This is a genomic window from Nocardia sp. NPDC055165 (assembly GCF_053606985.1).
The window spans coordinates 1-111,693 of record NZ_JBSGSS010000015.1 but is presented as its reverse complement, the minus strand read 5'-3'; the positions used below and the strand labels follow the sequence as shown (position 1 = coordinate 111,693).

Sequence of the window (111,693 nt, the reverse complement as noted above, 5' to 3'; positions counted from 1 at the left end):
GAACTGATCGGCGAGCTCACCATGCGCAGTACGACTTTCGCGACACTGTGGGCCGGCGCGGAGGTCGCCGATTGCACCGTCGGGCCGATGGATCTGCGTCATCCGACGGTCGGCCGTGTCGACGTCGACTATCAGGTGTGGTTGCAGCCCGACAGTCCTGACCACCGGCTCGAGGTCTACACCGCGCGCGATGCGAGTTCGGCGGACGCGCTGCGCCTGCTGACCGCCGGATCCACCAGGACGCGTCGGGTGCCGGCGATGGTCGACTCCGAGACACCGGACACGACCCCCACCTAGGGCTTGTCGACGAACCGGTGGCGCCGCGGGTATCGCGGCGCCACCGGTGTCGATCAACTGCCCGCGATGATCGACACCGCAGCACCCGGCGGGACCGGGGCGTAGGAGTCGAACGCCATCGAGTAGTTCGCTCGGCCACGGGTTTTCGAGCGTAGGTCCCCGATGTAGCCGAACATCTCCTGGAGCGGGGTCAGCGCGCGGATGATGTGCGCGCCGCTCCGTTCCGTGAGCTCGGTGACCCGGCCCCGACGGGCGTTGAGGTCACCGATCACCTCGCCGACGTACTCCTCCGGTGTCACGACCTCCACGGCCATCACCGGTTCGAGCAGCACCGGCTTCGCTCGCGCGAGCGCCGCGCGCACCGCCGCCGCTCCCGCGAGACGAAACGCCAGTTCCGACGAATCCTGCACGTGGGCGGCGCCGTCGAGCAGCGTCACCTTCACGTTCACCAGCGGAAAGCCGGCGAGCGTGCCGACGCGCAGCGCGTCTTGCGCGCCCACGTCCACCGCGGGGATGTACTCCCGCGGTACGCGCCCGCCGGTGACCCGGCTCTCGAATTCGTAGATCGCGTCGTCCTCGGCCACGTGGGGTTCCAGCGCGATCACCACCTTGGCGAACTGCCCGTGCCCACCCTGTTGCTTGCGGTGGGTGTATTCGAACAGATCGACTGCCGCGGTGATGGTTTCGCGGTAGGCCACGCGTGGGGCGCCGATGTCGGCGTCGACCCGGAACTCCCGTTTCATCCGGTCGACCAGGATCTCCAGATGCAGTTCGCCCATGCCGCCGATGACCGTCTGGCCGGTTTCGGCGTCGATGCGCACGGTGAACGTCGGGTCCTCGTCGGCCAGGCGAGCCAAGGCGGTGCCCAGCTTGTCCTGGTCGGCGCGGGTCCTCGGTTCGATCGAGACGGCGAGTACGGGGTCGGGGAAGGTCATCGACTCCAGGACGACGGGGGCTGCCCGATCGCACAGGGTGTCGCCAGTTCCCGTCGCCTTCAGGCCGATCACGGCACAGATCTGCCCGGCCTGCACCCGCTCGACGGCGATCTCGGTGCTCGAATGCATCTGGAACAGTTTGCCGAGACGCTCCTTTCGCCCTTTGGTCGAATTCAGTACGGTCACACCGGGTTCGGCTGTACCGGAGTACACCCGCAGGTAGACGAGCTTGCCGAAGAACGGGTGCAGCGCGACCTTGAACGCCAGCGCCGCGAACGGCTCGGCGATATCGGGCGCGCGGTGGATGTGCTCGCCCTCCGGCGAGAACCCGTGCACAGCAACGACATCCAGCGGCGACGGCAGGTAGTCGACGACGGCATCCAGCAGTGGCTGCACGCCGATGTTGGCCAGCGCCGAGCCACACAGCACCGGGTAGGCCCGTGCGTCGATCGTCATCCGCCGGATAGCCGCCTTGAGAACATCGACGGTGATCGGCTTGCCAGCGAGGTAGCGCTCCAGTACTTCCTCGTCGGCCTCCGCGACGGCCGCCTCCAGCGCATCACGATGCTGGAAGGCTTTGGTACGCAGATCTTCCGGAATCTCGATCGTCTCGAAACGAGCACCGCGGTCGGTGTCGCCACGCCACACCTTGGCGGTCATCTCGACCAGGTCGATGATTCCGTCGAACTCGCGTTCCGCACCGATCGGCAGCTGAATCACCAACGGGCGCACCCGGAGTCGCTCCGCGATGGTCCGCACGGTGAACGCGAAATCGGCACCGAGCTTGTCCATCTTGTTCACGAAACAGAGCCGCGGGACGCCGTACTTGTCGGCCTGCCGCCACACCTGCTCCGACTGCGGCTCCACGCCCTCCTTGGCGTCGAACACGGCGATCGCACCGTCGAGCACCCGCAGCGAACGCTCCACCTCGACGGTGAAGTCGACGTGGCCGGGGGTGTCGAGGATGGTGATCTGGTGCTCGTCCCACCAGCAGGTGGTCGCCGCCGCCGCGATGGTGATGCCGTGTTCGCGCTCCTGGATCATCCGGTCCATCACCGCGGTGCCGTCGTGCACCTCGCCGAGGGTCCGGGTGACACCGGTGTAGAACAGCACCCGTTCGGTGGTCGTGGTCTTGCCCGCGTCGATGTGGGCGGCGATGCCGATATTGCGAATTCGGGCGAGATCGATTCTGGTCATGGGAATCCCCCAGGCTGGTTCTTGTCGATGAATCGACGCTCGCCAGTGGGGCGTTCCGGGAACGGCACGGGCGTCGGATCACGCGGCGCCGCACCGGCGCCGAAGGACCCGATGCGAGCTAGAACCGCGACTGCGGACGTGCTGTAACCATGCGACAAGTTCTACGCGCCCGATCGCGCGCTGTCGACGGGATTTCCGCCGCCCGGGCATAAACGCGCGACCACGACGGTTCGACACAACGAACAGCCCCGCCACCCTTAGGAGCCGATCGATGCCCGAAACCGCGCTCGACCTGCACGCCCTCATCGCCGACTCCCGCATCGGCATCCTGGCCACCATCAAATCCGACGGCCGCCCCCAACTCTCCCCCGTCACCCCGTACTACGACCGCGCCGCGGGCATCATCTACGTCTCCATGACCGAAGGCCGTGCCAAGACGATCAACCTCCGTCGCGACCCGCGCGCTGCCCTCGAGGTCACCAGCGCCGACGGCTGGTCCTGGGCCACCGCCGAGGGCACCGCCACCTTGACCGGCCCCGGTACGGACCCGAACGGCCCGGAAGTCGAGGCCTTGGTCGACTACTACCGCGCAGCCGCAGGCGAACACCCCGACTGGAACGAGTACCGCGAGGTCATGGTCTCGGATCGCCGCGTACTCATGGCCCTGTCCGTCGAGCACGTTTACGGAGCCAAGATTCGCTGAATCAGCCTGTTGCCGAGAGGAACTCGGTGACGTCCGAAGCGAACCGGGCGTGTTTGATCGCACCGAGATGATCTGTCGCGGGGTAGATGATCAAGCGGGAATCAGGAATACCGTCTGCGGTGTAGCGGAAGGAGGATTGGTCGTAGAACTCGTCGCGGTCGCCTGCGACAACCAGAGTGGGGTTCGTGATGTCGGCGAGACGGTCGGTGAGATCGAAGGCATCTTCGGCATGCACGAAGGCGAGGGTGTCGGCTGGGTTCTTCGGGCGGAACAGCGGGTCCGCAAGCCAGGCCGCGGCACCGATGAGCCGGGCCTTCAGCCGCGATTCGATGCCCTGGGTCGCCATGTGGTGCAGCGAGCGTTTGCCCGCGGCGGCGGCCTCCGCGTATTTCATCTGCGACACGCGCGCGGACTGGTCGAGACGGTAGGAGGACGAAGCGATCACCAGTCGGCGTACTGCTGACGGATGGTCGGCGGCGAGTTGCAGCGCTACGGAGCCACCCGAGGAAATGCCGAGAACGTCTACGGGACCGCCGAATTCGTTGTGCAACGCTTCCGCGTGCTCCCGCGCGATATCGCCCATCGAGGTACCGGCCGCCATCCCCGGCGCGCGATTGACCGCGTACACCCGGAAGTTCCTGGCCAACGGCGCCATCGTCTTGATCTCACTCGACCGCAGCCAGCCACGCGGATTGGCGTGGTCGGGCATGAACCACCGCAAGAACACCAGTGGACGCCCCGATCCGAACGCGAGATAGGGCATCCCGTGTTCGAGCACCCCTTCGCTGACATCCAATTCCCGTTCGAGCGCGGCCTTGCCCACGAGGTCTCCGATCCTCTCGAATGCGATAGTGCCCCAACGCTACCGAGCACGACCGACAACCACGATGACGTCAGAAGTCATCCACCGTCGGTAGGCTGACGGTTCGTCGACTACAGGAGAATCCGATGGGACAAGAATCGCTGTTGCGCCGCGGTGTCGGCGCGTTCAACACCGGCGTGGTCGCCCTGACCAATGCCCCCGTCATCGGCAAGCTACTCGGCAAAGCCTTCGCCCAGATCACCTACACCGGCCGCCGCTCGGGCCGCACGTTCAGCACCCCCGTCAACTACCGCCGCTCCGGCGACGAATACCTCATCGGTGTAGCGATGCCGGACAAGAAGTCCTGGTGGCGCAACTTCCTGGGCGAGGGAGCCTCCGTCACCCTGCGCATCGACGGCATCGACCACCCCGGCCACGCCATAGCCCACCGAGACGACCGCGGCCGAGTAACCGTCCGCGTCCGACCGGCGTAGTGGATCCGTCCGAGTCGCACGATCGCCCCTGAAAACGCCGAACGGCGCCGCTCCCGAAGGAGCGACGCCGTTGCGGTGTCAGCAAGTCAGAGACTCACTTGATGATCTTCGTGACGCGACCGGCACCGACGGTGCGGCCACCCTCGCGGATCGCGAAGCGCAGGCCTTCGTCCATGGCGACCGGCTGGATCAGCTTGACCAGCATCTCGGTGTTGTCGCCGGGCATGACCATCTCGGTGCCCTCGGGGAGGGTAACGACGCCGGTCACGTCCGTGGTACGGAAGTAGAACTGCGGGCGGTAGTTGTTGAAGAACGGGGTGTGGCGGCCGCCCTCGTCCTTCGACAGGATGTACGCCTGGCCCTCGAACTCCGTGTGGGGAGTCGTGGTGCCCGGCTTGACGACAACCTGGCCACGCTCGACATCTTCGCGCTTGATGCCACGAACCAGCAGGCCGACGTTGTCGCCCGCCTGGCCCTGGTCGAGCAGCTTGCGGAACATCTCGATGCCGGTGACGGTGGTCTTGGTCGACTTCTCCTTGATGCCGACGATTTCCACCTCCTCGTTCACGTTGACGATGCCGCGCTCGACACGACCGGTGACGACGGTGCCACGACCGGTGATCGTGAAGACGTCCTCAACGGGCATCAGGAACGGGAGCTCGGTCTCGCGGACCGGGTCCGGGATCGAGTCGTCGACGGCCTGCATGAGCTCGACGATGGCCTCGGCCCACTTCTCGTCGCCCTCGAGGGCCTTCAGACCGGAGACACGCACGACCGGCGCGTCCTCGTCGAATTCCTGCGAGGCCAGCAGTTCGCGGACCTCCATCTCGACGAGCTCGAGGATTTCCTCATCGTCGACCATGTCCGACTTGTTCAGCGCGACCAGGATGTAAGGCACGCCGACCTGACGGGCGAGCAGCACGTGCTCGCGAGTCTGCGGCATCGGGCCATCGGTGGCCGCGACCACCAGGATGGCGCCGTCCATCTGCGCCGCACCGGTGATCATGTTCTTGATGTAGTCCGCGTGACCCGGGGCGTCGACGTGCGCGTAGTGGCGCTTCTCGGTCTGGTACTCGACGTGGGAGATGTTGATCGTGATACCACGAGCCTTCTCCTCCGGCGCCTTGTCGATCTGATCGAACGCAAACGCGTCGTTCAGGGTCGGGAACTTGTCAGCCAGCACCTTGGTGATCGCTGCAGTCAGCGTGGTCTTGCCGTGGTCGACGTGACCGATGGTGCCGATGTTGACGTGCGGCTTCGTCCGCTCGAACTTCGCCTTCGCCACTTTGGGGTCCTCCTGGACTTGTTGGTGCGTGCATTTGCAGCAGTGCGTGTGTCATCCCCACTGGGGGTGGGGATCGGGTTTTTTCTTGACGTCCAGCACTTGCGGTCCAGTGTGCCACTGGACCGCAAGAGGGTTTTATTCGCCGGTCGCCTTGGCGATGATCTCCTTGGACACGTTGGCCGGAACCTCCGCGTACTGGGCGAACACCATGGAGTAGTTCGCGCGACCCTGGGTCTTGGACCGCAGGTCACCGATGTAACCGAACATCTCCGAGAGCGGAACCAGCGCCTTGACGACACGGGCACCACTGCGTTCCTCCATGGCCTGAATCTGGCCACGGCGGGAGTTGAGGTCGCCGATCACGTCGCCCATGTATTCCTCGGGCGTGATGACCTCGACCGCCATGAGCGGCTCGAGGATCACCGGACCGGCCTTACGGGCCGCTTCCTTGAGGGCCTGCGAACCCGCGATCTTGAACGCCATTTCCGAGGAGTCGACGTCGTGGTACGCGCCGTCGAGCAGGCTGACCTTCAGGTTCACCAGCGGGTAGCCGGCGAGCACGCCGTACTGCATGGCATCCTGGGCGCCCGCGTCGACCGACGGGATGTACTCACGGGGCACGCGACCACCGGAGACCTTGTTCTCGAACTCGTAGGTCGCGCCGTCTTCGCCGACGAACGGCTCGAGGGCGATGATGACCTTCGCGAACTGGCCGGAGCCACCCGTCTGCTTCTTGTGGGTGAACTCGTGCTTTTCGACCTTCTTGGTGATGGTCTCGCGGTAGGCCACCTGCGGCTTACCGACGTTGGCCTCGACCTTGAACTCGCGACGCATACGGTCGACGAGGATGTCGAGGTGGAGCTCGCCCATGCCGCCGATGACGGTCTGGCCGGTCTCCTGGTCGAGCTTGACCGAGAACGTCGGGTCTTCGCGCGCCAGCTTCTGGATCGCGGTGCCGAGCTTTTCCTGGTCGGACTTGGTCTTGGGCTCGATCGAGACCTCGATGACCGGATCCGGGAAGGTCATCGACTCGAGGACGACCTGGTTCTGCGCGTCGGACAGGGTGTCACCGGTGGTGGTGTCCTTCAGGCCGATGACCGCGTAGATGTGGCCTGCCGACGCCGTGGCGACCGGCATCTCCTTGTTGGAGTGCATCTGGAACAGCTTGCCCAGACGCTCCTTCTTGCCCTTGGTCGAGTTCACGACCTGGGCGCCGGAGGCGACCTGACCCGAGTACACACGCACGTAGGTGAGTTCACCGAAGAACGGGTGCACCGCGATCTTGAACGCCAGCGCCGCGAACGGCTCGTCGACGTTCGGCTTGCGGGTGATCAGCTCTTCTTCCTTGTTGGGCACGTGGCCGGTGGTGGCCTCGACGTCCAGCGGGGAAGGGAGGTAATCGATGACCGCGTCGAGCATGGGCTGAACGCCCTTGTTCTTGAACGCGGAACCGCACAGCACCGGGTACAGCTCGGAGTTGACGGTCATCTTGCGGATGGCGCCCTTGATCTCCTCGATGGTGAGATCCTCGCCACCGAAGAACTTCTCGAGCAGTGCCTCGTCGGACTCGGCGACGGTCTCGAGCAGTTCCTGACGGTACTGCTCGGCCTTCTCCTTGAGGTCGGCCGGGATCTCGACGACTTCGTACTCTTCGCCGAGCTTGGTCTCGCCCTTCCAGACCTTGGCGTTGTTCTCGACCAGGTCGACGATGCCCTCGAAGTCGTTCTCAGCGCCGATCGGCAGCTGGATCACGAGCGGACGAGCGCCGAGACGGTCCTTGATGGTCTGCACGGTGAAGTAGAAATCCGCACCGAGCTTGTCCATCTTGTTCACGAAGCAGATACGCGGCACGTCGTACTTGTCGGCCTGACGCCACACCTGCTCGGACTGGGGCTCGACACCCTCTTTGCCGTCGAACACCGCGACCGCGCCGTCGAGCACACGGAGCGAACGCTCCACCTCGACGGTGAAGTCGACGTGCCCGGGGGTGTCGATGATGTTGATCTGGTTGTCTTTCCAGAAGCAGGTGGTAGCCGCGGAGGTGATGGTGATACCACGCTCCTGCTCCTGCTCCATCCAGTCCATCGTGGCCGCGCCATCGTGAACTTCACCGATCTTGTACGTGATACCGGTGTAGAACAGGATGCGTTCGGTCGTGGTGGTCTTGCCCGCATCGATGTGGGCCATGATGCCGATGTTGCGGACCTTGTTCAGGTCGGTGAGCACGTCCTGTGCCACGAAATTCTCCCTTTTAAGTGACGGGCCGGGCTATCACCAGCGGTAGTGCGCGAAGGCCCGGTTCGACTCGGCCATCTTGTGGGTGTCCTCGCGACGCTTCACGGCGGCACCGAGGCCGTTGCTGGCATCGAGGAGCTCGTTGGCGAGACGCTCGACCATGGTCTTCTCGCGACGGGCGCGGGAGTAGCTGACCAGCCAGCGCAGCGCCAGGGTGTTGGCGCGGCCCGGACGGACCTCGACCGGCACCTGGTAGGTGGCGCCACCGACACGGCGGGGCTTCACCTCGAGGGCGGGCTTGACGTTGTCCAGCGCGCGCTTGAGGGTGACGACCGGATCGGTGCCGGTCTTCTCACGCGCCTGCTCGAGGGCACCGTAGACGATGCGCTCGGCGGTGGACTTCTTGCCGTCCATCAGGATCTTGTTGACCAGCTGAGTGACCAGCGGGGACCCGTAGACCGGGTCGTTGATCAGCGGACGCTTGGGTGCGGGGCCCTTGCGTGGCATATCAGCTCTTCTCCTTCTTGGCGCCGTAGCGGCTGCGCGCCTGCTTGCGGTTCTTCACGCCCTGGGTGTCGAGCGATCCACGGATGATCTTGTAACGGACACCCGGGAGGTCCTTCACACGACCGCCGCGAACGAGCACCATGGAGTGCTCCTGCAGGTTGTGGCCTTCACCGGGGATGTACGCCGTGACCTCGATCGCGCTGGTCAGGCGAACACGCGCGACCTTACGGAGCGCGGAGTTCGGCTTCTTGGGGGTGGTGGTGTACACGCGAGTGCACACGCCACGACGCTGCGGGCTCCCCTTCAGGGCCGCAGTCTTGGTCTTGGTGACCTTGTCGCGGCGACCCTTGCGGACCAGCTGGTTGATGGTTGGCATAGACCGGCTTTCCTTATTGGTAATTGCGCTTGGTGTGCAGTGTCTTGCAGTTCATCGAGCTTTCACCCGCACGTCAGACCACGTTTCCCTTAACCCGTGGTCGGGCGTGTCGCTGAGGCGCTCAGTGCCCTTTTCAAGGCACGCTGGAACGTATCGGCCGCTTTCGCTGGCCTACGTTCACACACGAACTTGCCCGCAGTAATCCGGGCACAGGGATCCACGATACCCGCGTGGGCACCGGGGGGTCAAAGTGGGGTGCCTGGTCAAGGGTTCTATCGGGCTCGATTCAAGGTGAGCTCGACCAGCTTCGCCGCCACCGGGCACGGGTCGGGATGCCCGGACCCGGCGCGGTAGTTGATCCACCAACCGACCACACCCGCATCGGCGGCCTTCGCGCTCACCCCACAGGAGTCGGGATCGCCCGGACGTCGAATCTCGACAGCCGACGCTCCCTGGATCGTGGTGATCGCCGAGGTGTAGCCGAGCTTCTGGTAGGTCTGCCGCTCGACATTGAGCGATCCGTTCTCATACCAGTTCAGGGTCAGCTTCGCACCGCCGCCGGGCGCACCGAGGACGTCCCATAGACAGACCGCACCGACAAACGAGGCATTGAACATCGTGCCCTCACCTATCGCGTTGCTCATCTGATCTTCGGTGAGTACCTCACACTCGCGCAGCAGCTTGTCGAAGGCGACATTGACTTTGCCACCGTCAGTGCCACCGCCGGAACCGAGCGGAGCTGCCGTGCCGGGTACGGTCCGCCCACAGCCCGCGAGCAGTGCCACCGAGGCGACCGCGAGCAGTGCCGCACCGAAGCGGGTCTTCGCCGGGTGTGTTGTGCGCGTGGTGATCACTGCATCCGCCCCAGTGTCAGTTCGGCGAGCTGCCGGGCCGAGCCGCACGGCTCACGGCCGACCACGGAGTACCCGAATGTGGACCATTCGAAGAAGTCGTCGCCGAGGCCGACCGCGAAGTCACATGTGGTGCCGCCGAAATTGGTGCCGTACGACTGAAAGCCCGTACGCCCCTGCACCGTTACCGTCTCGACCGTGCGGTCCTTCGACTCCACCCACGCCCGTTCGCGCTCGATCGGGCTGCCACGGTACGAGGCGAAGGTGACCACTGCCGAATCGGTTCCAGCGGATTGCCAGTTGCATCCGACCGCATTGCGGAACACCGCCGACAGACCGGGCAGCCCAGCGATGGCGCGGACCTCGTCATCGGCCACATGTCCACACTCGCCGACGAACGGCCCGAGTGCGGACACCTTCTGCGGAGTGCGCGCCGAACCAGCGGACTCGTCATCGTCGCCCGATCCGCACGCAGCCAATACCGCCACACAAGCCAGCCCGACCGCCACCGCAGGTTTGAACCGCATAACCGAACCCTACCCAGACCGACGGCATCGGCTGCGATTCGCACTCTCCACCGCATCCGACAATCGCGCCGATCGGCCATGGCCGCATCGCAGATTCCAACACCACCGAATCGGCACTTCCGGCCGAAAGCCGACCGACTACGCCTTTGGGCGCCCACTGGCGCGCCGCGGCCTCCGTCGGAATAGTGACCCATCTCACAAACCTTGGCAGACGCCGAGCGGAACCAGCGGCCGCAACGTCGCGTCCAACTCCTATGCAGGGCCAAATACTCGGGCATACAACAACATTGGAGTACCACCCACCATGCGAACCCCACTCAAACTGACGCTAGCTGTCGGCATTGCCAGCGCGGCACTATGCGGAACCGCACAAATGGCTTCGGCTGCCGACTCCTACGTCGGCACCTATCCGACCCTCTATGCGTGCAACGACGCGGGCAATGCGATCTTCGGATGGCCGCACTACCATTGTGTGGCGGTCGACGGTCAAGTCGAAGGTGGGCCCAACCGGCAGTTCAGGCTGTACGCCGGTGAAGGCATGCCCTGATGTGACATCTGGGCGGCGGTCCCGGCACACCTCCGGCCCGCCGCCCAGCACTACCGCTACAAGTTTCCGCGAGCCTCCTGTTCGCGTTCGATGGCCTGAAAAAGGGCCTTGAAGTTGCCTTTTCCGAAACCGAGTGAACCGTGTCGCTCGATGAGTTCGAAGAAGACGGTGGGACGGTCGACGAGCGGGCGGGTGAAGATCTGCAGCAGGTAGCCGTCCTCGTCGCGGTCGACCAGGATGCCGCGGCTCTGCAGTTCGTCGACCGGCACGCGCACGGCGCCGATGCGCGCGCGCAATTCGGGGTCCTCGTAATAGGTGTCGGGGGTCGCGAGGAATTCGACGCCTTCGGCGCGCAGGGCGTCGACGGTGGCGAGGATGTCGCCGGTGGCGAGCGCGATGTGCTGGACGCCGGGGCCACGGTAGAACTCGAGGTACTCGTCGATCTGAGAGCGCTTGCGGCCGTGGGCCGGTTCGTTGAGCGGGAACTTCACGCGGTGGTTGCCGTTGGCTACGACCTTGCTCATCAGCGCGGAGTACTCGGTGGCGATGTCGTCGCCGACGAATTCGGCCATGTTCGTGAATCCCATGACGTCGCGGTAGAAGTCGACCCAGCGGTCCATCATGCCGAGTTCGACATTGCCGACCACGTGGTCGATGGCCTGGAACACGCGCTTACCCGGCTCGCGGGTGGAGGTGCGAGCGATATAACCGGGGAGATAGGGACCCGCGTAGCCGGAGCGGTCGATCAGGGTGTGCCTGGTGTCGCCGTAGGTGGCCAGTGCGGCCGCGCGCACGGTGCCGAATTCGTCGGTCTCGTCGTGCGGTTCGGTGAGGACGGCCGCGCCGTGATCGCGAGCCCAGGCGATGCAGCGGTCCACGTCGGGGACCTCGAGCGCGATGTCGACGACACCGTCGCCGTGGCGGTCGTGGTGGGCGACGAGCGGGCTGTCGGGGTCGACCGCGCCGGTGATCACGAATCGCGCTCCCCCACTGCGCAGCACGAACGACTTGTGGTCGCGATTACCGGTCTCGGGGCCCGAGTACGCCTCCAGCCGCATGCCGAACGCGGACTGCAGGAAGTGGGCGCTCTGGGTCGCGTTGCCGACGACCCAGACGAGGGCGTCCCATCCGATCACCGGAAACGGATCGACACTGTCGTCGTGCTCGATCAGCCCGACGAGCTGCTGCTCAATGGTCATGACCTAGGAAATCGCGCCGGGCCGCAGGTGGGCAACTACACCATCTTTGTCTGAGCAGGCTGGCTCGAGAAGCCACCGGATGCCCACAAATGATGGACAATTTGAATAGCAACCGGACATGGAGGTCTTCGCATGCGCACCCCCGCGAAATTGGATGAGCTCGACCTGGCGATCCTCACCGCGATGCACGAGTTCCAGAAGGCCGGAATTCTCGAACTGTCGCGGCGGACGAAGGTCGCGCGGGCGACGGTGCAGGCGCGGATCAACCGGATGGAGGAATCCGGGGTGATCGCGTCCTACGATCCGCAGATCGATGTCACCGCAGCGGGTTTCGATGTGCAGGCGTTCGTGACCCTGGAGATCGCGCAGGGCGCGCTGGATACCGTGAGCGCGAAGCTGGCGGCGATTCCGGGAGTGCTCGAGGCGTACGCGACGACCGGTTCCGGTGACGTGCTGTGCCGGATCGGGGCCGATTCCCATGCCGGTTTGCAGGCGGTGTTGTTGAGCATCGATCGGACCGGGTCGGTGGTGCGGTCGCACAGTGTGATCGTGTTGTCGACGGTGGTCGCGCATCGGACCATGCCGCTGCTGCACACCTTGACCCCGGCGGGGACCGCGAAGGCCCCCGCGTACCGCGATCACCGCTGACCGTTACTGCCGGGAGCCGACTCGGACGGAGCTGCTATTGCCTGGCGAGGCGGGTGAGCAGACCCTGCACGTGCGCCTCGGCGGCCGCGCGGGCGGACTCGGGGTGGCCGGATTCGAGGGCTTCGACGATGCGGCGGTGTTCGCGCAGGGCGACGCGGCGGTTGCGGGCCGAGCACCACAGGTCGCCGCGGTAGAGGTGGGCCTGGGCTTCCAGGCGGGCCAGTTCGTCGACGACGCACGCGTTGCCGCAGGCGTCGCGGATGAACGTGTGGAACTCCAGGTCGAGCTGGGCGTCGCGAGCGGGATCGGCGGGGTCGTCCAGATGCGCTTGCTGGGCGGTGATGATGCCGGTGAGCTTGTCGAGGTCGGCCTCGGTGAGGCGGGTGGCGGCCGCGGCGGCGGCGAGACCGTCGAGGGCGGCGCGGACCGCCAGGACATCGCGGATGCGATCGTCGTCGACGGCGGCGACCTTCGCCCCCGCATGCGGTGCGCTGACCGCGAGACCCTCGTAGATCAGCTGCTGCACCGCTTCACGGACGGGGCTGCGACTGACCCCGAGCTCGGTCGCCAGCGCGGGCACGCTGAGCGGCTGGCCCGAGGTCAGCTCGCCGGAGAGGACCATCTGCCGGATCCGTCGATGGACAGACTGGCCGAGCAGCGAGGCTTCGGTCATCGCAGTGCCCTTTCCGTTGGTTGCGGTGATTATCCCTGGGGGCGGTAGTTCGCCTGTACCCGCTGAGTCAGGAAGTCGGCCGCGGTGACGGGCGGGTACTTGCCCGCGGGCCCCTGGATGACGGCATCGCGGTCGGCCTGGGCGAAGTAGGCGATGCTGTAGCGCTCGCCCTGGTACTCGCCCTCGCCGGGGCTGCGCACGCGGTGGAAGTTCGACGGCAGCAGGTCGTCGCTCCAGCGGGTGAGCATGTCACCGATATTGCAGGTGATCAGGCTCGACGACGCAGTGATGGAGGTCCACTGCTGCTCTTGCATCTCCTTGCCGGGGCACACCTGGAGCCCGCCCTGCCCGTCGCGCTGGAAAAGCAGTGTGAGGCAGTCGAAGTCGGTGTGCGCGCCGGCCCGCCAGCGTCCGGGGACTCCGCGCAGTTCCTCGGGAACAGCGAAGTAGTGCAGCAGCCGCAGGGCGCTCTGGTAGCTCTCGGAGCCGGGATCGTGTGCGGCGGTGAAGTGTTCGCGGTCGAGTCCGAGGCGGTCGGCGAAGCAGGACAGCACCCGCATCGCCACTGCCCAGGCCCGGCTCTCGAAATCGAGGACGCGGGTGCGGAATCCGGCCAGCTCGGTCTCGCTGGGCCACAGCTGGTCCATGTGCGGCCGGGTGATCTGATACGACTCCTTCTGATCGGGAACCCCGATGGACGGGCGCACCTGACTCAGGCTCTCCCAGCCCGCGTTGTTCTGCTTGACCAGGGGGTACTGCCCCTTGATCTGCTCGGGGAGGGCGAAGAAATCGGCGGTGGCGCCGAACATCTCGTCGATCAGGTCCTGCGGGATGCCATGGCCGGAGAGCTGGAAGAAGCCGATCTCGGTGGCGGCGGCCCACAGTTCGTCGGTGATCTCGGCGCGGCGGTTGTCGAAGTCGGTGAGGTCGACGACGCGGATCTCGCGGTCGGTGGTCTCCTTGCCGAGACCACCCATCTGCTTCTCGCGCGAGACTTCGGACAGGTCGTAGCTGGTGGTCATGGGTGTCTCCTTAGCCGGTGACGGAAATGGCGGGGTCGAGGAATTCCTTGGTGACCAGGTCCTTCGCGGTCAGGCCGGTCGGCACGTTCGCGCCGCCCGATCGCAGGATGGGGGCGAATTCGTCGATGATGCGCTGGACGCGGGCCTCGTCGAAACTGCCGAGCACGCCGTCGGTGTCGTTGCCGATCAGGCCGCCGTCGATGAGGGCTTTGGATCCGAATTCGGCCAGTTCGGCGCTGTAGGGATTGAGTTTGGGGTTCTGCTCGACCACATCGACGACGACGTCGTTGACGTGGCTGGGATCGGCCTTGAACGAGGCCGTGGCCTGCTGGATCATCGGCACCAGCTTCTGCAGACACGGACGCAGCTCGGCGAGCTTGTCGGCGCGCACGTTGACGGTGCGGGCATAACCCTCGTAGCCGACATCCTTGAGCAGCTGGTAGCCGACCGGCTTGTTCCAGGCCCGCACCTCGTGCTCGTAGGTGAAGGGTTCGGCATTGGCGAAGCCCTGCTGAGCGAAGGACGGATCGGTGACGAAGCGCGAGGGCGAGTTGTCGTAGGAGGCGTCGACCTGCTCCTTCTTCACCAGTCCGCGCGCGACCAGCCAGTCCGGGTACAGCTGGCCCTTGGAGACCACCACCGGCTTGCCGGACTTGCCGATATCGGTGATGCCCTTCCAGTCCGGGTTGGTCTTCGGGTCCCACATCAGCATCTGAGGGCTGTTGCGCAGCAGCGTGGTGACGGCGACGATCGGCTGCTGACCCGCGGCGGCGATGGCGTGTTCGGAGTGCGCGAGACCGAGGGTGATGCTCTGGTCGACGTACATCTGCGACGGCACGGTCTGGAAGCCGATGGCCGGCCCGCCCGCGCGGATCTCCAGCTTCACGCCGGTGTCCTTACCGTCGGCGACGAGCGGGCCGGTGATCTTGTTGTTGTCGGCGTCGACCGTGTAGCCGGGCCCGAGCAGGCCGAAGATGGGGCCCGAGTCGGTTTCCGGCGCCCACTGGAGCTGGACGACCACGGTGGCCGGGCAAGCGCCCGCGAGTTGCTGTTCGGCCGGGGCCGGTTCGAGCGCGACGGCAGGGGCGTCGGAGGCGTCGCCGGAACAGGCGGACGCGGTGCCGGCCAGCAGCACCGCCAGCGCGGCGATACCTACGCGACGTAGGGGAAGTGTCTTCATGGTGATCCTTAGTTGGCGGAATTGTGCCAGCGGCCGACGCTGACCTTCTGGACGACCGTGAACACGGTGAACACGAGCACGCCGAACAGGGCGGCCAGCAGCAGTGCGCCGATCAGATCCTCGGATTGCAAGCGGGCGCGGTAGGTGTCGAGCAGGGTGCCGATGCCGGGCTTGCCCTGCGCGAAGAACATGTCGCCGATGATGGCGCCGGTGACCGAAAGTCCCGCGGCGGTGCGCAATCCGGTCAGGGTCGAGGGCAGCGCGGCAGGCAGTTGCAGCGACCAGAGGCGGCGCAGACGGCCCGCTCGGCCGAGGGTGAACAGCTCTTGGAGATTGCCGTCGACGGATTTGATACCGAACAGGGTCATCGCGATGATCGGATGGATCGCGATCAGCACACACACGGTGGTGCGGGCGGCGAAGCCGTAGCCCAGCCACAAGCCGATCAGCGGGACCACTGCCAGCACCGGGATCGCCTGGAGAACAACGGCGTACGGGTAGACCACGTTCTCGATCGGTTTGGCCTGACTCATCAGCACCGCGATCGCCACCCCCAGCACCGCCGAGATCAGCAGGCCGGTGATCGCGACCCTGGCGGTGACGGCCAGCGCCTCCAGCATCACCTCGAGTTTCTTCGGGTCGGCCAGCGATTCACTGAACACCACGTGCGGCGGCGGCAGCAGGAAGCGGCGACCCTCGCTGAGGACCAGCATCGACACCGCGTACCAGGCGGCCAGCGCCAAGGTGATCGAAACAATCGGCGCTACCAGCGAACTGCCGAATTTGCGCAGGTGCGCGGTGGGCAGCTGCATCTTCGTGGCGGCGGGAACACGGGCCGCGACACTCACCATCAGGCAGCCTCTTTCAACGAGCGCGAGATGCGCGAGACGAGTTGGGTGAACGCGGGTTCGAAGCGGAGTTCGCGTTCCCGCGGGTAGGGCAGGTCGACGTCGATCACCTCGTGGATGCGGCCCGGCCGGGCCGACATCACCACCACCCGCGAGGCGAGGAATACGGCCTCGGAGACCGAGTGGGTGATGAACAGGGCGGTGAAGGCGTTGTCGCGGTAGAGGCGCAGCAGCTCCTCCTGCATGTTCAGCCTGGTCATCTCGTCGAGCGCGCCGAACGGTTCGTCCAGGAGCATCAGGCGCGGTTCCAGCGACAGCGCCCTGGCCAGCGAGACGCGCATGCGCATGCCGCCGGAGAGCTGGCTGGGCAGCTTGTTCGCGAAGTCGGCCAGGCCGACGGCTTCGATCGCCCGCTCGACCCGGTCGCGGCGCGTCTTGCGGTCGACCCCGGCCAGTTCGGCCGAGAGTTCGACATTGCGGCGAACCTTGCGCCACGGCAGCAGTGTGGCTTCCTGGAAGATGAAGCCGATCGAATTCGTGCGTACCGCAACGGCTCCCGAGCTCACCGGCTCGAGACCGGCCGCCAGGCGCAGCAGCGTCGACTTACCGCAGCCGGACGGGCCGACCACCGCGACGAATTCGCCTTCGCGGATGTCGAGGTCGACGTCGGTCAGGGCGAGTGTGCCGCCTTCGCCGCCGAAGCACTTGCTCACACCGGCGAAGGAAACCTCCATGCCGGACAGCAGCGTCCTCGCGTCGGCGTCGTTCACCGTGTCGTAGAGCGTCACCGTGATCACCTTCTCCTGCGGTATATCGGTTTTGCGTGCAACCTTGGAATGGATTCAGTTTGATCTAGCTGAATTACATGCAATGTGTCGTTCGTTTCCGATGGATTAACAGTCATCGCATGCGGATCAGACGTCGCGCGAGATCCTGATGATCGACGCGGGTGCTGCGGCCGTCGCGGATCACGGCCTCGCCGTCGACCCACACGGTGTCGATCACGCGCGGCGACGCGGCGGTGAGCAGGGTGGCACCGGGGTCGAGAACCGGCAGACAGGCGAAGTCGCGGTCGAAGCGAACCAGGGTGAGATCGGCGCGGTCGCCCACGGCGATGCCGGTGCGCGAAGGGCGGCCGAGCACCCGGCCCGCGGCCCCGGTCGCCATCCGCAGCATCTCGTCGAAACCGAGCAGGTCGGCCTGCTTATGGGCCGCACGCTGCAGGTATGCGCCGATGCGCAGGGCCAGCAGCATGTCCTGAGTGTCGTTGCTCGCGGCGCCGTCGACACCGAGGGTGACGTCGATGCCTGCCGCGAGCATCTCCGGAACCGGGGCGACGCCGCTGCCGAGGCGCATGTTGGAAACCGGGTTGTAGGAGACGGCGACACCGCGTTCGGCGAAGACCTCGCGGCCGTGCTCGTCGAGGTTGACGCAGTGCACGGCCAAGGTGCGGTCCCAGAGGAAACCGCTCGCGTCGAGGTAGTCGACGGCTGAGACACCCGCATGCAATCGGCACATGTCGTCGTCGGTGGTGGTCTCGAGTACATGTATCGACACGGTTTTACCGGCGGCTCGGGCGTACTCGCGGGCGGCCGCCATGCCGTCGGGGGTCAGGCAACGCGGATTGGGGACGGCGAGCGCCGTCGTGATGCGGGTACCGACGAGTTGCTTGTCGAGCTCGTCGACGTGGGCGAGAGCCTCGTCGAGCGGCTGCAGGAGCCGCGGATCGAGGCCCCATTTGCGGGTGATGTCGGCGCGGTCGGCGATGCCGCGACCGAGGACCACACGGATTCCGAGCTCTCGCAGCGCGCGGATCATCGCCTGGTGGATCTCGTCGGACGGGCTCGGCCACATGTGTTCGACGACCGTCGTGACGCCGCTACGCAGCAGCTCGAGGCCACCTGCCAGCGCCGAGAGATAGGTCTGTTCCGGGGTGGCGGCCACGGTGCGTTCGCCGACGCAACGCAGCCATTCCAGCAGCGGCAGGCCCTCGCCGACCCCGCGCAGGACCGCCTGCTGAAGATGGGTGTGGGTATTGACGAAGCCCGGCAGCAGATAACCGCCACCACCGTCGAAACGGGGCAGCTCCGCGTGTTCGGGGGCCGCCCCCACGGCGATGACCACGCCGTCTTCGATCACGACTTCGCCGGGCGCCCAGCCCCGCTCGGTATAGACGGTGACATCGGTAATGACTACGGACGCGACAGAATCCATGCGCGCACCTCTTTCGGGATGCGGCTGGTTCGCTCGCCGGATTCAGCGGAGCACGTCGTCCGTTGCAGCCATGAACGTCGTGGGACCGACCCTAGGAAGCCGTTGTTGCCTCGACGTTAAAGCGACGTCACGGGCGAAGGTCGGCGCCGGGCTCGAGGATCTCGACGACCGGTTCGGATTCGGCCTCGAGGAAGGCGAGCAAGGCACCTGCTTCCGCTTCCACCTGCGCCGCTTCGGTTTTCGTCCACGGGCGGGCCGGACTGATCCGCAGGCGAGCGGTTCCGGACTTGACGAAGATCTTGTACACCCCGGCCGCGAAACCGTCGATCAGGATCGGCGAGACATTGGTGGCGAAGGCGCGCAGGGTCGGCGGGTTGTCGTCGCCGGTGATCCGCGCGCGGTCCTGGTGGGACAACAGCGCGTTGTCGTACCAGCCGAGCAGCCGGACCGGGGCGGGCAGGTCGGGATCGGCGAGTTCGAGGTCGGCCGGGTCGTAGAGGGTGCGGCCGCGGGCGTCGGTGTAGGTGCGCACCCGGTCGCCGAGTTCGGCGACGGCCTTCTTCATGGCGGGCAGGCGCGACCACGCCTGCATGTCCATCGTGCTCGCCGGGCCGAAGGCGCGCAGGTAGCGCAGGATCAACTCCGATACCGGGTAGTCCGGATCGAGTGGGGCGCCCAGCCAGGGTTGAACCCGCGACCAGACCGGGCGGCTGTTGTCGCCCCAGCGGCCGCGCGGGGGTGTTTGCAGGACGGGGAGTTGATACAGCCAGGTCTGCAGGACCGCACCGGCGTCGCGGTCGGGGTAGCGGCGGGCGGCTTCGGCGCGCAGATCAGCCGCCGACTTCGGCTCGTCACCGAGCGCCGCCTCCCCGTGCGCGCGCACTTCGTCGGGGTCGAGGCCGACCATCGCACCGTAGTTGAAACCCTGACGGAACGGGGCTTTCTCGAGCTCGGGCTGAATGTGCGGCGCGATCCGCAACGCATCCGGCGGCGTGACGAGATGAATCGTGCCGCGCATCAAGGTGATCCGCACCAGGGACCGATCATCGAGGCCCTTCGATACCGTCGCCGGATCGAAATCGGCTATCCGACTCCACAAGCCGATGAACGGCGGCGGTACGTCCTGGGCCTGCAAGCCGACCAGGTGCTCGCACATCTGGTCGGTGGTCAGCGTCGAACGCTCCAGCAGATGCTGCCGGGCCAGCAACGTCCGGTTGAGTGTTCTGTTCGACAGCTGCATTCGGTTTCCTTCGTCGACCCGCGATGACCCGCCGACAGTACCGCCGACCTGTGACAGCCGGCGCGGTCAGCGCAGCCGCACGACCACCTTGCCGGTGGCGGTCCGGTTGTCCAGTGCCGCAACGGCTTCGGCGGTGCGCTCCAGCGGGTACAGCACCGGATCGGGAGCGGGGATCGCGCCGGACGCCAGCAGCGGGGCGATCTCGGCCCACTGCTCGGCGAGGTAGGTGGGGTGGCTCATCACCCATTCGCCCCAGGCCGCGCCGACGACCTCGACGTTCTTGAGCAGCAGGCGGTTCACCTTCACCGTCGGGATCTCCCCCGCCGTGAAACCGACGACCAGCAGTCGGCCGCCGCCCGCCAGGGAACGGACGCTGTCGGTGAAGCGGTCGCCGCCGACCGGGTCGAGGACGATATCGACGCCACGACCGTCCGTCAGGTCCTTCACCGCGGCGAGCCAGTCTTCGGTCAGCACCACATCGGTGGCGCCATTGGCCTTGGCCACCTGTGCTTTCGTATCCGTGCTGACCACCGCGATCACCCGGCCCGCGCCGAGCGCCCTGGCCATGCGCAGCGTGGAGGTGCCGATACCGCCCGCCGCGCCGTGCACCAGCACCGTCTCGCCCTCGACCATCCTGGCGCGCTTGGTCAGGCAGAAGTGGACGGTGAGGTCGTTGAACAGCACGCCTGCACCGGCTTCGAGAGAGACGTTGTCCGGCAGGGCGAACACCGCGTGCTCCGGCGAGACCGCCACCTCGGCGACGCCGTTGCCGAGCATGGTCAGCGCGGCCACCCGGTCACCGGGGCGCAGCGACGAACCCTCCGGCGCCTCGCGCACGACACCGGCCACCTCGCCGCCGACGACGAACGGCAGGCCCGGCTTCATCTGGTAGAGACCGCGCGTCATCAGCACATCGGGGAAGGCGATGCCAGCCGCGTGCACGTCGATCAGCACACCGCCCGGATAGGCCACCGGCTCGGGCAGATCGACGATCTCGATCGCCGACGGTCCGTCCAACTTGCCGACCTGGGCTGCGCGCATTTCCGACACCTCTCTTGATGACATTCACCCGCGAACATAACCCGCCGGTGGGATCAGCGATGGGCGAACTCGGTGACCGGCTCGCTGGCGAGCACCGAACCGGCCTTGATGATCGTCAGACCGGAAGAGTCGAGCTGGTACTGCGTGCCGTCGGTCGGGTTGGTGACGGTGTACGCGCCACCGCCGTTCGGTACCGGATCATCGAGTTCGATCCCGGCACCGTCGCTGGCGCGTACACCCTTGTAGTAATACCGCTGGTCGCCGGTGTGACAGATGACGACACGCGATCTGGTGGTGCGGGCGATGGACATCGCGGCGTCGTTGTCGTTGCACCGCGGGCCCGCGTTCAGGAAACCTTGGCCGTCGGCGCCGGAGACACTCGATTGCAGCGGGGGGACAGTGGTCGTGATCGGCGATTGTTCGGTGGTGGGGACCGTCTGGCTGACGGTCTCGATCACCGAGGGATCGACGACGCCGGACGCGGGCGACGGCGGCACGGCCACATCGCGGCGGTCGTCGACGGTCATCATGAACCACACCCCGATACCGACCGCCGCCAACACGATCAGCGAACCCAGCGCACCGGCCAGCACCGGCGTGGCCGAATTACGTTGCGGGGGAATCGGGAGCGGTGCCGACGGATGGGTATAGCCACTCCCCTGGCCGGGACCGGTCACACCCGGTGCCGCGCGCAGGACCGTCGGTTGGTGCTCTGCTGCCCGATACGCGCCTGCGGGTTGGGGTCCGGTCACCCGGCGCGTCGGCTGCGGTCCGGCGGACTGCGGGCCGCTCACGCGATGCGTCGAATACGGTTCGCCGGATTGCGGCCCCGTGACCCGAGTGGTCGGCCCGGCGCCGGTCGCCTGCCCTCCCGGCCGGGACACCGGCCCCCTTGCCGTCACCGGTGAGTGCGAGTCGGGCGCATAGGCCGCCGAGCCGTAGATCGCCGGGGGCGATTGCGAATCACGAAACAGCGCTGCGGAATCCCCGGTAGCGGGTGACCGCGAGTCCGGCGACAGCGCCGCGGAGTCCCGCGTCGGGGGCGAATGCGAATCCGGCGAAAGAGCCGCGGAGTCGCGAGTCGGCGGTGGTTGCGAGTCGGCGGGCACGACCGCCGAGCCGCGGGTTGTCGGCGGGGAAGCGAGATCGCCGACCCGGCTCGGCGGTGTCTGCGGGCCGGTGATCTCGATCCGGGGCCCGGATACCGTGGCGGGAGTGGAGCGTTCGGCTTGGATCAGCGCCGCTCTGGCGGCCCGGGCCAGGTCGACGGGGGTCGCGTAGCGCTGGTCGGGCCGCTTGGCCATGCCCCGTTCGACGACCGGGTCGAAGGTGGTCAGCGTGGCGTCGGCCGCGCTGGGGCGCGGGGCGGGCGCCATCTGATGCGAGCCGATCGCGCCCGCGAGGCTGTTCACCGGGTACGGCACCCGGCCCACCAGGCATTCGTAGAGAACACAGGTGAGCGCGTAGGTGTCCACCGACGGCGACATCGGCACACTCTCGAACCGCTCCGGCGCCATGTACGCCATCGAGCCGACCGCGCTGCCCGCGCTGGTGAGCTGCGGGTCGGTGGCGGTGTGCGCGATGCCGAAGTCGACCAGGTAGGCGAACAGGTTGCCGGTGAGCAGGATGTTGCCCGGTTTCACGTCGCGATGGACCAAGCCCACCTCGTGCGCGGCGTCGAGCGCGAACGCGATCTGCTCGACCACCTGCACCGCCTCGACCGGCGTGAGCCTGCCGTACTGCTGCAAGCGCTCCTTGAGATCGACGCCCTTGACCAGGCGCATGTCGATGTACAGAACACCGTCGACCTCGCCCCAGTCGTGCACCGGGATGACGTGCGGTTCCTGCACACTCGCCATAGCCTGCGATTCGCGACGGAAACGCTGCACGAAGGTGGGATCACCAGCGAGTTCACGGTTGAGCATCTTGAGGGCGACAACACGATTCTTGGACGTGTCGTATGCCTCGTAGACCTCCCCCATACCGCCGACTCCGAGAAGTCTGCGAATTTCATAGCGCCCGAACATCGAGCCCGCCATCGCTCCGCCGGCCATTACAGCAGGCTACCTGGGCGCCGATAGGTCTGTCATGTAGGACAACCCCGCTGCTAGGCCCTTGGTGACCCACACCTGGTACCGCTAGTCCCGGCTCGGCGTGAGGGTGTGATCTGCGACCCGTAAAGTCGTCTACAGAACTACGCAAGAAGTCGCGGCGCACTGGTGTGTCGCGCAAGGAGCACACGTGTCACTCGATCAGCCACTGGCCCCGCTTCCCGAGGAGGGCACGGGTTTCGCCACGGCGTGGCCCGTCCGGGCAGGCGACGTGGATCCTTATCAACGACTCCGACTGGACGCCGTAGCGCGCTACCTGTCCGACATCGCCTGGGACGAGCTCAATCAGACCGCACTGCACCTCACCGACCCCACCTGGATCGTGCGCCGCACTGTTATCGACGTGATCCGCCCGGTCGTGTGGCCCGATCACGTGCATCTCGAGCGCTGGTGTTCGTCGATGTCCACCCGGTGGACGAATATGCGCACGCGGATCACCAGCGAACGCGGTGGGTTGATCGAGACCGAGGGATTCTGGATCAACCTCAGCGAGTCGAGCAATCTGCCCGCTCGGATCAGCGACGACGGCCTCGCCTACCTGGCCCGATCCACCGACGAGCATCGCCTGCGCTGGCGGCCCTATCTCACCGATCCGGCGCCGCGCGAATCCGACGCCGACCTGCCGTTCCCGGTACGGGCGACCGATATCGACCAGTACAACCATGTCAACAACGCCTGCTACTGGCAGGCCGTCGAACAGTTCCTGGTCGACTTCCCGAAGCTGGTCGCCGGACCGCATCGCGCCGTGATCGAGTACGTGGCGCCGGTGCTGGCCCGCGAGCACATCACCGTGCGCGCCCGCCACGAACCGGGCGACCGGACCGGGCAGATGGTGCTGCGCCTGTGGTTCGTGGTCGGCGGCGTCACCACAACCGTCGTCCGAATCATGCCGCTACCGTAATTTTGGCGGCTGGCGCCGCGTGTTCTCGGCCCGGAGGCCTCGATCTTCCCTCCCTCCGGGCACTCCTTCGTCGCACCCTCCACTCAGTCCAGATCGGCGGCCGAGAACCGGCCTGCGGCCGTTCCTGTGGCGCGGCCGGCACGGGTACCCGGCACCGCGGGTACCCGTGCCGGCTCTGCACCTAGCCCTTGGCTGCTTTCAGCAGGTCGGCGCGGGTGGTGAACTTGACCCGCGGCCTGCCTGCCGCCTTGCCCGCGGTCTTCTCGGCCTGGTCGATGGTCTTCCAGCCCTTGCGGTCGACCAGATCGGGCTGGCGCTGCGCGAGCAGTGCCCGCAGGGCGGCGCGGTCGCCGGTCGGCGCGGTGAGTTTGCCCGCGATGAAGTCGGCGATCACCGCTTCGACGGTCTCCTCGGCGTCGATCCGGTTGGAGCCGATCACCCCGCGCGGGCCGCGCTTGATCCAGCCGGAGACGTAGACGCCGGGGACGGGCACGGTCGCGTCGATGACCCGGCCGTGCTCGCTCGGCACGGTGCCACGGCGCTCGTCGAAGGGCAGGCCGGCGACGGGTTCGCCGCGGTAGCCGATCGAGCGCAGCACCAGGCCGGTCTCGATGGTCTCGGTGCGATCGGTGGCGGTGGCCACCAATTGCCCGTTCTCCTCGGTCAATTCGTTGTGCGCGAACTCGATCGCGGTGACCGCGTCGGTGCCGTGCACGACGGTCGGCGCGGCGAGGTAGCGGAACACGATCCGCTTGTTCGACAGGTCGGGCGCGGCCGTCGAATACTCTTTCGCGAGCTCGTACTTCAGGCGCAACGAGGGTTCGATGTTCGGATCGTCGAGCAACGCGCGGCTGTGCGGGTCGAGTTCGATATCGGCGGGGTCGACGATCACATCGACGCCCGTGCGATGGGTGAGCGCGAGGAACTCCGGCGAGCTGTAGGCGGCTTGCAGCGGGCCGCGTCGCCCGAGGATCACCACCTCGCGGATGTTGCTGCGCCGCAGGGCGTCCAGCGCGTGGTCGGCGATGTCGGTCTTGGCGAGCTCGTCCGGGTCGCCGGTGAGCACGCGCGCCACATCGAGGGCCACGTTGCCGTTGCCGACGATCACCGCACGTTCACCGGACAGGTCGAACTCGTGCTCGGCGAAGTCGGGGTGGCCGTTGTACCAGGCCACGAACTCGGTGGCCGAGTGGCTGCCGGGCAGGTCCTCGCCGGGGATGCCGAGCGCGCGGTCGCTCGAGGCGCCGACGGCGTAGATCACCGCGTGGTGGTGGTCGAGGAGCTCCTGGTGATCGATGTGCTCACCGACCTCGACATTGAGGTAGTACTGCAGCGTGTCGCGGCGGAACGCCGACTCGAACATCTCGGCGACGCCTTTGGTGCCCGCGTGATCGGGGGCGACGCCCGCGCGCACCAGACCCCACGGGGTCGGCAGCCGGTCGAACATCTCCACCTCGACATCGCTGCGCCGCAGCAATTCGTCGGCGGCGTAGCAGGCAGCGGGGCCCGCGCCGACGATCGCGACGCGCAGCGTGCCCAGGCTCTTGGGCGGGCGCACCGGTGTGCTCAGCGGGTCGAAGTTCGACTCGAGCGGGTGACGCTGGAAGTAGGCGGCGTTGATCTCGCGGTATCTGGACAGCGAGGCCAGCAGGTCATCTTCGGAGAAGATCGCGTCCACCGGGCACGCGTCAACGCAGGCACCGCAGTCGATGCAGGTGTCGGGGTCGATGTACAGCATCTCCGCCGTGGCGAACTCCGGTTGATCCGGAGTCGGGCGGATGCAGTCGACCGGGCATTCGGTGACGCAGCTGGCGTCGTTGCAACAACGCTGCGTGATGACGTAGGCCATAGGTGCAGATCCTCGAAATGTGTGGTCGGTGGCTCGAGACGCCCCCTATCAGGGCCCGTGGCGGGTGAACCACGAACCCATCGATGGTGACGCAGCTTTCAGTGTGCCTCGAGTGTGACTGCTACCTCACCGCTGCCCACGATTACGGTGGTCTCATGGTGGCGACCCTGATCCTGATGCGGCACGGAAAATCGGCCTATCCCGACAATGTCGACGACCACGCGCGCCCGCTGGCACCGCGTGGCGAGCGCGAAGCGGCGCTGGCCGGGGACTGGTTGCGCGCCGCCGCGCCGCCGATCGACGCGGTGCGCTGCTCGACCGCCGAGCGCACCAGACAGACCCTCGCGGCCACCGGCATCACCGCGCCCGTCGAGTACACCGACGACATCTACGACGCGAACCCGCACACCCTCATGGAACTGATCGGGCTCACCGACGACACGATCTCGACGCTGCTCATCGTCGGCCATGTGCCCGGGATTCCCTGGACCGCGTGGGAGCTGGCGGGCAACCGCGAATCCGATCAGGCGACCGAGCTCAGCCGCAAGTTCCCCACCTCGGCGCTGGCCGTGCTCGAGTTCGATCGGCCGTGGGCACAACTCGGCCCCGGAACGGGCGAACTCACGACGTTCCACGTCCCGCGCTGACCTCATTCGGTGCGGCTCACTTGAGCAGCTTGCCGCCGACGACGATGCCCACCCCCAGCAGCGCGAGGAGCACGAACGCGACGAATCCGTTCGTCAGCGCCCAGACCACGCCGAGCACGAGTACCACCGGGGCCACCGCGATAGCGGTGATCACCGGGCTCTCCTTGACCGTCTCCCAAGCCGAGCGGGCCCTGACGCGGTCGATGTCCTTACCAGCCATGTGATCCACACTACGTTTCCGTCGGACCACCGTGTCATGCTCGACCACATGGATTGGAAAATCGAACTCGTTGCCATCCCGGTCACCGATGTCGACCGGGCCAAGGATTTCTACACCAGCATCGGCTTCAACGCCGATCACGACCACACACCGTCCCCGGAGATCCGATTCGTCCAGCTCACACCGCCGGGTTCGGGGTGTTCGATCTGCATCGGCCGCGGGCTCACCAGCGCCGCGCCGGGCAGCGTCGAGGGGATGCAGATGGTCGTGGCCAGCGCCGACAAGGCCTATGAACAGCTGATCGCCGCGGGTGTGGCGGCCAGCCCCGTCGAGGACATGGGCTGGGGACGGTTCACCTTCTTCGCCGACCCCGACGGCAACAAGTGGGCGATCCAGGAGCTGCCGAACTACAGCTGACTTCGCTCGCCCCGAGGAACAGGCCTTGCTTGGAGTGCACTCCAGGTGGATACCGTCTAAGAAGTTCCACGGGAAGGGACGAGCACGATGGATCAGGACGCGGCGCTGCGCGCCGAGAGCGGCGACGACGAGCACGAACGCCCGAGGTATTCGATCGGCCAGGTGGCCGATCGCTCGGGCCTGAGCCGCGACACCCTGCGCTGGTACGAGCGGATCGGGCTGATGAGCTATGTCGGTCGCGATCACACCGGCAACCGCCGGTTCAGCGACCGCGACCTGGAGTGGCTGGCGCTGATCGCCCGGCTGCGGCTCACCGGCATGCCGGTGGCCGACATGATCCGCTACGCCGAACTGGTGCGGGCAGGCGAGCAGACCTACCCGGAACGGCTGGAGATGTTCCGGCAGACCAGATCCGACGTGCTCGACAAGATCGCGGAGCTGCAGCAGACCGTGGCCGTTCTCGACTACAAGATCGCCGTCTACGAAGGCCGATCGGATGTGGTCCGGCCCGCCACGATCACCGTGCACACGAGCGAAGGAAGCGACACATGAGCACCACCGCGACACTGCCGACCACGACTCTGGGCGCCGACGGACCGCTGATCGGCACTCAGGGGCTCGGCTGTATGGGCATCAGCGAGTTCTACGGTGATACCGACGCGGCCGAATCGCGGGCCGCCCTCGACCACGCGCTCGAACTCGGCGTCACCCTGTTCGACACCGCCGACGTGTACGGATCCGGCCACAACGAGGAATTCCTCGGCGATTTCGTGCGCGCCAACCGCGAAAACCTCCTCATCGCCACGAAATTCGGCATCGTTCGCAAGGCCGACGATCCGTCCTTCCGCGGCTTCGACAACTCCCCCGCCTACATTCGCGCATCGGTCGAGGCCAGCCTGCGCAGGCTCGGCGTCGACACGATCGACCTGTACTACATGCACCGGCGCGACCCGCGAGTCCCGATCGAGGAGACCGTCGCCGCCATGGCCGAACTCGTCGCGGCGGGCAAGGTGCGGGCGCTCGGGTTGTCCGAGGTGACCGGTGACGAGCTGCGGGCCGCGCACGCGGTGCACCCGATCGCGGCGTTGCAGTCGGAGTGGTCGCTGTTCTCCCGCGACGTGGAACGCACCGCGGTGCCCGCCGCGGCCGAACTGGGTGTGGCGTTCGTTCCGTACTCGCCGCTGGGCCGCGGTTTTCTCACCGGCGCGTTCACCTCGGCGACAGAGCTGAGCGACCAGGACTTCCGCAAGTTCCAGCCCCGCTTCACCGGCGACAACGCCCAGCACAACGCCGCATTGCTCGCACCGCTGGCCGCGATCGCCGCCGCGCACGGCATCACCCAGGCCCAGGTCGCACTCGCGTGGGTACACGCGCGGGCGGACGTGCACAACCTGTCCGTGGTGCCGATTCCCGGCACCCGCAAGCGGACCCGACTGGCCGATAACGTCGCCGCGGCATCGGTACGCCTGTCTGCGGACGAACTGGCCGCAGTGGAGCCGATCGCCGAACAGGTGGCAGGCAGCCGGTACGCCGATATGACGTTCACCTCGGCAGGACGCGAATAGAGTCCCGCGACCACCGACGATCGCGCGGAATAGGCTGCGGCCGACGAATGGTTCTGGTTACCGTCACGGTCGACGCAACGACGCGCCGACCCTCAGCGCACCGCCGTCGGTGCGGAAGGAGCGTTTGCCGATGACCGAGACAGCAGAGCCACAGCGCCGCGTCGTGCGCAATGTCGAGAAGAATCGCTACGACGTGTTCTTCGACGACGAGCTCGCCGGCTTCACCGAATACATCGAGCGCGACAACGACACCGATTTCATCCACACCGAGATCGATGACGCGTTCGCGGGCAAGGGACTCGGCGGCGTACTCGCCCGCCAGGCAATCGAGGACGTGATCGCGCGCGGGCGCACCATCACCGCGCACTGCCCGTTCATTCGCGGCTGGCTGGACAAGCACCCCGAGTACGACGCGCACGTGGTGGGCAAGGGCATCGCCGGATGAGCGACCTGGAGATCGACCCGGACGCGGCGCTGTGTGAGCCGTCGCCGCGTCCGGGTCCGATCGCCGAGTTGTATCCGGCCAGGGAGGTCCCACTCGGCGGGGTGCGCGGGGTGTACGTGGAACGCACACTGCCGCAACGGGATCTGCCGACCGTCGGCGCGTGGTGTTTCCTCGACCGGTTCGGTTCGGCCACCGCGACCGAGGCCGGCGCCTCCCCCGACATCCTGCCCCACCCCCACATCGGCTTGCAGACGGTGACCTGGCCGCTCGACGGCCGCATCCGGCATCGCGATTCGGTGGGCTCCGACGTCGAGATCGCGCCGGGGCAGCTGAATCTGATGACCTCCGGTCGCGGCATCGCGCATTCGGAGTTCGGCGTGCCCGGCGCGGAAGCGGGCCACGGCCTCCAGCTGTGGATCGCGCTGCCCGGCACCGCCACCGGCATCGACCCGCATTTCGAGCAGCATCGCGAACTGCCGAGCTACGCGGCGCCAGGACTGCGCGCCACCGTGCTGATCGGCGCCCTGGGCGGTGTCGCCTCACCCGCGAAGGCCTACACGCCGATCGTCGGGGCCGACATCGTGCTCGACCCCGGCGCCGAGGTGTCGCTCCCGCTGGACCGCGCGTTCGAGCACGCCGTGCTGGTGATCGAGGGCGCGGTGACGATTGACGGCACCGAACTCACCCCGGGCCCGCTGCTGTATCTGGGCACCGACCGCACCGAATTGCGCCTGTCCAGCACCGACGGAGCGCATTTCGCGCTGGTCGGCGGCGAACCCTTCGCCGAGGAGCTGGTGATGTGGTGGAACTTCGTCGCCCGCAGTCACGAGGAGATCATCGATGCGCGGCAGGCGTGGGAAGCCCGCGATACCAGCCGTTTTCCGTTGGTCGTCGGCCACACCCCCGAGGAGCGGATACCCGCTCCGCCGCTACCGCCGTTGCGCTTGAAGCCACGCAAACGAGCGACCGGCTGCACTCACCTCTGACGCGGCGCCGAGGCCGCATCGCCCTCGCTGTCCGGAATCAGCCTGCGGCGAAACGGGCCACGCCGCCTCCCGATGCGGGACTCCCCGCCACCGCATCGGGTTCGCGCGCTCAGCGACGTTCGGCCAGCAGGGCGTCGAGGGCCCGGTAGCTGTCGTTGAGGCCGACCTCCATGCCCGAGGCGAGCATGCCCGCGCATTCCTCGGCCGTGTGGAAGATGCTGTCGGTGGCGACCCTGGTGCGGCCGTCGCCGAGATCGAGGAAGGTGGTCGAGTCGATGCAGATGTGGGCGGGCATGCCGTCCCACTCGAAGGACTGCACGATGCGTTCCTTCGGGGTGATCTCGCGAAAGCGGCCCTCGAATCCGTAGGACTCGTCGCCGTCGTGTTCGACGAAACGCCAGTGGCCGCCCTTGCGGAACTCCCAGCGCTCGACGTCGACCACATGGCCGCGACCCCACCAGCGGGAGAGCTGCTCGATGCGGCTGTAGGCGTCCCATACCCGGTCCAGTGGGGCGTCGAAATCGCGTTCGATGTGGACTTCGCGGTCCGAGGTGGAGGTGATGACGGCGTCGTTGGTGGTGGTGCTCATTGCTCTGGCTCCGTTCGTTGCAGGAATTCACCGAGACGGTCCATCCGGGCTTCGAGCATCTGCCGATAACCCTGCATCCAGGCCACCTCACGATCGAAGACGTGCTCACAGATCCGGCAGTACCGCACCCGCCCACGCTTCTCGGTGACCACCATGCCCGCGTCCTCGAGCAGGCCGATGTGCTTCTTGATGCCGGTCAAGGTCATCTCGAATCGCTCGGCCAATTCGCTGATACTCGCGGGTCCACGCCCGAGTTGCTCGAGGATGCCCCGCCGTGTGGGGTCCGCGAGCGCCCCGAACGAGGCGTCTAGGAAGTCATACTGAACCATCTAGTTCAGTATTGCGTGGCCACGTCATCCGGTCAACCCCTTTCGGAAAACCCTGGACGGGCCGATGGATTCACTACTACGCTTTGTCGTAGAACTTGGCGGGAATCATCGAGGGGGAACACTCATGAACAAGACCACCTGTTGCATCGTCGGCGGCGGCCCCGCGGGCACGATGGCCGGTCTCCTACTCGCCAGAGCAGGCGTCGAGGTGACCGTGCTGGAAAAGCATGCCGACTTCCTCCGGGATTTCCGCGGCGATACGGTGCACCCGTCGACGGTGCGACTGATCGACGAACTGGGGCTCGGCGCGAACTTCGCCAGGTTGCCGCGCTCCGAGCTCACCCGGATGTGCATGCATGCGGGCGACCGCATGGTGGTCGCCGCCGATTTCACCCGAATTCCCGGCAAGTACCGGCACATCGCCATGGTGCCGCAATGGGACTTCCTCGACCTGCTCACCAGCGCCGCGGCCGAGGAACCGACCTTCACCCTGCGCATGCGCTCGACCGCGACCGGACTGATCGAAGAGGCGGACCGGGTGGCAGGCGTGCGCTATCTCGATGCCGACGGTGTCGAACACGCCCTGCGCGCAGATCTCGTGATCGCCTGCGACGGACGCGATTCCGTGACGCGCGAGGCCGCGGGTCTGCGCCCGCGCATGGAGGACGTGCCGATGGACATGTGGTTCTTCCGCATCCCGAAATCGGAGGACGACATCGACGGCGGTGCCGTGCAGGCCCGCTTCACCAACGGCAACTCCGCGGTGGCCATCGACCGCGGCGACTACTACCAGACCGGCTACATCATCGAAAAGGGCTGTGACGCAGAGCTTCGCGCCGCACACGACGTGCGGTGGCTACGCGATCGCGTCACCGAACTGTTCGGCTGGTCCACCGAGGCGACAGCGGCGATCCGGGCCTGGGACGACGTCGAACTGCTAGAGGTGACGGTGGGCATGCTCGACCGGTGGTACGTCCCCGGCCTGCTGTGCATCGGCGATGCCGCGCACACGATGTCACCGGTCGGCGGGGTCGGCGTCAATCTCGCGGTGCAGGACGCCGTCGCGGCCGCGCGCATCCTGGCCCAGCCGCTGCTCGACGGCACCGTGCGGACCGCCGACCTGGAAAAGGTGCAGCGCAGGCGGATGCTGCCCGCGAGTTTCACGCAGCGATCCCAGCGCGGCGAACACGACATGCTCATCACGCCCGCGCTGCGGGGAACCCTGCACACCGCACCCTTGCCGCTGCGTGTTGTCGACGCCGTGCCCGCGCTCGCCGGAATCACCGCTTATCTCGGCGGTATCGGGCTGCGCCCCGAGCACGCGCCGGATTTCGCCCGACGTCCACAGACCGGCGCCGGATCGTCGAACGCGCGGCGCTGATCTGTCCCGGCCCCGCCCGCTGTGGACTTTCCGAACGGGGCCGTAACGGCTAGGTTTGCCGCGACGAACGGGACGAACCGGACCCGGGTGGAGCAGCAGGAGGCTTGCGGGATGAGGATCGGCACTGGGGTCGGGGCAGCACTGCTCGCGATGGGGGTCATCGTGGCGGCAGCCGGGAACGGGCACGCCGAGCCCGCGCCGGTGATCGCCGAGCAGCCGGTCGAGGCGCCTTCGCTGCGCGGCATCGACAAGGGCGTGAACTACCAGGTGAGCGCCACCGAGGACCGGCGTGCGGTGGTCACCACCATCGACACGGGGCGGTTCCAGCTCGTCCACGACGCGACAGTCGTCGCGATCACCGACGAATCGGGGGCGGTCCTCGCGGCGCTGCCGATGGTCGTGCGAGTCGGTGCGCACGCGGTGCCGCTCACACCGTCGATCGACGAGCAGGGCACCAGCCTGACCCTCACCCCGATCAGCGAATCCACCACACCGGTGCGCGACATCAGCGCACAGGAACGCTTCTTCGCCGAAACCCAACGCCTGCAACCGAAGATCATCGAAGGCGCCGCCATCGGGGCTGCCATCGGTTTCGTACTCGGCTTCCCACTCGGCCTGTTCATCCTGGACTTCATCACCGTCCCGGTCGCTACCGTGGCAGGGGCGGCGATCGGCGCGCTCGCCGGGTACGCGCTGGCAGGCGGTCAGCCCGCGATCGACACCGCGCTGGCCTATGTCACCGGGACGCCGTGAATCACGTTGTCGGACTGAGGAGTTGGGTGCCGATCACCCGCAGCAGCGCCATCTTCTCCGCCGCGTCGGTGCCGGGACGCGGCAGATAGACCAGCAGTCGCTGGGCGGCGTTCGGGGTGAGCAGGGTTTCGCAGATCGTATCGATCAGGCCGATTTCCGGGTGCAGGAACTGTTTGGTGTCAGAGATCCGCACGGCGACCTCGTGTTCGTTCCACAGCTCTTCGAATTCCGCACTGTTGCCGCGTAACTCGCTGATGAAGCCGGTGACCTCCGCATCGTCGGCGCGACGTGCCGCGGTGGCACGCAGATCGGCCACATGGCTGCGGCTCATACGGGCCCAATCCGATTCGGGGAACAGCGTTCTGGCCGATGGATCGGTGAACCAGCGCCAGGAATAGAAGCGATCGAGGCCCCTGCGGGCACCGTGGTCACCGGCCAGCAGACTGTGCATGCGGTTCTGGACGAGGACCTCGCCGAGATCGGTGATCACGGCGGCGGGGACGTCGTCGAGTTTGTCCAGCATGTGCAGCAGGCCGGGGCCGACGTGCTTGTCGCGCAGCCCGCGGTCCGGGGACGGGTGGCCGCACAGATGGAACAGGTGGTCGCGCTCGTCGGCACTCAGGCGCAGCGCGCGAGCCAGCGCGGCGAGGACCTGGGTGGACGGGCGTGGACCACGCGCCTGTTCGAGGCGGGTGTAGTAGTCGGTCGACATGCCGGTGAGCAGAGCCACCTCGTCGCGTCGCAGACCGGGGGTGCGCCGGCGCACGCCGGGCGGCAGGCCCACGTCGGCGGGGGTGAGCAGTTCCCGGTGACGGCGCAGGAAGTCGGCCAGCTCGGATCGGTCCATATCTCCATGGTGCGCTTCGCGGCGGCGCCCAGCCAGGGACCGGCGATCCCCCGATGAACGATCTCTGCCGCGAGCGGCGCTCGCGGCGCAGGCTCGAAGCATGACGAACTCACAGATTCCCACCGTCGGCCTCGGCGACACCGGTCCCCGCGTCAGCCGCATCGGCCTCGGCGCGATGGGCATGTCCGGGATATACGGCGCCTCCGACGACCGTGAATCGGTCGCGACCCTCCATGCCGCCATCGACGCGGGCATCAACCTCATCGACACCGGTGACTTCTACGGCGCGGGTCACAACGAGATACTGGTCGGCAAGGCCATCGCCGAACGCGCCCGCGAGGACGTGGTACTCAGCGTGAAATTCGGTGCGCTGCGCGGGCCGGGCGGAACATGGGGCGGCTTCGACGGGCGACCGGCCGCCCTCCGCAACTTCCTCACCTACACACTGACTCGACTCGGTGTCGATCACATCGACCTCTACCGGCCCGCGCGCCTGGATCCCGAGGTGCCGATCGAGGACACCGTCGGCGCGATCGGCGAACTCGTCGAGGCGGGGTACGTGCGGCACATCGGACTCTCCGAGATCGGTGCCGACACACTGCGACGGGCCGCCGCAGTGCACCCGATCGCCGACCTCCAGATCGAGTACTCGCTCATCTCCCGCGGCATCGAAAAGGAGATCCTCCCCGTCGCACGGCAACTCGGCACGGGCATCACCGCCTACGGCGTGCTCTCGCGGGGGCTGCTCAGCGATACCTTCCGCAACGGCGGGCCTGCGACGGCCGGCGACTTCCGTGCCCACAGCCCGCGCTTCCAGGGCGAAAACCTCACCAGGAACTTGCGCTTGGTCGAGGCGCTGGCCGATATCGCTGCCACGAAACAGGTTTCGGTCGCCCAGCTGGCGATCGCCTGGGCACTGAGCCGAGGCGAGGACATCGTGCCGGTCATCGGCGCGCGCAGCCGGACGCGTCTCGACGAGACGCTCGGGGCGCTCGCGATCTCGCTCACGCCCGACGAGCTGGCCGTGATCGAGGCGGCGGCACCGGCCGACGCCGTCGCGGGCGAGCGGTACGCGGCCGAGCAGATGGCGATGCTCGACAGCGAACGCTGATTTTCGCTGTCCGCGGACCGCGCGTTGCCGCCGGTCTCCGCTACCGTTGACACCAGTAAGTCCGCACGGGTGGGTGGTGATGAGAGTGGTGTTCGACCCGCTGGCCGATATCGAACGCGCCCTGGCCGAACAGGCCGGGTGGACGTGGTTCGACGACTACCTGCTGTACACCTGCGGGGTGGCCGATCTGCTGGCGCGCGGCGAGGTGGGACTGATCCCGCACACGGCGACGCGGGTGCGGATCGAGCCCGGCGAGGTCGGTCTCGCCGAGGGAGCCGTCAACTGGTACACGTGGCGGCCGACCGGCGACGGAAATCGGACCAGGAACCGGGGGCCCGTCGCCGGTCCGGCCCCGATCGTCGCGGCCGCGCAGTTGGGTAATGCGGTCGTGAACCGTACCCGGCGCACTCAGGCAGCGGCTGCCGCGCAACCGCGCTGGGTGGCGGAACGGCCGGGGTCGGTGATGATCTCGGACCGGCGGTTGCATCTCGCCAACCCCGATCGGTCGTTCTCGCTGTACTGGTCCGCGCTCGAGTCCATCGACCTCACCGCGCCGGATCGCGTCGGCTGCCGGTTCCCCGACCGAGACGGCAAGTTGCAGCAGATCCAGATCCAAAGCCCCTGGGCGGTATTGCTTTTCGTCACCGCTGCCCTGCGGCACTTCCCGCACCACCCACTGCTGAAGACCGGCACCTGGCTGCCCGCGGGATTCGAGGACAAGTGCCATCTGGCGGGCAAGAAGTGCCCGAAGGTCAGGTAGGCGCGCTGCGGGCACGACCGAACCGCCGGGTGGCGAAACCCGGCGGTCCACCCGACGCGCGCTAGCCGATGCGGGTGAACAACCGGCCGGCCAGGTCCACTCCGATCACCCCGCCGTCCTCGTCGCGGCTGAAGTATCCGCGCTGACCGACGAAAGCCCCTGAGGTGACGATGTATTCGTCACCGGCGCCGGGCAGCAGGCCGACATCGAACGGCGCGTGGTCGGGCGGGAGATCCTGGCCGGCCGCCGCACGCAGCTCCGGCTTGATCCTGACCTCGAGGACCAGACTCGACGGGGTCGCGGTGATGTCGAAAGTCATCGCGTCGATCTCGTAGCGGCCGACCAGTTCCGCGGCCGCCGCGGCGTCGAAGGGCAACGGTGTCGGGTCGACATCATCGATGCCGAGGTAGTGCGCGAGGACCCAGCGGACGATGCGCTGGTTGCACGCGATCCCGTCGGGACCGGCGTTGGCCATCACCACCACCGCGAAGTCGCGTTCGGGGACGAGAAGCAGTTCGGCGAATTGCCCGAAGCCCGAACCGCCGTGGCCGATGGTGCGGACGCCATCGATGTCGCGGACGAACCAGCACTGACCGATCGCGTCGCCGAGCGAACTGGCCCGCAGCTGCACGGTCGGCTCCTGCATACGGGCGAGCATGTCGGTCGGCAGCACGTCGCTCTTCCCCAGGTGCACGCGCATCCACCGCAACTGATCGGCGACGGTCGTGGCCAGGCCACCGCCGGGATTGTTGGCGCGGTTGCCCTTCCACGGCCGGACGACGCTCATTTCGTGGTCGGCGCCGAGTTCGTGGCCGATCGCGAAGCGGCGGGTCATGACCTCGGAGAGCTGGAAGACACTGTTGTCCATACCGACCGGTGCGAGCACGAGGTCATGGACCGCGCGCTCGAAACTCTGGCCGGTGACAGTTTCGATGACCCGGCCGAGGAGGTTGAAACCGGCCTGACTGTAGGAGGAGCGTTCGCCTGGCTTGCCGATCGGCGGGAGATCGCTCAACCGGCGGGCGAACTCGGCGAGCGCGTCGTCACCCTCGCCGGTATCGACGAGGAGGTTCCAGTCCAGGCCCGAGGTGTGGTTGAGCAGGGCCCCGACGGTGATGCCGGCCGAGGCCGTGAATTCCGGAACATACTGCTGAACAGTCGCGTTGAGGTCGATTCTGCCTTCGGCGACCAGCCGCATCAGCGCGGTCGCGGTCACCGGTTTGGTGATGGAGCCGGCGGCGAACAGGGTGTCGGGGGTGATGGGAAGCGGGTTGTCGATGCCGGTGACGCCGTGCGTCGCGAAGATCTCGTGACCGTCGGCGAAAACACCGACGGCTAGGCCGGGGATGCCGAATTCGGTGGCGATAGCGGCGATGAACTGGGCGAGATCGGACATGGTTCTTCTCCTTGCTTGCTGTTTCAGGAAAGTACGAGGGCCGCGAGGCCGAGGACGGCGCTGCCGAAGACGGTGATGTTGCGCAGCGTCTGCAACGTCCAAGTCCAGGCCGGGAAGCCGGATTCGGCGGCCGCGAGCAGTGCGGGAACGTCGATACGGATCAGTTCGGGATCGCCCTTGCGGTGGAACGCGGCGCGCACCGAGCGCACGGCGGTGTGATTGCTGTAGACGATGACGCTGTTGCCGAGCAGAACCAGCGTCAACAGCACCCAGTTCAGCGGCCGGGCGACGGCCAGGTCAGCGAGGTTGACGCCGGCGAGCGCGATCATGATCGCGGCGACGCTCAGTGGCGCGGCACTCTCGTGGCCACTGGCGTCGAACCGCATGCCGTTCTCGGTGAGCGCGGTGGTGCGCACCCCCTGTCTGGCCAGCTCGGACTCGGCGGTGACCATGGCGGCCGCGCCGTAGCGATTGCGCACGAACGGCATGCTCACGAACGCGGCGGCGATGGCGAGGTCGATGGTGGCGAGGAAGACATTCATGCTGGTCGATCCCTTCTTGAACTTTGTAAAAGTAGCGTAGCGGTCTACTTGAACTAAGTGCAAGAGATTTCTTGAACTTTGTGAAAGTGCCAGGTGAACCCCTATGGTCTAGGCATGCCGCGTGAGACATTGACCCGCGAACAAATCGTCGCCACCGCGATCGACCTGCTCGACGAAGAGGGACTCGACGGGCTGAACATGCGCAGCCTCGGCAAGCGGCTCGATTCCGCACCGACCGCGATGTACTGGCATGTGAAGAACAAGGACAACCTGATTCGCCTGGCCGCCGACGAGATCTGGGGCGAAATCACCCTGCCCGATCCCGACTCGCTCGACTGGCGCGCGGCCGCCGAACAGCTGGCCCGCGGGTTGTACACAACCATCACCAGGCATCCCTGGCTGGTGCAGGCGCAGTCGAGCTACCTGCTCTACGGGCCGAACAAGGCTCGCCACGACGAGGTCGCACTGACGGTGTACGAGAACGCCGGGTTCGTCGACGACGCGGCCGACCAAGCGATGGGGTCGGTGTTCACACTGATCCTCGGCAGTGCCGCCGGCGCCGCGGCCGATGTGTCACTGCGGCGACGGCTCGGGCGCGGAGATCGCGATCCGGCGGTAGAACTCCAGGCCGCACTCGACGAGGCAGGCGAGATCGCCCTGCCGTATCCGCGGCTGCGAGCCCGGCTCGAGCGCGCCGACACGGAAACCCTCACGGCCGTGGGGAGTTTCGAGTTCGGACTCGCCGCATTGCTCGACGGGCTCACGCAGAGACGGCCGAGCTAGCCCGAGACAGACTCAGCCCGGCATCGGCCTACTCCGAACCACGTTGCAGTGGGCTACTTCCGGCGTGCACGGTAGGCGGCGACGGCGTTGCGGTTGCCGCATGCGGTGCTGCAATAGCGGCGGGAACGGTTGCGGGACAAGTCGAGTACCAGTCCCGCACAGTCTGCGTCGGCGCAGATCGAGAGTCTGCTCAGGTCGTCGGCGCGGATCAGATCGATCATCGCCATCGCGGTTTCGACGGCGATGCGGACCGGAAGTGGGGCTTGCGGCGGGACCGCGTGCACGTGATAGTCGACGTCGCCGTGGCGGACCAACTGCGGTACGGCGCGGTGCCCGGCGAGAGTCTCGTTCACGAGCGTGACGGCGGCATCACGGTCGCTGGTGAGCATCGCGCGCAGCGGCGCGCGCAGGGCCCGGACAGCGGTCAGTTCGGCCGCGTCGCCGGTGTGCGCGCCCGTGTAGACGTGCCGTTCGAAGAACTCGGCGAGCTGAGCCGTCTCGGTCAAGGTGTCGGGGTCTTCGGCGGAATTGACCAGTTCGACCGCCGCCAGCAGGGCCGCCTCGGTGTCATGAGCAAAAACCACATTGACATATTACCGCAGGCTCCTTACCGTCATTAGTCATGGCGACTTTGACTCATGACAGTGCGATCCGGATGCGGTCCGGACTGCTGCTCGCGCTGGCGTCGGCCACCTCGTTCGGGCTGTCCGGTCCACTCGCGCGTGGGCTGATGAACGCGGGCTGGAGCGCCGCCGCCGTTGTCGCCGCGCGCGTGCTGCTGGCCGGGGTGGTTCTCGTGCCGCTCGCCCTCCCCCACCTGCGGGGAAACTGGAAACTGTTGCGCACCAACGCTAATCTCATCGTTGCGTACGGCCTGGTCGCCGTGGCGGGCACCCAGCTCGCCTACTTCAACGCCGTCGCGCACATGGAAGTCGGCGCCGCGCTGCTGATCGAATACACCGCACCGATCGTCGTGGTGGGCTGGTTGTGGGTGCGCCACCGGCAACAGCCCGGCGCGGCCACCATCGCAGGCGCGGTCCTCGGAATCACCGGCCTGCTGCTCGTGCTCGATGTGACCTCCGGCCTGTCGACCGACCCGATCGGCATCGCCTGGGCGCTGGCGGCGATGCTCGGCGCCGCGGCCTATTTCGTCCTCTCCGCCCAGGGCGGGGACCTCCCCGGCACCGTTCTGGCCTGCGGCGGACTCCTGATCGGCGGCCTCACCCTGATCCTGGCGGGCGCCCTCGGCATCGTCCCCCTGCACGCCACCACCCACCGGGTCGCCTTCGCCGACTTCACCACCCCCTGGTGGATCCCCATCCTCGTCATCGGCATCGTCACCGCCGCCATCGCCTACGTCACCGGCATCGCCGCCACCCGCCGCCTCGGCTCCCGCCTGGCCTCCTTCGTAGCCCTCACCGAGGTCCTCGCCGCCCTGATCTTCGCCTGGATCCTCCTCGCCGAGGCACCCAGACCGATCCAGCTACTCGGCGGCGCGTTGATCCTCATCGGAGTCGTCTCCGTCCGCCTCGGCGAGCCCACCGCGCCCGCGCTCGGCGACCCCGAGACACCGGCAGACACCCCGACGGAGCTCCCGAGGACTCGGACCGAGCAAGGATCCTGACCGTCGACAGAACTCGATTCACCAGCGGTAGTCGAGGAATTTGCCGTCCAGGGTGATGACGACGCGGTCGCCGTCGGGGTGGGGGCGGCGGGCTATGTCGATGTTGAAGTTGATGGCGCTCATGATGCCGTCGCCGAATTCCTCGTGGATGAGTTCCTTAAGGGCGGGGCCGTAGACCGAGACGGCTTCCACGAGGCGGTAGATGGTGGGGTCGGACAGTGTCGCCGGGTCGGCGCCGCGGGAGGGTTGCAGACGCAGGCTTTCGGCGACGGTGTCGTCGAGGTCCAGCAGGGTGCAGACGGCGGCGGCCTGTTCCTCGGTCATCGGGTGCTGGCCGAGCAGGGCTGCCGTCGTCCAGACCACGGGTGCGCCGATCGATTCCGCGATGCCCGCCCACGTCATACCCTTGCGGATACGAGCGGCGACGATGAGGTCGGCGGCGGCGGACTTGCTCAGGATCGGTTGCATGCAGGGGCTCCTAGGGTCGGGGTCGCAGCCAGCCTGCCATTCGGAGGCACTCGCCGCCATAGTGGAATACCACTATTTACGTGGGAGCAACGTCCGGTGACCGCGAGGCAACCTCGACAGCGAAAACTCCTGCGCTAGAGCCACTACGAAGGGTTTTCCATGTCCTATCTCACACCGGCGGACTTCGTCGAGAAGATGATCGACGCGGGCGAGGCCAAAGCCTTCATGTCCACCCGCGACACCGTGATCCGCGCCTACATGGCGGGCGCGATCCTCGCCCTCGCCGCCGCGTTCGCCGTGACCATCACCGTGAACACCGGCGAACCACTACTCGGAGCCGTGCTCTTCCCGGTCGGGTTCTGCATGCTCTACCTGCTCGGATTCGACTTGCTCACCGGCGTTTTCACGCTGGTTCCGCTGGCCCTGATCGACAAACGACGCGGCGTCACGGTGCGCACGATGCTGCGCAACTGGGGACTGGTGTTCGTCGGCAACTTCGCGGGCGCGTTCACCGTCGCGGTGATGATGGCCATCATCCTCACCATGGGTTTCTCCGTCGACCCCAGCGCCGTCGGCGAGAAGCTCGGTGAGATCGGCGAATCCAGAACCCTCGGCTACGCCGAACACGGAGCCGCGGGCATGCTCACCCTGTTCATCCGCGCCGTGCTGTGCAACTGGATGGTCTCCACCGGCGTGGTCGCCGCCATGATGTCGACCTCGGTGTCGGGCAAGGTGATCGCGATGTGGATGCCCATCATGCTGTTCTTCTACATGGGCTTCGAACACTCCATCGTCAACATGTTCCTGTTCCCCTCAGGCCTGCTCCTGGGCGGCGACTTCTCCCTCGGCGACTACCTCGTATGGAACGAAATCCCCACCGTCCTCGGCAATCTCGTAGGCGGGCTCACCTTCGTCGGCCTGACCCTCTACGCCACCCACGCCCGCACCGCCCCGTCACGGCGGCCCGCCGAATCGGCCCTGGACTAGAGCTCCTCCGACGCCCGCAGGGTTGGGTCCGGGTACTCGTACGCCGAGCGAATCCACTCGACCCTGGGGCGGCCACCCGCACCGTCGAACTCGAGGAAGACCGCGTGCCGGTATCCGAGCTGCTCGATGAACGCACAGAGTTTGATGTAATCGCCTTCGCGTGCCCGCGCTGAAACGCGCCCCTTCTTGGCTTCCAGCACAAGGATATTGCCGCGTTTCGAACCACTGTACGGTTCGTGCACGATCAAGTCCGGTACCACGAAGCTGACATCGTCGAGCCCCGCGCGCGCCAATCGCAGCTGCTTCCGCACCATCGAGAATTCTAAATTCGTGACACGATCGTATTCGACATCCGCCCGCCACTTCCCGGGCAGAACCGACAATCGCTGATTCAGCGCGGATGCGATGTGCGCCACCACAGTTCGCTCGTGAACGGCATCCACGACCAGATCCGGACAGTCCGCCCACACCTGCTTGATCGCGCCACGGACCATGTCCTCGATCGACAGGGCCTCTGCGGTTTCGGGCATACCGAGATGGTCTCACCCCACACCGACACAGAAACGACGAACGCCCCGCTCCAAGAAGGAACGGGGCGTTCGGGTTACTGCTTAGCGGTAGTCGCTGAAGCCGTAATCGTCCAACGGCACCGCTGCGCCGGTGGAGGAGCCGAAGCTGTCCGGGGAGTAGTAGGTGTCGTCGTAGGACGGCACCGCGTACGCCGCGGCACGGGCTTCTTCGGTCGGCTGCACCTGGATGTTGCGGTAACGGTTGATACCGGTACCGGCCGGGATGAGCTTACCGATGATCACGTTCTCCTTCAGGCCGATCAGCTTGTCGGAGCGGCAGTTGATCGCCGCGTCCGTCAGCACTCGGGTGGTCTCCTGGAAGGAAGCCGCCGACAGCCACGAATCGGTGGCCAGCGACGCCTTGGTGATACCCATCAGCACGGGACGGCCCGAGGCCGGCTCGCGGCCTTCGGCCACCACGCGACGGTTCGAGTTCTCGAACTCGGCGCGCTCGGTGAGCGAGCCGGGCAGGAACTCGGTCGCACCCGAATCGATGATCGTCACACGACGCAGCATCTGGCGAACGATGACCTCGATGTGCTTGTCGTGGATCGACACACCCTGCGAGCGGTAGACCTCCTGGACCTCGTGGACCAGGTGGACCTGCACCTGACGGGGACCCATCACGCGCAGCACCTCGTGCGGATCGGCAGCGCCCTCGAGCAGCTGCTGACCCACCTCCACGTGGTCACCGTCGGCCAGCAGACGCTCGGAGCCGTCGTCGTGCTTGAACACCCGCAGACGCTGACGCTTCGAGAGCTTGTCGTAGACGACTTCCTCCGACCCGTCATCAGGGATGATCGTGATCTTGTAGAAGCGGTCGTCGTCCTCGAGACGCACCCGGCCCGAGACCTCCGCGATCGGCGCCTTGCCCTTGGGGACACGGGCCTCGAAGAGCTCCTGAACACGCGGCAGACCACCGGTGATGTCGTCGCCCGCGACACCGCCCTGGTGGAAGGTACGCATGGTCAGCTGGGTACCGGGCTCACCGATGGACTGGGCCGCGACGATGCCGACGGCCTCGCCGATATCGACCAGCTTGCCGGTGGCCATCGAACGGCCGTAGCAGGTGGCGCAGACGCCGGTGCCGGTGGTGCAGGTCAGCACGGAGCGGACCTTCACCTCGGTGATACCGGCCGCGAGCAGCGCGTCGAGCGCGGGGTCGCCGAGGTCGGCGCCCTTCGACACGATGACATTGCCCTTGGCATCCACCGCGTCGGACGCGAGCGTCCGGGCATAGGTGGAGGTCTCGACGTGCGCGTCACGGATGATCGTGCCGTCGGCCAGCTTCTCCGCGATCGGCACCAGGATGCCGCGTTCGGTGCCACAGTCCTCTTCGCGGACGATGACGTCCTGCGACACATCGACCAGACGACGGGTCAGGTAACCCGAGTCGGCGGTACGAAGCGCCGTGTCGGCCAGACCCTTACGAGCACCGTGGGTGTTGATGAAGTACTCGAGCACGGTCAGGCCCTCACGGAACGAGGACTTGATCGGGCGCGGGATGAACTCACCCTTCGGGTTCGTCACCAGGCCCTTCATACCCGCGAGGGTACGGGTCTGGGTGAAGTTACCCGTGGCGCCGGAGTCGACGATCGTGATGATCGGGTTGTCCGGCGGGTAGTGGGTACGCAGCGCGGCGCCCACTTCCTCGGTGGCTTCCTGCCAGATCTTGACCAGGGCGTTGTTGCGCTCGGAGTGATCGAGCGCGCCACGCTGGTACTTCTTCTCGATCAGGTCCGCCATCGACTCGTAGCGTTCCATGATCTCGGGCTTCTCCGGCGGAACGAGCACGTCCGACATGGAGACGGTGACACCCGAACGCGTGGCCCAGTAGAAGCCGGCGTCCTTGAGCTTGTCGACGGTCTGCGCGACGACGATCATCGGGTAGCGCTCGGCCAGATCGTTGATGATCGTGGCCTGACGCTTCTTCGGCATCGGCTCGTTGATGAACGCGTAGTCCGCCGGGAGCAGATCGTTGAAGATCACGCGCCCCAGTGTGGTCTCGGCCAGCCACGCTTCGCCGCGCTTCCAGCCGTCCGGGAACAGCTCGTTCTCGATATCCCGCGGCGGGCGCTGCTCGGTCAGCCGCACCTTGATGGTGGACCGCACGGTCAGCTCGCCACGATCGACGGCCATCTGTGCCTCGGCGGGCGAGGAGAACACGCCGTACTCCGGCTCGTCCTTGGCAGCGGCCTTGTAGGTGCCGACACCGTTCTCGTCGAGACGGGTCAGGTAGAACAGGCCCGTCACCATGTCCAGACGCGGCATCGCCAGCGGGCGACCCGACGCCGGGGACAGGATGTTGTTCGACGACAGCATCAGGATGCGTGCCTCGGCCTGCGCCTCCGCGGACAGCGGAAGGTGCACGGCCATCTGGTCACCGTCGAAGTCGGCGTTGAACGCCTCACAGACGAGCGGGTGCAGCTGAATGGCCTTGCCTTCGACCAGCTGGGGCTCGAAGGCCTGGATGCCGAGGCGGTGCAGGGTGGGCGCGCGGTTCAGCAGCACAGGGTGCTCGGCGATGACCTCTTCGAGGACATCCCACACCTGTGCGCGCTGACGCTCGACCATCCGCTTGGCGGACTTGATGTTCTGCGCGTGGTTCAGGTCGACCAGACGCTTCATGACGAACGGCTTGAACAGCTCGAGCGCCATCAGCTTCGGCAGACCACACTGGTGCAGCTTGAGCTGCGGACCGACCACGATGACCGAACGGCCCGAGTAGTCGACGCGCTTGCCGAGCAGGTTCTGACGGAAACGACCCTGCTTGCCCTTGAGCAGGTCGCTCAGGGACTTCAGCGGGCGGTTACCCGGTCCGGTGACCGGACGGCCACGACGGCCGTTGTCGAACAGTGCGTCGACCGACTCCTGCAGCATCCGCTTCTCGTTGTTGACGATGATCTCGGGCGCACCCAGATCGATCAGTCGCTTGAGGCGGTTGTTGCGGTTGATCACGCGGCGGTACAGGTCGTTCAGGTCGGAGGTGGCGAAACGGCCACCGTCGAGCTGGACCATCGGGCGCAGCTCCGGCGGGATCACCGGAACAGCGTCGAGCACCATGCCCATGGGCGAGTTGCCGTTGGTCTGGAAGGCCGCGACGACCTTCAGACGCTTGAGCGCGCGCAGCTTCTTCTGACCCTTGCCGGAGCGAATGGTCTCGCGCAGGCTCTCGGCCTCGGCGTTGATGTCGAAGTTCTCCATCAGCTTCTGGATGGACTCCGCACCCATGGCGCCGGTGAAGTACTCGCCGTAGCGGTCGACGAGCTCGCGGTAGAGCACCTCGTCGACGATGAGCTGCTTGACCGACAGCTTCGTGAAGGTCGTCCAGATCTCGTCGAGGCGGTCCAGCTCACGCTGCGAGCGGTCGCGCAGCTGACGCATTTCGCGCTCGCCGCCGTCCTTGACCTTGCGACGCACGTCGGACTTGGCGCCCTCGGCTTCCAGCTCGGCCAGATCGGCTTCGAGCTTCTGCGCGCGGGCCTCGAGGTCGGCGTCGCGCTGATCGGCGACAGCCTTCTTCTCGACCTCCATCTCGGCTTCGAGCGTGGAGAGCTCGTTGTGACGCAGCTCCTCGTCGACGCCGACGATGACGTAGGCGGCGAAGTAGATGATCTTCTCGAGATCCTTCGGCGCCAGGTCGAGCAGGTAGCCCAAGCGCGACGGAACGCCCTTGAAGTACCAGATGTGAGTAACCGGAGCGGCCAGCTCGATGTGGCCCATCCGCTCACGACGCACCTTGGCGCGAGTCACCTCGACGCCACAGCGCTCACAGATGATGCCCTTGAAGCGGACACGCTTGTACTTGCCGCAGTAGCACTCCCAGTCCCGGGTGGGACCGAAGATCTTCTCGCAGAAGAGCCCGTCCTTCTCCGGCTTGAGCGTGCGGTAGTTGATGGTCTCCGGCTTCTTCACCTCGCCGAAAGACCACTGGCGGATGTCATCGGCGGAGGCAAGGCCGATCCGGAGTTCATCGAAGAAGTTGACGTCTAGCACGTAACTTCCTTTCCCCTGTTCGGGTCGAATTCGAGCAAAAGTTCACTAGTTGTCGAGCGCGGTGCGCGGCGCGGTCGCTTCCACAGCGACCGCACCGCTTACCACCTAGTTCGCCAGATCGTCGATGGTGGCGGCTTCGTTCCTGGACAGGTTGATGCCCAGGTTCGCGGCCGCGCGCTCCAGATCCTCGTCTTCGCCGCCGCCCATCTCGATCGCGGCACCATCCGAAGACAGCACCTCGACGTTGAGGCACAGTGACTGGAGTTCCTTGAGGAGCACCTTGAACGACTCCGGGATGCCCGGCTCCGGAATGTTCTCGCCCTTGACGATGGCCTCGTAGACCTTCACGCGGCCGACCACGTCGTCGGACTTGATGGTCAGGAGTTCCTGCAGCGTGTACGCCGCACCGTAGGCCTGCATGGCCCAGCACTCCATCTCACCGAATCGCTGACCACCGAACTGCGCCTTACCACCCAGCGGCTGCTGCGTGATCATCGAGTACGGACCGGTCGAACGGGCGTGGATCTTGTCGTCGACCAGGTGGTGCAGCTTCAGGATGTACATGTAACCGACCGCGACCGGGTACGGGAACGGCTCACCCGAACGACCGTCGAACAGCGTCGACTTGCCGTCGGCGTTGACCATCCGCTCGCCGTCACGGTTGGGCAGGGTCGACCCGAGCAGACCGGTCAGCTCGTCATCCTTGGCGCCGTCGAAGACGGGCGTGGCGATGTTCGAGTCGGCCGGCGCGGCCAGCATCTCCTCGGGCAGCGTCGCCGCCCAGTCGGGACGGGTGCCGTCCGCGGCCACGTCGATATTCCAGCCGGCCTTACCGATCCACCCGAGATGGGTTTCCAGGATCTGGCCGATGTTCATACGACGGGGCACACCGTGGGTGTTCAGGATGATGTCGACCGGCGTGCCGTCGGGCATGAACGGCATGTCCTCGATGGGGAGGATCTTGCCGATGACGCCCTTGTTGCCGTGGCGACCGGCGAGCTTGTCACCGTCCTGGATCTTGCGCTTCTGGGCCACGTAGACGCGGACCAGCTCGTTCACACCGGGAGGCAGATCGTCGTCGTCTTCACGCGAGAACACGCGAATACCGATGACCTTGCCGGACTCACCGTGGGGCACCTTGAGCGAGGTGTCGCGCACTTCGCGAGCCTTCTCACCGAAGATGGCACGCAGCAGACGCTCTTCCGGGGTGAGCTCGGTCTCGCCCTTGGGCGTGACCTTGCCGACCAGGATGTCGCCGTCGCGGACCTCGGCACCGATGCGGATGATGCCGCGCTCGTCGAGGTCGGCGAGGACCTCGTCGGAGACGTTCGGGATGTCGCGGGTGATCTCCTCGGCACCGAGCTTGGTGTCGCGGGCATCGATCTCGTGCTCTTCGATGTGGATCGAGGTGAGAACGTCCTCTTCCACGAGGCGCTGCGACAGGATGATCGCGTCCTCGTAGTTGTGGCCTTCCCACGGCATGATCGCGACGAGCAAGTTCTTGCCCAGCGCCATCTCACCGTTCTCGGTGCAGGGGCCGTCCGCGAGGACCTGCCCCTTCTCCACCCGATCGCCCTCGTCCACGATCGGACGCTGGTTCGAGCAGGTGCCCTGATTCGACCGGTTGAACTTGCGCATCCGGTAGGACTTGCGGCTGCCGTCGTCGGCCATCACGGTGACGTAATCGGCCGAGACCTCTTCGACGACACCGGGCTTCTCGTTCACGACGACGTCACCGGCGTCGACGGCTGCGCGCAGCTCCATGCCGGTACCCACGATCGGGGACTCGGAACGGATCAGCGGCACGGCCTGACGCTGCATGTTCGCACCCATCAGGGCACGGTTGGCATCGTCGTGCTCGAGGAACGGGATCATGGCCGTCGCGACCGACACCATCTGGCGCGGCGAGATGTCCATGAAGTCGACCTGAGCCGGCGTCACGAACTCGACCTCTTCGCCCGCACGGCGGACGAGGACCTTCTCCTCGAGGAAGCGACCTTCGGCGTCGACCGGGGAGTTGGCCTGCGCGCGAACGTAGCGGTCTTCCTCGTCGGCGGTCAGGTACTTGACCTCGTCGGTGACCTTGCCGTCGACAACCTTCTGGTACGGCGTCTCGATGAAGCCGAACGGGTTGACCCGCGCGTACACCGACAGCGAACCGATCAGGCCGATGTTCGGGCCTTCCGGGGTCTCGATCGGGCACATGCGGCCGTAGTGCGACGGGTGGACGTCACGAACTTCCAGACCGGCACGCTCACGGGACAGACCACCCGGGCCCAGCGCCGACAGGCGGCGCTTGTGGGTCAGACCCGACAGCGGGTTGTTCTGGTCCATGAACTGCGACAGCTGCGAAGTTCCGAAGAACTCCTTGATCGCCGCGACGACCGGACGGATGTTGATCAGGGTCTGCGGCGTGATCGCCTCGACGTCCTGAGTCGTCATCCGCTCACGAACGACACGCTCCATGCGGGACAGGCCCACGCGGATCTGGTTCTGGATGAGCTCACCGACGGTGCGCAGACGACGGTTACCGAAGTGGTCGATGTCGTCGATCTCGACGGGGACCTCTTCACCGCCGGGGGCGGTCATCGTGCGGTCACCGGCGTGCAGACGCACCAGGTACTCGATGGTGTCGACGATGTCTTCCTTGGTGAGAACCGAGGAGGTCACCGGCTCGTGCACGTGGATGCCGAGCTTCTTGTTGATCTTGTAGCGACCGACGCGGGCCAGGTCGTAGCGCTTCTCCTTGAAGAACAGGTTCTCCAGCAGAGTCTGCGCGGACTCCTTGGTCGGCGGCTCGCCCGGACGCAGCTTGCGGTAGATATCGAGCAGCGCCTCGTCCTGGCCGGGCGTGCTGTCCTTCTCCAGGGTGGACATCATGATCTCGGAGAAGCCGAAACGCTCGACGATCTCCTCGGTCGTCCAACCCAGCGCCTTGAGCAGCACGGTGACCGGCTGACGACGCTTGCGGTCGATACGGACACCGACGGTGTCGCGCTTGTCGACGTCGAACTCCAGCCACGCGCCGCGCGACGGGATCACGCGCACGCTGTGCAGGTCCTTCTCGGTGGTCTTGTCGATGTTGTGATCGAAGTAGACGCCCGGGGAACGGACCAGCTGGGAGACGACGACACGCTCGGTGCCGTTGATGATGAAGGTGCCCTTGTCGGTCATCATGGGGAAATCGCCCATGAACACCGTCTGGCTCTTGATCTCGCCGGTGTTGTTGTTGATGAACTCCGCGGTGACGAACAACGGCGCCGCGTAGGTCATGTCCTTCTCTTTGCACTCGTCGATGGAGGCCTTGACCTCTTCGAAGCGCGGATCAGAGAACGACAGGGACATGGATCCGGAGAAGTCCTCGATCGGCGAGAGCTCTTCGAGCACCTCTTCGAGGCCGCCTGCGAGACCGACGTCGCCGCGAGCGGCCGCCTTCTCACGCCAGTCGGGAGTACCGACCAACCAGGCGAACGAGTCCGTTTGTAGGTCGAGAAGTCCGGGCACCTCCAAGGGCTCTCGGATCTTCGCGAACGAAACCCTCAAAGGGGCTCCGGGGATACCAGCCTTGGTCTGGGTGGAGACTGCCAAGATGCGTCCTTCCAGCACCTCACGCGCGTCGCGTGGTGGTCCGCGACCGTCGCTTGTCTGCTACGAATTCCGCTGGTTACAGCCCGAACGAAACCAGAACAAGCAGCAGCGGAAGTAACACCGGAAGGGTGGAACTTTCGAGTGCGAATCAAGGTGTGGACAGGAGGCAGCCAGCGCAACGTCCAAACTTACACCCCTAGACAAGGGAGTGTCAACATACCATCCGTGTGACCGGACGCACGGGATAACGCGCCGAAGCCCTGGACGCTGGCCGCGTCGGGTTCCTTCACCGCTGCGCGCCCTGCCGCCGACTCCCCCGAGACGACCGCTCACTTGGCGCTGAGCCCTCTATTCAACTGGCGCCGACCCCTGTCAGCTGGTGCTGGGCCGAATTCTCGCTGGCGTTGATGCCCCTCAACAGCTCACGCTGCTGTGAATAGGGTGACGGTTTGCGAGCCCCTCGTCAAGTGGCGCGCGAAGGTCTGTTCGCGATGCGAGATCGCCTGGCGCGCTGGGGATCCCCCACCCCGCGCCGCGGCCATTTTACTCGCGACACGCCGTGCGCGCCACCCCGGCGACGGCCGGTCAGCAGTTGTTTTCCGCCCTGTCACACAGAAGAGCCCCGGCCGTAGGCCGGGGCTCATCCGAGGCGTAAAAGTCGCTCAGCCGTTGATCTGGCCGTGCGGAACGGTCTTGAACGTTTCGGTGGGTTGATCGTTGCCGCCGTAGGCAGCCATCACCTGAGTGTCATCGGAGGAATCCAGCGACTCGCGGATCGCCACCTGCGCCGCGTGCGGCAGGGTGTGGATGATCTCGCGCACGCGCGCCTGACGGCGGAACACGGCCTGGCGGGCGGGCATGCCGGGCTCGGCCTTCATCTGCGGGATGATGCCGTCGATCTCCTCGGCGCCACCGTGGTGGTGACCGGCGTCGACGAGCGCCTGCTCGCGCGCCATCTGCGCCTCGTCCTTCTCCTCCGACATACCGATCGGGCCGATCATGCGGCCGTTGAGGAACTGCTTGACCACCGGCTCCTCACTGGTGAGCAGCACCTCACGGGGGCCGAACATCACCAGGTTGCGGCGGAAGAGCATGCCGATGTTGTCCGGCACGGTACGGGCCAGGTTGATGTTGTGCGTCACGATCAGGATCGTGGCGTCGATCTGCGCGTTGATGTTGAGCAGCAGCTGCGCCAGGTACGAGGTACGCACCGGGTCGAGGCCCGAGTCGGGCTCGTCGACGAGGATGATCTGCGGGTCGAGGACCAGCGCGCGGGCCAGACCGGCGCGCTTGCGCATACCACCGGAGATCTCGCCGGGCAGCTTGCCCTCGGCGCCGAGCAGACCGGTCAGCTCGAGCTTCTCCATGACCACGCGGCGGATCTCGGATTCCGACTTCTTCGTGTGCTCACGAAGCGGGAACGCGATGTTGTCGTACAAATTCATCGAGCCGAACAGCGCGCCGTCCTGGAAAAGGACGCCGAACAGTTTGCGGATCTCGTAGAGCTCCTTGTTGGAGCAGGTCATGATGTCGGTGCCATCGATGAAGATCGACCCGCGCTCGGGCCGCAGCAGACCGATGAGCGACTTCAGGAACACCGACTTACCCGTACCCGATGGGCCGAGCAATGCACTGACCTCACCCGAAGGGAGCGTGATCGACACGTCCTGCCAAATTCGCTGTGAACCGAAGGACTTTGTTACACCCTCGGTCCTGACCTCGACGCCCACTGCTACCTCCATTGATCCCTGCGAGCACCCCACCCGCGTTCCCGCGCGCTCACATCACGGCGGTGCGCTACGACTCTGTGGGTCCGGTCACTGTAACCCATCAGTGAGACGGGGCACACCCCTACATGACTGAAGAGTAACCTGGCGCGGCTACTACGACCCGGATCACTTTCGCATGTCCGGACAAATAGCAAACGGGCGGCCCGGAAAGGACCGCCCGTTCACAACAGCACTGGTTCCGAATTACTTGACGGAAACCTTGGCGCCGGCCTCTTCGAGCTTCGCCTTGGCGGCCTCGGCGGCATCCTTGGCGACCTTCTCCAGGATCGGCTTCGGGGCGCCCTCGACCAGGTCCTTGGCTTCCTTCAGGCCCAGGCCCGAGACGATCTCACGGACCACCTTGATGACCTGGATCTTCTTGTCGCCGGCACCCTCGAGGATGACGTCGAACTCGTCCTGCTCTTCGGCAGCCTCGGCCGGAGCAGCGCCACCGGCGGCCGCGACGGCGACGGGGGCAGCGGCGGTGACGTCGAAGGTCTCTTCGAAGACCTTGACGAACTCAGCGAGCTCGAGCAGGGTCAGCTCCTTGAAGGCGCCGATCAGTTCTTCGGTGCTCAGCTTTGCCATGGTGGTTCCTTTCGTGGTGTACCTCGCAGCGCATACGCACCCCGAGGCGGGTAATAGATGTCTTATTCGGCGTCAGCCGCGGGTGCTTCTTCGGCAGCAGGAGCGCCTTCGGCACTCGTGCGCTTCTCGAGCAGCGCCTGGGCGAGCCGGGCGACCTGCGAAGCGGGAGCGGCGAACAGGGCGGCAGCCTGCGAAGGCTTGGCCTTGAACGCACCGGCCAGCTTGGCCAGCAGCACCTCGCGCGAATCGAGGTCAGCGATACGCTCGACCTCGGACACGGACAGCGCGCGGCCGTCCATGTATCCGCCCTTGATGACCAGGGACTTGTTGTCCTTGGCGAACTGCTTGAGCGCCTTGGCGGCATCGACCGGCTCACCCTGGATGAAGGTGATAGCGGTCGGGCCGACGAACAGCTCGTCGAGACCCGCCACACCGGCTTCGCCGGCAGCGATCTTGACCAGGGTGTTCTTGGCGACGGAGTACGTGGCGTCGGCGCCGAGCGCACGACGCAGCTCGGTGAGCTTGCCGACCGACAGGCCACGGTATTCCGTGACAACAGTGGCCGTGGAGTTCTTGAACTGCTCCGCGATCTCCGCGACAGCGGTGACCTTTTCAGGTTTCGCCATACTTCGCCTCCTCTCTGATGTCGGTTTCGTTGGTGCACTACCGAATCAGGGGCCGGCGACAAAACGAACGCCCCGGACGCAAGGCGTACCGGGGCGCAAAATATCTTCGGCCTCAGCTCTCCCTGCGTGGGTCGCCGGCAATGTCGCCGGACCTTCGATCGACACCGTGAAATTCGGCATCAACGACCAACGGTCTTCGGTAGAACGAATGGGTGTGGTCTTCGCCGGATGTATGCACATCCCGCATGACCGTTGACCACTGTACCTGCACCTCCCCCCATCTGCCAAAACGGGTATCCCCCGGTCCGATTCAGCCGGATTCGATGTGACGCAGACCACTTCGGCAACACAATGTGTCAGTGATCCTATCGAGAAGGTGTTACGCAGGGTGACAGTAATCTGGTTCACTCCAATGCTATGGCAACCTCCATAGTCGCTCCATCAGTGCTGCTGGACCGGCGTTCGCAGCGGTTTCTCGCGCTCGCCGTCATCTGTCTGGCCGAATTGCTCGTGGTACTCGACAACACCATCGTCAACGTCGCTCTTCCCTCGATCGGCGTCCAGCTACGGACCGGAGTCTCCGGCCTGCAGTGGGTCGTCGACGCCTACACCCTCACCTTCGCCGGCCTGCTGCTGGCGGCGGGCAACCTCGGCGACCGATACGGCCGCCGCCGGATCATGACCATCGGCCTCGTCGGCATCGCGGTGATGTCGGTCGGCGGCGCACTCGCCGAAACGATGACGCAGGTCATCGTCGCCAGAGCCGCGATGGGCGTTTTCGCCGCCGCGGTCTTCCCCGCCACCCTCGCCCTGATCATCAATATCTTCACCGACCGGCGCGAACGCGCGCTGGCCATCGCCGCGTGGACCGCGATGGCCGGGTTCGCGATCGCCATCGGCCCGATCTCCGGCGGCTGGCTGCTCGAACATTTCAGCTGGCATTCGGTGTTCTGGATCAACGTGCCGGTGGCGCTGGTCGCACTGGTCGCGACGCTGATCTGGGTGCCCGAATCGCGCGCCGACCACATCGGCAAGCTCGATCTCGTCGGTATCGCGCTCTCGATCGCCGGGATCACGTTGCTGGTGTGGTCGATCATCGAAGCGCCGCACAATGGCTGGCTCTCGCTCACCACACTGTGCACCGCGGCGCTCGGCACCGTTCTGCTCGCCGCCTTCGTCACCTGGGAATTGCGCACTGCCGCACCGATTCTCGACATGCGGTTGTTCCGCAACCGCCGATTCTCGTTGCCCGCGCTGGCAATCGCCATCGGCTACTTCTCGATGTTCGGTTTCCTTTTCCTGATCACCCAGTATTTCCAGGGCGTGCGCGAATACACCCCGCTCGAATTCGGTATCGCCTCATTGCCGTTCGCCTTCTCGGTCGCCATCGGCGCACCGGTCGCGACGCTGCTGGCACAACGGGTCGGTACCACCGCGGTACTGGTGATCGGCCTGCTACTCATCGGCGCGGGCCTCTACCTCGGCGGACAGGTCACCGTCGACAGCAGCTACCTGATCGGCGTGCTGCCCTCGATGGTGTTGATGGCGCTGGGTCTGGGCATCGTGCAGGGACCGGCCACCGAATCGATCATGTCCTCGCTGCCGCTGAACGAGGCGGGGGCGGGTTCGGCGGTCAACGACACGACCCGCGAGATCGGCGGCACGCTCGGTGTCGCGGTGCTCGGCTCGATCGTGGCCTCGTACTACACCAGCCGGATCGGCGCACGCATCGACGCCATCCCGATGGGCATCATGAACGACAACGAGAAGAGCCTGGTCAAGGCCAGTCCACTGAGCGTGCTGGAACTGCGCAAACGTGAGCTCGCGCCGTTCTTCGAGACCCAACGCGAGAACCTGATCGTCGCCATGAAGGCCGCGACGCTCCAGGGCGCCCACGCCGCGTCCCTGGTCGCCACCGTCGCGGTGCTCGTCTGCGCGGTGATCGTGGCGATCTTCCTGCCCTGGCGGCCGCATGACGGAGAGTCCGTACTGCTCGGCTGGCGCGAGACCGAGGACACCGAGGCGAAGAACTGACCGCACGCGCACCGGGCTGTCGCGGCCCGGTGCGCGCACGTCACACTCCGATTCGACGCAGATGAGCAGCCAGCTCGATCAGTGCGATCGACGCGTTCAGCGCGAACTCCCGATCCGCGACCAGCCCGTCCTCGTCGACCTCGGCGCCGAGCACCGGCACTCGCAGACACGCCCGCTCGACGACATCGGCGCCGACGTAACCGAGCACCGTGGACAGCGTGTCCAGCGCACCCTCGCCGCGGCCCGGTTGGGCCACCGACAACCAGGCCGTGGGCTTCTCGTACAGGTCCGCCGTACCTACGGTCCAGTCGAGCAGGTTCTTCAAGCTGCCGGGCAGCGTCCCCGCGTATTCGGGGGTGCAGATGAGCACCGCGTGCGCGGTGGCGAGCTCGGCGCGGAGGTCGACCACCGCGGGATAGTCGTCCGGATCGTCGCCGGGAACGAAAGCGGGCAGGTCACGCAGGCCGGTATAGAGGTCTGCGCGCATCCCGTCGAGCGCGAGCCCGGCCAGGGTGCGGAGGGCGGCGGTATTGGTAGATCCGGCTCTGGTGCTACCGGAGATCAGCAGAATCCTGGTCACACCTGTGCGCAACCGGGATGCCGGGGCGATTAGTCCCCCGAAAAACCACGAGGGTGGGAACGCTGTGCGTTCCCACCCTCGTGTTGCTCTCAGGAGCTAGCTGTCAGCCGAAGCTCACGCATCCTCGTCGAGGAGGTTGCGGGTGCGGTTCGGGTCCACCGGGATGCCCGGTCCGGTGTTCGTCGAAACCGTGATCTTCTTGACGTAGCGACCCTTGGCGGTCGACGGCTTCACACGCAGGATCTCGTCCAGCGCGGCGCCGTAGTTCTCCACCAGCTTGGCGTCGTCGAAGGACGCCTTGCCGATGACGAAGTGCAGGTTGGCCTGCTTGTCGACGCGGAAGTTGATCTTGCCGCCCTTGATCTCGTTGACGGCCTTGGTCACATCGTTGGTGACGGTGCCCGTCTTCGGGTTCGGCATCAGACCACGCGGGCCGAGGACACGCGCGATGCGGCCGACCTTGGCCATCTGATCCGGGGTGGCGATCGCGGCGTCGAAGTCGAGCCAGCCGCCCTGGATCCGCTCGATCAGGTCCTCGGCGCCCACGGCGTCGGCGCCTGCGGCCTCAGCCTCGGAAGCCTTCTCGCCCGCGGCGAACACGATGACGCGAGCGGTCTTACCGGTGCCGTGCGGCAGGTTGACGGTGCCACGGACCATCTGGTCGGCCTTGCGGGGATCCACGCCGAGACGGACGGCGACCTCGACGGTCGCGTCGGTCTTGGTGGTCGCGGTCTCCTTCGCCAGGCGCGCGGCGGCCAGCGGGGAGTACAGGTTGTCGCGATCGACCTTCTCAGCAGCGGCGAGGTACGCCTTGCTTCGTTTTGCCATGATTTTCTGTCCTTAAAGTTTCGAGTTCAGATGTGGTTGTCGGGCCTGGCCGGCCCTCCCACATGAGAGCGAGATTCGCTCAGCCTTCGACGGTGATACCCATCGAACGCGCGGTACCGGCGATGATCTTCGCGGCCTGATCGAGATCAGTGGCGTTGAGATCCTCGGCCTTGGTCTTGGCGATCTCCCGGACCTGGTCCATGGTGACCTTCGCGACCTTGGTCTTGTGCGGCTCAGCGGAGCCCTTCTGCACACCGGCGGCCTTGAGCAGCAGACGAGCGGCAGGCGGGGTCTTCAGCTTGAAGTCGAACGTCCGGTCCTCGTACACCGAGATCTCGACCGGGATGACGTTGCCACGCTGCGACTCGGTCGCGGCGTTGTACGCCTTGCAGAACTCCATGATGTTGACGCCGTGCTGACCGAGCGCGGGGCCGACCGGCGGTGCCGGGTTGGCTGCGCCGGCCTGGATCTGCAGCTTGATGATCCCGGCGAGCTTCTTCTTCTTGGGGGGCATCTTTCTTCCTTGGCTTTCTGGGGTTCGGTTCCTTACGGTTGCCGTAAGCCTCGTATTCGCGCACGACTAGGCCCCGACAAGTACTGCGGGGAAGTCAGAACACGAACCATCACACTCTACCGGACCTGCCACACGACCCAGCAATCGGGTGGTGACCAGCACAAACACCAACGGCACCGCCGGTGAGCGGTGCCGTTGACGCGAGTGTGGAAATCCTAGATCTTGGAAACCTGGGTGAAGTTCAGCTCGACCGGGGTCTCGCGACCGAAGATCGACACCAGCACCTTGAGCTTCTGCTGCTCGGCATTGACCTCGGAGATCGAGGCGGGCAGCGTCGCGAACGGGCCGTCCATGACGGTGACCGACTCGCCGACCTCGAAGTCGACCTCGATGGTGGGCTTGCCCGAAGCCGCGCTACCGGTATCCGAACCACCGGCAGCGGCCGCGGCGGCCTTCTTCTGCGCCTGCGCACCGGCCGGGACCAGGAACTTCACGACCTCGTTGATGGTCAGCGGGGTCGGCTTGGCGCCGGGGCCACCGCCGGTCATACCAACGAAACCGGTGACGCCGGGGGTGTTGCGCACAGCGCCCCACGACTCGTTGTTCAGTTCCATCCGGACCAGGATGTAGCCCGGCAGCACCTTGCGGTTGACGTTCTTCTTCTGGCCGTTCTTGATCTCGGTGACCTCTTCGGTCGGCACCTCGACCTGGAAGATGTAGTCCTCGAGTCCGAGGTTCTGCACGCGGGTCTCGAGGTTGGTCTTGACCTTGTTCTCGTAGCCCGCGTACGAGTGCACGACGTACCAGTCGCCGGGCACGCGGCGCAGCTTGGTCTTCATCGACTCGATCGGGTCGGCCTCGGGGTCGTCCTCGGTGGCGACTTCTTCGATCACGGCTTCGTCGACGACCTCGTCGGCAGCGGCTTCTTCGGCATCGGCGAGCTCGGCGGCCTCGACCTCGTCGGTGGCGGTTTCCGCCACGACAGCGTCGTCAACCGGGAACTCGTCGTTGGTGTCGTTCTCCGGGGTGCTCACTGAGGCACTCGCTTCCTGTGTCGTCACGTACATCCTCTGGGCCGGGTCGGGTGCGCGGAGGCACACTCCGCCGTTCCGACCCGCGATCGGCTACCGGCGTGGGTGTCGGCGATCAGCCGAACAGCCAGTCGACACCCTTGACGAACGCCACGTCGATCCCGGCGATGAACGCGACCATGAAGACCACGAACACCAGAACGACGGCCGTATAGGTGACCATCTGCTTCCGGTTGGGCCAGATCACCTTGCGCAGTTCCGCGATGACCTCTCGCAGGAACTTGAGCAGCCGCTTGAACGGGTTGCCCGTCTTTGCCTTACCGGCGGTCTTGTCTGCCTTGCGCGAGGCCGACGGCCGATCGAGCGTGGCCACCGATCCGTTGTCTGCCGGAGCATCCGACGCGCGCACACGACGAGCAGACCGCTTGCCACTCGGTCGAGTGGCAGCGGCGGTGTCCTCGCTGTCTTCGCCGCGAGTATCCCGCTCGTCGCTCACGTCGATCCTCTCTCGTCGCTGGCATTCAGGGCAGGGGCGACAGGACTTGAACCTGCAACCTGCGGTTTTGGAGACCGCTGCTCTGCCAATTGAGCTACGCCCCTTCGGTTGGACCAGCCTGAGCCGTAATGCCCAACCACATTCGATATTCAGTTGTCTCCAGTGTCACACAACACGCGCGCCGCTTCCATGAGGAGATAACCCCTCGGGAAGATCAGCGCGCAGCATCTCGTGACCCCAGAGACCCGACTATACGTCACCGCGCGCGGTTATCGCCAATCCGGGACACTCGACCAGGTCAGGACAGCTGAACGGTTGCCGTGGCGCGGCCGAAGATCTTTTTGCCCGCCGACTTCGCCGTGATGGCGACAACAGCGGTGCGGGTCTGCGGATCGACCGATTTCACCTTGCCGGTGTATTCGACCTCCGCCGGGACATCGGAACCGACGTAGACCGGGCTGGTGAAGCGGACGTTGTATTCCTTCACCGCGCCGGGATCGCCCAGCCACGAGGTGACGAAACCGCCGCCGAGCCCCATCGTGAGCATGCCGTGCGCGACCACGTTGTCCAGGCCGACCAGCTTCACGACCTCGTCGCTCCAGTGGATCGGGTTCGCGTCGCCGGACACGCCCGCGTAGTTGACGAGGTCGCCGCGGGTGAGTCGCGCCACGCGGGCGGGCAGCTCGTCGCCGACCGACACGCTGTCGAAGGACAGGGCGTGCACGCTGACCGTCGGCTCCGGCTGCTTGGTGACCGGGGTGATCCCGACGGACAGCTCGGCCGGCGCGTGGTGGGCGGGCTCCTCCTCGCCGAGTCCGTGCATCAGCACGTTGCGGACCGCGTCCGACATCCGAGGATCGATGTCGCCGCCACTGCGGCCGATCAGGGTGGTGTAGGTGGTGAGCACCAGTTCGTCGTCCTGCGCGGTGACGATGTTCTTGGTGACGATGATGTCGCCACCGAAGGCCTGCCGGAAAGAATGCAGATACACATCACAGGTCAACTGGTCGCCGACCCGAATCGGGCGGTGGAATTCCAGGATCTGATCGGTCTGCATGATCTGGCTCAGGTCGTAGCCGGTCACGATCCGTTCGAACAGCTTGCGCTGGGCGAGGATGCCGACCAGGGAGATGAAGGTGAGCGGGGCGAGCAGACCCTGGTGGCCGTACTCGCGCGCGATGTCTTCCTCCCAGTGCACCGGGTGGTAATCCTGCACCGCACGGGCGTATTCGCGCACCTTCTCGCGGCCGACCTCGTAGTAGTCGTCGACGCGGTAGTGGTGGCCGACCATCGATGCCGCATGGGCGGCGGGATCGAAGGTTTCGGCGGCTGCGGCAGGGACCGCTTCGTGAGTTCCGGTGTTCACTGTCACAACGTGGACCTTACTCACTCGTAAGACAGCACCGAAGTCGACCGGTGTAAAACGTGATGCGTCCGGGTACTGTATCGGCCCCGAACTTTCCATGAACTTCCCGGGAAAAGCACAAAGGCCGGACTCTCGTCCGGCCTTCGGCAGATGTTTCTGAAAACTAGCGCGACTCGCGGTGCGCCCGGTGAGTTCCGCAGTTCGGGCAGAACTTCTTCAGCTCGAGGCGATCCGGGTCGTTACGCCGGTTCTTCTTGGTGATGTAGTTGCGGTGCTTGCACTCGTCGCAGGCCAAGGTGATCTTTGGCCGGACATCGGTGGACTTCGCGGCCACGATTTGCCTTCTTTCCGGTCTGGGCTGAGTTGAAATTGGTAGCGATGGCCGGACTTGAACCGGCGACACAACGATTATGAGTCGTTTGCTCTACCAACTGAGCTACACCGCCACGGCGGACTAATATCCCGATGATGCCGCGGTAAGCCGCTCACCACCGGCAATCCGGCGAGCCCCCTAACGGAATCGAACCGTTGACCTTTTCCTTACCATGGAAACGCTCTACCGACTGAGCTAAGGGGGCATGACTACGTGGCACAGAGTCTGTATCGGCAAGCCGATCAGCGTGACCCCGTGCTCCGGCGTCCTGAACGAGATTACACACTCCCCGGCCAGAGCACCAAATCGGCAGCTCAAAGGGCATTTTCACGGGTACAGATCGCTGGTTCCGACCCTGCTCACATGGAGGCTACCCGGATCCGCGCGAGAACAACCCGCAGAACCAAGGAACCCCCGCCGATCTTCATGATCGACGGGGGTTCGATGTGGCAGATGTAGGATTCGAACCTACGTAGGCATAAGCCGACGGATTTACAGTCCGCTCCCATTGGCCGCTCGGGCAATCTGCCGTGTGCGCCGTTTCCGGTGCGCTGAGCAGCTTACAACGTACCCACCCGGACTATCAAAACGCCTGCACAGACCCCCTGCGAGCACCGGTCGTCCCCCGATGCGGGTACAACTGTCTCGGTGGCCGGCACATCCCGGCCCCGGAGTTCGCCGGACCTTCACAGGACAGGAGCGCAGTGTGGCTGATTCGTCATTCGACGTCGTGAGCAAGGTCGATCGACAGGAGGTCGACAACGCTCTGCATCAGGCGGAGAAGGAGCTGAACTCGCGCTACGACTTCAAGGGCACCGATGCGTCGATCGCATGGTCGGGCGAGGAGGCCATCGTGCTGACCGCCAATGCCGAGGAGCGGGTGCAGGCGGCACTCGACGTCTTCAAGGAGAAGCTGATCCGTCGCGACATCTCGCTGAAGGCGTTCGACGCCGGCGAGGCGCAGCCGTCGGGCAAGATCTTCAAGATCACCGGCACGCTGGTGCAGGGTATCGATACCGAGAAGGCGAAGAAGATCTCGAAGAAGATCCGCGACGAGGGCCCCAAGGGCGTCAAGGCGCAGATCCAGGGTGAGGAGCTGCGGGTCAGCAGCAAGAAGCGTGATGACCTGCAGGAAGTGATCTCGCTGCTCAAGGGCGAGGACTTCGGAATCGCCCTGCAGTTCGTCAACTACCGATAGGTCCGGTGTGGGCGGCACTCAGTGGTGATGAGTGCCGCCGGCCATCTCCTCCAGACGCTTGATGCGCTCGTCCATCGGGGGGTGGGTGGAGTACCAGCGGGCGACGCGGTCGCCCGCGCGGAACGGGTTGGCGATCATCAGATGCGATTCGCTGGTGATCTTGGGGTCCGGCGGCAGCGGGGCCGCCTGGACGCCGCGTTCGATCTTGCGCAGGGCCGAGGCAAGGGCCAGCGGGTCGCCGGTGAGCTCGGCGCCGGACTGATCGGCCTGGTACTCCCGCGATCGCGAGACCGCCATCTTGATCAGGGCCGCCGCGATCGGCCCGAGCAGTGAGACCAGCAGCACACCGATGATGTTCGGTCCGTTGCCGTCTCTGCTGCCGAACGAACTCGCGAAGAACGCCATGTTCGCCAGACCGGTGATGACCGAGGCCATCGCGCCCGCCACCGACGAAATCAGGATGTCGCGGTTGTAGACGTGGGACAGCTCGTGGCCGAGGACCGCGCGCAGCTCGCGCTCGTCGAGCAATTGCAGGATGCCGCTGGTACAGCAGACCGCGGCGTGGCGCGGATTGCGGCCGGTGGCGAACGCGTTGGGGGCGCTGGTGGGACTGATGTAGAGCCGCGGCATCGGCTGGCGCGCCGTGGTCGCGAGCTCGCGCACGATCCGGTACATCACCGGCGCCTCCAGTTCGCTCACCGGTTGCGCGTGCATCGCCTTCAAGGCCAGCTTGTCGCTGTTGAAGTAGGCGTAGGCGTTCATGCCGATGGCCAGCACGATCGAGATGATCAGGATCGTCGGGCTGCGGAACATCGCCCCGATGGCGACGATCAACGCCGACATCCCCACCATCAAACCGAACGTCTTGATCCCATTGGGCATTTCCGCCTCCCCGCGCCTTGTGCCGGTCGTCAGGCGCTGCGTTCGTCAGGCATCAGGCCTGCGGTGGACAACGGGAACGGTTCTGGGCGTACCCGGCGAGTTACCCATGTGCTGTCGAAATCTGTTATTTCGTCGCGACAGGACAACGTGCGCCGGGTGGTGTTGGTTCCTGGTCAGCCGACGCGTTCGATCGTGTAGCGGACGAGGCGGGTGAGGGCATCGTTGGCGGGGCCGGGCGGAAGCGCGGCGAGTTCGGTATCGGCGAGGTCGGCGTATTCGGCCAGCTTTTCCTTGGCCAGCGCCATGCCGGGCGAGCGGCGCAGCAGTTCCAGTGCCTCGTCGACCTCGGCGTCGGTTTCCAGCGGGCGCGCCAGCAGGGTGCGCAGGCGGTCGCCGTCGGCGCCGGTCTCGCGCAGGGCGTAGAGCACCGGCAGGGTGTGCACGCCTTCGCGCAGGTCGGTACCCGGCGTCTTGCCCGACTGCTCGGCCGAAGATGAGATGTCGATGATGTCGTCGGAGATCTGGAACGCCGTACCGACCGCGTCGCCGAGGCGCGCCAGGCGTTCCACGTGCTCGAGTCCCGCGCCGGAGAAGGTGCCGCCGAAACGGCCCGCGGCGGCGATGAGCGAGCCGGTCTTCTCCCACACCACGCGCAGGTAGTGCTCGACGGGGTCCTGGGTCTGCTTGGCGCCCATGGTTTCCCGCATCTGGCCCGTGACCAGCTCGGCGAAGGTCTCGGCGATGATGCGGACCGCGTCGGGGCCGAGGGTGGAGGTCAGGCGCGAGGCGTGGGCGAACAGGTAATCGCCCGCCAGGATCGCGATGTTGTTACCCCACCGCGAGTTGACGCTCTCCGCGCCACGACGCTGCGTCGCCTCGTCCATGACGTCGTCGTGGTAGAGCGTCGCGAGGTGCACGAGTTCCACGACCGTGCCCGCGGTGATCAGCGCCGGGTCGGTCGGATTGGGTCCGAGCTGGCCGGTGAGCACGGTGAACAGCGGCCGGAACCGCTTGCCGCCCGCCCTGGCCAGGTGCAGCGCCGCCTCCTGGAGGAATTCCTCACCGTCGGAGAGTTCGTCGACGAGCAGTTTCTCGACCGCGGCCAGTCCGTCGCGCACGGTGACGGCGAGTTCGGGATCGACGAGATCTACCCCGGCAACCACGGTGCTTTCGTCGCTCACAGCCGATGTGCTCATTATCTTCTCCCAGCGATGCGTCCGACCCCGACGGGTAGCAACCTAGCGTGTCCCGGCACTATGGCCGATGAACCCCGTCACACAGTGACAATTCCCGGTGTACCCGACACTCTCGCACAGCGGCCGACAGTGCCAGTATTGAGCCATGGGTTCACCGGATCTCACCCCTGCCGACCACGCGCCGCTGCCTGCCACCGTCGAGGTGCTGGTCGTCGGGGCAGGACCCGCCGGTTCCGCGTCGGCGGCGTGGGCCGCGCGCGCCGGACGCGATGTGCTCCTGCTCGATTCGGCGGTTTTCCCGCGCGACAAGACGTGTGGTGACGGGCTGACGCCCCGCGCCACCGCCGAGCTGGAACATCTGGGTCTCGGCGAATGGTTGCGCGCGCACACCGTGAACCACGGCCTGCGGATGGCGGGCTTCGGCAAGGAAGCGCTGCTGCCGTGGCCGGGTGGGTCGTTCCCGACGTACGGAAGTGCGGTTCCACGAACCGAACTCGACGACAAACTGCGCGAGACCGCGATCAAGTCCGGTGCGCGGATGGTCGACGGCGCGAAGGTCACCGAGGTATTGCGCGAGGGTGAGCGGGTCACCGGGGTGATGGTGCGGATCGGCGCGGCCACCCACACGGTGCGCTGCCGGGTACTGGTGGTGGCCGACGGCGTGCGCTCCCCCGTCGGAAAACAGCTGGGTCGCACCTGGCATCGCCGCTACGCCTACGGGACCGCGGCCCGCGCCTACATCAAGTCCGGTCGCAGCGACGATCAGTGGATCTCCTCGCATCTGGAGCTGCGCAATGCCGCCGACGAGCTGGTCCCCGGCTACGGCTGGATCTTCCCGCTCGGCAACGGCGAGGTGAACATCGGCGTCGGCTCGCTGGCCACCGAGGCGCGGCCCTCGCACGTCGCCCTCAAGCCGCTGCTCGAGCACTACACCCAGCTGCGTCGCGAGGAATGGGAGCTCGAGGGTGAACTACGCGCGGTGGCCTCGGCGCTGCTGCCGATGGGCGGCGCGGTGTCGAACGTGGCGGGCCCGAACTGGGTGCTGGTCGGTGACGCCGCGGGCTGCGTGAACCCGCTCAACGGCGAAGGCATCGACTACGGCCTGGAAGGCGGGCACATGCTCGCGGACCTGCTCGACGAACCCGATCTGAGCCAAGCGTGGCCGCAGTTGCTGCGTGACCACTACGGACGCACCTTCTCCGTGGCGCGCAGGCTCGCCGGCCTGGCCACCCAGCCGAGGATGGTCCCACTCGGGGGGCCGCCGGTGATGCGCTCGAAGTATCTGCAGCGCACGGCGGTTCGCGTGATGGGCAATCTGGTGACCGACGAGGACCTCGACCTCACGGCCCGCGCCTGGCGAGCGGCTGGACGGGCGTCGCTGCGGGCCGACGAACTCCCACCGTTCAGCTGATGGCCGGGCGGAGCAGTCGTGAGCGGCGCGGCGCGGCGTCCGGTGCCGGCCCTGCTGCCGCACTTACGCAAAGCGCGTGACCTCGTCGACCGGCAGTACGCCGACCCGCTCGACCTCGACGAACTCGCCCGCGCCGCAGGAGTTTCTCCACCGCCACCCCGCGACTTCTGGCCGGACTGAGATGCGCGATGGTTCCGCGTTGGCGACCGGGGGTTCCGACCGAGCCAGGTTTGCTGTGGTCGGGGAGTTACCCATGTCCTTACGCGCGCAGGTGCTGCTGATCTGTAGGCGAACTTCGCTGGTAGTAGTCCCTCAACGAATCATCGGCTGGCGCATTTGATGCGGCACTTACCACCGGAGGAACATGGGTAACTCGCCGACCACAGCCAACTCAGCCGCCCTGGTTCCGCCTGCCGCCAACGGGAGCGAACCGCACCTGAGTCCAGCCAAAATTCACGGGGAGGCGGGACAGCATGGGCGACAACGGCTTCCGTTGGGTGAGCATCGCCCACCCCGATCATCGCGAGCTCGAGGTGACACTGATGATCCCGGGGCCGCCGCTCACCGACGACCTCGCCGATGCGATCCGGCGGGCACTGGCCGACGACACCCACGGCGCCCTCGGGCTGCGCACCGCCGACTGCCAGAAGACCTACGAGGAACTCACCGCGAAGGGTGTGGAGTTCATTCAGCCGCCGTCCGAACGCCCGTACGGCACCGAGGCGATCATTCGCGACAACTCGGGCAACTGGCTGGTGCTGGTCGAGAATCGCGGCTGACGCGCGGGTGCCGCTCGCTGGAGCGGCACCCCTCGCTGTCGGCTCAGAGCTTGGCGAACCAGTTCTCGATGAATTTGCGTTCGCTGTTCAGGACGCGCTGGTGCAACTGTTCGGCCAGCGGCTCGATTGCGCCGCCGACCAGCGGAACCTTCACCTTGACCGTCCCGACGACCTCGATCTCGCTGCCCTCGGCGGTGGGCCGCAGTTCATAGGTGCCCGACATCTCGGTGGTGATGCCGCTGGTGTTGCCGGTGAAACTGCCCTTGGCGACCTCGCCTGCCAGTGGCTGCCAGTTGTCGGTGCGGACCAGGACGAGATCGCTCTTGAGCACCTTGCGCACCAGCGCGGGAACCTTGTCCTTACCGGGGGTTTCGGTCATATCGATGGTGATCGAATCGGGGCCGTCGGGATGGGAGAGTTCGATGGTCGCGGTCTCGGCGCCGGCGAAACGCGCCTGCCAGACGGCGTCGTCGACAAGTGCCCGGTGAAGCTCTTCGACCGGGACGGTGTAGGGCACGGTGAAGCTGAATTTGCGGGACATAGCGGGAATGTTAGGGGAGGGACTCGTGGGGCGTCGGCGCGTGCGGGAACTTCCGGTCCCCTAGGTGACCGGTACTGTGTGGCGGGTGTCGGAAACCAGCCTGTCGGAGCGGCGGAACAAGCGCCTGCGCCGGGTTCGGGTGTGGGTGGTCGGGGCAGCGACCGTGGTCAGCGTGCTGATGGTGTTGCTGGTACTCGCGGCCTGGCGCAACGACTTCGAAATCGAGCGCCATCGTGGCGTGACCTCCGGCGAGGTGCTGTCGGCGGGCCGGTTGCGTTCGGCGGTGATCTATGTGACGCCCGACAGCGTGACCCACAATCCGAAGGTCGGCATCCTGTATCCGACGAATCTGACCGCTGGTCAGCGGATCAACGTGGAGTACAGCACGCGTGACCCCGACCTGGTCCGGGTGGCCGGGCGCGACGCGCGGGTGGCGATCATCCCGGCAGCCTCGGTGATCTTCGTGGCGTGGGCGCTCGCCCTGCCGGTGCTCTGGATCGTGCGCCGCAAGCAGCGCGAGTCGTAACTTCGTTTGCTGTTCGCCCCGGCTTCACGTCGGTGTGGGGGTGTCGCGCGGTGTGGCGGTCACCCTGGAAGAGTGCGCGTAGCCATCGTCTCGGAGTCTTTCCTGCCGAACATGAACGGCGTCGTCAACTCCGTGCTGCGGGTGTTGGATCACCTGGACCAGCACGGTCACGACGCGATGATCGTGGCGCCCGATTCCCTGCGCGGCGCCCCACCCGCACCTCGCTTCCACGGCCGATTCCCGGTGCACCGCGTGCCCGCGATGATGGTGCCGAAGGTGAGTTCGCTGCCGGTGGGCCTGCCACAACCGGGCATCACCGCCGCCATCGCCGCATTCGATCCCGATGTGGTGCACCTGGCCTCGCCGTTCCTGCTCGGCGCGGGTGGGCTCGCCGCGGCGACGCGCTTGGATCTGCCGACCGTCGCGGTGTATCAGACCGATGTGGCCGGGTTCGCCAAAAGCTACGGGCTCGGGCTGGCCGCACGGGCCGCGTGGGCGTGGACGCGCCGGATCCACGAGGGCGCCACCCGCACGCTGGCACCGTCCTCGGCGGCCGCGCACGATCTCGCCGAGCACGGGATTCCCCGGGTGCACCGCTGGGGCCGTGGCGTGGATATCGCCCGGTTCAACCCGGCCGCGCGCAGTGCCGAGCTGCGGGCGAGCTGGCTCGGTGCCGGCGACCGGCTCGTCGTCGGGTTCGTGGGCAGGCTCGCACCGGAGAAGCACGTGGAACGGCTGGCCGCACTGGCCGGTGACCCGTCGATCCAGCTCGTCGTGGTGGGCGACGGACCGGAACGGGCCCGGCTGCGCAGAGTGATGCCGGACGCGGTGTTCACCGGCGAACTGGGTGGCAGCGAGCTGGCCACGCACTACGCCAGCCTGGACGTGATGGTGCATCCCGGCGAGCACGAAACGTTCTGTCAGGGCGTGCAGGAAGCGCTGTCCTCGGGTGTGCCGGTGATCGGGCCCGATGCCGGTGGGCCACGGGATCTGATCTCGCACTGCCGCAACGGGTATCTGCTGCCGGTCGACCGGTTCGCGGAATTGCTGCCGAGCGCGGTGTCGGCCCTGCGTGACGCGGGCCAGCGCGGCCGGTTCGCGGCGGCGGCGCGCAAGTCGGTGCTGCACCGCACCTGGCCCGCGATCTGCACCGAGCTGATGGGTCACTACGCCGACGTCACCGGGATGCGCGAGCGATTGCCGCGCACGGCCTGAGTGGCGCAACCCACCCGCGCTATCGCGGCGAAAAAACTCTAAGCTCGGTGCGTGGCGACAACAGAGCAGCGAGAACCGATTCGGGCTTCGCTGGACAAGCAACCCCACGAGGTCGCGTCGATGTTCGACGGTGTGGCGAAGCGCTACGACCTCACCAATACGGTCATCTCCGGTGGCCAGGACCGGTACTGGCGGTGGGCGACGCGACGTGCTCTCGCGCTGCGTCCCGGCGAGCGGGTCCTCGACCTGGCCGCGGGTACCGGCGTCTCGACCGTGGAACTCGGCAAGTCCGGCGCCTGGTGTGTGGCCGCCGACTTCTCCCAGGGGATGCTCGCGGCGGGCCGTTTCCGGCAGGTGCCGATGGTGGCCGGCGATGCGATGGCGCTGCCGTTCGCCGATGATTCGTTCGACGCGGTGACCATCTCGTTCGGGCTGCGCAATGTCGCCGACATCGATCTGGCACTGCGCGAGATGCTGCGGGTGACCAAACCGGGCGGCCGGGTCGTGGTCTGCGAGTTCTCCACACCGGTGTTCGGACCGTTCCGCACCGTGTACATGGAGTACCTGATGAAGGCGCTGCCCAGGGTGGCACGCGCCGTGAGCTCCAACCCGGACGCGTACGTGTACCTGGCCGAGTCGATCCGTGCCTGGCCGAACCAGCGCAGGCTGGCCCGCCGGGTCGCGGACGCCGGCTGGGACTCGGTGCAGTGGCGTGACCTCACCGGTGGTGTGGTGGCACTGCACCGCGGCTACAAACTGGGCTGAAACACCGGCGGCGGCGGGGGTGAGTCCGGTCACCCCGACTCGTCCGTGGTCGTGCGCCGACAGTCCGGAATGCGCCCTGATCAGGGGTGATATTCGGGCCGTATCCTCACCGTCGGGATTTCGTCTTGTGAGGTCGATTGTCACCTGGACATAACGTTCGGTAAATCGAGCGCAACGACCGATGCGGATGATCGAGTCATGACAGGGGAAGCGGACGGCCGCGGCACGGACACTGTGCGTACACAGTGCTCGTATTGTGGCGTCGGCTGCGGCATAAACGTCCAGACAAAGACTGATCAGTCTGGTGCGCGGTTGATCGCGAAGGTCAGCGGCGACAAGCTGCATCCGGCGAACGCGGGCAGGCTGTGCACCAAGGGCGCCACCCACGCGGAGATGATGGCCGCGCCCGGCCGGATGGACACCGCCTACCGGCGCCCCGAACGCGGGCAGGTCCCCGTCCCACTGCCGGTCGACGAGGCCGTTCACGAAACCGCCACCCGCCTGCGCGCGATCCTCGACGAGCACGGCCCCGACGCGATCGCCCTCTACGTCTCGGGGCAGATGTCGCTGGAAGCCCAGTACTTGGCCACCAAACTGGCCAAGGGCTACCTGCGGACCAAACACATCGAGGCCAACTCGCGCCTGTGCATGGCCAGCGCGGGCACCGGCTACAAGCAGTCGCTCGGCGCGGACGGGCCGCCCGGTTCCTACGACGACTTCGAACACGCCGACCTGTTCCTGGTCAGCGGCGCGAACATGGCCGACTGCCACCCCATCCTGTATCTGCGTATGGCCGACCGGCTCAAGGCGGGCGCCAAGCTGATCGTGGTCGACCCACGCCGCACCGATACCGCCGCGCGCGCCGACCTGTTCCTGCAGATCGCACCGGGCACCGACCTCGCCCTGCTCAACGGGCTGCTGCACCTGCTGGTCACCGCCGGTGCGATCGACACCGACTTCATCGCCGAGCACACCGAGGGCTGGGACGCGATGCCCGAGTTCCTCGCCGACTATCCCCCGGACCGCGTCGCGGAACTGACCGGCCTCGCCGAAGCCGATATCCGCACCGCGGCCACGATGATCGCCGAAGCCGGCGAGTGGATGTCGCTGTGGACGATGGGGCTCAATCAGTCCACGCACGGCACCTGGAACACCAACGCACTGGTGAACCTGCACCTGGCCACCGGCACCATCTGCAGGCCGGGCAGTGGGCCCTTCTCGCTCACCGGCCAGCCCAACGCCATGGGCGGCCGCGAGATGGGTTACATGGGCCCCGGCCTGCCCGGGCAACGCAGCCTGCTCTCCCCCGCCGACCGCACCTTCGTCGAAACCGCCTGGGATCTGCCCGACGGCACCCTGCGCACCGAGTCGGGCCCCGGCACGATCGACATGTTCCGCGGGTTGGCCGACGGTGAGATCAAGGCCGCGTGGATCATCTGCACCAATCCCGTGGCCACCGTGGCCAATCGCAAAACGGTGATCGCGGGCCTCGAGGCGGCCGAGTTGGTCGTGGTGCAGGATGCCTACGCCGAGACCGCGACCAACGCCTACGCCGACCTGCTGCTGCCCGCCGCACTGTGGGCCGAAGCCGATGCGGTGATGGTGAATTCGGAGCGCAACGTCACCCTGTTGCAGCAGTCGGTCGACCCGATCGGCGACGCGCGACCGGACTGGCTGCTGATCGCCCAGGTCGCCACGGCGATGGGTTTCCCCGGCTTCGATTTCGCCTCCAGCGCCGAGGTGTTCGCCGAGCTGCGGCAGTTCACCAACCCGGCCACCGGCTACGACCTCAGCGGCATGAGCTACGAACGCCTGGCACAGGGGTCGATGCAGTGGCCGTGCAATGACGCGGATACCCCGCGCAACCCGATCCGCTATATCAACGACGGCACCCATCAGCCGCTGCACACGGCGGCCGACGGAACCACCCCGCGGCTGGCATTCGCTACAGCGAGCAGGCGCGCGGTGTTCTTTCCCCGCCCGCATATGCCCGCCGCCGAACTGCCCGACGACGACTATCCCTTCCTGCTCAATACCGGTCGGCTGCAGCATCAGTGGCACACGATGACCAAGACAGGCAAGGTCGCCAAGCTGACGAAGCTGAACGGCGAGCCGTTCGTCGAAGTTCATCCCACCGACGCCGAGAAGCTCGATCTGAAGCCGGGCGATCAGCTCGAGATCGCGTCGCGCCGGGGCCGTGCTGTGCTGCCGGTGCGGATCAGCGACCGGGTGCGACCTGGTGATTGTTTTGCTCCTTTCCACTGGAATGACGAACAGGGCGAATACCTGACGATCAACGCGGTCACCAACGACGCGGTGGATCCGGCCTCGTTGCAGCCGGAGTTCAAGGCGTGCGCGGTGGCGCTGCGCCGGGTCGGCCCGGCCGCCACACCTGAGCAAGCACCTCCGCACCCCGCGCAGCTGCCCACACAACCGGCCGCGCATCCACTGGCCGGGATCCTCGGCCTCGACGCCGGCATCTCCCCCACGCTCAGCGAGACCGAGCGCATCTATCTCGGCGGTTACCTCGCCGCCCTGCAGTCGCTACCGGTGACCGGGCAGCCGGTGCTTCCGGTGAGCGCACCGTTGTCGACACAGTCACGCCTGTGGGTCGACGGACTGCTGGCCGGCATGTACTCCCGCAACGCCGGCGCCGCCACCGAAGCCACCGACAGCCCCGACTCCCACCCGGTCACCGTCCTGTGGGCCTCCCAGACCGGCAACGCCGAAGAACTGGCCGCCACCGTCGCGGCCCGCCTCTCGGAGGCGGGACTCACGCCGTCGTTGCTCGACATGGATTCGTGCGAGCTGACCTCGATCACCGGTGACGTTCTCCTCGTCACCAGCACCTTCGGTGACGGTGGCCCGCCGGACAACGGTGCCGACTTCTGGACCAGGCTCGAAGACAGCATCATTCGCCTCAACGGTGTTCGGTACGCGGTGTTCGCACTCGGCGATTCCTCCTACGACGACTTCTGTGGCCATGGCCGCAAGCTCGACACCCTGTTCGCTGAACGTGGCGCGAAGCGACTGCTGGCGCGGGTGGACAGCGAGCCCGATTTCGCCGACACCGCCGATCAGTGGCTCGACGATGTCCTGATCGCGATCACCAGCGGATCGCCCGACGACGGCGGTCCGACCGGTGGCGCTCCGCGCGGCCGCGATGCCTCGCTCGTCGGCGCATCGAACGGCCGCGATTCGATCGGCACCAGCAACGTTGCCCGGCACGCCGATTCGGGCCGTGCGATGCCGTCACCGGCCGGTCGCGGTGGAACGACCGTGCTCGACCGGCAACTCGCGCCTGCCCGAGCGAAGCGCGCCACCGCCGCTCCGTTCACCCGCCAGTCCCCGGTCCGCGCCACCCTGATGCGCAACGAGATCCTCAGTGCACCCGGCTCACCGAAAGAGGTGCGGCGCTTCGGTTTCGACCTGCACGACCTCGACGCCGGGTACGAAGTGGGCGATTCGCTGGGCGTGCTGCCCGCCAACTGTCCCGATCTGGTCGACGAATGGCTCACCTGCACCGGACTCGACGGCCGGCGCGTGATCGAGGTAGACGACCGCGAACTCACGCTCACCGATGCCCTGCGCACCCACTACGACATCACCAAGGTGAGCCAGGACCTGCTCGGCTTCATCGGCGAGCGCAACCCACACCCACAGCTGGCCAAGCTGCTGCGCCGCGACAATCGCAATGAGCTCGCCTCCTACCTGTGGGACCGCCAGGCGGTCGACGTGCTGCGTGACTTCCCGGTACGCACCGATCTCGTCGACTGGCTGGGCGCACTGAAAAAGCTGCAACCACGCCAGTATTCGATCTCGTCGAGCCCGTTGACCACGCCCGACGAGGTGCAGCTGACGGTCGGTGTCGTCCGCTACGGCGACCCGGTGGGCACCTCGGCGCGGCGCGGTGGGGTGTGCTCGACGTTCCTGGCCGACCGGGGCACGACCGAGGTGCCGATCTTTCTGCAGCGGGCACCGCATTTCCGTCCGCCGTTGGACCCGAACGCCCCGATGATCATGGTGGGGCCGGGTACCGGTATCGCTCCCTTCCGCGGTTTCCTGCACGAGCGCCGGGCCATCGGCGCGACCGGTCGCAACTGGCTGTTCTTCGGCGACCAGCACGCCGCCCAGAACTTCTACTACCGCGCCGAGCTCGAAGACATGTTCCGCTCCGGTTTCCTCACCCGGCTCGACCTTGCCTTCTCCCGCGATCAGCGCGAGCGGGTCTATGTCCAGCACCGAATGATCGAGCACGGCGCCGAGCTGTGGTCGTGGCTGCGCGACGGCGGCCACTTCTATGTCTGCGGTGATGCGGCCCGGATGGCCAAGGATGTCGACGACACCCTGCTGCGGATCGCCCAGATCCACGGAAAGCTGGACGAGGCCGGCGCGCTGGCCTTCAAGAAGCAGCTCGTCGCCGAGAAGCGGTACGTGCGCGACGTGTACTGATCCGATCAGGCCGCCGCGTGGATCGTCGGCGGGTTGAGCCGGGCGAAGTCGGGCAGCCGGTGGTACGGGTAGTAGGGGTACGGGGGTGTGGTCGCACTCGCCGCATCGAGCGCGGCCAGGTGTTCGGGGTCGAGCTGCCAACCGACCGCACCGAGGTTCTGGCGTAACTGCTCCTCGTTGCGGGCGCCGATCAACACCGTGGCGACCGTGGGCCGGGTGAGCAGCCAGTTCAGCGAGATCTGCGGGACGCTGCGGCCGGTTTCGGCGGCGATACGATCGAGCACCTCGACAACGTCGTAGAGCCGTTCGTCGTCGACGGGCGGACCCGCCTGAGCCGTCTCGTGCAGTCTGCTTCCCGCCGGAAGCGGTTGTCCGCGACGGATTTTGCCGGTGAGCCTGCCCCAGCCGAGCGGACTCCAGACGATGGAGCCGACGCCCTGGTCGGCACCGAGCGGCATCAGTTCCCATTCGTAGTCGCGACCGACCAGCGAGTAGTAGACCTGGTGCGCCACCGGCCTTTCCAGGCCGAGAGCCTCGGCGGTAGCGAGTGTTTTCATCAGTTCCCAGCCGGCGAAGTTGGAGACGCCGAGATAGCGGATCTTGCCTGCCCGCACCAGATCGTCCAGGGCTGTGAGTGTTTCCGCCAGCGGCGTGCCCGCGTCGAAGGCGTGCAGCTGGAACAGGTCGAGGTAGTCGGTGCCGAGGCGGCGCAGCGAGGCGTCGACGGCGCGGATCAGCCTGGCGCGGCTCGAGCCCGCCTCGTGAGGGCCGGGACCGGTGGGCAGCGCCGATTTGGTCGACAGCAGCACCTGCTCGCGCCTGCCCTTGATCGCCGCGCCGAGTATCTCCTCCGACGCGCCGTCGGAATAGACGTCGGCCGTGTCGAACAGGGTGACGCCGGCCTCCACGCTGATGTCGATCAAGCGCCTGGCCTGCGCGGCATCGGTATCACCCCATGCGCTGAACAGCGCACCGCGACCGCCGAAAGTACCCGCGCCGAAGCCGAGTGCCGGAACGAGAAGACCAGATGCGCCGAGCCGTCGGTACTCCATGAGAGCTCCTAAAGGGTCTATAGTTTCGTTAACACGATCGACAGTACACCCGATCCGCGCTAAATGAAACAGGAGTTCCGTTATGGACCACGACATCGCTTGGCCGGGCTCCGTTCGGCCTGGTGGACGCACCGCCCGGGTGCGCGAGTCCGTCCTGGAAGTGGCCGGTGATCTGCTGGCGGACCGCGGATTCGCGCACCTCGACCTGACCGAGGTCGCCACCGGCGCCGGGGTCGGCAAGACAACTGTCTACCGCCGCTGGCGCACGCCCGCGGGGTTGGTCGCCGATCTGCTCGTCGACATGGCCGAGCAGTCACTGCCCCGCGCCGACACCGGCTCACTGCTCGACGATCTGACCGCGAACGCCCGCCTGGTGGCGAAGACTCTCGCCGACGGTCGCCAGAGCAACCTGTTTCGCGCGGTCATCGCGGCCGCCACCTGCGACGACGCCACCGCCGCCGCGCTGCACACCTTCTACGACACCCGGCTCAACGAATGGGCGCCGTGTGTCGAGGCCGCCGTCATCCGTGGCGAGGCGCCCGTCGGCACCGACCCGCGCGCCGTGCTCTCCGCGGTCTCCGCGCCGCTCTACTACCGATTACTGGCCAGCGGCGATCCCATCGACGACGACATCGCCGACCGATCGGCCCGGGCCGCCGCCATCGCCGCCGCCGCGGGGACATTCGTCATCACCGCGGAGAGCCTCGACGACTGAACGCAGGGGACGAGGGAGCGCGATGCTAGGCGACCACCGGGGAACGCCAGGCCGGGTCGCGACCGGTGAGACCGAGCAGCCGGTCGAAGGCGGGAGCGTCGGCCGGGATCTCGACGACCGGGCCGAATAGGCCGGGAGTTCCGGCGGGGTCGGTCTCGCGCAGGAACTCGTGCAGAATCGCGAGGTCCGCGGGGGCGACGGTCACATGCTGTCCGGTGGCGACGGCGAGATCCCACGCGTGGATGGTGATCTCGTCGAGCGCGACGATCGCCATGACCGCGGCGGGCAGCTCCACTCCACCGGCCTCGGTGTCACCGTCCCATGCCTCGGGCACGCGCCACACCGACGTCAACGTCTCGAGCTGCGCGGCGATGCGAGTGCGCCAGTCATCGGGCAGCGGGCTGTCGGAACCGGCGGGCGGTGGCACGGACCGGCCGATCGACTCCTTGGTCGCGGCCTGGCGGAACGCCTCGGTCAGCCCGACCACGTGGGCGAGCAGATCGCGCACCGTGGACTCGGCGCACGGCGTCGGGTCGGCGAGCTGGTCGTCGGTGATGCCGTCGACGACCGCGGCCAGCGATCGGGCGGCTGGTTCGAAATCGAACTGTGGTTCCATGAGCGCTCCTCAGCGATGGCAGGTGGCTGCACTCATGCAGACGACACCGTCGCCGGAAAGTCATCGGTGCGGGTTGCCGCGGGCACCGGATCGGCGCACGCTGGACAGCGCAGGACCCGATCAGCGTCACATCACGTCCGAGGCTCAACCGATCGAGCAGGCCGACGAACGAGGAGCACCGATGATCGACTACGAAAGCTCTCGCCCACTGGACGAGGTCCCCGAGGCCGATCGCGTCGAACAGGAACAGTCCGCCTTCCGCGATGACGACCCCGACGATCCCGCCTACTCCGACGCCGCCGACTACACCGACGAGATGGCGGCCACCATCGCCCGTGAGGCCGAGACCGCGAATCCGGCCGACGTGATCGAACAGACCATCCCCGTCCCCTTCGACGAGGGCGGCGAGGAGTTCACCGTCGCCGAGGACGGCTGACCGGCGCGACAGCGTTCGATCGCCGTTCGCGCACGGCTGCGGCGAGGGCGGAGGTTCGCCTAACCGGCGATCTTCGTCCGCAGACCCGCGTGCAGTTCACGCAGGCTGGACCGCTCGGTCGCCACCTCGAGCACCCGCAGACCGTGCGCGTCGGCGGCCAGTTCCACGGCCAGTTCGGCGGGATCGAGCTGACGGTGCGGGATGCGGTAGGCGGCACACAGTGCGGCCAGATCCATGCCGTGCGGTGTGCCGAACACCCGCTCGAACACGCCCGCGTACTGCGGATCGCCCTGTTCGAGCAACTCGAAGATACCGCCGCCGTCGTCGTTGGCGACGACGATCGTGAGGTTGTCCGGACGTGGTTCGCCACGACCGATCAGCAGACCGGACGCATCGTGCAGAAAGGTGAGGTCACCCATCAGCGCCACGGTGCGGCCCGGATGCGCCAGCGCGGCACCGACGGCACCGGAGACCGTGCCGTCGATCCCGGCCACGCCGCGATTGGACAGCACGCGGATACCCGGCCGTGGATGCGAGACCAGGGCGGCGTCGCGCACCGGGTTCGACGCACCGAGCAGCAGCTGATCGCCTTCGCGTAGTCCGTCCATGACCACGGCCGCCACATGCAGGCCGGTCGCCTTGGGATGCGCGGCCAGCTCGGCCCGCACCACCGATTCGGCCTGCTGGTTCAGTTCGGAGCAGCGCGCCAGCCACGCGAGCGCGGGCGCGCCGGTGGTCACCGCGCGAGTGCCGGTGCCGACGACATTGCCGGAGACATCGGGCCAGCGCGGACCGGTGGTGAGCGCGAACACGGTGACGTCCGGATCGGCCAGCACGCGCGAGACCTGCCGGTGCAGGGTGGGGCGACCGGTGATGATCGCCTGGGTGGGCTTCAGCAGCGACAGCGCGAGCGGATGCAGGGCGGGACCGTGCATCGGCGCGGTCGGCTCGGCCACCGTCGGCAGCGCGGCGAGTTCGGGCAGCAGCCGGGCGCCGTGGCCGGAGATGACGACGGTGTCGGGCGTCAGATCGATGTCGAGCGGCACGTCGAGCGTGGCGTACTGGGTTGCCGTCCACGGCCGGTCGCCCTCGCGGCCGAGGGGCAGCGGGTCGTCGGACAGCTCCGGGACCAGCGGTTCCCGCAGCGGAATGTCGAACTGGACCGGACCCGCGTTGCCGGAACGGGTTCCGCGCGCGGCGGCGAGCACTCGGCACACCGACGAACGCCACACACTGTTCTGTCGCGGGTAGGCCGACTCCCCCGCTTCGGCCTCGGCCAGCCCGAGGCTGATCGTGGCACGCACCTGAGAGCCGAACAGCCCGAGCTGTTCCACCGTCTGATTGGCACCGGTACCGAGCATCTCGTAGGGCCGATTGGCACTGACGACGATCAGCGGCACCCGCGCGTAGTTGGCCTCCAGGACCGCCGGGCCCAGGTTCGCCACCGCCGTGCCGGAGGTCATCACAACCGGAACCGGCCGCCCGGACGACACCGCGAGACCGATCGCGAGAAATCCCGCGGTGCGCTCGTCGACGCGCATGTGCAGCCGCAGCTCGCCTGCCGCGTCCGCCGCCTGCAGCGCGAAGGCCAGTGGCGCGTTACGCGATCCGGGGCACAGCACCACTTCGCGGACGCCGCCGCGGACGAGCTCGTCGACGACCACTCGAGCCTGCGCAGTAGACGGATTCACAATCACAGCCTGTCAGACCGGCGCGCACCCGTCTGCCCCCGGCCCGCGTTGCGTGCGTCACCGAGCCGGACGGCGTATCGATATACGAACGCCTCAACCAATTACCGAAGAGCCGGACAGCTATTCATATCCAGCAGCAACCGATATTCATGAAATCGCAAAGAGAACAACAAAAGAAAGAAATCCGGCGACGAGCAAGACGCCCGCCGCCGGAATTTCCGCCAACCCGGTAAAAGGCCGGCCGAACGAAGAGTCAGCTCACTCCGCGGGGGCGGTGAGATCCTGGATGCCCGTGATGGACTCGATGATGTTGAGAACAGCGGAGGTGGCGCTGTCGGCAGCGGCGCTGCCCGACTCGAGCACGCCGGAACCCGAGGACGAGCCGGTCAGCACGTCAGCCGAGCCGGTGGAGGCCTCGGCGGAGCCGGTGTCGGCGCTCGCGACGGCGGGACCGAAGAACATGACAGCGGCGGCAGCGGCAGCACCGGTGGCGGCGAGGGTCTTGCGAGAGATCATGTGAGCAAACTTCCTTTCGACCTGTGCAATGCAGTCACTTGAAGCAATTCACCTTTCGAATCGCTTGATTGGCAACGTAACCGATAAGGCCGGGTAGTTGTCAATCGCGAAGATGACGCACGCGCATATGACGAATTCGTGGCAACCCGCAATTATCCTGGCGTTCACCGGAGCGGTAATATTCCTCACACAGACCGACCCGGAATTTACCGCCGACCGGGAATCGATGTGTCCGCCACCACCGCACACCCCTGTTGCGTGAGGGTGGTCACCCACGAACGCGAAAAGGCCGGTGCGGTTCGGTTACCCGAACTCACACCGGCCCAATCGGACGATCGCGGCGAGGGCTACCTCGCCTTACCGCTCAGCCTGCGTGCTTCTGCACCAGATCGCCGACGCGCGGCAGTGCCTCGATGACGTGCTTCTTGGCCGAACCACGCATCGACGAGTACACCTTCTTCAGCGCAGGCCGGGTGGACGACTCGGCGCGGGCGTCGGTGACGGCCAGCAGCGACTCGGCAACCTCATCGGACTTCGCGGCCAGCAGATCGGCGAAGGTGCCGGTGCCGGAGGTGGTGAACTCCGCCCAGTACGGCTGGAGCTGATCGAGCAGTTTCGGCGCCAGCGACGCGAGGCCGTCGGGAACGATGGTCGGGCTGATCTTCTTGACCGCCGCGTAGCCACCCTTCACTGCCAGGCCGGACGCACCACCTTTGTCCGAGACCTCGGCGTCGAGCACCTCGACGGCGTCAGCAAGGAAAGCCGGACGCTTGGCGTCGTCGAGCAGGGATTCAGACAGTGCTGCAACCACTTTCAGGTTCCTCCGGATCGGTTCGATGTACGAGCAGGCGCAACTATACGCATCGGGTACTCAGAGTATGCGGCGACCGCTCGAGCTGCAGTGTTACGACCTCGTACCGCGACGTCGGAAGGTAGGGCAATAATCGTGGTCGTGACTTTCGATCCGAAGCTGTGGCAGCCCGTCCCCGGGTTCGAGGACCTGACCGACATCACCTATCACCGCCATATCGAGCAGGGCACGGTGCGGGTCGCGTTCGACCGGCCCGAGGTCCGTAACGCATTCCGTCCGCACACCGTCGACGAGCTGTACCGCGCGCTCGATCACGCGCGGATGAGCCCCGACGTGGGCGCGGTGCTGCTCACCGGCAACGGTCCGAGCGAGAAGGACGGTGGCTGGGCGTTCTGTTCCGGTGGTGACCAGCGCATCCGCGGCCGCAACGGCTACCAGTACGCCGATGGCGAGACCGCCGACACGGTCGACGCGGCGCGCGCGGGCCGACTGCACATCCTCGAGGTGCAGCGGCTGATCCGTTTCATGCCCAAGGTGGTGATCGCGCTGGTCAACGGTTGGGCGGCGGGTGGCGGGCACAGCCTGCACGTGGTCTGCGATCTGACGCTCGCCTCGCGCGAGCACGCGCGGTTCAAGCAGACCGACGCCGATGTCGGTTCTTTCGACGGTGGTTACGGCAGCGCGTATCTGGCGAAGATGGTGGGCCAGAAGTTCGCGCGCGAGATCTTCTTCCTCGGCAGGCCGTACACGGCCGAGGAGATGCACCAGATGGGTGCGGTGAACAAGGTCGTCGATCACGACGAGCTGGAGAACGTCGCGCTCGAGTGGACCGCCGACATCAACGGCAAATCGCCGCAGGCGCAGCGCATGCTGAAGTACGCGTTCAACCTGCTCGATGATGGCCTGGTCGGTCAGCAGCTGTTCGCGGGCGAGGCGACTCGCCTGGCGTACATGACCGACGAAGCGGTCGAGGGCCGAGACTCGTTCTTGGAGAAGCGCAAGCCCGATTGGACGCCCTACCCCTGGTACTTCTGAGAACGGACACCCCATGGAGATTCTCAACAGCCGGATCATCGTGCGTCCCAGCGACTACGGTCGCACGCTGGCGTTCTACCGCGACAGCCTCGGCTTGGCGATCGCACGGGAGTACCCGGGCGGCACGGTGTTCTTCGCCGGGCAGTCGCTGCTCGAGGTCGCCGCACACGGTGGCAGCGGGCAGGCAAGCAGCTTCGACGGCGCGATCTGGTTGCAGGTGCGCGATGTCGAGGACGCGGCGGCGGAGTTGGCGCTGAAGGGAATCGAGATCGAGCGCGCACCGGTGCTCGAACACTGGGGTCTGTGGGAGATGTGGGTGCGCGATCCGGACGGGGTCGCCATCGTGCTGGTGCAGGTTCCCGCCGAACATCCGATCCGGCGGGATCAGCGCTGGTCACCGGAGTGAGAGGGCTGTGCCCGCGGCCGAGCCGAGTTGCCGATGACGGCTCGGCCGCGCACGATAGCTGCGAGCAAGCGCCCGACCGACGCCGTCCGGACCGCAGTGCGAGTGGTGTTGTCCATCTACTGAATCGCAGTCGCTATGTCTGGCTTTCCCGACCCGTTTCCCGACAAACCGACCCGTTGGCCGGGTCTTGTCGGTCGCATGACACGATCGAAGCCGTGAGGGCGCGCGGCAAGCTGTTTCCGGAGGTGGTGGGCATGAGGGAGCACAGCGAGCGAATCATGTGCCAGCGCGCGATGCGCACGGTGCGGCCGAGCGCCAGCGAGGCCGCGGCGTGAGCAGAACCCTGCGGACGCTGCAGATGCCGACCGGCGCCGGGGTGAGCGAAGTGATGCCCCACCTGCGCCAAGCCCTCGACGGCAGCGGCCCGGCGTGGCTACCGATCCCGACCACCGATCGCCGGGAGGCGCGCAGACTCTCCGACGCGCTCAAACCGGGCGATCCGATCGATGACGATGTCGCGCTGGTAGTGACGACCTCGGGCACCACCGGTATCCCCAAGGGCGCGCTGCTCGGCGCCGAGGCACTGCGTGCCAGCGGTAACGCCACCCACGACCGCCTCGGCGGGCCGGGCAGTTGGCTGCTGGCGCTGCCCACCCATCACATCGCCGGTATCCAGGTACTGCTGCGCAGCATTCTTGCCGGTACCGAGCCGACCGTGCTCGACGTGTCGGGCGGATTCCTGCCCGAGGCGCTGGCCGGCGCTGTCGGTGCGATGCGCGGACCGCGTCGCTACACCGCACTGGTACCCACCCAGCTGATCAAGTCGCTGGATTCGCCGATAGCGGCCAAGGCGCTGGCCGAACTCGACGGTGTCCTGGTCGGCGGTGCGGCCACGCCCGCGCCGGTGCTGGACCGGGCGCGCGACCTCGGTATCACGGTGGTTCGCACGTACGGGATGAGCGAGACCTGCGGCGGGTGCGTCTACGAGGGCGTGCCGCTCGACGGCACCGAGGTGCGGATCGAGGACGGTCGCGTCATTCTGGGCGGTGCGATGATCGCGCGCGGTTACCGCAATCTGCCCGATCACCCGGCCTTCGCCGAGCCCGGCTGGTTCCGGACCGAGGACGCGGGCTCCTTCGACGACGGTGTGCTCTCGATTTCGGGCCGCCTCGACGAGGCGATCATGACCGGCGGACTGCTGGTGATTCCGCAGGTGGTGGAGGCTGTGCTGGCCAACCACCCCGGTATCCGCGAGTGCATCGTGCTCGGCCTGCCCGATGAGCGGCTGGGTCAGCGGGTCGCGGTCGCGATCGTGCCGACACCCGGTGCCGCGCCGACGCTGGACGAAATACGTGCCCACGTGGTGGCCGAACTCGACTCGATCGCCGCACCGCGTGAACTGGCCGTCCTGTCCGAAATCCCGCTCCGCGGCCCCGGCAAGCCCGACCGCGCGGCCCTGCGCACGCTCCTGCTGGCCGAGTAGCCGCACGACGACAGCGCTGCGCAAGGGGCGTGCAAGTCGGGGTGGGCACGGTAGTGCTCATGACTTACACACCCACTTCATCCCTCGCCGTCGAGGCGGACGGGCTGGTCAAGGTGTTCGGGAAGCAGCGGGCGGTCGACGGGGTCAGCCTGACGGTGCCGCGCGGCGCTGTGTACGGCGTACTCGGACCGAACGGCGCGGGCAAGACCACGACCATCAAGATGCTGGCGACCCTGCTCCGCCCCGACGGCGGTAGCGCCCGGATCTTCGGCCGCGACGTTGTGGCCGAACCGAACGCGGTGCGCTCGCTGATCGGTGTCACCGGCCAGTACGCCTCGGTCGACGAGGAACTCACCGCCACCGAGAACCTGATCATCTTCGCCCGCCTGCTCGGCCTGAGCAGGGGCGATGCCCGGCGCAAAGCCGTCGAGCTGCTCGAGGAATTCGACCTCGTCGAGGCCGCGTCCAAGCCGTTGAAGAACTTCTCCGGCGGTATGCGCAGGCGCCTCGACCTCGCTGCCAGCCTCATCTCCACCCCGCCGCTGCTGTTCCTCGACGAGCCGACCACCGGCCTCGATCCCCGCACCCGCGCGCAGATGTGGGACACCATCCGCAGGCTGGTCCGCGAGGGCGCGACGGTGCTGCTCACCACCCAGTACCTCGACGAGGCCGACCAGCTGGCCGACCGGATCGCGGTGATCGACCGCGGCAAGGTGATCGCCGACGGCACCGCCGACGAGCTCAAGGCCTCCATCGGCGGCGCGTCGGTCCACCTGACCCTGGTCGATCCCGAGCAGCTCGACGAGGCCCGCCGCATCGTCGGCGACTTCCTCGACGTGAGCGCGCAGATCAGCCCCGAGGCGGGCAGGCTCACCGCGCCGCTGCCCGACCCGAATCTCACCGCCGACCTGCTGATCCGGTTGCGCGACTGGGAGATCGGGGTCGAGGAGATCACCGTCAGCAAGCCGACGCTGGACGAAGTCTTCCTCACCATCACCGGCCACCCGGCCGACGAATCCGACGACACCGAACGGAGCGCGGCATGACCGCAGTTCTCACCGCTCCCACAACCATCGACGACATTCCCCAGGCCAGCGACCGAATCAGCCTGCGCGACACGATCTCCACCTCGTTCACGATGGCCTATCGCGGCCTGCTCAAGATCAAACACAATCCCGAACAGCTCTTCGACGTGACGGTGCAGCCGATCCTGTTCACGGCGCTGTTCACCTACATCTTCGGCGGCGCGATCTCGGGCAGCGTGTCCGGCTATCTGCCGGTGCTCATCCCGGGCATTCTCGTGCAAACCGTGGTGCTGACCTCGGTGGTCACCGGCACGCAGTTGCGTGAGGACATGGACAAGGGCGTGTTCGACCGCTTCAAATCCCTGCCCATCGCCCGGGTCTCGGCACTGTCCGGTGCGCTACTGGCCGACATGGTGCGCTACGCCATCGCCTCGACGCTGACCGTGCTGGTCGGGCTCTGCCTGGGCTACCGGCCCGGCGGCGGTCTGGTCGGGGTGGTCGCGGCCTGCCTGGTGGTCGTGGTGTGCTCGTTCGCGGTCAGCTGGATCTGGGCGCTGGTGGGCGTCACCGGCAAGAGCGCCGCGTCGGTGCAGGGCATCTCGATGATGGTGATGTTCCCGCTGACGTTCATGTCGGGCGCCTTCGCCCCGGTGAGCACCATGCCGGGCTGGATGCAGGGTCTCAACCACGTCAACCCCGTGTACTACATGGTCAACACCTGCCGAGAGCTGATGAACACCAACAGTTACGGCACCGACCTCGTCTGGTCGCTGGTCGGATCACTCGTGGTGATCGCGATCTTCGCGCCACTGGCGGTGCGGGCCTACATGCGCCGCGCCTGAACACCGCTCCTCCGCAACGGCATCCGATCCAGTGGGTCGGATGCCGTTGTCGTGTCAGTGCAGTCCGGCGATGATCTCGACGATGCGCTTCGCGGCCTCGAGACGACGCGTACCCGCCGCGCGATGCAGGGCCGCGTCCATCGCGGCATCGCCGACGACACCCCGGTGCAGGGCGATGTGGGCGGCCAACTCCATCGAGGGGCCGTCCTGCCTGGCCACCGATGTCCTTGCGAGGGTGAGCAGTTCGAGACCGTCGGCGCGCCCGGAGTCGGTGGTGAGCAAGTAGGACCCGAGCCCGCACGCGACCGCCCCGATCTGCGGTAGGTCGATGTACTGCGCCAACCGCTGATCGGCGGTCTCGATCAGCTCGGTCGCCAGACCCGCGGCAGCGGATGCCCGGCCGTGGAGCACATGGGCACTCAGGGTGGCCGCCGCTACCATCAGCGAACCGGGGCCCGGCGTCGGTTCGAAATCGGGCCACCCGAGTAGCTCGAGCCCGCGGCGGTAATGGCGGAGCCCGGCGTCGACATCGCCCTCGGCGAGTTCGAGTTCGGCGAGCGCGGTAGCGGCGTTCGCCAGCCGGTGGTTACGGCGAACCATGGGGTCGTCAACGGGGCTGACACCGGAATCGTTCGGTCGCACGATGAAGTCGAGTTCGGCACGCGCCTGCTCGAGGTGCCCGCCGCCGACCAAAGCGGCGGCCAGGTAACAGCGACTCTCCATGATCTCCTCGTGCACCCGGAGCTCGCCCATCAGCTCCAGCGTGCGGCGGTAATACTTCACTGCGTCGTCATAGTTCGCGGACTGGCCGGACAGCTGGGCCAGGTGCTGGCACACCGTCGCCGTCCCCCACACCTCCGCCGGATCCATGTCGTCGAGGGTGCGGAAAGAGTCGCGGGTCGAGCCCGCGACGTTGCCGCCGTTCTCCCAGAAGTTGGCTCGCGCCACCAGCGCGGCGACCCGGACTTGCTGATGGTGTGAACGCGCGCCCCGGGCGAACAATCTGCCCAACCGGAACGGCTCGGGCCGCAAGGTGATCACCGTACCGAGGAAGTACAGGCCCGGATCGAGAACAGGGTTGGTCAGCAGCCGCCGCGCACGGGTGCGCACGATCGCCGTCGCGCGGGTGCCGCCGTCCTTGAGGAACAGCATGTGCAGGCAGGTCAGCAGATGCGCGATCATCTGCAGGTCGGCGTCCTCGGCGGAGGACGGTGGCGGCGGCGCGAGAGCGACCAATCGCATTGCCCACCCGGTGAATTCCAGGTGCGCGCCACGCATCACCCAGACCATCGCGACCACCGGGAAGACCGAGTACGCGGTCGGCGCGTCGGCGCGATCGACAGCGGAGCGCAGCACGGCGACCAGGTTGTCCAGGTCGGCCGACACCGCGAGCACGGACCTCACCTGACCGCCGCCGCGGTAGCCGCGGAACGACCCCAGCGCGAATTCCCTGGCCCAGCAGAACATCCTGTCGAGCACGAGCGCGGATTCGGCGCCATCGGTCACCGCGTCGACGGTGGCGATCTGTTCGGCGCCGAACTCACGGACCGTTTCGAGCATGCGATAGCGGATGCCCGCGCCGTCTGGGTCGTCCAGGACGGTGAGCAGGGACTGGGCGACCAGCCCGTCCACCGCGACGGCCACATCCGGGCCCGCCGCGACCACCGCGGCCGCGGCCGCGGTGAACCCGGCCGGGAAACGGCTCAGCCTGCGCAGGGTCACCTGCTGATCGGGGTCGAGGAGGTTCCAGCTCCAGGCGATCACCGCGTGCAGCGTGCGATGCCGGTGCGGCGCGGACCGATCACCGCTGCGCAACAGGGCGAAACGATGGTCGAGCCTGGTCTCGATCTCGGCGACGCTCATCGTGCGCACCCGTGCGGCGGCGAGCTCGATCGCCAGCGGGAGACCGTCGAGGGTGCGGCACAGCCGGGCCACGGTGTCGGGGTCGAGGCGGACATCGGGGCGTACCGCCCTGGCGCGAGCCGAGAACAGGTCCGTGGCAGGCGAACCGGCCGCGTCGATCGCCAAAGGAGCTAGGGGATAGACGGATTCGGCGGTGATCGACAGCGGCGAACGACTGGTGGTGAGCACGGTCAACTGGGCGCAACTGCCGACGAGATCGGCGACCACCTCAGCCGCGGCATCGATCACGTGCTCGCAATTGTCCAGGATCAGCACCATCGGCCGCGCCGCGAGCGCCTCACGCAGACGGGTGCTCACATCCACGTGCACGCCCGCCCGGATGGCACCCGTCTCCCGCATCTCACCCAGGCCGATCACCTGCCCGATGGCGACCTCGATGTCTTTGCGCGATTGCGGTCCGGCCTCCGATTCGGGCTGCACCGAGGCCAATTCGACGAGTACCACCGGCACCGAACCGGCCATGCGTTCACCCACCGCGTTGGCGACCCTGGTCTTGCCGGTGCCGCCTGGTCCGAGGACGGTCGTCACTCGGGAGCGCCGTGCCAGGTCAGTGATCGCGTCGAGATCCACTGTGCGACCGAGTAATTCGTTGGGCGCTGCGCGTAGTCCGACGGCGGTGCGCGGCGTGGGGCTGCCCGGGCCGCGCCGGTCGGTGGCCGCGGTATCTCCAGCGCCTGCCGCGGACTGGGAATCGGCGGTCCCACCGGAGTCGTTTCCGGTGGCGCCGACCGGCCGGCCGCGCTGACCGGCCCCCACCCCGTCTGCGAACCCGGGGCCGGCTCCCCCACCGTCGGAGCTCCCGGCGTCGCTGCCCGATCGGCCGGGCCGGTCGCCGTTGACGCCGACCGACGACCATGCGCCGGCGGATCGGCCGCTGGTCGTCGCGGCACTCGGACCCGACTGGACGCGGTGTTGTGGTGCGCGTCCGGGCAGCTCGATCGGTTCTCCGCGGAGGACGGCGGTGTTGAGGGCGAGGAGGGTGGGGCCCGGGTCGGCGCCCAGTTCTTCGATCAAGCGTAGGCGGTAGGCGGCGAAGACCTCGAGGGCTTCGCTCGGCCGGCCTGCGGCGGCGAGGACCCGGATCAGGGTCGCGTGGGCGGATTCGTCCAGCGGGTTGGCTACGACCGCGGCGCGGGCGAGGGGAACGGCGTCGGCCACGTCGCCGTGCGTGAGGTGGGCGGTGAGTTCGGTGTGATCGAGGCGGCGGCCCAGGTCGGCGGCGGCTGTGCGCAGGTCGGCGGCCGGGGCGGAATCGGGGAGATCGGCGCCCGGTTCACCGCGCCACAGCGTCCGGGCCAGTGCGATCGCGGCGAGGCTGTCGGCGACGTTTCCCTCAGCCAGGTGTTCATCGGCTCGGCGGGCGAGCGCGGCGACCGCGGTGAGGTCGACGCTGTCGGCGGGCAATCTCAGCCGGTAACCGGCCGGGCCGATCTCCAGTGCGCCGTCGGGCAGCATCGCCCGCAGGCGCGAGACCTGCGTGTGCAGCGCGTTCATCGGTGCGCGGGGTGGTTGTTCGCCCCACACCTCGTCGATCAGCGTTTGGGCGCTCCGAGCCCGCCCTGGATGCACTGCGAGGGCGGCCAGCAGCAGCCGGGCGCGGGCGCCGGGTAGCGCGATCACGGCGTCGTCGCGGCGGATCGCGATCACGCCGAGCACCCCCACGACAACGCGGGAGAGTGCCTCGGAGGGCGACCCCTCGGGGCCGCGATGCTGTACAGACATGCCGGATGTCATCGTAGGCGAGGGCGGCGACGGGTTCCCGGTTCGCGCCCCAGCGCGACACCGCCGACGTTGTGTCCCGCGATTTTGTCCCCACCTCGCTTTAGGCTCACGCACATGGGCAACTTCGAGGTGTCGCGGCGCACCGTCATCGCCGCTGAACCGGCACGGATCCACGCACTGATCGACAACTTCCGCCAGTGGCGGCTGTGGTCGCCGTGGGAAGACGCCGACCCGCAGCTCGCCCGTACCTACACCGGCCCGGAATCCGGCGTCGGCGCCCGCTACGCCTGGCGGGGCAACCGCAAAGCCGGTGCGGGCGTGATGGAGATCAAGGCCGACGCCGAACGCGAGGTCGGCGTGGAGCTCACCTTCGAGAAACCGTTCAAAGCCACCAATTTCGTCACCTTCACGCTCGCTCCGGTTGCCGGTGGCACCGAGGTGACCTGGCAGATGACCGGCACCCACTCCGGGCTGATGGGCGTGCTCGGCAAGGTGTTCCCGATCGACAACCTCATCGGCAAGGACTTCGACAAGGGACTGGCCCGGCTCAAGACGGTCGCCGAGTCCACCCCGGCCTGACCCGCGATCAGGCGCCCTCCGGCCGTGCGCGAGGGGCTCCAGGAGCGGGGAGCGTCCGTGTCGGATTAGGCTTCGATCCATGGCTACAGCAGCGGAATGGATCGAGGGCGCCCGACCACGGACGCTGCCCAACGCGATCGCGCCGGTACTCGCGGGCACCGGCGCTGCCGCATCCATCGACGGAGCCGTCTGGTGGAAAGCAATTCTGGCGCTGCTGGTTTCGCTGGCGCTGATCGTCGGGGTGAACTACGCCAACGACTACTCCGACGGCATTCGCGGCACCGACGACGTGCGGGTCGGCCCACTGCGCCTGGTCGGCTCGAAACTGGCCTCCCCCACAGCTGTTCGCACCGCCGCGCTGCTCAGCCTCGCGATCGGCGCGGTCGCCGGCCTCGTGCTGGCCGTGACGACGGCGTGGTGGCTGGTACTGATCGGCGCGCTGTGCCTGGCGGGCGCGTGGTTCTACACCGGCGGCAGCAAGCCGTATGGCTACAGCGGTTTCGGCGAGATCGCCGTGTTCGTGTTCTTCGGGCTGATCGCGGTGCTCGGCACCCAGTACGTGCAGGCGCTGCGGGTCGACTGGGTCGGCCTGCTGCTCGCGATCGGCGTCGGCGCGTTCTCCAGCGCGGTGCTGGTGGCCAACAATCTGCGTGACATCCCGACCGACACCGAGTCGGGCAAGGTCACGCTCGCGGTGAAACTCGGCGATGCGCGCACCCGCACCCTGCACCTGGTGTTGCTCGCGGCGCCGTTCGTGATCAGCCTCGCGCTGATCGCGCGCACGCCATGGGCGCTGGCCGGACTGCTCGCGTTGCCGCTGGCGATCCGGGCCAACGCCCCTGTGCGCACCGGTAAGGGCGGGCTGGAACTGATTCCCGCCCTCCGCGATTCGGGGCTTGCCCTGCTGGCTTGGTCGGCGCTGAGCGCGCTGGCCGTCGGGCTCGCGGGCTAGTCGCCGTCGGGCACCAGAATGCCGAGCACCCAGTTGACCAGCGTGATGATCAAGCCACCCCACAACGCCGCCCAGAAACCGTCGACGCGAAGGCCGTAGTCGGTGAGCTCGGTGATCTTGGCGGTGAGCCACAGCATCCCCGCGTTCACCACCAGCAGGAACAGGCCGAGCGTGAGGATCACGAACGGCAACGACAGGAGTTGCACGATCGGCTTGATCACGGCATTGACCGCCGTGAACACGAGCGCGACGATGAGCAGGACCAGGGCCTTGCCCCAGTTACCCCACTCCGCTGACCACTCGGGCGGCACGTAGATATCGATCTTGTCGATCCACGCGGCCGCAGCCCAGATGGCTATGGCGTTGATGACCAACCGGATTGCTAGTTGCATGCACGCAATGCTAGGCCGGGAAACGGACATTGCGGCGGGTCTGACACACACCCGATGTGGAATTCACGCGGCGCGGTCGAGCATCGCGTAGAGATCGGCGCGTAGGCCGGACACCGCGTCGCGGCCGCCGAGCAGGTCGGTGGTGGCCGGGTCGGCCCCGCGCAGGATGCCGAGTAGCAGGTAGGTCGAGGAGATCTCCCGATCCTTGCGGTGGATCGCCTCGCGCAGCGCGAGTTCGAGCGACTTCTTGGCCGTGCTGGTGAACGGGATGTGCCCGGAGCCGAGCAGTCGGCCGAACATGCCGCGTTTGGCCTCCGGTTCGGCCTGGTCCCAGGCCTGCGAGCCGAAGTTGTCGGCGATGCTGGCCTGCACAGCATCCAGGTCGATGCCGATCGAGCGCAGGGCCTGCGCGTCATCGGCGCCCAGCGGCGGCTCGCTCGTGCGGGCGGCGAGGGCGGCGCGCACACCGCCGGCGGTGATGCCGCGCGCGTCGAGCACCGCGCGCAGGTCCGGTTCGGCGTTCGACAGGGTGCCGAGCAGTACATGCTCCGGCCCGATCCGCTTCGCGCCCAGCTCCTTGGCGTCGTCCTGGGCACCGACCACCGCGACTCTGGCCTCGCGGCTGAATTTTTCGAACATCAGCGGGTTCCACCTTTCCGGTTGTGTTTCTGATGGACCGCTTGCTTACTCACCTCGAGCGCCTCGGCGATGGCCTGCCACGACCAGCCGTTGGCTCTGGCATTGGCGACCTGGATGGTTTCGAGCCGGTCGGCCAGCCTGCGCAGGGCGAGCACCGCGCGCAGCCCGACGGCGGGGTCGGGGTTGCCTGCCGCTGAGGCGAGGGTTGTTGCATCGGTCATGACGTCAATTTTGCTTGACGACAGCCGCGTTTGTCAACAAAAATTGACATCGCTGAGCGCGAACAGACCCGGAAAGGGTATGGCGGAGGTTGTCAGCCGTTCCAGCGGCCGGTGGTGGCGAATTCCGTGAGAATCCCGGTCGGGCCGGTCAGATCCATGTTCTGGGCGGCCACCCAGTCGTCGTCGAAATAGGTGCCCGCGTACCGGTCGCCGCCGTCACACAGCAGCGTGACCACGCTTCCGCTGCGACCCGCCGCGACCAGCTCGGCGACGAGGTGGAAGGCGCCCCACAGGTTCGTGCCGGTCGAACCGCCGACGCGACGGCCCAGTGCGGCGCTCGCATGACGGGCGGTGGCGATCGAGGCCGCGTCGGGAACCACGATCATCCGATCGACCACCTGGCCCACGAACGACGGCTCCACCCGAGGACGGCCGATCCCCTCGATGCGCGACGGCATTCCGGTCTCATAGCCCGCGTCGCCCGACTCGTAGCCGCCGTAGAACGCCGAATGCTCCGGGTCCACCACGGCCAGCCGCGTCGCGTGCCTGCGATACCGGATGTAGCGTCCGATCGTCGCGCTGGTGCCGCCGGTACCCGCACCGACCACGATCCACTCCGGCACCGGGTGCTTCTCCAGCGCCAGCTGTTCGAAGATGGACTCGGCGATGTTGTTGTTGCCACGCCAGTCGGTGGCCCGCTCGGCATGGGTGAACTGATCCATGAAATGCCCGCCGGATTCGGCGGCGAGACGCTTGGCCTCGGTGTACATGTCCGGTGGTCGATCGACGAAATGACATCGGCCACCCTGCGCTTCGATGAGCGCGACCTTCTGCGGCGACGTGCTCGCGGGCATCACCGCGACGAAGTCCAGACCGAGCAGCTTCGCGAAGTAGGCCTCGCTCACCGCCGTCGAACCCGACGACGCCTCGACCACCGTTGCGCCCTCGGTGACCCAGCCGTTGCAGATCGCGTACAGGAACAGCGACCGTGCCAGCCGGTGCTTGAGACTGCCGGTGATGTGGGTCGACTCGTCCTTGAGGTAGAGCTGCACCGGCCAGTCGGCGGGCAGCGGATACCGCAGCAGGTGGGTGTCGGCGGACCGCTGCGTGTCGGCGTCGATCAGCCGGACGGCATTGTCGACCCAGTCACGCGGGGCGCTGCGATCGAGGTATTTCACGCCGAGGCGCCGTCGTCGTCACCCCGCAAGCGGGCCCGCAGCTGCGCCTTGTCCTGGCGGCGGCGCGCGTCGACCACGGCGATGTCCTCGTTCACCTTCACCCGCAGCTTCTTGAACAACGTCAGCGACAGCGGCATCGCGACGATCAGCGCGAACAGCGCCGCGACGATGACCGGCACGTCGACACCGATCAGCTTGGCCACGCCTACGATCAACGCGGCGATCACCACGACCAGCCCGAGACGAGCCAGCGTGTAGAGCGCGAGATTGCGGACCAGCCGCTTCCCTGCGCCAGGACCCTGCTGACCTGTTGCTTCACTCACGACTACAGCGTAGCCCGGCGCGAATCTCGCCGATGCGGCCCCGTTCGCGGCTTTTGTCTATTACTTCCCCTTTACCAACAGTAGGTGGTTCGACTACATGGGGGTCGCAGTGCGACGATGACGCCACTGATGAGGGAACTGTCGAGAACGGAGAGGTTAGCTATGACTGCGATCACCGTCGGCCTTCAGGACACTCTGCTGACACCAGGCCAAGTGGCCGCCATGTTCCACGTAGATCCCAAGACCGTCACCCGGTGGGCCCATGCGGGCAGACTCGGCTCACTGCGTACACCGGGCGGACATCGCCGTTTCCGCGAGTCCGAGGTCCTGCAGTTGCTCAGATCACTGACCACCGAGGCAGCACCCCGCTGACTCACCGGCCGACGCGAGCCCACCGCGGGCTCGCGTTCGCCAAAAATTTCCCTCCCGTTGCGGATGTGCACACGGCGCGGACACGGCTACCCTCGATAGCAGGAGGTGAGCGACGTGACGTACCTATTGGCACTCATCGCGATCGTGGCCATCGCGGTGTTGTGCTGGAAGGCGTTCGGCCCCGAAATGCAACGCCCGAATCCCGGCCCACCCTCGCGCAGACCGGTTCTCGGCCCCGACGACGACCCGGAATTCCTCTGGCGCCTCGGCAAACAACCACGTGACGACTCCGGCCCGGCCGAGTGACCCTCACGATGTGCGTCGCCGTGAGCTGACGCACATACCCCCGTTGCGCGTCGAAAGAGCTGGGTAGATAACGTATTCCGGTGATTGATGTGCAGCAGGGTTCTGTCCCGACCACTTGGCGCGCGGCCGACGGCAGCGCCGTGACGTTCACCGAGGCACGGTCGGAGTGGACTCGCGCCGCACACGAGGTGCTGGCCGACACCGCTACCCGGTTCAACAACTTCATCGTCAACACGGAGTTGGCCGAGCTGGTCCAGGAAGAATCCGGGATCCGCACCGCGGTGAAGTGGCAGCACTGGCTGCCGGTCGTGCTGGACAAAGTCGCCGAGCACTGTCACAAGAACAACGAGCCGCCGCTGAGCGCCCTGTGCGTGCGCAAGAACCAGACCGTGGGCACCGGCTACCGCTACATCCTCGAACTCGCGGGCCTGCCCATCCCCGACGACCTCGAAATGCACGCGGCCGCGGCCCGCTGGCAGTGCTACCAGCACTACGCCACCGACCTCCCCGCCGACGGCGGCCTGCCCACCCTCCCCCCGAAGGTCGCCGCCATCCGCCAGTCCACCTCCGCGGACCTGGCCACCGCCGAAGCAGCCGAGGCAGCCGTCAAACGACCCTCCGCCGCCCGCCGCACCGTAGCCGCCATCCCCAAGCCGGAACCGGTGCGCAAGCCGGTCTGCCTCAACTGCCACGTAGAACTCCCCGCCAACAAGATCTGCTACTACTGCTGACTCCGAGGCGCCTCAGGGCTCCCACAGCGGGTTGTGCAAGATGGCCAGGTTCTGGCGTGCGGTGACCGCGAGACTGTGCGCGTAACTGTCGGGATGCAGCCGATCGAGGATGCTCCAGTACGAGGCCGCAGCGCGTTGCCGAAGCCCGGCCAGCGCCTGTGTCGCCGCCAAGTTGTTGCGACGCCCGAGAGTTTCGAGACTGTCGTCGCCGAGTTTCCGTTCGCTGTAGTCGACGTTCAAGTCGAGTAGGTCAAGGGCATGAAGGTACTCACCGGCAGCGGAATACCCCAAAGCCAGATTGTTGCGAAGGGTGAGCGTCATGTCGTCGTCGACGCCGAGAACATGCTCGGCGATCGACACGATATCGTTCAGCACCTCTAGTCCTTCGGAGAAGTACCCCGCATCGCAGTAGGACCGGCCGAGGGCGTTCCGCACCTGCAACGTGATGGGCCGGTCGGCACCGAACTTCTCCGCGCACTGTTGAGCGAGCGGCTCCAACACCGCGATCGCTTCCGAGTAGCGTCCGCTGTCGCGGTGATTCTCCGCGACAGCCACCCGGTACGACGCCGTAGTGATCTCGGAAAACGGTGCGCGTCCCAGGCCGCTGGCTCGCCAGATCGCCGCCGCCGCGTACGCGATATCGACCGGCGCCCGCGCCACCACTGGACGGGCAGGCGCCACGGGCCACGGTTTCGACGGCGGCGCCTCGCGAACGACCCATGCCATCAGCGTTTCTCGCAGCTGCTCGGGCTGCGTGCCCGCAACGTGGAATCGGTGGGTAGCCCCCGCCACATCCAGGCGAATCACGGAGCCGTCGGCCCACCCAACTCCGGCACTGATCACTTCGACAAGGTCGGGCGTGCGCACATCCACGCCCGTCACCTCGCGCCAGCCGACCACGAACGCCGAGCGCACCGATCGGCGCCACCGGATTTCCGAATGCGAGAAACTCAACTTCCCCGCACGCTCAGTCGATCCCCCGGACCGATCCCCCGCCCCGTAGGTCACACCGGACAGCCGAAGATCGTGTGCCACAAGACCTATGGTCTCATCTCGGAGCTATGCAGACACGCTATATCGGAGGTAGCGGCCGCTCAGTTCAGCCCCGCGTAGCTGTGCAGACCGCTGATCACCATGTTGATGATAAACAAGTTGAACAGCATCGCTACGAAGCCGGCGATGTTGATCCAGGCTGCCTTGGTGTCTCGCCAGCCCGAGGTGGCTCGGGCGTGCAGGTAGGCCGCGTAGAGGACCCAGGCGATGAAGGAGCAGGTTTCCTTGGGGTCCCAGCCCCAGAAGCGGCCCCAGGCGGCTTCGGCCCAGATGGCGCCGAGGATGACGCCTGCGCCGAAGAGGGGGAAGCCGATGATGGTGGTTTTGTAGGCGAGCTGGTCGAGGGTGCGGGCGTCGGGGAGGCGGCGGGCGATGATGCCCAGGATGTTGGTGGATTCCTCGCCCGCGGGCTGACGCATGCGGAACAGGTAGAGCAGGCTGGCCACGCCCGAGACCAGGAAGACGCCGCTGCCGATGCTGACGATGGTGACGTGGATCGGCAGCCAGAACGAGCGAAGGGCGGGGACCACGGGGGCGGCGTCGGCGTAGAGGACCGTGCCTGCCAGGAACATCAGGATCAGCACGGGGACCAGCAGGAACGCCCACATGGCCCGGTAGCGCTGGTCGCGCAGGAAGATCAGGCCGATCACCACGGCGGCCGCGGTGGCCATGGTGGTGAACTCGTACATGTTGCCCAGCGGGAAGCGGTGGGTGGCGAAGCCGCGCAGCACGATCGAACCGATGTGCAGGACCGCGCCGACTACCAGCACCGAGAAGGCCATGTTGCCCAGCCGTTCGGCGAGCGGTTTGGCCTCGGGGGTCTCGATCCTGCCGGGCAACCCGGGGTCGCCGGCGGGGACGAGTTCGCGGGCGGCGACCTGCTTGGCGCGCGCCGAGGCGTACTGCACGATCAGCAGGACCGTGGCCAGGGCGTAGATGGCCATGGCCGACATGAACGCGAAGTCGCTGTACCGTGCCAGCGTTTCGTCGATCTGCATCAGGATTCCGTCTCCATGTCGAGTGCGCGGATCACTTCTCCGCTCCCAGCAGCCGTGTCCGCAGTCGATCGAACTCGGCGCCCCAGCCCGCTTGATCGCTTCTGGCCAGGCCGCCCATTTCTACTACGGCGCGTCGTTGACCCACGGTACCCGCCGCAGCCTCGACCGGGTACGCCCGGATCCAGATCCGCCGCCGTTTCAGCAACAGCGACACCAGCAGACCGGCCATCATCGTCAGCGCGCTCACCAGCACCCACTGCTGGGCCGGGTCGTGCGAGACCTGCAGGTTCACGAATTCCTCGGCGCCGTCGAAGGTGACCTTCGCCCCGCTCGGCAACGTGGTCGACTCGCCGGGACGCAGGTTGACCCGTGCCTCCTTGGTCAACCGACCCTGCTTGATCATCTCCGGGTCCAGCGAGAACAGCGACTGGGAACGACCGGTGTCGAGACCGGTATTGCCGCGATAGACATCGACTGCGACCGCCGGGTCATCCATCCGGGGAAACGACGACGTGAGCAGGCTGCCGTGGAACATCGCGGTCGGCGCGAACAGGCCCTCGATGGCGATCTGGTTCTGCCGACGTTCCTCGTCGGTGGCGTACATGCCGCCGGGCGGGTCGATGCGCAGCACACCGCTGGACAGGAAGGTCTGCGCGTCGTCGGGCCGCCACTGGATGGTCTCGGTGCGGGTCTGCCCGTTGGGGAAGGTGACGGTGAACGTCGGCGCGAAGCCGTGTCCCTGCAGGTAGACGCGGTCACCGGCGACCCGCAACGGATGGTTCACCTGGAGCTCGGTGCTGCGCCACGTGTCGGTGCTCAGGTCCGCGCCCGCCTGGTACTCGATGTTCGAGTGGAACATCTCGGCCTGGCCGGTGGGCAGGTAGTCGGCCTTGAAGTCCTTCACCTTGATGCACAGCGGCGTCATGCCGGTGCCGTCGTTGGTGTTGCCCGCCCGGAACGAGTCGAAGACCGCGGGCGAGGTGGTGCAGAAGCCGGGACCGTCGTTGGCGATCACGATGACATTGCCCTCGTAGCCGAGCAGCTTGCCCAACGCGATCGCGACGAGCAGCCCCACCAGCGACAGGTGGAACACCAGGTTGCCGAACTCGCGCAGATAGCCCTTCTCCGCGGACAGCGTCACCTCGCCGTCGCGCTGACCGGGGCGCACCTCGGTCCGCCACCCACGCAAGGAAGCCTTGGCGGCCTCGATCACCTCGTCGGGAGTCCGGTCGTCGGTTTCGCTGGAGTGGTGCGGCAACCGGCTGAGGTTGCGCGGCGCGGGCACCGGCGGGGTACGCAGTGCCCGGTAGTGGTCCCAGCAGCGCGGCAGGATGCAGCCGACCAGCGAGATGAACAGCAGCACGTAGATGGCGGTGAACCAGAAGCTGCCGAACACGTCGAACAGTTCGAACCGGTCCATCCACGGACCCAGTGTCGGACGGTCGGCGATGTACTGGTCGACCTTCTGCGCGTTGAGGCTGCGTTGCGGCAGCAGGGCGCCGGGGATGGCGGCCAGCGCGAGCAGGAACAGCAGCACCAGTGCGGTGCGCATGCTCGTGAGGCCGCGCCAGGAATTACGGACCAGGGCCCAGGCCCGGCCCAGCAGCGACTGCCGGACGGGCGGGGTGGGGGTGGTCGGTGTGGTCAGCGTGTCAGTCATCAGATCGGAAGAGTCACCTCGGAGACGAACCCGTCACGCACCCAGCCGACGAACTGATCCCATGCCCCCGTGACCAGCGCGACGCCGACGGCGACGAGCAGAAAACCCCCGATTACCTGAATGGTGCGCGAATTGCGCCGCAGCCAGCCGACCCCGCGCAACGCACCGGCCGACCCGAAGGCCAGCACGATGAACGGCAGCCCGAGACCGAGGCAGTAGGCGACGATCAACGTCACCCCACGCACGGCGGTGGTGCCCTCGGTACCCGCGGACACCGCCATCACACCCGACAGCGTGGGCCCCAGACACGGGGTCCAGCCGAGCGCGAACACCCCGCCGAGCAGCGGCGCGCCGAGGATGCTGGTGAGCCTGCGCGGCTCCATCCGCGTGTCGCGCTGCAGGGCGGGGACCAGGCCGATGAACACCAGACCCATCAGGATCGTCACCACACCGCCGATGCGCTGCAGCAGTTCCCGATTCACATTGAGGGTCTGGATCACGCCGAAAACAGTGGCCGTGGCCAGCACGAACACCACCGTGAACCCGGCGACGAACAGCCCGGCGGCACCGGCCACCCGCATCTTCGCGCTACGGCGCTGCGCGGTGAGCGTGCTCGCCTGCGCGTTGGTGGCAGGCGGCGCCTCGGCACCGACCAGCCCGGCCAGGTAGGACAGATAGCCGGGGACGAGCGGCACGACACACGGTGAAGCGAACGACACCAGGCCCGCGAGCAGGCAGGCTCCCAGCGCCAGCAGAAGCGGACCCGATGCCGCCGTCTGCTGGAAGGAATCCCCGACTGCGGCGAGCGGAATCACTCGTCGGTGTCCGTATCCATGTCATGCTGCTCGTCGCGCGGCAACGACAGGGTTCGCTCGGTCTCGGCCGGATCAGCGGGGCCGAAATCGAACAGACCGGCGCCGGCGACACTGCGCGGCACGGTCGCGATGCCGGCCCAACGGTCGTCGACCGTCCAGCCCGCACCCATTCGGCGGGCGCCCTGACGGGGACGACACGCGGTCAGATTTCCTGGACGACGACGGCTGCTCACTGCTTCTCCTCGGCGGCGATGCGCTCGACCACGGGCTGAAGGTCTTCGGCCAATAGCGAGCGAAGGAAGACCGCGGCGACCCGGTGCTGACGATCCAGGATCAACGTGGTCGGAATAACACTGGTGGGAAAGTTTCCGCCGAGAGCGAGCAAGGTCCGCATCGACGGGTCGTAGATGGACGGGTATTCGATCTTGTTGTCCACTACGAAGTCCTGGGCTTTGTCGCGCTGATGGTCACGGACATTGATCCCCAGGAACGCGACGCCTTGATCTCTGGTCGCCGCGAAGACTTTTTCGAGAGCGGGCGACTCGGCGCGGCACGGGCCACACCACTGTCCCCACAGGTTCACGACCACGATCTGGTTCGGGAAATCGTCGACCGAAACGGTCTTTCCCTCGTTCATCAGATCGGGCCCCGAGAGCGTGCCGATCGTCCCGCGCGTGGCGGGCGGATCGTAGTAGATATCCGTTTTACCACCGGGTGAGACGAATTCGAAGGTCCCACCACCGGTGGCGACCGCATCGGTACCCGTCGAGCAGCCCGCCGCGGCGATGATCACCAGCAGGGCGGACAGAACGGCGGTCAGCGCCCGCGGCCGACGGCCACGGGCGGTTCCCGACGAGGTGCAGCGTGTCATGCGCCGTGAACCGACGGATCCGACGCCCCGGCGGGCTCGGAATAGACGATGTCGACGAGCGTGTCGCCGTGGTAGACCAGCGAGGTCAGCGACGCCAGCGAGCACTGCCGGTTGCGCGGGTCGTGCCACAACCGCTGACCCTGCAGGAAACGGCGCAGCGTCCACACGGGCAGCTGATGCGAGACCAGCACCACCTCGTGACCGGCGGCCTCGACGCGGGCCTTGTTCACCGCGGCGAGCATGCGATGAGCGATCTGCAGATACGGCTCGCCCCAGGACGGGGTGAACGGGTCGCGCAGCTTCCACCAGTGCCGCGGCTTGCGCAGCGCCCCGTCACCGACGGAGACGCGCAGGCCCTCGAAGGTGTTGCCCGCTTCGATCAGGTTCTCGTCGGTGCGCACGATCAGGTCGTGGGCGGCCGCGATCGGCGCTGCGGTCTCCTGGGCGCGCTGCAACGGGGAGGCGATCACCATCGCGATGTCGTGATCGGCCAGCGAGCGCGCGACGGCACCGGCCTGCGAGCGACCGGCCACCGAGAGGCTGAAGCCGGGCAGGCGACCGTAGAGGATGCCGTTCGGGTTGTGCACTTCGCCGTGGCGCAGCACGTGCACGATGGTTTCGACACTCGACGGGTCGTCGTCGAGGGCGGGAGGTGCGGCGGCGGGGGCAGGATGGGGCGCCTCGTCGCTATCCGCCGGGACTGGGGCGAATTCTGCGTCGGGCTGGTCGGAGCTCACGCTGGGGATCCTTCGGGGGTTGCGGCCGCGGCCGCGAGGGCGGCGGCGGGCAGAGCGGCGGCGATACGGTCGAACGCGTCCTCGTCGAGTGCCGCGGAGACGAACCATGCCTCGAACGCGCTCGGCGGCGCGTACACGCCCGCGTCGAGCAGGGCGTGGAAGAAGGCAGGGTAACGCCAGGTCTGGCTCGCTTTGGCGGCGGCGTAATCGGTCACCGGACGCTCGGCGAAGAACACGCTCACCATATTGCCTGCGAACTGGACTTGATGCTCGACACCGGCCTCTGTCAGGGCTTTCGCGAACAACGCGCCGAGACGATCGGCATTGCGGTCCAGCGCCGCGTACACCTCGTCGTCGGCCGCACGCAGGGTCGCCAGGCCCGCGGCGACGGCGACGGGGTTACCGGACAGCGTGCCCGCCTGATACACCGGGCCGAGCGGGGCGAGGTTGTTCATGATCTCGGCGCGACCGCCGAACGCGGCGGCGGGCAGGCCACCGCTCATCACCTTGCCGAAGGTGTAGAGGTCACCGGCGACGCCTTCGCGGCCGTACCAACCCGACGCGCTGACCCGGAATCCGGTCATCACCTCGTCCATGATCAGCAGCGCGCCGCTGTCGTGGGCGAGGGTGCGCAGACCTTCGTTGAAGCCGGGCAGCGGCGCGACCGCGCCCATGTTGCCCGCGGCGGCCTCGGTGATGACGCAGGCGATCAGGCCTGGGTGCGCGTCGAAGGCGGCGGCGACGGCGGCGAGGTCGTTGTAGGGCAACACGATGGTGTCGGCGGCCTGCGCGCCGGTGACGCCGGGTGAGGTCGGCAGACCGAGGGTCGCGACACCGGAGCCCGCGTCGGCCAGCAACGCGTCGACGTGACCGTGGTAGCAGCCGGAGAATTTGATGATCTTGGATCGGCCGGTGAAACCGCGGGCCAAGCGGACCGCGCTCATCGTGGCCTCGGTACCGGAGTTCACCAGGCGGACCCGCTCGACAGGGTCGACGCGGGTGGCGATGGCCTCGGCCAGCTCGATCTCGGCCTCGGTCGGCGCACCGAACGACAGTCCGCTCGTCGCGGCCCTCTGCACGGCCTCGACGACGGCGGGGTGGGCGTGACCGAGGATCATCGGCCCCCACGAGCACACCAGATCGACGTAGTCGTTGCCGTCTGCATCGGTGAGCGTGTAGCCGCTCGCGGAGGTGATGAACCGTGGCGTACCGCCGACCGAGTTGAACGCACGAACCGGGGAATTGACGCCACCCGGGATCACGGCGGCCGCCCGCTCGAAGAGCTGGGCCGAAACCGGTACCTGCGTAAGACTCACGGATTCCAGTGTCTCAGTTCGCCTCGGCACGCCGGACGACAGGGTGGAGCACAGTGACCCAGACCGCAGCGACCCACCGACGACACGCCCGACACGCCGCCCCGATCCGGGAAAGAATTCGATCTAGGCCCATTGGCCTGCGACTACGCTCCGGGCGGCTCAGCACCTGAGCCATAGGGAAATCAGGTATCAGCGAGAGGGTATTTCATGCGTTTCGGCGTCACCAGCACTGCCCTTGGCACAGGATTCGTCGCGGCGGGAGTGCTACTCGGCGCGGGTTCGGCCACCGCGTTCGCACCACAGGCCCAGCCCGATCGGATCGGTGCCCAACTCAGCCACGAGGAGACCGCGGCCCTCGGGGCGGGGCCGATTCCGGCGATCACCGCGATGCTCGTACCCGCCAATCGGATCGGCGCGGGTCTGCATCCCGACAGCGATCTGTACCGCGACGCCGACGGCGGCATCCGCGCCACCCTGCGTCAGGTGGTGACGGAAGCGGCGGCCCATCCCGACGGCACCGTCTCCGTCTTCCTGAACGCGCCCGGCACGCGCGGCGGCCGCATCGTCGACGTCTACCAGCAGTGGACCAGCTGATCAGGTGTACATGCAGGGCACTTCGGCCGAGATCGTGTGCAGCTGGCACATGATGCCGTTGTAGATGCCGCTCGAGCCGGTCTCCGGGGCGAAACCGTCGGCGGCCGGCTCGGCGATCATCGGGGTGAGCGGCAGACCGGGGGCGGCCTGGGCGGGCGCCGCGGCCAGGGCGATCGTCGCCACCGCGGCGGCGACGGTACAGATTCCTGCGGTCAGTTTGGTCATCGATTCCTCCTCGAGGGAGCCCGCGGTGCGAGCTCGCGTCCCGAACCCCCACGCACACATCGGAATTCGGCTTCCTCTAGATCATCGGTTCGAGATCGCGCGGTGCTACAGATCCGCGGTAGATCCTGGTGACGACATCGATGACCAGCACCCCGCTCACGATCACCAGCGCACAGGCGAGCAACAGCAACGGCGCCACGTAGCGCACCGCCTCGAACCCGGGGTGCTCATCGGTGCCGGCGAATTCGGTCGTGCGCCGTGCGGCGCGCCAGCTGACGATCGCGCAGGCAAGGAAGAGCACGGCGAAGCCGAGTTCGAACAGCGCGATCCAGCGTCTCATTCCTGCGATCCTGCCAGGGGCGAGATCGAATCAGCCGACCAGGCTCGGTAGCAGAATCAGCGCGATGACGGCGAGGGTGAGTACAACCATCAGCCCGATCACCAACAGGTCGCGTCGCAGGCTGTGTGGTTGCTCGATCACCACGCGCATCATTGCCTCCGCTCCCCCGGCGCTCAACCGGTGTGACAATCCTCACCATACACTGTGTGGTGTCACTTCCGGCGGGACTGGAAGTACTTCGTCGACTCGGGCCGGTAGCTGAGGAACGCGGCCCCCGCGGCGAGCACGCCCTGCACGATCGCCGAGCCTCCCGCCACGATCGTCGCGGGATTGGCGACCGCGGAGAAGCTGAACATGGTGGCGACGGCGCCGAGTCCGAGCCAGATCGCGACAACAGTGAGCACCGTGCGCGCCCAGCTCTTGCCACGGCCGAGCTGATGCGCGATCGCCACGGTGACACCGGCCAGCAGCACCCCGACCAGCGCGGTCAGCGCGAAAGCCACCAGCACCATCACGTCGACGGTCGACGCCGGGAAGTTCGGATCCGACTTGTGCATCTCGTCGAGGAACTGCTTGCTGAGCTTGTCGCGCTCCCCGGTCATGGTGATGACACTGGCGAAGGTGTAGACGACACCGAGGCCGGCGATTCCCCACCACAGCTGACGAGCGGTGCCGACGTCCTCCGGCACGGGAAGGGTTTCGGGTTTGTTCGGCGGAACGATCACGACAGCCAGTGTGCTGCCTCGGTCGCCCAGTAGGTGAGCACGATGTCCGCGCCTGCCCGCCGGATGCCGATCAGCGACTCCAGGATCGAAGCCCGGCGATCGATCCAGCCACGCTCGGCGGCGGCGGTGATCATCGCGTACTCGCCGGAGATCTGATAGGCCGCGACGGGGACGGTGGAACGGTCGGCGACGTCGCGCAGGATGTCGAGGTAGGACATCGCGGGCTTCACCATCACGATGTCGGCGCCCTCGGCGAGGTCGAGGTCGAGCTCGCGCAGCGACTCGCGGCGGTTGGCCGGATCCTGCTGATAGGTGCGGCGATCGCCTTCCAGCGACGAGCCGACGGCCTCACGGAAGGGGCCGTAGAAGGCCGAGGCGTACTTGGCCGCGTAGGCGAGGATGGCGGTGTCGGTGCGCCCGACCGCATCGAGCCCACGCCGGATCGCGCCGACCTGTCCGTCCATCATGCCGCTGGTTCCGAGCAGATCGGCACCAGCTTCGGCCTGCGACAGCGCCATCTCCACGTAGCGGTGCAAGGTGGCGTCGTTGTCGACCGCGCCATCGGTGCCGACGACCCCGCAGTGGCCGTGGTCGGTGAATTCGTCGAGGCAGGTGTCGGCCATGATGACCGTCGCGTCCCCGACTTCTTCGGCCAGCGCGCGCAGACCGCGGTTCAGGATTCCGTTCGGATCACTGGCCTGGCTGCCGGTGGCGTCCTTGTCCTCGGACAGCGGCACACCGAACAGCATCAGTCCGCCCACCCCGGCGGCCACCGATTCCGCGGCGGCCTTGCGCAGCGAGTCCAGCGTGTGCTGATACACCCCCGGCATCGAGCTGATCTCCCGCGGCTCGTCGAGTCCGTCGGCCACGAACATCGGCAGTACCAACTGACGCGGCTGCAGTGTGGTCTCGGCGACGAGTCGACGCAATGCGGGTGTCCTGCGCAACCGCCGCGGGCGGTCGAAAGCGGTCATAGCCCGCAGAATACGCCTGTCCCCCGATGGTCGCCGCAGCGCCTACAACGGGTCGCGACGGCGGGCGGTTTCGCCCAGAATCTGCTCGAAAGTTGCGAAGACCGGGGACGGGCCGGCCGAACTCCACGTTTCGTTGGTGAGCAGGATCGCCGTCACCGCGCCGTCATTGGACCAGGTCGAGCCGAGACCGCCTGCCCAGCCGTAGGCACCTGCGCGTGGGCCGTCGAGTTGGTCGCGTACCTGGACGCCGACGCCGTAACCCCACCCCGCGCTGTCGCCGGGGCCGGGTCCGCCGCGGGCCAGTTGCTCGGCGGTGAGGTGGTTGGTGGTCATGGCCGCGACGGCTCGCTCGGACAGCACTCGGATGCCGTCGAGTTCGCCGCCGTCGCGCAGCATCCGCGCGAAGCGGTAGTAGTCGGCGAGAGTGGAGACCAGGCCGTCACCGCCCCCTTCGAAGGCGGGTGGAGTGCTCCATTGCCCGTCGACGGGGTCGAAGACGGTGCGGGTGCCGTCTGTTTCCGAGTAATGCGGGCCGAATCGGGCCAGCTTGTCAGGCGGGACGGAGAAACCGGTGTCGGTCATGCCGAGTGGGCGCAGGACACGCTCGGCCAGCAATTCCGAGAGCGGTTTGTTCGCTGCCCTGGCGACCAGGAATCCGAGGATCGACGCGCCGACGTGGTAGAGCCAGCGTTCGCCGGGCTGATACTGCAGGGGCAGGGTGCCGAGCCGGCGCAGCCAGATGTCCGGAGGCAACATCCGCGCGGGCGTCGGCGGGCCCCAGCCGAGGTCGAGGGCACTCCAGGCGGCGTCGAACGGCTTGGGTGAGAAGTCGGCGAAATCCATGCCCCAGCCGAGGCGGAAGGTGAGCAGGTCGTCGACGGTGATCGGGCGGTTCACCGCGACCGTGTCGGCGACTTCGGCGGTGGGGTGCGCGAGTACACGTAAGCCGGCGAGTTCCGGGAGGAGCCGGTCGACCGGTTCGGCCGGATCGAGTACGCCGTCGTCGATCAGAATCGAGGCCGCCGCCGCGGTGAGCGGTTTGGTCATCGAGGAGATCCGGAAGATCGTGTCGGTGCGCATCGGGGTGGCGCGGGTGGCGTCGAGGTGGCCGATGGCGCCGGTGATGACGTCGTCTCCGGTTGCCACGAGCCATGCCAGGCCGAGCAGCTCGTCCGCCGCGACGTGCGCGCCGAGCCGCTTGTCGATCTCGTTCACCCTCATCGCCTCTCCCCGGGTTGCCTTGCGCTACTAGACCACAGCGGTCCGACAGCTACCCGCGAATCACCACGCGCGGCGCTTCGCCGAGGTCGGCTACCGGTCGCGGCGAACCTGTGGATAACATCGAAACCCACTGGAGCTCAATGGCTTCCGCGAGAGATCGACGAAACCTGTCGGTGCCCCTCGGTATAATCGAAAGCGTGTTCGAGGGTTCCGACGATCGGGGGCGGGACCCAAACGCAACGGGAGGACGCCGAATGAATGCCATTGCCGCTCAGACCACTTTCATCACCGCGCCGTACGTGCCGCTCGAGAAGAAGCGACTGCCCGCGGGCCGTCCGCGCCGCTGGTACGTGGCGCACAACCGTCGGCTCAAGGCCATGCGGTTGACGATCGCGCTGCTGGATTCCGGTGTGTACCTACCCAATCAGGCCACCAACGACACGATCCGGCGCACCGCCGAGAAGATCGACATCCGCCCGCCGTCCGATGCCACCTGCCGGCTCGTGCGCACACTGCTGCGCTACAGCCGATGACCTCGATACGCCGAAAGCCCGCCGTTGCGGGCGGGCTTTCGGGGTATCTGCTGAGATCAGCGGCTGCTGCTGCGGCGGCTCTTCTTACGCGGCGGCGGCAGCAAGCCCTCGGCGCGCAGGCGCGACGCGTGCTCGGCCAGTGCCTCCACCAGTGGGCCCACCTGAGCCGTCTCGGGCTGCACGTCCACACGCAGACCGAACTCGATCGCGGTCTCCGCGGTCTTCGGGCCGATGCAGGCCACGATGGTGCGAGCGTGCGGCTTGCCCGCGATGCCGACCAGGTTGCGCACCGTGGAGGACGAGGTGAACAGGACCGCGTCGAAACCGCCGGTCTTGATCATCTCGCGGGTCTCCGCGGGCGGCGGCGAGGCGCGCACCGTGCGGTAGGCGGTGACGTCGTCGATCTCCCAGCCGCGCTCACGCAGGCCCTCGGCCAAGGTCTCGGTGGCGATGTCGGCGCGGGGCAACAGCACCCGGTTCACCGGATCGAACACGTCGTCGTAGGGCGGGAAGTCGGCGAGCAGGCCCTCGGAGGACTGTTCGCCGCTGGGCACCAGTTCGGGGTTGATACCGAAGGAGCGCACCCGCTCCGCGGTGGCCTCGCCGACGCAGGCGATCTTCACACCGGAGAACGCGCGAGCGTCCAGTCCGAACTCGGCGAACTTCTCCCACACCGCGCGCACCGCGTTGGTGGAGGTGAACACCACCCACTGGTAGCGCCCGTCGACCAGACCCTTCACGGCCCGTTCCATCTGGGCGGGGCTGCGCGGCGGCTCCACCGCGATGGTCGGCACCTCGATCGGGATCGCGCCGTGGGTGACGAGCCGCTCGCTCATCTCCCCCGCCTGATCCTTGGTGCGCGGGACGAGCACGGTCCAGCCGTAGAGGGCACGCGACTCCCACCACGACATCTTGGCGCGCTTGTCGACTTCCTTGCCGACCGTCACGACCAGCGGGCCGACGAGCTCGGACGCGGCGTTGTTCAGCGAGGCCAGCGTGGCCTCGATGGTGCGCTGCTGACGAGTGGTGCCACGCACGGTGACCGCGACCGGCGTCTGCGGCGCCATACCGTGTTCCACCAGCGCGCTGGCGGTCTCGGCCAGGTGACCGGAGGTGGCGTGCAGCACCAGCGGGCCGGGGGCGGCGGCCAGCGCCGACCAGTCGACCTCGCCGCGCACATCGGCCTCGGTGTGCCCGGAGCCCAGCGCGATGCCCGCGTAGCTGGGCACGGCCGAGCCGTTGGGCAGGCCCGGAAGCACCTCGAACACCATGTGCGAGCGGGTGACGGCGTTGACCTCGTTGATCACCGAATCGGTGGTCAACGGGTCGCCGGTGACGATGCGGACCACGTCGTGACCGTTGCGCGCCTCGGCGATCAGCGTCTTGGCCACCTCGGCGGGTTCGCCGAGGGCGGGCCGCACGTCGACCGGGCTCTCGCCGTCCTCGCCCACCTCGACCGCGCTACCGATCAGGGCGAGCACGCCCTTGTCGACATCGGGGTCGGTGAAGGCCAGCATCGCCCGCTCGAGCACCTCACGGGCACGCACGGTCAGCAGGGCCGGGTCGCCGGGGCCGGATCCGACGAAAAGGATCCGCCCTGGTTGCTTCTTGGTAGCTCGGCTGCTGCTCATCGGTTGTTCTCCATCGGGCTGGAATTAGTGAAGTCGGTGGGCGCCGGTTCGTCTGTGACGCTCAGCAATGCGCGAGCACCCAGGTCCAGCAGTTCGCGCGCCAGCGTGCGACCGAGTTCGGCCGCGTCTTTCGGCGCGCCGACGATCGAGGCGCGGAGGACATCGGAGCCGTCGATCGCGGCAGCACAGGCGCGCAGCGAGAGTTCGTCGAAGATCCGGCCGTCCTCGTCGATCGACTCGACGATCTCGGCGAGCGCTCCGATCGGCGCGGTGCAGCCTGCCTCGAGCTCACCGAGCAGCGAACGCTCGGCGAGCACCGCGGCTCTGGTCGCGGCATCGTCCAGACCGGCGAGTATCTCGATCAATTGCGGGTCGTCACTGCGGCATTCGACCGCGAGCGCGCCCTGCGAGGGGGCGGGCAGCATCTGCACCGGTTCGAGCGATTCGGTGATCTCGTCGGTGCGCCCGATCCGGCACAGGCCGGCGCGGGCGATGACGATCGCGTCGAGTTCGCCCTCGCTCACCTTGCGCAGGCGGGAGTCGATATTGCCGCGCAGCGGAAGGATGTCGAGGCCGAGGCCGAGTGCGCGCAGCTGCGCGGCGCGGCGCGGGGCCGAGGTCCCGACGCGAGCACCGGCGGGCAGTTCGCCGAGCACCATGCCGTCACGAGCCACCAGCGCGTCGCGCGGGTCCTCGCGGGGCGGGATCGCGGCGATGGTGAAGCGCGGATCCTGCGCGGTGGGGAGGTCCTTATAGGAATGCACCGCGATGTCGATGCCGCCCGCGGCGAGCTCGTCGCGCAGCGCGGAGGTGAACACCCCGACACCGATCTTCTGCACCGGATCCGAGGACAGATCGCCCGGTGTCTTGATGACCACCAGTTCGGCGGGCTGCCCCGCCGCGATCAGCGCATCACGGATGGTGCCCGCCTGTGTCAGCGCGAGCAGACTGCCGCGCGTGCCGATCCGCCACGGCGCACTGCTGCTGCCTGCGGTCACGGTGTCCTCTTCCTGCACTGTCGTGGTCATGCGGTTTCCTCCTGCGCATGCCCGAGCGGCGCTGCGTGGTTTCGCATGCTGCCTGTGTCGGGTCTTGACTCGGTCAAGCGTGACGGCCCATCGCCGAGGTGGCCTGCGGTGAAGTCGTCGGCCAGCGCGGACTCCGCCGCGGCGACCTCCATCGGGGCGGCAACCGCTTGTACCGCACCAGGTTTCAGTTCGAACAGCTCACGCAACGCTTCGGCGTAGCTGTCGCCGCCCGGCGTCGATGCCAGCTGCTTCACCCGCACGGTCGGCGCGTGCAGCAACTTGTCGACGACGCGGCGCACCGTGCGCGCCACCTCGTCGCGGGCCGGGTCGGCCAGGTCGGGCAGCCGCGAATCGAGGCGGAGCAGTTCGGCCTCCACCACATCGGCGGCACGCTGACGCAGCGCGGCCACCGTAGGAGTGACCTCCGCCATGCGTTGCCCGGCAAGGTATTTGGCGAGTTCGTCGGCGACGATGACGCGCGCGGCGGCGGTGTCGTCGGCCGCGGCTCCCGCGGCCGGATCGCGCTGCAGCGATTCGATGTCGATGACGGCGACGCCGGGCAGGCCTGCCACGGCGTGCTCCACATCGCGGGGCAAGCCCAGATCGCAGAAGACCAGTGGACGCTCGGCGGCGTCGGTGCGCGCCCGGCCGGCGAGCGCGCGGTGGGTATCGGCCAGAGTCACCACGGACCCGACCGCGCCCGTACAGGTGATTACCACATCGGTACCCGCCATGGCCTCGGTGAGCCGCGACATCTCGACCGCCTCGGCGTCGACACCGTGCATGGTGCGCCCGGTCTCGGCGAGACGCTGTGCGCGTTCGAGGGTCCGGTTGACGACGATGATGCGCCCGATCCCGGCCCGCGACAGATGCGCGACGGCCAGCCCGCCCATCGCGCCCGCACCGACCACCACGGCGGTCCGTCCGGCGAGATCGCCCACGACACCGCGCGCCCGATCCAGCGCCACCGACACCACCGAGGCACCGGCCCGGTCGATCCCGGTCTCCGAGTGCACTCGCTTGCCGACCCGCAACCCGTGCTGAGCCAGCTCGTGCAGGGTGCGCCCGACCGCCTGCTGACCGTCGGCGCTGGCGTAGGCGCTGCGAATCTGGCTGAGCACCTGCTGCTCGCCGACGACCATCGAGTCCAAGCCGCTGGCGACCGCGAACAGATGCTCGGCCGCGGCCTCGCTGTAGCGCACGTAGGCGTGCTTGGTGAGGTCGCCCAGCGGCAGTCCGGAATGCTTGGTGAGCAGCTCGCTCACCTCGCCGAGTCCGCCGTGGAAGGCGTCGACGACCGCGTAGACCTCGACCCGGTTGCAGGTGGAGACGATCATCGCCTCCGACACGTGACTCGAGGCGAGCAGCCGATCCACCAGCTTCGGCCGATCGGCCTCACTGATGGCCACCTTCTCCAGCACCGACACCGGGGCGCTGCGGTGCGAAATCCCTACCAGCAGAACACTCATGACCACACCTCGCCGGCGCTGTGCCCTGTCATGCGTGTCCGCACGCCGTGTCGCTGTTCAGCTCGCTGGCGCTCGCTCATGGCGTGATCACCGATCCCTTGGTGCTTGGCTCCGTTGCCGAGTGGGGCGTGGCCGAGTGCGGCGCGGTACGCCGTGTCGGCCTGCCGCGGGCCGGTTCGACCGGTGCGGCATGGGTGAGGTGGTTCGGCGGCGGTACCCGGCGCGCGACGCGGCCGGAGCCGACCTCGGCGATCTCGGGCAGCGCGGGCGCGTCGTTGCGCGCGGCATCGAAGGACAGCATCTGCAGTTCCATCGCCAGGTCGACGCGGCGGACCTGGACATGGGCGGGCGCGCGCAGTTCCAGCGGCGCGAAACTCAGAATCGACGGCAGTCCGGCGTCGACGAGCCGGTCACACACGTCCTGGGCGGCTTCGTCGGGCACGGCCACCACAGCGATCGTCGGCGTCAGCGCCGGAATCTGCGCGGTCAGTTGCTCGACATCGCGCACGACGAGACCGGCGTACGACTGGCCGATCACCGACGGGTCGTTGTCGAAGATCCCGACCACGGTGAAGCCTCGTACCCCGAATCCGCCGTAACCGACCAGCGCGCGACCCAGATTGCCCGCGCCGATCAGCACTACCCGATGTCCCTGCGACAGTCCGAGCACATCTTCGATCCTGGTGCGCAACTTGGCTACGTCATAGCCGACACCCCGCACACCGTTGGGTCCGAGGAAGGAAAGATCCTTGCGCAGCTTCGCCGAATTGACACCCGCCGCGACAGCGAGTTCCTCACTCGATACGATGACTACACCCTCGTCGGCCAACCCGGCGAGAACCCGGAGATAGGTAGCAAGACGAGTCACCGTGGCCTGCGGAATGTCCCGCACAAGAGCCTTGCCGGAGACGCCACTCGGCGTCTCGTGCTGCTCTGTCACGTCGTCGGCTCCTCGTTCCGGGCCTGATCGCGGTCCGGTTCCTCTGTTCGTTCACCGGTGTGGGTCGCTGCAATTACGAGAGCGCGACCGGTGCCATAGGGGCGGTACAAACCCGGCCACCGCCGCCGCGTGGAGCGGCGGTGCGGATTGCGTGTCACCACCGTAACCGCTTGTGCAGGCGTTCACAAAGTCGGTGAATTCGGCCTCATTTTCCGTCGCGACCAGCGATCCGGCTCAGGTCCGCCCGCAAACGGGGCTCATCGACGTCGAAATAGCTGTGTTCACGGCCGTTCAACAGGACCACCGGCAGGCGATCACCGTATTCGGCACGCAGTTCCGGCTCCCTGACCGCGGCTTCGTCGACGTCTACAGTGGCGACCGGGAGACCGAAATCACCACAGATCATCCGCAATTGCTCCAGTGCCGCGCTGCACATGCCGCAACCAGCGCGGGTCAACAGGGTCACCGTCGGTGTGGGATTAGTCATGAGCCCTATTTAATCCCCGAGCCCGCAGCGGGTTGTCGGTGCAGCCGGTTACTGTGGACATGGTTCGCGCGACTAGCGGAGGGTACTGGTGCCGGAACGTTCGAAGGTGACTAGGGCCGGATTCGTCGCAGGGCGATTCGGGGAGTTCCCTGCACGGTGGCAGCCCAGCCGCCTCGGTCAGGAACTGCAGGAACAGTTCGCACGGCTGCCACGCAGCCCGTTCGGACCGAGCGAAGAAGAGTTACGCGCCAACCTGGCCGGTGAGGCCAGCGCCGACGCCGCGCTCGAGCTGCACGATGCCGAGCTCGCCGAGCAGGGTGCCGACGCGGGCCCCGAGGTTCCGCGCGACCTCACCGCCGCGGCGTTCTTCGACGTCGACAACACCCTTGTGCAGGGTGCCTCGATCGTCCACTTCGCCCGCGGGTTGGCCGCGCGCAAGTACTTCAAGACCTCCGATCTGGTCGACGTCGCCTGGAAGCAGGTGAAGTTCCGGGTCACCGGCAAGGAGAACTCCTCCGACATGGTCTCGGGCCGGGAGAAGGCGCTCAGCTTCATCGCGGGCCGCCCCACGGCCGAACTCGCGGCACTCGGCGAGGAGATCTACGACGAGATCATCGCCGACAAGATCTGGCCCGGCACCCGCGCACTCGCCCAGATGCACCTCGACGCCGGCCAGCAGGTCTGGTTGGTGACGGCCACCCCGGTCGAGCTGGCCAATGTGATCGCCAAACGCCTCGGTCTGACCGGCGCCCTCGGCACGGTCGCCGAGAGTGTCGACGGCAAGTTCACCGGCCGCCTGGTCGGCGACATCCTGCACGGCCTCGGCAAGGCGCACGCGGTGCGTACCCTCGCCATCCGCGAAGGGCTCAACCTCAAGCGCTGCACCGCCTACTCCGACAGCCACAACGACGTCCCCATGCTGTCGCTGGTCGGCACCGCTGTCGCCATCAACCCCGACTCCGACCTGCGCGAGGTAGCGAAGAACCGCGGCTGGGAAATCCGCGACTTCCGCACCGGCCGCAAAGCAGCCAAGATCGGCGTCCCCACCGCCCTGGCGCTGGGCGCCGCGGGTGGCGCGGTAGCAGCAGTAGTAGCCCGCCACCGCGAACACTGAGTCCCGGCCGCCTTCCACACCCCATAAACCCCAACCCCGCACCCGCGACCCCTAGGGAGCGGCGGCCACGAAGTGGCCGGTCGCGGCCGGGTCGCCGGTTAGCCGCCGGGGCGTAGGCGACGAAGGAGCAAGCCCCGGTGG

General features: G+C 67.1%; 114 protein-coding genes, 4 tRNA genes and 2 pseudogenes (1 of these 120 only partly in view). 43 read left to right on the top strand and 77 right to left on the bottom strand.

What is annotated here, in order from left to right; genetic code table 11:
• Positions 1 to 297, top strand: partial view of a helix-turn-helix transcriptional regulator gene (locus ACWFRF_RS27220; protein ID WP_379315202.1) — the 3' end only. 606 nt of this gene lie to the left of the window's left edge; only the last 297 of its 903 coding nucleotides appear in the window; its start codon lies beyond the left edge, outside the window; it ends in the stop codon at positions 295 to 297.
• Positions 298 to 350: 53 nt separating this feature from the next.
• On the opposite strand, the gene fusA (ACWFRF_RS27215) is transcribed toward ACWFRF_RS27220, so the two are convergent.
• Entirely contained in the window at positions 351 to 2,429 is a 2,079-nt protein-coding gene (gene fusA, locus ACWFRF_RS27215) for an elongation factor G (protein ID WP_452452898.1), read from the bottom strand.
• Positions 2,430 to 2,700: 271 nt separating this feature from the next.
• Here fusA (ACWFRF_RS27215) and ACWFRF_RS27210 point away from each other — a divergent pair, with 271 nt between their 5' ends.
• Positions 2,701 to 3,132, top strand: a complete 432-nt coding sequence (locus ACWFRF_RS27210) for a PPOX class F420-dependent oxidoreductase (protein ID WP_378990900.1) — start codon at positions 2,701 to 2,703, stop codon at positions 3,130 to 3,132.
• A gap of 1 nt (position 3,133) precedes the next feature.
• On the opposite strand, the gene ACWFRF_RS27205 is transcribed toward ACWFRF_RS27210, so the two are convergent.
• On the bottom strand, positions 3,134 to 3,955 hold the full coding sequence (locus ACWFRF_RS27205) for an alpha/beta fold hydrolase (protein WP_452452896.1): 822 nt from the start codon (positions 3,953 to 3,955) through the stop codon (positions 3,134 to 3,136).
• 125 nt (positions 3,956 to 4,080) lie between these two features.
• On the opposite strand from ACWFRF_RS27205, the gene ACWFRF_RS27200 reads away from it, so the two are divergent.
• Positions 4,081 to 4,428: a nitroreductase/quinone reductase family protein gene (locus ACWFRF_RS27200; protein WP_452452894.1), complete on the top strand. Its 348-nt coding sequence runs from the start codon at positions 4,081 to 4,083 to the stop codon at positions 4,426 to 4,428.
• Positions 4,429 to 4,522: 94 nt separating this feature from the next.
• Here the strand turns inward: ACWFRF_RS27200 and tuf are convergent, their stop codons facing one another.
• From tuf to ACWFRF_RS27170, 6 genes are all read right to left on the bottom strand, one after another.
• Positions 4,523 to 5,713 carry an elongation factor Tu gene (gene tuf / locus ACWFRF_RS27195; RefSeq protein ID WP_056814209.1) on the bottom strand — a complete coding sequence of 397 codons (1,191 nt, stop codon included), beginning with the start codon at positions 5,711 to 5,713 and terminating at the stop codon, positions 4,523 to 4,525.
• A gap of 135 nt (positions 5,714 to 5,848) precedes the next feature.
• On the bottom strand, positions 5,849 to 7,951 hold the full coding sequence (gene fusA / locus ACWFRF_RS27190) for an elongation factor G (RefSeq protein ID WP_056814212.1): 2,103 nt from the start codon (positions 7,949 to 7,951) through the stop codon (positions 5,849 to 5,851).
• A gap of 33 nt (positions 7,952 to 7,984) precedes the next feature.
• Positions 7,985 to 8,455 carry a 30S ribosomal protein S7 gene (gene rpsG, locus ACWFRF_RS27185; protein ID WP_056814216.1) on the bottom strand — a complete coding sequence of 157 codons (471 nt, stop codon included), beginning with the start codon at positions 8,453 to 8,455 and terminating at the stop codon, positions 7,985 to 7,987.
• Between the two features lies 1 nt (position 8,456).
• Positions 8,457 to 8,831: a 30S ribosomal protein S12 gene (rpsL, locus tag ACWFRF_RS27180; protein ID WP_056814220.1), complete on the bottom strand. Its 375-nt coding sequence runs from the start codon at positions 8,829 to 8,831 to the stop codon at positions 8,457 to 8,459.
• 272 nt (positions 8,832 to 9,103) lie between these two features.
• Positions 9,104 to 9,685 carry a DUF3558 domain-containing protein gene (locus tag ACWFRF_RS27175; protein ID WP_452452892.1) on the bottom strand — a complete coding sequence of 194 codons (582 nt, stop codon included), beginning with the start codon at positions 9,683 to 9,685 and terminating at the stop codon, positions 9,104 to 9,106.
• Positions 9,682 to 10,209: a DUF3558 domain-containing protein gene (locus tag ACWFRF_RS27170; protein WP_452452890.1), complete on the bottom strand. Its 528-nt coding sequence runs from the start codon at positions 10,207 to 10,209 to the stop codon at positions 9,682 to 9,684. Before ACWFRF_RS27170 ends, ACWFRF_RS27175 begins: the two co-directional genes overlap by 4 nt.
• Positions 10,210 to 10,582: 373 nt before the next feature.
• Between ACWFRF_RS27170 and ACWFRF_RS27165 the strand changes: the two genes are divergently transcribed.
• A complete protein-coding gene (locus ACWFRF_RS27165) occupies positions 10,583 to 10,756 on the top strand; it encodes a hypothetical protein (RefSeq protein WP_452452889.1) in 174 nt (57 codons plus the stop codon).
• A 56-nt stretch (positions 10,757 to 10,812) separates the two neighbouring features.
• On the opposite strand, the gene hppD is transcribed toward ACWFRF_RS27165, so the two are convergent.
• Positions 10,813 to 11,955 (bottom strand): 4-hydroxyphenylpyruvate dioxygenase, encoded by a 1,143-nt coding sequence (gene hppD, locus ACWFRF_RS27160; RefSeq protein WP_452452887.1) that lies wholly within the window; start codon positions 11,953 to 11,955, stop codon positions 10,813 to 10,815.
• Positions 11,956 to 12,087: 132 nt separating this feature from the next.
• On the opposite strand from hppD, the gene ACWFRF_RS27155 reads away from it, so the two are divergent.
• Positions 12,088 to 12,603: an Lrp/AsnC family transcriptional regulator gene (locus ACWFRF_RS27155; protein ID WP_452452885.1), complete on the top strand. Its 516-nt coding sequence runs from the start codon at positions 12,088 to 12,090 to the stop codon at positions 12,601 to 12,603.
• 34 nt (positions 12,604 to 12,637) lie between these two features.
• Here the strand turns inward: ACWFRF_RS27155 and ACWFRF_RS27150 are convergent, their stop codons facing one another.
• The 9 genes from ACWFRF_RS27150 to ACWFRF_RS27110 form a co-directional block, all read right to left on the bottom strand.
• Positions 12,638 to 13,276 (bottom strand): GntR family transcriptional regulator, encoded by a 639-nt coding sequence (locus tag ACWFRF_RS27150; RefSeq protein ID WP_452452883.1) that lies wholly within the window; start codon positions 13,274 to 13,276, stop codon positions 12,638 to 12,640.
• Positions 13,277 to 13,305: 29 nt separating this feature from the next.
• On the bottom strand, positions 13,306 to 14,298 hold the full coding sequence (locus ACWFRF_RS27145) for an isopenicillin N synthase family dioxygenase (RefSeq protein WP_452452881.1): 993 nt from the start codon (positions 14,296 to 14,298) through the stop codon (positions 13,306 to 13,308).
• A 10-nt stretch (positions 14,299 to 14,308) separates the two neighbouring features.
• Positions 14,309 to 15,478, bottom strand: coding sequence for an ABC transporter substrate-binding protein (locus ACWFRF_RS27140; protein WP_452452880.1), 1,170 nt, complete (start codon positions 15,476 to 15,478; stop codon positions 14,309 to 14,311).
• Between the two features lie 8 nt (positions 15,479 to 15,486).
• Positions 15,487 to 16,329: an ABC transporter permease gene (locus tag ACWFRF_RS27135; protein WP_379317707.1), complete on the bottom strand. Its 843-nt coding sequence runs from the start codon at positions 16,327 to 16,329 to the stop codon at positions 15,487 to 15,489.
• Complete coding sequence (locus ACWFRF_RS27130) at positions 16,329 to 17,114, bottom strand: ABC transporter ATP-binding protein (RefSeq protein ID WP_449969285.1); 786 nt, start codon at positions 17,112 to 17,114, stop codon at positions 16,329 to 16,331. Before ACWFRF_RS27130 ends, ACWFRF_RS27135 begins: the two co-directional genes overlap by 1 nt.
• 112 nt (positions 17,115 to 17,226) lie before the next feature.
• A complete protein-coding gene (locus tag ACWFRF_RS27125) occupies positions 17,227 to 18,540 on the bottom strand; it encodes an amidohydrolase family protein (protein ID WP_452452877.1) in 1,314 nt (437 codons plus the stop codon).
• Positions 18,541 to 18,667: 127 nt separating this feature from the next.
• On the bottom strand, positions 18,668 to 19,780 hold the full coding sequence (locus tag ACWFRF_RS27120) for a winged helix DNA-binding domain-containing protein (protein WP_387445724.1): 1,113 nt from the start codon (positions 19,778 to 19,780) through the stop codon (positions 18,668 to 18,670).
• 66 nt (positions 19,781 to 19,846) lie between these two features.
• Positions 19,847 to 20,821, bottom strand: a complete 975-nt coding sequence (locus ACWFRF_RS27115) for an NADPH:quinone oxidoreductase family protein (protein ID WP_378990922.1) — start codon at positions 20,819 to 20,821, stop codon at positions 19,847 to 19,849.
• A gap of 53 nt (positions 20,822 to 20,874) precedes the next feature.
• Positions 20,875 to 22,875, bottom strand: a complete 2,001-nt coding sequence (locus ACWFRF_RS27110) for a protein kinase domain-containing protein (protein WP_452452875.1) — start codon at positions 22,873 to 22,875, stop codon at positions 20,875 to 20,877.
• 187 nt (positions 22,876 to 23,062) lie between these two features.
• Here ACWFRF_RS27110 and ACWFRF_RS27105 point away from each other — a divergent pair, with 187 nt between their 5' ends.
• Positions 23,063 to 23,833: an acyl-[acyl-carrier-protein] thioesterase gene (locus ACWFRF_RS27105; RefSeq protein WP_378634320.1), complete on the top strand. Its 771-nt coding sequence runs from the start codon at positions 23,063 to 23,065 to the stop codon at positions 23,831 to 23,833.
• Positions 23,834 to 24,014: 181 nt separating this feature from the next.
• Here ACWFRF_RS27105 and ACWFRF_RS27100 read toward each other — a convergent pair whose 3' ends face one another.
• Positions 24,015 to 25,682 carry an FAD-dependent oxidoreductase gene (locus ACWFRF_RS27100; protein ID WP_379314894.1) on the bottom strand — a complete coding sequence of 556 codons (1,668 nt, stop codon included), beginning with the start codon at positions 25,680 to 25,682 and terminating at the stop codon, positions 24,015 to 24,017.
• Positions 25,683 to 25,837: 155 nt separating this feature from the next.
• Between ACWFRF_RS27100 and ACWFRF_RS27095 the strand changes: the two genes are divergently transcribed.
• Positions 25,838 to 26,329 (top strand): SixA phosphatase family protein, encoded by a 492-nt coding sequence (locus ACWFRF_RS27095; protein ID WP_378634316.1) that lies wholly within the window; start codon positions 25,838 to 25,840, stop codon positions 26,327 to 26,329.
• Positions 26,330 to 26,345: 16 nt separating this feature from the next.
• On the opposite strand, the gene ACWFRF_RS27090 is transcribed toward ACWFRF_RS27095, so the two are convergent.
• Positions 26,346 to 26,549 (bottom strand): hypothetical protein, encoded by a 204-nt coding sequence (locus tag ACWFRF_RS27090; protein ID WP_062988972.1) that lies wholly within the window; start codon positions 26,547 to 26,549, stop codon positions 26,346 to 26,348.
• A gap of 48 nt (positions 26,550 to 26,597) precedes the next feature.
• Here ACWFRF_RS27090 and ACWFRF_RS27085 point away from each other — a divergent pair, with 48 nt between their 5' ends.
• From ACWFRF_RS27085 to ACWFRF_RS27065, 5 genes are all read left to right on the top strand, one after another.
• A complete protein-coding gene (locus ACWFRF_RS27085) occupies positions 26,598 to 26,966 on the top strand; it encodes a VOC family protein (RefSeq protein ID WP_378990926.1) in 369 nt (122 codons plus the stop codon).
• A gap of 87 nt (positions 26,967 to 27,053) precedes the next feature.
• Positions 27,054 to 27,518, top strand: coding sequence for a MerR family transcriptional regulator (locus ACWFRF_RS27080; protein WP_452452872.1), 465 nt, complete (start codon positions 27,054 to 27,056; stop codon positions 27,516 to 27,518).
• On the top strand, positions 27,515 to 28,531 hold the full coding sequence (locus ACWFRF_RS27075) for an aldo/keto reductase (RefSeq protein WP_452452871.1): 1,017 nt from the start codon (positions 27,515 to 27,517) through the stop codon (positions 28,529 to 28,531). Before ACWFRF_RS27080 ends, ACWFRF_RS27075 begins: the two co-directional genes overlap by 4 nt.
• A 130-nt stretch (positions 28,532 to 28,661) precedes the next feature.
• Positions 28,662 to 28,976, top strand: a complete 315-nt coding sequence (locus tag ACWFRF_RS27070) for a GNAT family N-acetyltransferase (protein ID WP_378990930.1) — start codon at positions 28,662 to 28,664, stop codon at positions 28,974 to 28,976.
• On the top strand, positions 28,973 to 29,962 hold the full coding sequence (locus ACWFRF_RS27065) for a pirin family protein (protein ID WP_452452868.1): 990 nt from the start codon (positions 28,973 to 28,975) through the stop codon (positions 29,960 to 29,962). Before ACWFRF_RS27070 ends, ACWFRF_RS27065 begins: the two co-directional genes overlap by 4 nt.
• A 109-nt stretch (positions 29,963 to 30,071) precedes the next feature.
• On the opposite strand, the gene ACWFRF_RS27060 is transcribed toward ACWFRF_RS27065, so the two are convergent.
• Together ACWFRF_RS27060 and ACWFRF_RS27055 are read right to left on the bottom strand one after the other, a co-directional pair.
• Positions 30,072 to 30,551 carry an SRPBCC family protein gene (locus ACWFRF_RS27060; protein ID WP_452452867.1) on the bottom strand — a complete coding sequence of 160 codons (480 nt, stop codon included), beginning with the start codon at positions 30,549 to 30,551 and terminating at the stop codon, positions 30,072 to 30,074.
• Positions 30,548 to 30,880, bottom strand: a complete 333-nt coding sequence (locus ACWFRF_RS27055) for an ArsR/SmtB family transcription factor (protein WP_378634300.1) — start codon at positions 30,878 to 30,880, stop codon at positions 30,548 to 30,550. The genes ACWFRF_RS27060 and ACWFRF_RS27055 overlap by 4 nt, the downstream gene beginning before the upstream one ends.
• Before the next feature lie 124 nt (positions 30,881 to 31,004).
• On the opposite strand from ACWFRF_RS27055, the gene ACWFRF_RS27050 reads away from it, so the two are divergent.
• A complete protein-coding gene (locus ACWFRF_RS27050) occupies positions 31,005 to 32,261 on the top strand; it encodes an FAD-dependent oxidoreductase (protein WP_452452865.1) in 1,257 nt (418 codons plus the stop codon).
• A 111-nt stretch (positions 32,262 to 32,372) separates the two neighbouring features.
• Positions 32,373 to 33,014 (top strand): hypothetical protein, encoded by a 642-nt coding sequence (locus ACWFRF_RS27045; protein ID WP_452452863.1) that lies wholly within the window; start codon positions 32,373 to 32,375, stop codon positions 33,012 to 33,014.
• 1 nt (position 33,015) lies between these two features.
• On the opposite strand, the gene ACWFRF_RS27040 is transcribed toward ACWFRF_RS27045, so the two are convergent.
• Positions 33,016 to 33,861 (bottom strand): helix-turn-helix transcriptional regulator, encoded by an 846-nt coding sequence (locus ACWFRF_RS27040; protein WP_452452861.1) that lies wholly within the window; start codon positions 33,859 to 33,861, stop codon positions 33,016 to 33,018.
• 100 nt (positions 33,862 to 33,961) lie between these two features.
• On the opposite strand from ACWFRF_RS27040, the gene ACWFRF_RS27035 reads away from it, so the two are divergent.
• Both ACWFRF_RS27035 and ACWFRF_RS27030 read left to right on the top strand, forming a co-directional pair.
• Complete coding sequence (locus tag ACWFRF_RS27035; protein ID WP_452452859.1) at positions 33,962 to 34,972, top strand: aldo/keto reductase; 1,011 nt, start codon at positions 33,962 to 33,964, stop codon at positions 34,970 to 34,972.
• A 79-nt stretch (positions 34,973 to 35,051) separates the two neighbouring features.
• Positions 35,052 to 35,732 (top strand): hypothetical protein, encoded by a 681-nt coding sequence (locus tag ACWFRF_RS27030; protein ID WP_452452858.1) that lies wholly within the window; start codon positions 35,052 to 35,054, stop codon positions 35,730 to 35,732.
• 61 nt (positions 35,733 to 35,793) lie between these two features.
• On the opposite strand, the gene ACWFRF_RS27025 is transcribed toward ACWFRF_RS27030, so the two are convergent.
• Together ACWFRF_RS27025 and ACWFRF_RS27020 are read right to left on the bottom strand one after the other, a co-directional pair.
• On the bottom strand, positions 35,794 to 37,128 hold the full coding sequence (locus ACWFRF_RS27025) for a serine hydrolase domain-containing protein (protein ID WP_452452856.1): 1,335 nt from the start codon (positions 37,126 to 37,128) through the stop codon (positions 35,794 to 35,796).
• Between the two features lie 23 nt (positions 37,129 to 37,151).
• The gene (locus ACWFRF_RS27020) at positions 37,152 to 37,670 is read right to left on the bottom strand and encodes a hypothetical protein (protein WP_378990945.1); all 519 of its coding nucleotides are present in this window, start codon (positions 37,668 to 37,670) and stop codon (positions 37,152 to 37,154) included.
• Between the two features lie 114 nt (positions 37,671 to 37,784).
• Between ACWFRF_RS27020 and ACWFRF_RS27015 the strand changes: the two genes are divergently transcribed.
• Positions 37,785 to 38,453, top strand: a complete 669-nt coding sequence (locus ACWFRF_RS27015; RefSeq protein WP_452452854.1) for a TetR/AcrR family transcriptional regulator — start codon at positions 37,785 to 37,787, stop codon at positions 38,451 to 38,453.
• Between the two features lie 53 nt (positions 38,454 to 38,506).
• Here the strand turns inward: ACWFRF_RS27015 and ACWFRF_RS27010 are convergent, their stop codons facing one another.
• Positions 38,507 to 39,037, bottom strand: coding sequence for a CGNR zinc finger domain-containing protein (locus tag ACWFRF_RS27010; RefSeq protein ID WP_452452852.1), 531 nt, complete (start codon positions 39,035 to 39,037; stop codon positions 38,507 to 38,509).
• A 38-nt stretch (positions 39,038 to 39,075) separates the two neighbouring features.
• Between ACWFRF_RS27010 and ACWFRF_RS27005 the strand changes: the two genes are divergently transcribed.
• The gene (locus ACWFRF_RS27005; RefSeq protein WP_452452851.1) at positions 39,076 to 40,077 is read left to right on the top strand and encodes an EamA family transporter; all 1,002 of its coding nucleotides are present in this window, start codon (positions 39,076 to 39,078) and stop codon (positions 40,075 to 40,077) included.
• An 18-nt stretch (positions 40,078 to 40,095) separates the two neighbouring features.
• Here the strand turns inward: ACWFRF_RS27005 and cynS are convergent, their stop codons facing one another.
• Complete coding sequence (cynS, locus tag ACWFRF_RS27000; protein WP_378990954.1) at positions 40,096 to 40,545, bottom strand: cyanase; 450 nt, start codon at positions 40,543 to 40,545, stop codon at positions 40,096 to 40,098.
• 159 nt (positions 40,546 to 40,704) lie between these two features.
• Between cynS and ACWFRF_RS26995 the strand changes: the two genes are divergently transcribed.
• Positions 40,705 to 41,532, top strand: a complete 828-nt coding sequence (locus ACWFRF_RS26995) for a formate/nitrite transporter family protein (RefSeq protein ID WP_452452849.1) — start codon at positions 40,705 to 40,707, stop codon at positions 41,530 to 41,532.
• Here ACWFRF_RS26995 and ACWFRF_RS26990 read toward each other — a convergent pair.
• The 6 genes from ACWFRF_RS26990 to rplJ all read right to left on the bottom strand — a co-directional run bounded on the left by ACWFRF_RS26990 (position 41,529) and on the right by rplJ (position 52,668).
• The gene (locus ACWFRF_RS26990) at positions 41,529 to 42,026 is read right to left on the bottom strand and encodes a hypothetical protein (protein WP_379315166.1); all 498 of its coding nucleotides are present in this window, start codon (positions 42,024 to 42,026) and stop codon (positions 41,529 to 41,531) included. The genes ACWFRF_RS26995 and ACWFRF_RS26990 overlap by 4 nt on opposite strands.
• 117 nt (positions 42,027 to 42,143) lie before the next feature.
• A complete protein-coding gene (locus ACWFRF_RS26985; RefSeq protein ID WP_378990960.1) occupies positions 42,144 to 46,097 on the bottom strand; it encodes a DNA-directed RNA polymerase subunit beta' in 3,954 nt (1,317 codons plus the stop codon).
• A 105-nt stretch (positions 46,098 to 46,202) separates the two neighbouring features.
• Complete coding sequence (rpoB, locus tag ACWFRF_RS26980) at positions 46,203 to 49,703, bottom strand: DNA-directed RNA polymerase subunit beta (RefSeq protein WP_378990961.1); 3,501 nt, start codon at positions 49,701 to 49,703, stop codon at positions 46,203 to 46,205.
• Positions 49,704 to 50,347: 644 nt separating this feature from the next.
• Positions 50,348 to 51,427: an ABC transporter ATP-binding protein gene (locus ACWFRF_RS26975; protein WP_378634266.1), complete on the bottom strand. Its 1,080-nt coding sequence runs from the start codon at positions 51,425 to 51,427 to the stop codon at positions 50,348 to 50,350.
• 231 nt (positions 51,428 to 51,658) lie between these two features.
• Positions 51,659 to 52,042 (bottom strand): 50S ribosomal protein L7/L12, encoded by a 384-nt coding sequence (gene rplL / locus ACWFRF_RS26970; protein ID WP_194826830.1) that lies wholly within the window; start codon positions 52,040 to 52,042, stop codon positions 51,659 to 51,661.
• 62 nt (positions 52,043 to 52,104) lie between these two features.
• On the bottom strand, positions 52,105 to 52,668 hold the full coding sequence (gene rplJ, locus ACWFRF_RS26965; RefSeq protein WP_062988862.1) for a 50S ribosomal protein L10: 564 nt from the start codon (positions 52,666 to 52,668) through the stop codon (positions 52,105 to 52,107).
• Between the two features lie 417 nt (positions 52,669 to 53,085).
• Here rplJ and ACWFRF_RS26960 point away from each other — a divergent pair, with 417 nt between their 5' ends.
• On the top strand, positions 53,086 to 54,702 hold the full coding sequence (locus tag ACWFRF_RS26960) for an MFS transporter (RefSeq protein WP_378990963.1): 1,617 nt from the start codon (positions 53,086 to 53,088) through the stop codon (positions 54,700 to 54,702).
• Positions 54,703 to 54,742: 40 nt separating this feature from the next.
• Here the strand turns inward: ACWFRF_RS26960 and ACWFRF_RS26955 are convergent, their stop codons facing one another.
• The 11 genes from ACWFRF_RS26955 to ACWFRF_RS26905 all read right to left on the bottom strand — a co-directional run bounded on the left by ACWFRF_RS26955 (position 54,743) and on the right by ACWFRF_RS26905 (position 60,420).
• Positions 54,743 to 55,282, bottom strand: a complete 540-nt coding sequence (locus ACWFRF_RS26955; RefSeq protein ID WP_378990966.1) for an NADPH-dependent FMN reductase — start codon at positions 55,280 to 55,282, stop codon at positions 54,743 to 54,745.
• Positions 55,283 to 55,396: 114 nt separating this feature from the next.
• Positions 55,397 to 56,110: a 50S ribosomal protein L1 gene (rplA, locus tag ACWFRF_RS26950; RefSeq protein ID WP_301903705.1), complete on the bottom strand. Its 714-nt coding sequence runs from the start codon at positions 56,108 to 56,110 to the stop codon at positions 55,397 to 55,399.
• A gap of 79 nt (positions 56,111 to 56,189) precedes the next feature.
• Entirely contained in the window at positions 56,190 to 56,624 is a 435-nt protein-coding gene (rplK, locus tag ACWFRF_RS26945; protein WP_019049397.1) for a 50S ribosomal protein L11, read from the bottom strand.
• A gap of 215 nt (positions 56,625 to 56,839) precedes the next feature.
• On the bottom strand, positions 56,840 to 57,658 hold the full coding sequence (gene nusG / locus ACWFRF_RS26940) for a transcription termination/antitermination protein NusG (protein WP_452452959.1): 819 nt from the start codon (positions 57,656 to 57,658) through the stop codon (positions 56,840 to 56,842).
• A 112-nt stretch (positions 57,659 to 57,770) separates the two neighbouring features.
• A complete protein-coding gene (gene secE / locus ACWFRF_RS26935) occupies positions 57,771 to 58,151 on the bottom strand; it encodes a preprotein translocase subunit SecE (protein WP_378990968.1) in 381 nt (126 codons plus the stop codon).
• A 31-nt stretch (positions 58,152 to 58,182) separates the two neighbouring features.
• Positions 58,183 to 58,255 (bottom strand) — tRNA-Trp (locus tag ACWFRF_RS26930).
• Between the two features lie 194 nt (positions 58,256 to 58,449).
• Positions 58,450 to 59,517, bottom strand: coding sequence for a fused (3R)-hydroxyacyl-ACP dehydratase subunits HadA/HadB (locus tag ACWFRF_RS26925; RefSeq protein WP_379315329.1), 1,068 nt, complete (start codon positions 59,515 to 59,517; stop codon positions 58,450 to 58,452).
• A 163-nt stretch (positions 59,518 to 59,680) separates the two neighbouring features.
• Positions 59,681 to 59,851 (bottom strand): 50S ribosomal protein L33, encoded by a 171-nt coding sequence (rpmG, locus tag ACWFRF_RS26920; protein WP_056814348.1) that lies wholly within the window; start codon positions 59,849 to 59,851, stop codon positions 59,681 to 59,683.
• Between the two features lie 36 nt (positions 59,852 to 59,887).
• Positions 59,888 to 59,963 (bottom strand) — tRNA-Met (locus ACWFRF_RS26915).
• Positions 59,964 to 60,022: 59 nt separating this feature from the next.
• A tRNA-Thr gene (locus ACWFRF_RS26910) sits at positions 60,023 to 60,095 on the bottom strand.
• 242 nt (positions 60,096 to 60,337) lie between these two features.
• Positions 60,338 to 60,420: transfer RNA gene (locus tag ACWFRF_RS26905), tRNA-Tyr, on the bottom strand.
• Positions 60,421 to 60,596: 176 nt separating this feature from the next.
• Here ACWFRF_RS26905 and ACWFRF_RS26900 point away from each other — a divergent pair.
• Positions 60,597 to 61,088, top strand: a complete 492-nt coding sequence (locus ACWFRF_RS26900) for a YajQ family cyclic di-GMP-binding protein (protein WP_378634254.1) — start codon at positions 60,597 to 60,599, stop codon at positions 61,086 to 61,088.
• 18 nt (positions 61,089 to 61,106) lie between these two features.
• Here the strand turns inward: ACWFRF_RS26900 and htpX are convergent, their stop codons facing one another.
• Both htpX and ACWFRF_RS26890 read right to left on the bottom strand, forming a co-directional pair.
• The gene (gene htpX / locus ACWFRF_RS26895; protein ID WP_379317529.1) at positions 61,107 to 61,970 is read right to left on the bottom strand and encodes a zinc metalloprotease HtpX; all 864 of its coding nucleotides are present in this window, start codon (positions 61,968 to 61,970) and stop codon (positions 61,107 to 61,109) included.
• A gap of 173 nt (positions 61,971 to 62,143) precedes the next feature.
• Positions 62,144 to 63,166, bottom strand: coding sequence for a polyprenyl synthetase family protein (locus ACWFRF_RS26890; protein WP_378634250.1), 1,023 nt, complete (start codon positions 63,164 to 63,166; stop codon positions 62,144 to 62,146).
• Between the two features lie 145 nt (positions 63,167 to 63,311).
• On the opposite strand from ACWFRF_RS26890, the gene ACWFRF_RS26885 reads away from it, so the two are divergent.
• The 3 genes and pseudogenes from ACWFRF_RS26885 to ACWFRF_RS26875 form a co-directional block, all read left to right on the top strand.
• Positions 63,312 to 64,577 carry a geranylgeranyl reductase family protein gene (locus ACWFRF_RS26885; RefSeq protein WP_452452845.1) on the top strand — a complete coding sequence of 422 codons (1,266 nt, stop codon included), beginning with the start codon at positions 63,312 to 63,314 and terminating at the stop codon, positions 64,575 to 64,577.
• Positions 64,578 to 64,595: 18 nt separating this feature from the next.
• Positions 64,596 to 64,724, top strand: a pseudogene (locus tag ACWFRF_RS26880) (helix-turn-helix transcriptional regulator); the annotation flags it as partial.
• 323 nt (positions 64,725 to 65,047) lie between these two features.
• A pseudogene (locus ACWFRF_RS26875) lies at positions 65,048 to 65,356 on the top strand (VOC family protein); the annotation flags it as partial.
• 43 nt (positions 65,357 to 65,399) lie between these two features.
• Here ACWFRF_RS26875 and ACWFRF_RS26870 read toward each other — a convergent pair.
• Positions 65,400 to 65,897 carry a DUF2505 domain-containing protein gene (locus tag ACWFRF_RS26870; protein ID WP_452452843.1) on the bottom strand — a complete coding sequence of 166 codons (498 nt, stop codon included), beginning with the start codon at positions 65,895 to 65,897 and terminating at the stop codon, positions 65,400 to 65,402.
• A gap of 85 nt (positions 65,898 to 65,982) precedes the next feature.
• On the opposite strand from ACWFRF_RS26870, the gene ACWFRF_RS26865 reads away from it, so the two are divergent.
• The 4 genes from ACWFRF_RS26865 (at position 65,983) to ACWFRF_RS26850 (ending at position 72,855) form a co-directional block, all read left to right on the top strand.
• Complete coding sequence (locus tag ACWFRF_RS26865; RefSeq protein ID WP_379316246.1) at positions 65,983 to 66,423, top strand: DUF3592 domain-containing protein; 441 nt, start codon at positions 65,983 to 65,985, stop codon at positions 66,421 to 66,423.
• A gap of 72 nt (positions 66,424 to 66,495) precedes the next feature.
• Positions 66,496 to 67,638, top strand: a complete 1,143-nt coding sequence (locus ACWFRF_RS26860; RefSeq protein WP_452452841.1) for a glycosyltransferase family 4 protein — start codon at positions 66,496 to 66,498, stop codon at positions 67,636 to 67,638.
• Between the two features lie 51 nt (positions 67,639 to 67,689).
• Positions 67,690 to 68,403: a demethylmenaquinone methyltransferase gene (locus ACWFRF_RS26855; RefSeq protein ID WP_378990977.1), complete on the top strand. Its 714-nt coding sequence runs from the start codon at positions 67,690 to 67,692 to the stop codon at positions 68,401 to 68,403.
• A 198-nt stretch (positions 68,404 to 68,601) separates the two neighbouring features.
• Positions 68,602 to 72,855, top strand: a complete 4,254-nt coding sequence (locus ACWFRF_RS26850; RefSeq protein ID WP_452452839.1) for a molybdopterin-dependent oxidoreductase — start codon at positions 68,602 to 68,604, stop codon at positions 72,853 to 72,855.
• Positions 72,856 to 72,860: 5 nt separating this feature from the next.
• Here the strand turns inward: ACWFRF_RS26850 and ACWFRF_RS26845 are convergent, their stop codons facing one another.
• Positions 72,861 to 73,907, bottom strand: coding sequence for an aldo/keto reductase (locus ACWFRF_RS26845; RefSeq protein ID WP_452452838.1), 1,047 nt, complete (start codon positions 73,905 to 73,907; stop codon positions 72,861 to 72,863).
• Positions 73,908 to 73,989: 82 nt separating this feature from the next.
• On the opposite strand from ACWFRF_RS26845, the gene ACWFRF_RS26840 reads away from it, so the two are divergent.
• Positions 73,990 to 74,622 (top strand): TetR/AcrR family transcriptional regulator C-terminal ligand-binding domain-containing protein, encoded by a 633-nt coding sequence (locus ACWFRF_RS26840; RefSeq protein WP_452452837.1) that lies wholly within the window; start codon positions 73,990 to 73,992, stop codon positions 74,620 to 74,622.
• Between the two features lie 25 nt (positions 74,623 to 74,647).
• On the opposite strand, the gene ACWFRF_RS26835 is transcribed toward ACWFRF_RS26840, so the two are convergent.
• On the bottom strand, positions 74,648 to 75,238 hold the full coding sequence (locus tag ACWFRF_RS26835; RefSeq protein WP_452452835.1) for a TIGR03086 family metal-binding protein: 591 nt from the start codon (positions 75,236 to 75,238) through the stop codon (positions 74,648 to 74,650).
• 181 nt (positions 75,239 to 75,419) lie between these two features.
• Between ACWFRF_RS26835 and ACWFRF_RS26830 the strand changes: the two genes are divergently transcribed.
• The gene (locus tag ACWFRF_RS26830) at positions 75,420 to 75,674 is read left to right on the top strand and encodes a hypothetical protein (RefSeq protein WP_379312386.1); all 255 of its coding nucleotides are present in this window, start codon (positions 75,420 to 75,422) and stop codon (positions 75,672 to 75,674) included.
• 59 nt (positions 75,675 to 75,733) lie between these two features.
• Here ACWFRF_RS26830 and menD read toward each other — a convergent pair whose 3' ends face one another.
• The 3 genes from menD to ACWFRF_RS26815 all read right to left on the bottom strand — a co-directional run bounded on the left by menD (position 75,734) and on the right by ACWFRF_RS26815 (position 78,692).
• Positions 75,734 to 77,365, bottom strand: a complete 1,632-nt coding sequence (menD, locus tag ACWFRF_RS26825; protein ID WP_452452833.1) for a 2-succinyl-5-enolpyruvyl-6-hydroxy-3-cyclohexene-1-carboxylic-acid synthase — start codon at positions 77,363 to 77,365, stop codon at positions 75,734 to 75,736.
• A gap of 258 nt (positions 77,366 to 77,623) precedes the next feature.
• Positions 77,624 to 77,881, bottom strand: a complete 258-nt coding sequence (locus ACWFRF_RS26820; RefSeq protein WP_378990990.1) for a hypothetical protein — start codon at positions 77,879 to 77,881, stop codon at positions 77,624 to 77,626.
• A gap of 364 nt (positions 77,882 to 78,245) precedes the next feature.
• Complete coding sequence (locus tag ACWFRF_RS26815; protein ID WP_056814402.1) at positions 78,246 to 78,692, bottom strand: DUF6918 family protein; 447 nt, start codon at positions 78,690 to 78,692, stop codon at positions 78,246 to 78,248.
• Positions 78,693 to 78,833: 141 nt separating this feature from the next.
• Between ACWFRF_RS26815 and ACWFRF_RS26810 the strand changes: the two genes are divergently transcribed.
• From ACWFRF_RS26810 to ACWFRF_RS26790, 5 genes are all read left to right on the top strand, one after another.
• Positions 78,834 to 79,727 carry a 1,4-dihydroxy-2-naphthoyl-CoA synthase gene (locus tag ACWFRF_RS26810; protein ID WP_056816187.1) on the top strand — a complete coding sequence of 298 codons (894 nt, stop codon included), beginning with the start codon at positions 78,834 to 78,836 and terminating at the stop codon, positions 79,725 to 79,727.
• Positions 79,728 to 79,740: 13 nt separating this feature from the next.
• Positions 79,741 to 80,133, top strand: a complete 393-nt coding sequence (locus ACWFRF_RS26805; protein WP_452452830.1) for a VOC family protein — start codon at positions 79,741 to 79,743, stop codon at positions 80,131 to 80,133.
• 358 nt (positions 80,134 to 80,491) lie between these two features.
• A complete protein-coding gene (gene menE, locus ACWFRF_RS26800; protein WP_379312391.1) occupies positions 80,492 to 81,616 on the top strand; it encodes an o-succinylbenzoate--CoA ligase in 1,125 nt (374 codons plus the stop codon).
• Between the two features lie 59 nt (positions 81,617 to 81,675).
• Positions 81,676 to 82,662, top strand: a complete 987-nt coding sequence (locus tag ACWFRF_RS26795; RefSeq protein ID WP_378990992.1) for an ATP-binding cassette domain-containing protein — start codon at positions 81,676 to 81,678, stop codon at positions 82,660 to 82,662.
• Positions 82,659 to 83,483 (top strand): ABC transporter permease, encoded by an 825-nt coding sequence (locus tag ACWFRF_RS26790; protein ID WP_379313714.1) that lies wholly within the window; start codon positions 82,659 to 82,661, stop codon positions 83,481 to 83,483. Before ACWFRF_RS26795 ends, ACWFRF_RS26790 begins: the two co-directional genes overlap by 4 nt.
• A 54-nt stretch (positions 83,484 to 83,537) precedes the next feature.
• Here ACWFRF_RS26790 and ACWFRF_RS26785 read toward each other — a convergent pair whose 3' ends face one another.
• The gene (locus ACWFRF_RS26785) at positions 83,538 to 87,128 is read right to left on the bottom strand and encodes an AfsR/SARP family transcriptional regulator (RefSeq protein WP_452452828.1); all 3,591 of its coding nucleotides are present in this window, start codon (positions 87,126 to 87,128) and stop codon (positions 83,538 to 83,540) included.
• Positions 87,129 to 87,242: 114 nt separating this feature from the next.
• Between ACWFRF_RS26785 and ACWFRF_RS26780 the strand changes: the two genes are divergently transcribed.
• Complete coding sequence (locus ACWFRF_RS26780; RefSeq protein WP_449969203.1) at positions 87,243 to 87,707, top strand: SRPBCC family protein; 465 nt, start codon at positions 87,243 to 87,245, stop codon at positions 87,705 to 87,707.
• Positions 87,708 to 87,786: 79 nt separating this feature from the next.
• Entirely contained in the window at positions 87,787 to 88,659 is an 873-nt protein-coding gene (locus ACWFRF_RS26775; protein ID WP_452452826.1) for a 1,4-dihydroxy-2-naphthoate polyprenyltransferase, read from the top strand.
• Here ACWFRF_RS26775 and ACWFRF_RS26770 read toward each other — a convergent pair.
• The 5 genes from ACWFRF_RS26770 to ACWFRF_RS26750 all read right to left on the bottom strand — a co-directional run bounded on the left by ACWFRF_RS26770 (position 88,656) and on the right by ACWFRF_RS26750 (position 91,412).
• Complete coding sequence (locus ACWFRF_RS26770; RefSeq protein WP_378991002.1) at positions 88,656 to 89,051, bottom strand: phage holin family protein; 396 nt, start codon at positions 89,049 to 89,051, stop codon at positions 88,656 to 88,658. The two genes, ACWFRF_RS26775 and ACWFRF_RS26770, sit on opposite strands and share 4 nt — an antisense overlap.
• Before the next feature lie 63 nt (positions 89,052 to 89,114).
• Positions 89,115 to 89,690 (bottom strand): Clp protease N-terminal domain-containing protein, encoded by a 576-nt coding sequence (locus ACWFRF_RS26765; protein WP_387445685.1) that lies wholly within the window; start codon positions 89,688 to 89,690, stop codon positions 89,115 to 89,117.
• The gene (locus ACWFRF_RS26760) at positions 89,690 to 89,911 is read right to left on the bottom strand and encodes a hypothetical protein (protein WP_019049431.1); all 222 of its coding nucleotides are present in this window, start codon (positions 89,909 to 89,911) and stop codon (positions 89,690 to 89,692) included. Before ACWFRF_RS26760 ends, ACWFRF_RS26765 begins: the two co-directional genes overlap by 1 nt.
• Before the next feature lie 92 nt (positions 89,912 to 90,003).
• Positions 90,004 to 91,089 (bottom strand): PLP-dependent cysteine synthase family protein, encoded by a 1,086-nt coding sequence (locus tag ACWFRF_RS26755; protein ID WP_452452823.1) that lies wholly within the window; start codon positions 91,087 to 91,089, stop codon positions 90,004 to 90,006.
• Complete coding sequence (locus ACWFRF_RS26750) at positions 91,086 to 91,412, bottom strand: DUF4229 domain-containing protein (protein ID WP_378991009.1); 327 nt, start codon at positions 91,410 to 91,412, stop codon at positions 91,086 to 91,088. The genes ACWFRF_RS26755 and ACWFRF_RS26750 overlap by 4 nt, the downstream gene beginning before the upstream one ends.
• 162 nt (positions 91,413 to 91,574) lie before the next feature.
• On the opposite strand from ACWFRF_RS26750, the gene ACWFRF_RS26745 reads away from it, so the two are divergent.
• The 3 genes from ACWFRF_RS26745 to ACWFRF_RS26735 all read left to right on the top strand — a co-directional run bounded on the left by ACWFRF_RS26745 (position 91,575) and on the right by ACWFRF_RS26735 (position 92,821).
• A complete protein-coding gene (locus ACWFRF_RS26745; RefSeq protein ID WP_056814442.1) occupies positions 91,575 to 91,784 on the top strand; it encodes a BldC family transcriptional regulator in 210 nt (69 codons plus the stop codon).
• 114 nt (positions 91,785 to 91,898) lie between these two features.
• Positions 91,899 to 92,090, top strand: coding sequence for a hypothetical protein (locus ACWFRF_RS26740; RefSeq protein ID WP_378634199.1), 192 nt, complete (start codon positions 91,899 to 91,901; stop codon positions 92,088 to 92,090).
• Between the two features lie 80 nt (positions 92,091 to 92,170).
• The gene (locus ACWFRF_RS26735) at positions 92,171 to 92,821 is read left to right on the top strand and encodes a hypothetical protein (protein WP_378634197.1); all 651 of its coding nucleotides are present in this window, start codon (positions 92,171 to 92,173) and stop codon (positions 92,819 to 92,821) included.
• Positions 92,822 to 92,833: 12 nt separating this feature from the next.
• Here ACWFRF_RS26735 and ACWFRF_RS26730 read toward each other — a convergent pair whose 3' ends face one another.
• The 8 genes from ACWFRF_RS26730 to hemL form a co-directional block, all read right to left on the bottom strand.
• Positions 92,834 to 93,856: a tetratricopeptide repeat protein gene (locus ACWFRF_RS26730; protein WP_452452820.1), complete on the bottom strand. Its 1,023-nt coding sequence runs from the start codon at positions 93,854 to 93,856 to the stop codon at positions 92,834 to 92,836.
• Positions 93,857 to 93,915: 59 nt separating this feature from the next.
• The gene (gene ccsB / locus ACWFRF_RS26725; RefSeq protein ID WP_378991013.1) at positions 93,916 to 94,872 is read right to left on the bottom strand and encodes a c-type cytochrome biogenesis protein CcsB; all 957 of its coding nucleotides are present in this window, start codon (positions 94,870 to 94,872) and stop codon (positions 93,916 to 93,918) included.
• Positions 94,873 to 94,903: 31 nt separating this feature from the next.
• Positions 94,904 to 96,532 carry a cytochrome c biogenesis protein ResB gene (resB, locus tag ACWFRF_RS26720; protein ID WP_378991014.1) on the bottom strand — a complete coding sequence of 543 codons (1,629 nt, stop codon included), beginning with the start codon at positions 96,530 to 96,532 and terminating at the stop codon, positions 94,904 to 94,906.
• On the bottom strand, positions 96,532 to 97,347 hold the full coding sequence (locus ACWFRF_RS26715; protein WP_378991016.1) for a cytochrome c biogenesis CcdA family protein: 816 nt from the start codon (positions 97,345 to 97,347) through the stop codon (positions 96,532 to 96,534). The genes resB and ACWFRF_RS26715 overlap by 1 nt, the downstream gene beginning before the upstream one ends.
• A complete protein-coding gene (locus ACWFRF_RS26710) occupies positions 97,344 to 97,580 on the bottom strand; it encodes a hypothetical protein (protein WP_378991018.1) in 237 nt (78 codons plus the stop codon). Before ACWFRF_RS26710 ends, ACWFRF_RS26715 begins: the two co-directional genes overlap by 4 nt.
• A complete protein-coding gene (locus ACWFRF_RS26705) occupies positions 97,577 to 98,218 on the bottom strand; it encodes a TlpA disulfide reductase family protein (protein ID WP_379318188.1) in 642 nt (213 codons plus the stop codon). Before ACWFRF_RS26705 ends, ACWFRF_RS26710 begins: the two co-directional genes overlap by 4 nt.
• Positions 98,215 to 98,832 (bottom strand): histidine phosphatase family protein, encoded by a 618-nt coding sequence (locus tag ACWFRF_RS26700; protein WP_378943160.1) that lies wholly within the window; start codon positions 98,830 to 98,832, stop codon positions 98,215 to 98,217. Before ACWFRF_RS26700 ends, ACWFRF_RS26705 begins: the two co-directional genes overlap by 4 nt.
• 119 nt (positions 98,833 to 98,951) lie before the next feature.
• Positions 98,952 to 100,271, bottom strand: a complete 1,320-nt coding sequence (hemL, locus tag ACWFRF_RS26695; RefSeq protein WP_452452817.1) for a glutamate-1-semialdehyde 2,1-aminomutase — start codon at positions 100,269 to 100,271, stop codon at positions 98,952 to 98,954.
• Positions 100,272 to 100,478: 207 nt separating this feature from the next.
• On the opposite strand from hemL, the gene ACWFRF_RS26690 reads away from it, so the two are divergent.
• Entirely contained in the window at positions 100,479 to 100,865 is a 387-nt protein-coding gene (locus ACWFRF_RS26690) for a hypothetical protein (RefSeq protein WP_379318070.1), read from the top strand.
• On the opposite strand, the gene ACWFRF_RS26685 is transcribed toward ACWFRF_RS26690, so the two are convergent.
• From ACWFRF_RS26685 to ACWFRF_RS26660, 6 genes are all read right to left on the bottom strand, one after another.
• On the bottom strand, positions 100,866 to 101,090 hold the full coding sequence (locus ACWFRF_RS26685) for a hypothetical protein (RefSeq protein WP_452452814.1): 225 nt from the start codon (positions 101,088 to 101,090) through the stop codon (positions 100,866 to 100,868).
• Between the two features lie 76 nt (positions 101,091 to 101,166).
• Entirely contained in the window at positions 101,167 to 101,430 is a 264-nt protein-coding gene (locus ACWFRF_RS26680; RefSeq protein WP_379313518.1) for a hypothetical protein, read from the bottom strand.
• Between the two features lie 30 nt (positions 101,431 to 101,460).
• Positions 101,461 to 101,583 carry a hypothetical protein gene (locus ACWFRF_RS26675; RefSeq protein ID WP_281258081.1) on the bottom strand — a complete coding sequence of 41 codons (123 nt, stop codon included), beginning with the start codon at positions 101,581 to 101,583 and terminating at the stop codon, positions 101,461 to 101,463.
• A gap of 59 nt (positions 101,584 to 101,642) precedes the next feature.
• Positions 101,643 to 102,155, bottom strand: coding sequence for a hypothetical protein (locus ACWFRF_RS26670; protein ID WP_378991025.1), 513 nt, complete (start codon positions 102,153 to 102,155; stop codon positions 101,643 to 101,645).
• Complete coding sequence (gene hemB, locus ACWFRF_RS26665) at positions 102,152 to 103,129, bottom strand: porphobilinogen synthase (protein WP_379313519.1); 978 nt, start codon at positions 103,127 to 103,129, stop codon at positions 102,152 to 102,154. The genes ACWFRF_RS26670 and hemB overlap by 4 nt, the downstream gene beginning before the upstream one ends.
• Positions 103,130 to 103,171: 42 nt before the next feature.
• A complete protein-coding gene (locus ACWFRF_RS26660; protein WP_452452813.1) occupies positions 103,172 to 104,350 on the bottom strand; it encodes a serine hydrolase domain-containing protein in 1,179 nt (392 codons plus the stop codon).
• Positions 104,351 to 104,604: 254 nt separating this feature from the next.
• On the opposite strand from ACWFRF_RS26660, the gene ACWFRF_RS26655 reads away from it, so the two are divergent.
• Positions 104,605 to 104,883, top strand: coding sequence for a hypothetical protein (locus ACWFRF_RS26655; protein ID WP_364403472.1), 279 nt, complete (start codon positions 104,605 to 104,607; stop codon positions 104,881 to 104,883).
• Between the two features lie 56 nt (positions 104,884 to 104,939).
• On the opposite strand, the gene ACWFRF_RS26650 is transcribed toward ACWFRF_RS26655, so the two are convergent.
• From ACWFRF_RS26650 to ACWFRF_RS26630, 5 genes are all read right to left on the bottom strand, one after another.
• Positions 104,940 to 106,514 (bottom strand): bifunctional uroporphyrinogen-III C-methyltransferase/uroporphyrinogen-III synthase, encoded by a 1,575-nt coding sequence (locus ACWFRF_RS26650; RefSeq protein WP_378634163.1) that lies wholly within the window; start codon positions 106,512 to 106,514, stop codon positions 104,940 to 104,942.
• The gene (hemC, locus tag ACWFRF_RS26645; protein ID WP_378991031.1) at positions 106,511 to 107,542 is read right to left on the bottom strand and encodes a hydroxymethylbilane synthase; all 1,032 of its coding nucleotides are present in this window, start codon (positions 107,540 to 107,542) and stop codon (positions 106,511 to 106,513) included. Before hemC ends, ACWFRF_RS26650 begins: the two co-directional genes overlap by 4 nt.
• Entirely contained in the window at positions 107,539 to 109,011 is a 1,473-nt protein-coding gene (locus ACWFRF_RS26640; RefSeq protein WP_379313521.1) for a glutamyl-tRNA reductase, read from the bottom strand. The genes hemC and ACWFRF_RS26640 overlap by 4 nt, the downstream gene beginning before the upstream one ends.
• Before the next feature lie 76 nt (positions 109,012 to 109,087).
• A complete protein-coding gene (locus tag ACWFRF_RS26635; RefSeq protein WP_378634153.1) occupies positions 109,088 to 109,951 on the bottom strand; it encodes a redox-sensing transcriptional repressor Rex in 864 nt (287 codons plus the stop codon).
• Positions 109,952 to 110,156: 205 nt separating this feature from the next.
• The gene (locus ACWFRF_RS26630; RefSeq protein ID WP_378991033.1) at positions 110,157 to 110,438 is read right to left on the bottom strand and encodes a glutaredoxin family protein; all 282 of its coding nucleotides are present in this window, start codon (positions 110,436 to 110,438) and stop codon (positions 110,157 to 110,159) included.
• An 88-nt stretch (positions 110,439 to 110,526) separates the two neighbouring features.
• Here ACWFRF_RS26630 and ACWFRF_RS26625 point away from each other — a divergent pair, with 88 nt between their 5' ends.
• Entirely contained in the window at positions 110,527 to 111,552 is a 1,026-nt protein-coding gene (locus ACWFRF_RS26625; protein WP_378991035.1) for an HAD family hydrolase, read from the top strand.
• Positions 111,553 to 111,693: the final 141 nt, after the last annotated feature.

Coding starts and splice junctions, on each gene's coding strand:
- fusA (WP_452452898.1), bottom strand. CDS start 2,429: ATGACCAGAATCGATCTCGCCCGAATTCGCAATATCGGCATCGCCGCC.
- ACWFRF_RS27210 (WP_378990900.1), top strand. CDS start 2,701: ATGCCCGAAACCGCGCTCGACCTGCACGCCCTCATCGCCGACTCCCGC.
- ACWFRF_RS27200 (WP_452452894.1), top strand. CDS start 4,081: ATGGGACAAGAATCGCTGTTGCGCCGCGGTGTCGGCGCGTTCAACACC.
- rpsG (WP_056814216.1), bottom strand. CDS start 8,455: ATGCCACGCAAGGGCCCCGCACCCAAGCGTCCGCTGATCAACGACCCG.
- rpsL (WP_056814220.1), bottom strand. CDS start 8,831: ATGCCAACCATCAACCAGCTGGTCCGCAAGGGTCGCCGCGACAAGGTC.
- ACWFRF_RS27170 (WP_452452890.1), bottom strand. CDS start 10,209: ATGCGGTTCAAACCTGCGGTGGCGGTCGGGCTGGCTTGTGTGGCGGTA.
- ACWFRF_RS27165 (WP_452452889.1), top strand. CDS start 10,583: ATGGCTTCGGCTGCCGACTCCTACGTCGGCACCTATCCGACCCTCTAT.
- hppD (WP_452452887.1), bottom strand. CDS start 11,955: ATGACCATTGAGCAGCAGCTCGTCGGGCTGATCGAGCACGACGACAGT.
- ACWFRF_RS27155 (WP_452452885.1), top strand. CDS start 12,088: ATGCGCACCCCCGCGAAATTGGATGAGCTCGACCTGGCGATCCTCACC.
- ACWFRF_RS27150 (WP_452452883.1), bottom strand. CDS start 13,276: ATGACCGAAGCCTCGCTGCTCGGCCAGTCTGTCCATCGACGGATCCGG.
- ACWFRF_RS27145 (WP_452452881.1), bottom strand. CDS start 14,298: ATGACCACCAGCTACGACCTGTCCGAAGTCTCGCGCGAGAAGCAGATG.
- ACWFRF_RS27140 (WP_452452880.1), bottom strand. CDS start 15,478: ATGAAGACACTTCCCCTACGTCGCGTAGGTATCGCCGCGCTGGCGGTG.
- ACWFRF_RS27135 (WP_379317707.1), bottom strand. CDS start 16,329: ATGGTGAGTGTCGCGGCCCGTGTTCCCGCCGCCACGAAGATGCAGCTG.
- ACWFRF_RS27125 (WP_452452877.1), bottom strand. CDS start 18,540: ATGGATTCTGTCGCGTCCGTAGTCATTACCGATGTCACCGTCTATACC.
- ACWFRF_RS27120 (WP_387445724.1), bottom strand. CDS start 19,780: ATGCAGCTGTCGAACAGAACACTCAACCGGACGTTGCTGGCCCGGCAG.
- ACWFRF_RS27115 (WP_378990922.1), bottom strand. CDS start 20,821: ATGCGCGCAGCCCAGGTCGGCAAGTTGGACGGACCGTCGGCGATCGAG.
- ACWFRF_RS27110 (WP_452452875.1), bottom strand. CDS start 22,875: ATGGCCGGCGGAGCGATGGCGGGCTCGATGTTCGGGCGCTATGAAATT.
- ACWFRF_RS27100 (WP_379314894.1), bottom strand. CDS start 25,682: ATGGCCTACGTCATCACGCAGCGTTGTTGCAACGACGCCAGCTGCGTC.
- ACWFRF_RS27095 (WP_378634316.1), top strand. CDS start 25,838: ATGGTGGCGACCCTGATCCTGATGCGGCACGGAAAATCGGCCTATCCC.
- ACWFRF_RS27090 (WP_062988972.1), bottom strand. CDS start 26,549: ATGGCTGGTAAGGACATCGACCGCGTCAGGGCCCGCTCGGCTTGGGAG.
- ACWFRF_RS27085 (WP_378990926.1), top strand. CDS start 26,598: ATGGATTGGAAAATCGAACTCGTTGCCATCCCGGTCACCGATGTCGAC.
- ACWFRF_RS27080 (WP_452452872.1), top strand. CDS start 27,054: ATGGATCAGGACGCGGCGCTGCGCGCCGAGAGCGGCGACGACGAGCAC.
- ACWFRF_RS27075 (WP_452452871.1), top strand. CDS start 27,515: ATGAGCACCACCGCGACACTGCCGACCACGACTCTGGGCGCCGACGGA.
- ACWFRF_RS27070 (WP_378990930.1), top strand. CDS start 28,662: ATGACCGAGACAGCAGAGCCACAGCGCCGCGTCGTGCGCAATGTCGAG.
- ACWFRF_RS27065 (WP_452452868.1), top strand. CDS start 28,973: ATGAGCGACCTGGAGATCGACCCGGACGCGGCGCTGTGTGAGCCGTCG.
- ACWFRF_RS27060 (WP_452452867.1), bottom strand. CDS start 30,551: ATGAGCACCACCACCAACGACGCCGTCATCACCTCCACCTCGGACCGC.
- ACWFRF_RS27055 (WP_378634300.1), bottom strand. CDS start 30,880: ATGGTTCAGTATGACTTCCTAGACGCCTCGTTCGGGGCGCTCGCGGAC.
- ACWFRF_RS27050 (WP_452452865.1), top strand. CDS start 31,005: ATGAACAAGACCACCTGTTGCATCGTCGGCGGCGGCCCCGCGGGCACG.
- ACWFRF_RS27045 (WP_452452863.1), top strand. CDS start 32,373: ATGAGGATCGGCACTGGGGTCGGGGCAGCACTGCTCGCGATGGGGGTC.
- ACWFRF_RS27040 (WP_452452861.1), bottom strand. CDS start 33,861: ATGGACCGATCCGAGCTGGCCGACTTCCTGCGCCGTCACCGGGAACTG.
- ACWFRF_RS27035 (WP_452452859.1), top strand. CDS start 33,962: ATGACGAACTCACAGATTCCCACCGTCGGCCTCGGCGACACCGGTCCC.
- ACWFRF_RS27030 (WP_452452858.1), top strand. CDS start 35,052: ATGAGAGTGGTGTTCGACCCGCTGGCCGATATCGAACGCGCCCTGGCC.
- ACWFRF_RS27025 (WP_452452856.1), bottom strand. CDS start 37,128: ATGTCCGATCTCGCCCAGTTCATCGCCGCTATCGCCACCGAATTCGGC.
- ACWFRF_RS27020 (WP_378990945.1), bottom strand. CDS start 37,670: ATGAATGTCTTCCTCGCCACCATCGACCTCGCCATCGCCGCCGCGTTC.
- ACWFRF_RS27015 (WP_452452854.1), top strand. CDS start 37,785: ATGCCGCGTGAGACATTGACCCGCGAACAAATCGTCGCCACCGCGATC.
- ACWFRF_RS27005 (WP_452452851.1), top strand. CDS start 39,076: ATGGCGACTTTGACTCATGACAGTGCGATCCGGATGCGGTCCGGACTG.
- cynS (WP_378990954.1), bottom strand. CDS start 40,545: ATGCAACCGATCCTGAGCAAGTCCGCCGCCGCCGACCTCATCGTCGCC.
- ACWFRF_RS26995 (WP_452452849.1), top strand. CDS start 40,705: ATGTCCTATCTCACACCGGCGGACTTCGTCGAGAAGATGATCGACGCG.
- ACWFRF_RS26990 (WP_379315166.1), bottom strand. CDS start 42,026: ATGGTCCGTGGCGCGATCAAGCAGGTGTGGGCGGACTGTCCGGATCTG.
- ACWFRF_RS26975 (WP_378634266.1), bottom strand. CDS start 51,427: ATGGAGGTAGCAGTGGGCGTCGAGGTCAGGACCGAGGGTGTAACAAAG.
- rplL (WP_194826830.1), bottom strand. CDS start 52,042: ATGGCAAAGCTGAGCACCGAAGAACTGATCGGCGCCTTCAAGGAGCTG.
- rplJ (WP_062988862.1), bottom strand. CDS start 52,668: ATGGCGAAACCTGAAAAGGTCACCGCTGTCGCGGAGATCGCGGAGCAG.
- ACWFRF_RS26960 (WP_378990963.1), top strand. CDS start 53,086: ATGGCAACCTCCATAGTCGCTCCATCAGTGCTGCTGGACCGGCGTTCG.
- rplA (WP_301903705.1), bottom strand. CDS start 56,110: ATGGCAAAACGAAGCAAGGCGTACCTCGCCGCTGCTGAGAAGGTCGAT.
- rplK (WP_019049397.1), bottom strand. CDS start 56,624: ATGCCCCCCAAGAAGAAGAAGCTCGCCGGGATCATCAAGCTGCAGATC.
- htpX (WP_379317529.1), bottom strand. CDS start 61,970: ATGCCCAATGGGATCAAGACGTTCGGTTTGATGGTGGGGATGTCGGCG.
- ACWFRF_RS26890 (WP_378634250.1), bottom strand. CDS start 63,166: ATGAGCACATCGGCTGTGAGCGACGAAAGCACCGTGGTTGCCGGGGTA.
- ACWFRF_RS26885 (WP_452452845.1), top strand. CDS start 63,312: ATGGGTTCACCGGATCTCACCCCTGCCGACCACGCGCCGCTGCCTGCC.
- ACWFRF_RS26870 (WP_452452843.1), bottom strand. CDS start 65,897: ATGTCCCGCAAATTCAGCTTCACCGTGCCCTACACCGTCCCGGTCGAA.
- ACWFRF_RS26850 (WP_452452839.1), top strand. CDS start 68,602: ATGACAGGGGAAGCGGACGGCCGCGGCACGGACACTGTGCGTACACAG.
- ACWFRF_RS26845 (WP_452452838.1), bottom strand. CDS start 73,907: ATGGAGTACCGACGGCTCGGCGCATCTGGTCTTCTCGTTCCGGCACTC.
- ACWFRF_RS26840 (WP_452452837.1), top strand. CDS start 73,990: ATGGACCACGACATCGCTTGGCCGGGCTCCGTTCGGCCTGGTGGACGC.
- ACWFRF_RS26835 (WP_452452835.1), bottom strand. CDS start 75,238: ATGGAACCACAGTTCGATTTCGAACCAGCCGCCCGATCGCTGGCCGCG.
- ACWFRF_RS26830 (WP_379312386.1), top strand. CDS start 75,420: ATGATCGACTACGAAAGCTCTCGCCCACTGGACGAGGTCCCCGAGGCC.
- ACWFRF_RS26820 (WP_378990990.1), bottom strand. CDS start 77,881: ATGATCTCTCGCAAGACCCTCGCCGCCACCGGTGCTGCCGCTGCCGCC.
- ACWFRF_RS26805 (WP_452452830.1), top strand. CDS start 79,741: ATGGAGATTCTCAACAGCCGGATCATCGTGCGTCCCAGCGACTACGGT.
- menE (WP_379312391.1), top strand. CDS start 80,492: ATGCCGACCGGCGCCGGGGTGAGCGAAGTGATGCCCCACCTGCGCCAA.
- ACWFRF_RS26795 (WP_378990992.1), top strand. CDS start 81,676: ATGACTTACACACCCACTTCATCCCTCGCCGTCGAGGCGGACGGGCTG.
- ACWFRF_RS26790 (WP_379313714.1), top strand. CDS start 82,659: ATGACCGCAGTTCTCACCGCTCCCACAACCATCGACGACATTCCCCAG.
- ACWFRF_RS26785 (WP_452452828.1), bottom strand. CDS start 87,128: ATGTCTGTACAGCATCGCGGCCCCGAGGGGTCGCCCTCCGAGGCACTC.
- ACWFRF_RS26780 (WP_449969203.1), top strand. CDS start 87,243: ATGGGCAACTTCGAGGTGTCGCGGCGCACCGTCATCGCCGCTGAACCG.
- ACWFRF_RS26775 (WP_452452826.1), top strand. CDS start 87,787: ATGGCTACAGCAGCGGAATGGATCGAGGGCGCCCGACCACGGACGCTG.
- ACWFRF_RS26770 (WP_378991002.1), bottom strand. CDS start 89,051: ATGCAACTAGCAATCCGGTTGGTCATCAACGCCATAGCCATCTGGGCT.
- ACWFRF_RS26765 (WP_387445685.1), bottom strand. CDS start 89,690: ATGTTCGAAAAATTCAGCCGCGAGGCCAGAGTCGCGGTGGTCGGTGCC.
- ACWFRF_RS26760 (WP_019049431.1), bottom strand. CDS start 89,911: ATGACCGATGCAACAACCCTCGCCTCAGCGGCAGGCAACCCCGACCCC.
- ACWFRF_RS26745 (WP_056814442.1), top strand. CDS start 91,575: ATGACTGCGATCACCGTCGGCCTTCAGGACACTCTGCTGACACCAGGC.
- ccsB (WP_378991013.1), bottom strand. CDS start 94,872: ATGCAGATCGACGAAACGCTGGCACGGTACAGCGACTTCGCGTTCATG.
- resB (WP_378991014.1), bottom strand. CDS start 96,532: ATGACTGACACGCTGACCACACCGACCACCCCCACCCCGCCCGTCCGG.
- ACWFRF_RS26705 (WP_379318188.1), bottom strand. CDS start 98,218: ATGACACGCTGCACCTCGTCGGGAACCGCCCGTGGCCGTCGGCCGCGG.
- ACWFRF_RS26690 (WP_379318070.1), top strand. CDS start 100,479: ATGCGTTTCGGCGTCACCAGCACTGCCCTTGGCACAGGATTCGTCGCG.
- ACWFRF_RS26685 (WP_452452814.1), bottom strand. CDS start 101,090: ATGACCAAACTGACCGCAGGAATCTGTACCGTCGCCGCCGCGGTGGCG.
- ACWFRF_RS26680 (WP_379313518.1), bottom strand. CDS start 101,430: ATGAGACGCTGGATCGCGCTGTTCGAACTCGGCTTCGCCGTGCTCTTC.
- ACWFRF_RS26675 (WP_281258081.1), bottom strand. CDS start 101,583: ATGATGCGCGTGGTGATCGAGCAACCACACAGCCTGCGACGCGACCTG.
- hemB (WP_379313519.1), bottom strand. CDS start 103,129: ATGACCGCTTTCGACCGCCCGCGGCGGTTGCGCAGGACACCCGCATTG.
- ACWFRF_RS26660 (WP_452452813.1), bottom strand. CDS start 104,350: ATGAGGGTGAACGAGATCGACAAGCGGCTCGGCGCGCACGTCGCGGCG.
- ACWFRF_RS26655 (WP_364403472.1), top strand. CDS start 104,605: ATGAATGCCATTGCCGCTCAGACCACTTTCATCACCGCGCCGTACGTG.
- ACWFRF_RS26650 (WP_378634163.1), bottom strand. CDS start 106,514: ATGAGCAGCAGCCGAGCTACCAAGAAGCAACCAGGGCGGATCCTTTTC.
- hemC (WP_378991031.1), bottom strand. CDS start 107,542: ATGACCACGACAGTGCAGGAAGAGGACACCGTGACCGCAGGCAGCAGC.
- ACWFRF_RS26640 (WP_379313521.1), bottom strand. CDS start 109,011: ATGAGTGTTCTGCTGGTAGGGATTTCGCACCGCAGCGCCCCGGTGTCG.
- ACWFRF_RS26630 (WP_378991033.1), bottom strand. CDS start 110,438: ATGACTAATCCCACACCGACGGTGACCCTGTTGACCCGCGCTGGTTGC.